Below are 89,057 nucleotides of genomic sequence, written 5' to 3'. Positions count from 1 at the left end.
GGCCGACCGGAGTGACGCCTCGACCTGTCAGCGGCGGGCGGTGACGTAGCAGGCGACGGCGGTGGCAGCGGCTACGTTGAGGGAGTCGATGCCGGCGGACATCGGAATGATCGCGCGGCGGTCGGCGGCCTGCTGCCAGCGCGGGGAGATGCCGTGACCCTCCGAGCCGAGGACGAGGGCGACCTTGTCGACGCCCTCGACTGCCTTCTCGATGTCGACGGCGTCGTCGGCGAGGGTCAGGGCGACGGTGGTGAAGCCGGCGGCGGAGAGGGACGGGAGTGCTTCGTACCAGTCCGGCAGGCGGGTCCACGGCAGCGCGAAGACCGCGCCCATCGCGACCTTGATCGAGCGGCGGTAGAGCGGGTCGGCGCAACGCGGCGCAAGTAGTACGGCATCGAACCCCAGCGCGGCGCCCGACCGGAAGATCGCGCCGACGTTGGTGTGGTCGACGATGTCCTCGAGCACCAGGACCGAGCGGGCGCCCTCGAGCACCGACTCGACCGACGGCAGCGGCCGCCTCTTCAGCGACGCCAGCGCACCGCGGTGCACGTGGAAGCCGGTCACCTCCTCGGCGGCCTTCTCGCTCATCACGTAGCACGGCGCATCGGTAGTGGCGAGCGTGTCCGCGAGCCCGTCGAGCCACTTCGGCGCCATCAGGAACGAGCGCGGCTCGAAGCCACCAGCCACGGCCCGGCGTACGACCTTCTCGCCTTCCGCCAGGAAGAGTCCCTCGGACGACTCCAGCGACTTCCGCAACTCGACGTCGCGCAGGTCGCGGTAGTCGGCGAGCCGAGGGTCGGCGGGGTCGGAGATCTCGATCAAGTCAGCCATGAGGGCTCAAGCCTAGGGCCACCGAGGAATCCCATGCTCACGCGGCGGAGCGGACGGATCCCTTTGGTCCTGCCCAACGACCAGGAGTTGAAACTTCGTCGAGGTATGTAGCCGAATGGCCACTTCCCATGCGGAGGTCCGCTGGGGATGTGACCCTTGATCGGCATACCTTGACGAAGGACGTGCAACCGCTCAGCGGAGCCAGCTTGGGGCGGAGGGGGCTCACCGAGAAACTCGGTGAACGGACCGATCCCGTGCGTCGGCGGGCGTGCCTTCAGACGATCTGGACCGAGTCCTTCACGTCTTCCGGAACCATCTCAGGGAATGACAGGACCAGGTGACGTCCCAGAGCAGTCGCGTCCCGTCCGAGTGTGTCGATCCGGCCACAGACCCCACCGCCCTCCTCCAACGCGGAGATAACCGGCTGGGTCGTGCTCGCGCGGTCGGCCAACTCGTGCTGATCCAGTCCGTTCTCCGTGCGAAGGTCGAAGATCAGCCGGCCAAGTGCAAGCCCCCGCTCGACACTCACCCTCGTCTCGTCGGACGGTTCAGTTCGCTCAGCCCGAATCTCGGACCACCGATTCATTCGCACACCCTACGAACGATTCATTGCAACGAGCCGACGGCTCGCCGAGCCGCTGAATCTCGGTCAGAAGAAGTCCGGGTGGGCGACGCGGACGACTTCGCCGACGACGATGATCGCCGGGGGCTGGACGTTCTCGTCGGCGAGGGTCTTCTCGAGGGTCTCGAGGGTAGCCAGGACCGTACGCTCCGTGGGCATCGTGCCGTCGCAGATGACGGCGACGGGGGTGCCGGGCTCGCGGCCGCCATCGAGAAGGGCGGTCGCGATCGCGGGGGCGTTCTGGACGGCCATCAGGAGGACCAGGGTGCCGCCCATACCGGCGACGGCGGACCAGTTGGTCAGCGAGGTGGGGTCGCCCGGGGGGACGTGGCCGGAGATGACGGTGAACTCGTGCGCGACGCCGCGGTGGGTCACAGGGATCCCGGCGACGCCGGGGACCGTCACCGGCGAGGTCAGGCCGGGGATGACGTGGACCGGGACGCCGGCCTCACGGCAGGCGAGCACCTCCTCGAAGCCGCGACCGAAGATGAAGTTGTCGCCGCCCTTGAACCGCGCGACCGCCTTCCCCTCCAGGGCAGCCTCGACGATGATCCGGTTGATCTCCTCCTGCTGGGCCGAGCGGCCGCGAGGGAGCTTGGCGACGTCGACGAGCTCGACGTCGGCGGGCAGCTCGGAGAGCAGCTCTCGTGGCGCCAGCCGGTCGGCGACGACGATGTCGGCCTCCATCAGGGCCTTGCGGCCGGCGACCGAAATCAGCCCGGGGTGACCCGGGCCGCCACCGATCAGGGTCACACCGGGCACTCGCTGACGCTCGTGCGGAGCGATCAGGTCACCGGAGCGCAGGCCGTCGAGGATCCGGTCACGCACACCCGCCGAGCGCCGCGGGTCGCGGTTGGCCAGCACGGCGATGGTCAGGTCGCCGTCCTGTCCGGTCGCCGGAGTCCAGGCGGTGGCCCGCGTGCCGTCGTCGGAGCGTACGCAGAAGATCCGGCGCTCCTCGGCTGCGGCCGAGATCTCCTCGTTGACGTCGGCGTTCTGGGTCGCGGCGATGACGTACCAGGCGCCGTCGAGCACGTCGGCCGAGAAGCGGGCCTGGTGCCAGGCGATCTCGCCCGAGCCGAGCAGCCCCTCCAGGGCAGGCGTCAGCGACGGCGAGACGACCTCGACCCGCGCCCCCGCGGCGATCAGCGCCGGCACGCGCCGCTGCGCCACCCGGCCACCACCCACGACGACCACCCTCCGCCCCTCGAGGATGAGGCCGGCGGGATAGGGAACGGCATGCTCAGAACTCATGGGTACATCCTCGCCCAACACCGGGGTGCGGCCTGACAACGGGTCGATTCGCGGACTACGTTGATGGTCATGGCACTCGATCGTCCGGTGAAGCCGGATCCCTACTCCCTCATGCCCGCTCTCCCCTCCTTCACGCTGACCAGCGAGGACGTGACCGACGGCCAGCCGCTGAAGCAGGACCAGGTCTACGACAGTGGCAACACCTCCCCGCAGCTCAGCTGGAGCGGCGCGCCGGAGGGGACGAAGTCGTACGTCATCACCTGCTTCGACCCCGACGCGCCGACCCCCAGCGGCTTCTGGCACTGGGTCCTGGTCGACGTCCCCGCCGACGTGACCGAGCTTCCCGCCGGTGCCGGGGCCGGCACCGCCGAGCTCCCGGGCAAGGCGTTCCACGTCGCGACCGACTTCGGCACCAAGGACTTCGGCGGCGCCGCTCCCCCGGCCGGCGACCAGGTCCACCGCTACTACTTCGTCGTCCACGCGGTCGGCGAGGAGACGCTGGGCGTGGACGACGAGGTCACCCCGGCCGTCGTCTCCTTCAACCTGGCCTTCAAGGCACTGGCCCGCGCCGTCGTGGTGGGCACCTACCAGCACTGAGGTCCGACGTGGGAGTCCTGAGGTCTCCGGGTGACCTCAGGACTCCCACGTCAGCCTGATGCCAGGTGGGTCAGCAGCGTCGGCGTACGCCGGTGCTCGACGTCGCGGGACAGCCCGAACGCGAGGAACATCTCGCTCAGACACCGCTCGAACTGCCGCCTGCCGCTGAAGAACCTGCTGATGATCGCGCGGTCTGGGTACCCGGCGTGGATCAGGCCCAGCACCTCGCTCTGACGCATCGTCAGCCTCGCGATCGCATCGGGATCGGCGTCCGGCGACGCCTCGACCATCTGGGAGATGACCTCCGGGTCGACGACGACCTCACCCGACGCCACCCTGCCGACGACGTCGAGGAAGTGCGGGACGGTGCGTACGCGAGACTTGCGCAGGTAGCCGAGGCCGCCGGTGCCGGTGCTGGCGAAGACGGCGGCCGCGAAGGCCGTGTCGACCGAGTCGGCGAGCACGACGACGCCCATCTCCGGCACTTTCTCGTGCAGCCGGAGGGTGGCGCTGATGCCCTCGTCGTCCGGGCCCAGCCGGGCGTCGGTCACGACCAGCGTCGGCAGGGTGTCGGTCGCGGCCTGGACGAGCGCCTCGGCGTCCCCGGCGTCGGCGACGACCTGGTAGCCACCACGCGCGAGCAGGGCGGTGAGTCCAGCACGAAGAAGAGGCGACTCGTCGGCAACGACGACGCTCGGCTCATAGCTGGACACAACGGCTCCGCTCGGTGCTGGGGGTAGCGGTCGAGACGCATTCTGTCGCACTTCCCCGCAAACCCTCGGTATCTCGCGCCCGTGTTCACATCGGCAGCCGAAGGGAACCCGCTCGGTCAGAACTCCGGCGGCCCCTCGGAGGCCCGCTTGAGCAGCGTCTCGAAGGACGTCGGGTTGGCGAACTCGTCCTCCACCAGCGTCCGGTGCGGAGCCGGGGTGGGCGTGCCACCCGCGGCCAGCAGGGCAGCCAGCTCTGCGGCGGCACGATCGACCCGCTTGGGGAGCTCCGGTCCACCGGCGAAGTCCTCGGTGGCGGCGAAGACCCCGGTCGGGACGACCACCGCGTGCAGGTAGGCGAAGAGCGGCCGGAGCGCGTGCTCGAGCACCAGCGAGTGCCGGGCGGTGCCGGCCGTGGCCGCGATGAGCACCGGCTTCGCATCCAGGACGCCCTGCTCGAGTACGTCGAAGAACGTCTTGAACAGGCCGGAGTAGGACGCGGAGAAGACCGGTGTCACCGCGATGACGGCGTCGGCACGCCGCACCTGGTCGATGGCCGCCTGGAGCGCCGGCTTGGCGAACCCGGTGAGCAGGTTGTCGGTCAGCTCGTGGGCCAGGCCGCGCAGCTCGACGTGCTCGACCTCGACCTCCGCGCCCCGGGCCTGGACGGCCCGGGTCGTGGCCTCGTCGAGCATGTCGGCGAGCAGCTTGGTCGAGGACGGGACCGACAGCCCCGCGGAGACGACGACGATCCGGGTCACAGCTCCCCCTCGAGTACCTTGGCGACCTCGGGGTCGCTCAGGTCGCGGTCGGAGGAGCCGGTGGCGGAGTCGCCCTCGGCGTAGACAGTCGAGTCCTTCGCGCCGCCGGCCTTCTCCACCAGGGAGGCGTGGGTCGGGGCGTCCGGGACACCGGGCTTGCGCAGCTTCGCGAACTCCGCGCGCAGGGTCGGCAGGATCTCGCCGTAGAGGTCGAGCTGTTCCAGCACCGTCTTCAGCGGCAGCCCCGCGTGGTCGAGCAGGAAGAGCTGGCGCTGGTAGTCACCGACGTACTCACGGAAGGAGAGCGTCCGCTCGATGACCTGCTGCGGCGAGCCGACGGTCAGCGGGGTGGCCTCGCTGAAGTCCTCCAGCGAGGGGCCATGGCCGTAGACCGGGGCGTTGTCGAAGTAGGGCCGGAACTCGTTGATCGCGTCCTGGGAGTTGGGCCGCATGAAGAACTGCCCACCCAGCCCGACGATGGCCTGGTCGGCGGTGCCGTGGCCGTAGTGCTCGAAGCGCTGCCGATAGAGCTGCACCATCTGCTTGGTGTGGGAAGCCGGCCAGAAGATGTGGTTGTGGAAGAAGCCGTCGCCATAGTACGCAGCCTGCTCGGCGATCTCGGGCGAGCGGATCGAACCGTGCCAGACGAACGGCGCAACGCCGTCCAGCGGCCGCGGCGTCGAGGTGTAGCCCTGAAGCGGCGTACGGAACCTTCCCGACCAGTCCACCACGTCCTCCGACCACAGCCGGCGCAGCAGGGCGTAGTTCTCGATCGCCAGGTTGATGCCCTGGCGGATGTCCTTGCCGAACCAGGGGTAGACCGGGCCCGTGTTGCCGCGGCCCATCATCAGGTCCACGCGGCCGTCGGTGAGGTGCTGGATCTTGGCGTAGTCCTCCGCGATCAGCACCGGGTCGGTGGTGGTGATCAGCGTGGTCGCGGTGCTCAGGATGATGTTCTCGGTCTTGGCGCCGATGTAGGCCAGCGTGGCGGTCGGGTTGGATGCGATGAACGGCGGGTTGTGGTGCTCACCGGTCGCGAAGACGTCCAGGCCCACCTCCTCGGCGTGCTTGGCGATCTCGACGGTGGCCTTGATGCGCTCGTTCTCCGTCGGGGTCCTCCCGGTCGTCGGGTCCATCGTGACGTCACCGACGGTGAAGATGCCGAACTGCATACCCATGGTTCCCTGCCCCTTTCGTGGACTCTTCCACGATAGTTGAAATCCGAACTACTCGGCAAACAGTTGCTGCATCAACGTTATTCCAGGAAACCCCGTGGCGTACGCAGGCCCTCCTGTGCCAACGTACGTCAGGTGTCCGGGGCGCTGCATCCACAGCTGAGTCTGTACGCCGCGATCGCGACCAGCTCGTTCCGCCGCTACTCCACCTACACCGCCGCCACGCTCGCCGGGATCTTCACCAACTCGGTCTTCGGGATCATCCTCAGCTTCGCCTATCTGGCCCTGTGGGAGCAGAACCCGTCGGCCGGCGGCTATGAGGCCGACCAGGCCGTCACCTTCGTCTGGATCGGGCAGGCGCTGCTGATGACCATCGCGCTGTGGAGCGGCGGCTCGACCGACGACCTCGCCGAGCGGATCCGCAACGGCGACATCGCCGTCGATCTCTACCGTCCCGTCAGCGTCCTCGGCTGGTATCTCGCCGCCGACCTCGGCCGCGGTCTCTACCACTTCGCAACCCGGGGCGTGGCGCCGACCATCGTCGGTGCGCTGCTCTTCGGGCTGGTCATGCCCTCCCCCGCCGGCGCGGTCGGGTTCCTGGTCAGCGTCGTCCTCGCGGTGGTGGTCAGCTTCGCCGTTCGGTTCCTCTTCGCCGCCAGCGCGTTCTGGCTCCTGGACGCGACCGGTCCGCGGGTGCTGAGCGTGCTGGCCACCTTCTTCAGCGGGTTGACCCTGCCGCTCAACCTCTTCCCCGACGGCCTGCGCCAGGTGGCGCTGGCGCTGCCGTTCGCCTCCTACATCCAGACCCCGGCCGACATCTGGCTGGGCCGCCACACCGGACTCGACATGCTCGCCGCGATCGGGCTGCAGGTGCTGTGGGCAATCGTCCTCCTGGGCGTCTGCGCGCTCGTGCTGCGTGCCGCGACCCGCAAGGTGGTGGTCCAGGGTGGTTGAGGTCGTTCACGCGATCCGTTCCTACTGGCTCATCGCGCTGCTGTGGATCCGGGCGGCGATGGCCTATCCGGTCTCGTTCTGGACGATGACGGTCGGCGGCGTACTGATCACCTTCCTCGACTTCGTGGCGATCTGGCTGATGTTCAGTCACATCGACACCTACGGCGGCTTCACGCTGCGCGAGATCGCCCTGCTCTACGGCGTCACCTCGATCGCGTTCCGGGTCGCCGACATGCTGGTCGGAAGCGTGGAGAAGATCGGGCGATACGTACGCAGCGGCGATCTCGACGCGATGATGACCAAGCCGGTCCCGGTGCTGGTGCAGCTGTGCGCCGACCGGTTCGAGCTGCGCCGGCTCGGCCAGATCGCCCAGGGCATCGCGGTCTTCGCCTGGGCGGCACCGATCGTGGACTGGAACCCGCAGCGCCTGCTGGTGCTGGTGGTGGCGCTCGTCTCGGGTGTGGTCATCTACTTCTGCGTCTTCGTGACCTTCTCGACGATCCAGTTCTGGACCACGGACGCCTCCGAGTTCGCCAACGCCTTCACCTACGGGGGCAACACGATCATGCAGTATCCGATGACGATCTTCCCGCGCGAGGTCGTCCGGTCGCTGACCTACCTGCTGCCGCTGGCCTTCGTGAACTGGTACCCGTGCCTGTTCCTGCTCGGCCGCACCGACCCGTTCGGATCCCCGGACTGGTACCGCTTCGCCTCGCCCCTGGCCGCGCTGGCGCTGGTCGGTCTGACCGCGCTCGTGTGGCGTCAGGGGCTTCGTCGTTATCGATCCACCGGGAGCTGATGTGGCACTGATCGAGGTGCGGGACCTGTCCCGAGACTTCACGATCCGCAAGAAGGCGAGTCTCTTGAGACGTACGTCGGTGGTCAGGCACGCCGTCCACGACCTCTCCTTCGAGATCGATGCCGGTGAGATGGTCGGCTACATCGGACCCAACGGCGCCGGGAAGTCGACCACGATCAAGATGCTCACCGGGATCCTGGTGCCGTCCGGCGGGTCGGCGCGGGTGGCGGGCCTGGAGCCGTCCCGCCAGCGCCGGGAGCTGGCCCGGCGGATCGGGGTGGTCTTCGGGCAGCGTACGTCGCTGTGGTGGGACCTCCCGCTGCGTGACTCCTTCGAGCTGCTGCGGCGGATCTACCGGATCCCTGACAAGACCTTCCGCCGCAACCTCGAGGACCACGTCGCGCTGCTCGACCTCGGCGACCTGATGGACACCCCGGTGCGTCAGTTGAGCCTGGGTCAGCGGATGCGCGGCGACATCGCCGCGGCGCTGCTCCACGATCCGGAGATCCTCTATCTCGACGAGCCGACCATCGGTCTCGACGTCATCTCCAAGGGCCGCCTGCGGGAGTTCCTGCGCGCCCTCAACCACGAGCGTGGAACGACCCTGATGCTCACCACGCACGACCTGCAGGACATCGAGGCACTGTGCGACCGGGTCATCGTCATCGACCACGGCACCGCCGTCTTCGACGGCCCCCTGCCCTCACTGCGAGCCAACGGCGACGCTTCCCGCACCCTCGTCGTCGATCTCGTCGACGAGGCCTCCCCCATCGCCATCGACGGCGCTCGGGTGGTGAAGGTCGAGGGCCCCCGCCAGTGGCTCTCCTTCCCCGCCGGCGCCTCCGCCGCGCCGCTCGTCGCACAGGTCGCCGCTGCGTACGACGTCGCCGACCTCTCCATCCACGAGCCCGACATCGAGGACGTCATCCGGCAGCTCTACGCGCGCTGACTCCACAGTGACTACGCAGGTCGCGCGCTCGCGACCTGGCGTAACGCTGAGACCGCACCCACCCAGGCGCCAGCCTGCGGATGAACCCACCCGACGAGCTCGATGGCGTCCTCGAGGTCGGCGAGAAGATCACGGCGGTGGATCGGCTCGTGGTGGGCTGCCCTGTTGCGGACCAACATGAGGTTCACCAGGCGTCGTTCGACATCCTGACGCCTCTTCCGAATGTCCGTGACAGCGCCAGGGAACGCCTTGTGAAGCGAAGGAACCCACAAGGAGGCGTGATAGCGCTGGGATATGAGGTAGCGCCAGAATCCGAAACTCAGCTCCGCGACGACCCGACCGTGCTCTTCCGTCCGTCTCCCCCGCAGTGTGGCCCTGGATCGTGCTTTGGCGACGTCGTCGCGTCCGCGTTGGTCGAGCGGGAGGAAGCCCAGCCAGTCCTGGTGGCCTTTGCGCCGTGCCCACGAGTTGAGCTGGCGGTCGAGGGCGTTGCGCACAATCACCTCCACCGTCCCAGTTGTCGCGATGACGGCCGACCCCGCACTCATGTTCCACTCATACAGCCGCAGCGCGCGATTGATGTCCGCGTCACAAGCTCGCAGGTAGGAACTCAGCCTCTCCACGGTCAGGAGGTGGCTGAGTGTCACGTCCGTCCATCCGCCGTCCGTCCGACTGACGTTTGACATCCCAGCGATCCCCCGTAGAGTTGAAGACGAAGACCCCGGAACGATCCCTGGCAGCAGCCACATCGCCGGGGTTTCGCCATGTTGGTGGCCATGGCCGCGACTGTAGGCGGACGCACCGACAGTCTCGGCCACCCAGCGGCGATCAGGAGTCGATGCGGAGGATGGCGAGGTCGTCGGGTTGGCGGGCGATGTCGGCCAGGGTCCGACGCAGGCGGTCGATGAGCGACTCGATGGAGGCTGCGGCGACCGCGGTGTCGGGGTAGCGGACGCGGACGGCGAGGCCGGTGTGGGTGCGAGAGAACCAGATCTGTACGTCGTCGGCCAGGGTCGAGGCGGAGATGTGCTGCGCGTCGCGGTCGAGGTGGGACGAGCCGCCGGGGACATGCCGGTAGTCGACCCAGGAGACGACGAAGACGTCGTTGCGGGTCTGCACCAGCGGCTCGGTGAGCGAGCCGAGGACCTGGTCGAGCGGCACCGACCCGAGGCGTACGCCATGACGGACCGCGTCGCCGGCTTCGGCCAGACCCACGTCGGTGAGCGAGGCGGGGACCGTGAGCGGGACGGTGGTCGTGTACCAGCCGATCGAGCGGGTCAGGGCGTCCGCGGAGCGGGTGGAGACCGGCGCCATCGTGTCCAGCCGGTCACCGCCGCCGAGGTCGGAGATCGCGGTGGCGAGGGCCGCGAGCACGGCGGCGTACATCGAGGCACCGCTGTTACGGGCGCGGGCGCCGATGCGGTCCATCAGGCCGGCGTCGGCCAGCGGGGCGACGGCGGTGGCCTGGGCGGCCCGCTCCCCCGGCTCGAGACCGAGCGGCAGCGGGAAGGTCGGCAGCCGGTGGCCGCGGCCGCCGAGGAACTCATGCCAGCCACGCAGCAGCCGGTCGTCGGCGGCGACCCAGGCGGGGCCGTCGGCTCCCTCCGCGACGGCTTCGAGGAACGACCTCACCGGCGGCAGCGACGGCTCGTCGCCGCCCTCGGTGAAGGTGGCGTAGAGGTGGGCGAGCTCCTCGACCGCGACCGCGACCGAGTGGGCGTCGCAGTGCAGGTGGTCCATGCCGAGGACGATCGTGGAGCGGTCGGGGCGCGAGATCGCGGCCGGCAGGAAGGCCGGATAGGCGAGCGGCCCGCACCGCTCGTCGAGGGCGGCGTGCAGCGCGGCGCGGGTCTCCTCGACGGTGCTGGTGTGGCCGACGGAGGTCACCGACCACGTGAGTGTGCCGGGGTGGTGCCGACGGGCCTGGAGCTCCTCGGACCCGGCGACGACCTCGAGCTGCAGGCTGCCGTGGCGGGCGAGGAAGGCCCGCCAGGTGCGCGAGAGCGCGACCGGCTCGATGGGCCCGTCGACGTCGAAGGCGGCGGCCAGCCAGACGGTCGGCGCTCCGGCCAGCGCGCCGGCGAGGTGGTTGCGCTGGTTGAGCGAGAGCTCGGCGGGCGCGCCGCGGGCGGGAGCGGAGAGGTCCCAGCGGAGCAGCGTGCCGGGCCGGGGCTCCCACAGGTCAGCGGTCGTGACCAGCATGTCCGGTCCCGATGATCTGGTGGGCATCGACCGGGCGTACCGGCAGGCCGAGGTCGGCGAGCACGTCGTGGAGCGCCTCGAAGAAGGTCGCCACCGCCCGTCCGCCCTGCTCGGTGTCGGGGCTCTGGGTGGCCAGCTCGAAGCGGTCGGCGAAGCGGTTGACCCACAGGCTCGCGTTGGCGGTGCGGCCCTCGCCGGTGAAGTGCAGGCCCGTGTCGAACGGGGTGGTCCCGGCACCGGGGAACTTGCGTACGTCGAGGTAGGAGACCATCTGCGGGCTGGCCAGCTCGGTCGGCGCTAGCACCCCGCCGGCGACCATCGCACCCAGCGCAACGTGGACCGGGGTGCGGGCCAGCTCGCGGGCGGTGCCGAAGGCCTTCTCCGCCGCGAGCACGGTCTCGGGGAAGGTCTCCCCCAGCGGCATCGAGACGGGGGCGAAGTTGCAGAACCAGCCGTGCGACGTCGCGGTCTGCTGCGACCGGGTGCCGAGCACGGTGATCCCGAGGTAGTCCGAGCTGCCGGTCAGGCGCTGCTCGGCATGGGCCAGGAGCGCGAAGACGCCGCTGGTGAACCGCCCTCCGGCAACACGGCAGATCTCCTCGAGCTCGTCAACCGCCTCGCCCTCGAGCGCGGTCCAGGACCGGATCCGGACCGGCGCGGTCTCGCCCGGGGCCAGCCCGAGGTCGACCGGGAACCGCGGCAACCGTCCGCCGTGACCCGAGACGATGTCGACCCACTCGCGCACCGCCGGTGTCTCCGCGTCGCACTCGGCGGCGAGCTGCTGCTCGGCGGCTGCGTACGTCACGAAGCTGTCGGCCTCCGGCAGGTCCGGCGACGGGGCTCCCAGGGCCGCGGCGTAGGCCGCGCCGAGCTCGGCGGGGACCATCAGCTGCGAGGCGCCGTCGGTGAAGGCGTGGTCGCAGCCCCAGAAGTAGGTGAAGCCCTCCTCGCGCACGATCGCGCCGAGCAGGAACGGCGTCCAGGAGTCGGGGCGGCACTGCTCGTCCCACAGACTGACGAGCAGGTCCTGCCAGCCACCGGTCCAGTCGGCGGGCGCCTCGACCTCGACGGCTTCAAAGGCGAGCGCGTCAGCCGGTACGAGGTGGCGCACCGGCGTGGCGCCGGAGAGGTCGAACCAGGTGCGCAGCCCCTCGTGACGAGCGACGAACGAGGTCAGCGCCTCGATGTAGGCCGGCTCGTCGAAGGCCACGTCGAACTCCCCGGCGGTCCCGGTCCAGGCCCGATGCACCCCACTGGCGGCGATCTTGGCCCGGTAGGCGTTGAGATGGTCGGCCTGCAGGAAGGACGGCGCTCCGGGAGAGACGGGCGCCGCGTCGGCCGCGGCCCGGCACTCGGCCGTCGGCCGCAGCACGACCACCCGGCCCGCGGCCGGTGCCAGCTCCGCGAGCGCCCCGATCCTCATGCGGTGCCCTCCAGCTCGGCGCCCTCAGAGCGCGCGATCTCCTCCAGCAGCGCGCTCATCCCGCCGATCAGGTCGCGCACGACCCGCTCGGCGGCGACCGTCTCCGGGTAGCGCGTCGAGACGTTCAGACCGTCCCGGTCACGCACGAGCCACAGATAGACCTCGTCGTCGGCGCGGACGGGGGCACGCAGCGTACGGGCGTCCCAGTCGTTCCAGCGCTCGGCGCCGGCGATGAAGCGGGTGTCGACGAAGGTGACGACGAAGTGCGGGGCGTCGTCGACGCCGAGCAGGTCGGCGACCCGCGCGAACGGCTGCGGGACCAGCGGCTTCGCCGCGGCGAGCGCGGCCTGGACTCGGCCGGCGACCTCGGGCAGCGTGGTCGCGCCGGTGATGTCGAGGGTGATCGGGACGAGGCCGACGTACCAGCCGACCGCGGCGGCGTGCTCGGCGGTGTAGCGGGTGTGCATCGGCGCCACGAAGCGCATCCGCTCCACGCCGTGCTGGGCACGCAGGACGTACGCCATCGCGCCCATCATCCCGGCCTGGAACGAGACGCCCGCGCTCTTGCACAGCTCGCCCAGCACCCGGGCCTGGCGGGGGTCGCCGAGCCACTGCGACAGGCTCGCCTGCGGCAACGGCGACGCCGAGGCCGGTACGTCGGTGATCCCCGTGACCGGGAAGTCGGCGAACCTGAGCCGACCGTCGGGACCGGTCAGCCAGTCTCGCCAGACCTGCACCGACTCGCTCTCCAACGACATCGCCTCACCGGTGGTCCGCTCCTCGGCGGCGTGGTCGATGTGGCTGCCAGTGGTGGCCGCGGCCAGCTCGGCGAACGGCTCGCCGGCCAGCGCCCGCTCGTAGAGCGAGGCGATCTCCTCGAACCAGAGCAGCTGGGAGTATGCGTCCATGACGCCGTGGTCGGCGCCGAAGACCAGGGTGAAGCCGTCGGCGTCGGCGACCGTCGCGAAGACGACGTAGGGCCAGGCCGAGGGGTCGATGTGATCGGCGAGGAAGTCCGAGATGCGACCGCGGGCGTCCTCGCCGTCGAACCGGCCGAGAACGGTGGTGGTCACCGACACGTCAGCAGCGGCGACCGCACGACGACGCCGGCCGGCCGGCGTCTCCTCGACGGTCCCGCGCAGCGCCTCGTGACGCCCGATCCAGGCACGGAGCGCGAGGCCGAGCGCCTCGGTGTCGAGCTGCCCGGGCAACCGCATGATCGAGCCGATCCAGGAGCCCGCCTCGGCGGTGTCGAGGTGCAGCTCGTGGTTGTGGGACAGCCGGCGGTCGTCGTCGACCCAGGCACCCGGCTCCGCGGTGGGGATCCACGCGGTCACCTCGCCCGGGGGTACGTCGTACGCGGACAGCTCGGTGTACTCCATCGGAGGTGGAGTTCCTCTCTGAGGTGGGGGGCTCGTTGCGGCAAAACGTCTTCTCGGGGACCCGAACGAACCTCAAGAACGCCGTAGCCCGAGAAGGCGACCCGCCTGGGACGACAGCGATGTCGTCCACGTCGCGGCCTATTGTGCACACAGGTCCGCACCCGAATTCGACCGCCCCCGGACGTGGGAATCGCCACACTTCTTTATTGCCCCCGGGGGTTTACATGAGGTATCAAACTCCGATTTACTCCTCCCCCTGCGCGCGCTATCGCTGTGTGATCTCGCCGGGCCTCTGCCCGGCCGCCCGCCAATCTCGAGGACTCCCCCATGCCCGTTGCCACCCGTGCACCGATCGACAACTCCGGCCGCCTGCAGTTCGCCGACGACCTCTTCGCCCGCCGCCATCGCGGTCTCGGAAGTCCGATCGCCAACCAGTGGATCTGGCGGCTCAACAGTCCCTACGACGCCGACCGGCTGCGCTACATCGCCGCCGGCCTGGCCGAGGGCGGGCTGTCGCGGAAGCTGCACCGGGCGAAGTTCCCCGGCGCCCGCGACCTGTGGACCAACGCCGACCGCGAGCCGTCGCTCGAGCTCTATGAGGAGATCCTCCCGGTCGCCCAGATCACCGACTGGCTCCAGGAGCGTCACAGCGACCACCTCGACCCGCACGAGGGCCTGACCTACCGGCTCACCGCGATCAACCTCGACGACGGCACCTCGGTGGTCTCGATGCTGCTCGCCCACGCGGTCGGCGACGGCGGCTCCGTCCTCGACGCCGTCTCCCGGGCCTCCCGCGGCGAGCCGCTGCGGCTGCCGCCGGCGCCCGCCAAGGGCTGGGACCGCCTCCGTGCCGAGGCCGCCGACAGTCGCGCGCAGTGGCGCGCCGTCCGCGACTGGTCCAAGGCCCGTCGGCAGGCGAAGAAGGACGGCACCGCGGCCCTGGCCACCAAGGCGCCCCGCGTCTATCCGGAGGCCACCCCGAACCCGACGCCCGAGGCCTGGCGGATGCCGCGGATGATCACGGAGTTCGACACCGAGACGATGACGAAGATCGCCGCCGAGCACGGCGGCTCGACCAACGCCTGGTTCATCAACGTCGTCGCCGACCTGCTCGTCCGCATCGACCACGTGCCGGTCGACCGGGGCGACGTTCCGGTCTCGCTGCCGATGAGCGACTTCCAGCCCGGGGACGTACGTTCCAACTCGACGCGCGTGGCCATGGTCGAGGTGCCCCGTGACGTGCTCGACAAGCGCGATCTCGCCGAGATCAAGAAGCTCTCCAAGGCGGCCTACATCCGTCTCGGCCAGGCCGGCCCGGGGCTGGTCCCGGTGCCGCTGGCGATGATGCAGATGCTGCCCGACGCCGTGCTCGACAAGCTCCCGCAGCCGCCGGCCGCGGCGTGCATGGCCTCCAACCTGCCCCAGCTCCCCGACGACTACCGCTACGCCATGGGTGAGGACGTACGTCTCGTGGCCGGCCTCGCCGGCTACCAGAACGCGACCGCCCAGGACGCCTATGACGTCGGCGGTGGGATCATCTCCTGGCTGATCCAGTCGGGGCCGCGTACGACGCTCAACCTGGTCGCCGCCGAGCCCGACCGCGTGCCCGACCTGGATTTCCTGAAGAGACTGGTCGTCGAGGAGCTCGGCTCGTGGGGTCTGACCGTCGAGGTGTGGTGACGTGCCCCAGCCCGAGATGCTGTCATCGCTGCCGCCCGCGAGCCTCGGCGCCCGCCCGGCACCGTTCGCTCCCGAGCGCACCAACCGGCTGACGTACGACGACGAGGTCTTCCTCCGCTCGGCGACCGTGATCGGCGTCCCGGTCGTGGCCCAGACCGCCTGGCGGTTCCCCACCGAGATCCCGATCGAGGCGGTCCAGGACCTGGTCGACGAGCTGGCCGAGGGCCCGCTCAACCGCCTCGTCGTACGGCCCAAGGTCATCGGCGCGCGCTCCCGCTGGGTGCCGGCGACGACCGCCGAGCCGGTCCACCTGCACCCCGACCGGATCAAGCCCGACCAGGTGGTGGCCTGGCTCGACAGCACCGCTGACGAGGTGCCGTTCGAACCGGTGAAGGGCCCGCTGTGGGCGTTCTTCATGGCCCACACCACTGACGGCGGCACGGTCGTGGCCTACAACGCCTCCCACATCGTCTGCGACGGCGGGATGAAGCTCGGCGCCGTGATCGCGGCCGTACGCCGCCAGCGCCTGCCGCGGCTCCCCGCCGCCGAGGCGGAGCCCGAGGTCACCCGCAGGGACGACCGGCGCGACGCACGCACGATGGCACGCGCCGCCGTTCGCGGCCTCCGGGAAGCCCGGAGGGCCGGGAAGCTCCCCGTGCTGGAGGCCCAGTCCTCCGAGAAGCGGCCGGTGCCGGACCCGCAGCCCGACGACGACGTCGTCCACGAGGTCGCCAACGCCACTGCCGACTGCCCCGTCGCGGGCTGGAACGCGGCCGCGGAGCAGGCCGGTGGCACCGCCAACGCGCTGCAGGTCGCGATCTCGGTCGAGGTGCTCCTCGAGGCCGGGATCGTACGCCCCGGCGAGCCGGTCAAGATGTCGCTGCCCGTCTCGCTGCGCGGCGAGGGCGACCTGCGCTCCAACGCCACCTCAGGTGTCTCGATCGCGGTCGAGACCGAGCTGCGCGACGGCGTCGGCCGGGTCACCGACCTGGCCCACATCCGGGAGCGGTCGAAGCGGGAGTTCTCCGCGCTCTTCAAGGGCACCCGCCCCGACCCGATCGCCCACATCGCGCCGCTGGCGCAGATGATCCCGGACCGCCTCGCGAAGCCGCTGCTCAAGAACGTCGTCACGCCGCTCGGTCTGGCCTCCAACCTGGGCCGGCCCGACCCCGACTTCGTGGCGCCGTTCGGGGTGCCCGCCGACTCGATCGTCTTCCGTGCCCTGGCGCTCGGCGCGACCCGCGGCGAGCTGCGCCGGATGCGCGGCGGGGTGACGTCGTGGTGGTGCGAGGTCGGTGATACCTGCAGCTTCGGCATCCGCGCGCTCGACCCCGACGCGGTCCCCGACTCCGAGCGGCTGAAGGAGATCGTGACCACCGTCTACGGACGCTGGGGCCTGGTGCCGACCTTCTGGTGATCCAGCGCGGCCTGGTGAGAGGATGCGGTCATGACGATCGACGTACTCGGTGAGCCCTACACCGTGGAGACCATCGACCTCGCGGACGACTTCGAGGGCACGGTTGTGGCCACGCTGGTCAAGCGGCCCGCGGACGGCGACGCCAAGGGCGCCGTCCTCTACGTGCACGGCTTCTCCGACTACTTCTTCCAGAAGGAGTACGCCGAGTGGTGGACCGCCCGCGGCTACGACTTCTACGGCCTGGACCTGCGCAAGTACGGTCGCTCGCTGCGGGAGCACCAGTCGGGGACGTACGTCGGTGACCTGGCCGAGTACTTCGACGAGATCGACGCCGCCTGGGAGCGGATCACCGAGCGCGACGGCCACTCGCACATCATGCTCAGCGCCCACTCCACCGGCGGGCTCACGGTCTCGCTGTGGGCCGACGACCGCCAGCCCGACGCGCTGGCCGGGATGGTCCTGAACTCGCCGTGGCTCGACCTGCAGGGCTCGTTCCTGCTGCGCTCGGTCGCCAGCCCGGTGGTGCGCCGGGTCGGCCACCGAGCCCCGATGCGCGAGCTCGGCCGCGACGTCAGCGGCTTCTACACCATGTCGCTCCACGTCGAGCACGACGGCGAGTGGGAGTTCGACCTCGGCCTCAAGCCGGTCGGCTCCTACCCGATCCGGCTCGGCTGGCTCAAGGCGATCCGTGACGGCCACGCCCGGCTCCACCGCGGTCTGGACGTGAAGGCTCCGGTGCTGGTGCTCTCCTCCGACCGCTCCAGCAAGCCGAAGGCGATGGGCGAGCTCGTCCACTCCACCGACATCGTCCTCGACGTGCGCCAGATCCGCCGCTGGTCGACCGCCATCGGCACCCACGTCACCTACATCGCGGTCCCCGGGGCGAAGCACGACGTGATCCTGTCGCGCCCCGAGGTCCGCAAGCAGGCCTACACCGAGATTGAGCGGTGGCTAGCGGCGTACGGCGTCTGAGCCGGTTGAGCCGGTTGGGTCGGTTGAGTCGAGGGTCGTCTTCGGGCCCTTGAACCACCTGCGCGCGGAGAGCCGCCACCACAGCGCGAGGAGGACCAGCGAACCGACGGTGAGGATGGGCGCGTAGTTGACCGACGCCCAGGAGAAGTCGTCGCTGGTGATCCAGCCGGAGGGCACGAACGGCAGGACGAAGTAGACCGAGATGACCGCGATCTCGGCGACGGCGACCAGGTTGAGCCACTTGTAGTGCTTGCCGAGGGTCCACTGCCCGGTCTCGAAGGAGTCGCCGGCCCGCCAGCGCAGGAAGATCGGGATGGCGAAGGCGAGGTAGAGGCCGATCACCGCGACCGAGGTGATCGCGTAGAAGGCCAGCGGGATGCCGCCGACGCCCCACAGCGCGGGCAGCGTGATGGCCGCGCCGACGACCGCGACCAGGAGCACCGCGTTGACCGGGACCTTCCGGGTCGGGCTGACCTTCGCCCACAGCGACGAGCCGGGCACCGCCCCGTCGCGGGCGAAGGCGTACGTCATCCGGGAGGCGCTGGTGAGACAGGCCGTGGCGCAGAAGAGCTGCCCGGCGGTGGAGATCAGCAGCACCACGAAGTGCCACGAGTCGGGTAGCGCCTGACCGAAGATCACGTCGACCGCGCCGCCGCCCGCGCTCACGCCCTCGGGGTCCTGGACCGCGAAGAGGAAGGCCAGGAGCAAGACGTACCCGCCGACCGCTGAGTAGAAGATCGAGCGCCAGATGCCCTTCGCGGCACCGTCGGCCGCGCCCTGGGTCTCCTCGGAGAGGTGGGCGGAGGCGTCGAACCCGGTGATCGTGTACTGCGTCAGCAGGAACCCGAGCGGGAGCACCAGGAACCAGTACTTCGCGTCGGCATAGCCGGAGTTGTTGATCCGCTCGGTGAAGACATAGCTGATGCTCTGGTGGTCGTCCGGGACGATGACCAGCACCAGGACCACGATCGCGGCGCCGGCGACGTGCCACCACACCGAGATGTTGTTGATGACGGCCAGCAGGTGGCTGGAGTAGATGTTGGCGAGGCCGGCCAGCACCAGGATGGCCAGGAAGATCAGGTAGACACGGCCCAGGGAGTAGCCCTCGGCCCAGCTCTCGCTGAGCGTCGAGAGGGTGAGGTCGAGGAAGGTGGCGGCCCCGTAGGCGACGCTCGCGGTCACCGCGAGCAGACCGATCAGGTTGAGCCACCCGGTGAAGAAGCCCGCCGCCGGGCCGCCGAGCTTGGCCGCCCACCAATAGATGCCGCCCGAGGTCGGGTACGCCGAGACCAGCTCGGACATGGTGAACCCGATGATCAGGATGAGGCCAGCGATGATCGGCCAGCCCCACGAGATGGCCACCGGGCCGCCGTTGTTCCAGGCCTGGCCGAACGTGGTGAAGCACCCGGCCAGGATCGAGATGATCGAGAACGAGATGGCGAAGTTCGAGAACCCCGACCAGGTGCGGGAGAGCTCCTGCTTGTAGCCGAGACGGGCGAGATGTGCTTCGTCGTCGAGCTGGGTCGGCGCGACGGTTTCAGGTGCCTCGGACATGGCACGCCTCCGGATTCCGTGGGGGTGGATGTGCCTGAGGCTAGAAACGGTCCGTGGCGGTCGTGGTCGCGCCAGGTAACCGCGCTGTGAAAGATCCGTCCTTGAGCGCCACCCCGGTCGCGCCGAGCGCCCGGGCCCCGGAGACCAGGCTCGCGATGGTGCGCGCCGCGGTCGCATGGTCCAGGCCGTGGGGTGGACGGATGTTGGAGACGCAGTTGCGGGCCGAGTCGAGGATGCCCGGCCGGGGGTCCCAGGTGAGGTAGGCGCCGAGCGAGTCGCTGGAGGACAGCCCCGGCCGCTCCCCGATCAGCACCAGGACCAGCCGCGCGCCCAGCGCTCGGCCGATGTGGTCGCCCAGCGCCACCCGGGCCTGGGTCGCGACCACCGGCGCGGCGAGGGTCGTGGCGCTGTCGAGGAGCGGGACAAGGTGCTTCAGGAGCGGCACCGCGTGCTTCGTCACCGCCTCGGCGGAGAGGCCGTCGGCGACGACGACCGCGATCTCGGCCCCACCCGGTCCGAGCTCCAGGTCGGTTCCCGGCACCCGGCCGAGGTCCGGCCGGGTCAGGTAGGTGGCCCGGTCCGGTGCCGCGGAGGCGACCACCGTCGGCGTACCCAGTCCCAGGGCGTCGAGCGCCTCGACCAGCGCCTCGACGTCGAGCGGGAGATGGACCGCGTCGCGAGCCGCGGCATGGGCGGCGCCGAAGGAGAGGACCTCGGCGGTCGGGACCGAGTTGCCGGCCCGGCCGAGGCCGATCCGCGCGGGCGTGGCCCTGCGCAACGGCTCCCAGAACTCGCTCATCGGGCCAGCTCCTTCAGCACCGTGGCGGCCGGGTCGATGTCGCGTACGGAACCGTCCGGGTCGAGCAGGCCGGCCGAGGCCAGCCACTCCTCGAGCTCCGGCGCGGGGCGTTTCCCGAGGACCTGGCGGGCGTAGAGGGCGTCGTGGAAGGAGGTCGACTGGTAGCCGAGCATGACGTCGTCGGCGCCCGGGACAGCCATGACGTACGTGCATCCGGCGACGCCGAGCAGGGTGAGCAGGTTGTCCATGTCGTCGGAGTCGGCCTCGGCATGGTTGGTGTAGCAGACGTCGACGCCCATCGGTACGCCCAGCACCTTGCCGCAGAAGTGGTCCTCGAGCCCAGCGCGGATGATCTGCTTGCCGTCGTAGAGGTACTCGGGGCCGATGAAGCCGACCACCGTGTTGACCAGGAACGGCTTGAACGCCCGCCCCACCCCGTACGCCCTGGCCTCCAGGGTCTGCTGGTCGACCGGTCTGCCGCCGCTGCCGAGATGGGCACCGGTGGAGAGTGCCGAGCCCTGGCCGGTCTCGAAGTACATCACCTCGTCCCCCACGGTGCCGCGTGCCAGCGACCGGGCCGCCTCGTCGGCCTCCGCCAGCATCGCCAGGGTCACCCCGAAGCCCTCGTTGGCACCCTGGGTGCCGCCGATCGACTGGAACGGCAGGTCGACCGGCAGCCCCGCCTCGATCAGGTCGATCGTGGTGGTGACGTGGGTCAGGACGCAGCTCTGCGTCGGGATCTCGTAGCGGAGGCGTACGTCGTCGACGAGCCGAAGCAGGTCCGCGACCGTACGCGGGTTGTCGGAGGCCGGGTTGATGCCGATCAGCGCGTCCCCGGACCCCAGGAGCAGGCCGTCCAGGATCGAGGCCGCGATGGCACTCGGGTCGTCGGCGGGGTGGTTGGGCTGCAGCCGGGTCGCCAGCCGTCCCCGCAGGCCCATCGTCGTACGGAAGCCGGTCACCACCTCGGTCGCCGCCGCCACCGCGATCAGGTCCTGGTTGCGCATGATCTTGGAGACCGCCGCGACCATCTCGGGGGTCAGGCCCGGCGCGACGGCGGTCAGCGCGGAGGTGTCCCGCCGCGCGGCGGCGTCGAGCAGCCACTCCCGAAGAGCCCCCACGGTCAAGCCGCTGACCTGCGCGAACGCGTCCTTGTCGTGGGTCTCCAGGATCAGCCGGGTGACGTCGTCGGACTCGGCCGGCACCACCTGCTCCTCGAGGAAGGTGGTCAGCGGAAGGTCGGCGAGCACCATCCGCGCCGCGAACCGCTCGGTGTCGGACCGTGCGGCGCATCCGGCCAGGACGTCGCCGGAGCGCAGCGGCGTCGCCCGCGCCAGCACCTCCACCAGACCGTCGAACTCGAAGCCGTGCCCGTGGAGACTCTGCCGGTAGCGCATGAGGTCAACGGTAGAGCCGCAATATTTCCACGGTGTGAGGCTCAGGCACGAGTGCAGCAGGGCGGACCACAGGTCCCGAACGACACGCGAACCAGAGGGACACAGTCGATCCAGAAGTCGATTTCAATCGATGGCCGCGCCACCCCGGTGAACAGAAGGCAAAGACAGTGCGCGTTAGGGTGCTGTGGTCCCGAACCCAACCGGAAGGACAACAGTGTGACTTCTGAGAAGAAGACAGACAGTCCGAAAAATTCCGACCATCACAACCCATCTGGCCTCATCAAGTCCCCGACCGGAGAAGTCGTCCCCCACCCCGCGCTGGACCTGCCGATCTCGAGCGAACAGGACCAACGCAAGGGCATCGACTGGGTGGTCTTCGGCGTCGCGGCGGCCATCGCCATCGCGTTCATGGCCTGGGGCTTCATCAACACCGACGGTATGAGCAAGGTAGCCGGCGACGCCCTCGCCTGGGTGCTGGACAAGGCCGGCTGGTTCTTCGTCCTGACCGCCAGCGGCTTCGTCATCTACATCATCTGGCTCGCCGTCAGCAAGTACGGCAACATCCCCTTGGGCCGTGACGACGAGAAGCCGGAGTTCAAGACGGCTTCCTGGGTCGCGATGATGTTCAGCGCCGGTATGGGCATCGGTCTGATGTTCTACGGCGTCAGCGAACCGATCTCGCACTTCGTCACCCCGCCGCCGGGCACCGGCGAGGCGGGCAACCCCGAAGCCATCCAGCACGCGATGGCGACCACGATGTTCCACTGGACGCTGCACCCGTGGGCGATCTACGCGGTCGTGGGTCTGGCGATCGGCTACGGCGCCTACCGCAAGGGCCGCGTCAGCCTGATCTCCTCGGCCTTCACGCCGCTGCTCGGCAAGAAGACCGTCGAGGGTCCGGCAGGCAAGGCGATCGACATCTTCGCGATCTTCGCGACGCTGTTCGGCTCGGCCACCTCGCTCGGCACGGGCGCGATCCAGATCGAGAGTGGCCTGCAGATCGTGGCCGTGCTCGGCGAGGTCGGCAACAACGTCCTCATCGGGATCATCGCGATCCTGACCGTCTGCTTCGTGATCTCCGCGGTCTCGGGTGTGGCCAAGGGCATCCAGTGGCTCTCCAACATCAACATGGTGCTGGCCCTGCTCCTGGCGCTGTTCCTCTTCGTGGTCGGCCCGACGGTCTTCATCCTCGACCTGATCCCGACCTCGCTCGGCACCTACATCGGCGATCTCGCCCAGATGTCGGCCCGCACCGGTGTCGGCGGCGAGGAGACCTCCGCGTGGCTCGGTTCCTGGACCGTCTTCTACTGGGCCTGGTGGATCTCCTGGACGCCGTTCGTCGGCATGTTCATCGCGCGGATCTCGCGTGGGCGCACCATCCGGCAGTTCGTCGCCGGCGTGCTCCTCGTCCCGAGCGCCGTCAGCGTGATCTGGTTCTGCATCATGGGCGGCACCGCCATCGACCTGCAGCGCGACGGCACCGTCGACATCGCCGGTCTCGGCGGGGTCGAGTCGCAGCTGTTCACCACGCTCGACCAGTTCCCGCTGGCCACCGTGATGAGCATCCTGGTCATGGTTCTGGTGGCGATCTTCTTCGTCTCCGGAGCCGACGCGGCCTCGATCGTGATGGGCACGCTCTCCGAGCGTGGCTCCGAGGAGCCGAGCCGGCCGACGGTGGTCTTCTGGGGTGTCGCGACCGGTGTCGTGGCCATCCTGGGCCTGATCGCCGGTGGTGCCGATGCGCTCTCAGGTTTGCAGACGATCACGATCGTGGCAGCACTGCCGTTCGCGGTGATCATGGTCGGGCTGGCGGTCTCGCTGCAGCGAGACCTGGCCCATGACCCGCTGATCGTGCGTGGTCAGTACGCCGCGGAGGCGGTCGAGCAGGCCGTCATCACCGGCGTCACCGAGCACGGTGACGACTTCGCGCTCGCGGTCGTCGAGGACGACCACAGCAACGGCGCCGAGTCGCCCTCGGCCGAGGGCACCGTCACCGCGCTGCCTGCCGACAAGGTCTGATCCTCGAGGTCTGATTCTGATGGCGGGTCCTCCGGGACCCGCCATCAGTCGTCTCTCAGCGGAGTCCCGGCGTACGTCTCCAGGGTGACGAACTTCTCGACCGGCTGCCGCCGCAGCCTGGTGAGCTGCTTGACCGGCTTGCCCAGCGGGACGACCGCGGCGACGGCGTACCCCTCAGGGGCGCCGAGCAGCTCGAGCACCGCCGGCTCCTCGGCGACCACCATCGTGGTGATCACCCCGCCGAAGCCCTCGTTGCGCGCGGCGAGGAGGGTGTTCCACACCAGCGGATAGACCGAGGCGCCGGAGACGACACCCACCCGGTCCAGCTCGGAGTCGAGGGAGGCGACCGCGCCGAGGTCGACGAGGAAGACGAGCACCACCGGAGCCGTACGCAGTGGCTCGGTCATCGCATGCGGGACCCGGGTCGCGGCGATCTGCTCGTCGGTCACCGCCGTCGGGCGCACCGTGTTCCACGGCATCTCCCCCGCCTTCTGCTGCGCCATGTACCTGCGGGCGCCCGTCGCGGTCAGCTCGACCAGACGCTCGCGGGTCTCCTGGCTGCGTACGACCACGACGTGGCCGCCCTGCCGGTTGCCGCCGGAGGGGGCGAACCGGGCGTTGTCGAGGATCCTGGCGAGGACCTCGTCGGGCAGCGGGTCGTCGGTGAAGTCGCGTACGGCATGGGTGGTCCGCATCGCCTCGTAGAGCTCCATGGCTCCATCCCAGCAGACTCAGCCCAGCAAGAAGGCGACCAGTGCGGTGATGCCGACCACGACGATCACACCGCGGAGCACGTTGGGCGGCAGCCGGCGGCCGATCCTGGCACCCAGGAGACCACCGATCGTCGCGCCGACGGCGATCAGGACCGCGATCGCCCAGTCGACGTCGGCCACGAGGGCGAAGATGAGCCCGGAGATGCCGTTGGTGATGGCGACCAGCACGTTCTTGAGCCCGTTGAGGCGCTGCAGCGACTCGGCGACCCCGATGCCGATGATCGCGATCATCAGCACGCCCTGAGCGGCACCGAAGTAGCCGCCGTAGACGCCGAGCATCGCGACCGCCGGCCAGACCCACCAGCGCTCGCTGCCGTCATCGGGAAGGTCGCCGTGGCGTCTGGCGACCCACCGGGAGATGCGCGGGCCGGTGATCACCAGCACCACACCGAGCCCGATCAGCACGGGGACGATCGCCTCGAACGCACCCGGCGGCAGCACCAGCAGCAGGATCCCGCCGACGGCGCCGCCGATGAGTGCCGCGGCCCCCAGCCGCAGGATCCGGCCGCGCTGCCCGGCGAGCTCGCGACGGTAGCCCCAGGCACCGGCCAGGGAGCCCGGCACCAGGCCGATCGTGTTGGACACGTTGGCGACGACCGGAGGTACGCCGAAGGCCAGCAGCGTCGGGAACGTGATCAGCGTCCCGGAGCCGACGGCCGCATTGATGGTGCCCGCCCCCACCCCGGCGAGCAGGATGAGGGCGGACTGAAGTGGATCCACTTAGACGGTCGGCTCTGCGGGAGGCTGCGGAGCCTGCGGCCGGTTGGGCGCCTCCGCCTGCTTGGCCTCGGCGAGCGCCTCCTGGACGGCGGCCGCCGCGGCGGACTGCTCGAGGTCGAGCTTCGGCTCGGCCGAGCCCATGTCGACGCGCTTGACGGGGCCCTCGACCTCGTCCGGGATTCCCTTGAGGCTGTTCATCGTCGAGCCGAGGCCTTCGAGCGCTGCGCCGATCTCGCTCGGGATGATCCACACCTTGTTGGCGTCGCCCTCGGCGATCTTCGGCATCATCTGGAGGTACTGGTAGGCCAGCAGCGACTGGTCGGGGCGGCCGTCGTGGATCGCCTGGAAGACGGTCTGGATGGCCTGGCCCTCACCCTGGGCGCGCAGGATCGCGGCCTCACGGTCGGCCTGCGCCGCGAGGATCTGCGACTCGCGCTGACCCTCGGCGTTGAGGATGGCGGACTGCTTGTTTCCCTCTGCCGAGAGGATCGCGGACTGGCGCTGACCCTCGGCGGTGAGGATCGCGGCGCGCTTGTCGCGGTCGGCGCGCATCTGCTTCTCCATCGCGTCCTTGATGGACATGGGCGGGTCGATCGACTTGATCTCGACGCGCTTGACCTTGATGCCCCAGCGGCCGGTGGCCTCGTCCAGGACGATGGAGAGACCGGAGTTGATCTGCTCGCGGCTGGTCAGCGTCTCCTCCAGGGTCATGCCACCGACGATGTTGCGCAGGGTGGTCATGGTGAGCTGCTCGACGGCCTGGATGTAGTTGGCGATCTCGTACGTCGCCGCCACCGGGTCGTTGACCTGGAAGTAGATGACCGTGTCGATCGAGACGGTCAGGTTGTCCTCCGTGATCACCGGCTGCGGTGCGAAGGCGACGACCTGCTCACGCATGTCGATCATGTAGCGCACCTTGTCGACGAACGGGATCACCGCGTTCAGGCCGGGGTCACGCTTCGACTGGAACTTGCCGAAGCGCTCCACGATGCCGACCCGCGCCTGCGGGATGATCTTGATCGTCTTGGCCAGCGTGGTGATCACCAGCACCGCCAAGATGACCAGAAGGGCCAGGATGATGCCACCCATTGCCAATCAGTCCTTGTCTATTCGTGTTGCGTCAGGTTGCCCGGAAACTACGGAGTCCCGAGCTCCGGAAGAGGATGGACGTACGCCGTCGCTCCTCTGATCTCGAGCACCTCGACCGGCGTGCCGGCCGCGATCACGAGCGTCTCGTCATAGGGCTGAGCGGTCCAGAGCTCGCCCTCGAGCTTGAGCTGCCCCGGCTTGTGGGCACTGATCTCGACCGGCGAGATGGCCTGGACCCCGATCAGCTTCTGCGCACCGATCTGGATCTCCGGGCCGTTGTGGAGCCGCCTGGCCAACCCCGGGCGTACGACCGCGAGCATGGAGACCGAGACCACCAGCGCGACGATCGACTGGATCACGAAGCTGTCGGTGAACGCGCCGGTCAACGCGCCCGCGAAGGCGCCGGTGGCGAGCATCAGCATGATCAGGTCGAGGCTGAAGAGCTCTCCGACGACGAGCAGCGCTCCGAGTGCCGTCCAGATCGCCCAGTCCCAGTCCTGCCAGTCCATGAGCGTCACCCTATCCAGACGGGCCACGCGTTGTGGGGACGTTCGGGTACCGACTTCTTAACGTTCGGCCTACCGGGTGTGGCGGGCGCGACGCTTCGCCCAGAAACGGCCATCGCTCGCCTCGAGCTCGAGCGGCATACCGAAGGTCTTGGAGAGATTGGCCGAGGTCAGCGTGTCCTCGATGAGCCCCTGGGCGGTGATCCGGCCGGAGCGCATCATCAGCACGTGGCTGAAGCCGGGCGGGATCTCCTCGACGTGGTGGGAGACGAGCACGGTGGCCGGGCTGTCAGGGTCGTAGGCGAGCGTCGACAGCGTCGAGACGAGGTCCTCGCGGCCGCCAAGGTCCAGCCCGGCGGCGGGCTCGTCCAGGAGCAGCATCTCCGGGTCCACCATCAGCGCACGGGCCAGCTGTACGCGCTTGCGCTCACCTTCGGACAGGGTGCCGAACTTCCGCTCGCCGAGGTGCTTGATGCCGACCTCGATCAGCAGCGCCTGGGCACGGTCATGGTCGAGGTCGTCGTAGTGCTCGCGCCAGCGTCCGACCACGCCGTAGGAGGCGCTCACCACGACATCGCGCACGAGCTCGTGGCGCGGGATCCGGTCGGCCAGCGCGGCCGAGGTGAGGCCGATGCGCGGGCGCAGCTCGAAGACGTCGATGCGGCCGATCTGCTCGCCGAGGATCTTCACGACACCCGACGTCGGGTGGAGCTGGGCCGCTGCGGCCTGGAGCAGCGTGGTCTTGCCGGCGCCGTTGTGGCCCAGGATCACCCAGCGTTCATCCTCTTCGACCACCCAGCTCACAGAGTCGAGAAGGGCGTTGCCCCCACGGCGTACGGTGACGTCGGTGAACTCCAGCACGGCTGCCATGGCGGCAAATCTATCGGCAGGGGTTGCCCGGCTCGGGGTTAGGGTAGGCGGCTGTGAGTGTCGACGATGCGGAGCTGAATTCAGGGTCGCTGGAGACCACCCCCGAGGCGCTGCGCCTGGCCTGGTGGGTGACGGCGTGGCTGCGCGGTGAGGCAGTCACCGACCTGGTGCTCGATGCGGTGATCGGGCCCGACGCGACCCATACCGTCAGCGGCCTGGCCGCGCTCGGGCTCGGTGGCACCGAGGGGGTCGCGGACACCTTCGTCAGCGGGATGGGGCGGCTGCGTACGGAGGGCGCGACCTGTGTCGGGGTCGCTTTCCCCGCCGAGGGCGACCCGGTCGGGCTGGGCGGACCCCGGGCCTTCAACACGGCCGCGATGGAGGCCGGCGAGGCGGTGGTGAGCGACGCCGGGATCGGGCTCGTGCCGGTCCGGGTCGGCGCGGTCGTCGAGTGGCAGGCGTACCCGGCCCAGCGGCGTCAGCTCCCCGACGTCGGCGAGGCCGACCGGGCCCTCCGGCTCGCGCTGACCGAGTCGGCGACGGCGCTCGCCGAGCTCGACGTCGCGCGGTGGCGGCCCGAGGTCGCCGACCGGCTGATGAACCTCCGCCACCGGCCTTCGCTGGCCGGGGCTCCCGGGGTGCCGCCGCGGTGCGTGGAGCTCGCCGCCCGGGGCGTACAGGCCCGGGAGATCGTCGCGGTGGCACTCGAGGACGAGGGCGGCGCCGTGTCCGCCTCGGAGATGCTGCGGCGGCGGGAGGCCCTGGTCGGCCTCGACCGCGCCGCGCGGAGGGCGCTCACCGCGGCCGGATCGCCCGAGGTGTGGCCGCCGAACTGAGACGCGGCCGCCGGCTCCACTATCGTTTGCAGAGATGACCGAGGAATTCGACGCGCTCGAGCGCCGTCCCGACACCCTGCTGATCACCCTCGCCGGAAACGACCGTCCCGGGCTGACCTCGGCCACCCTGGCGACGCTCGCGTTGGCTGGGGTCGACGTGGTCGACCTGGAGCAGATCGTGCTGCGGGCGCGGCTCGTGCTCGGGCTCCTGGTGACCGCCCCGGCTGACGCGGCGAGCACCGACGCGCTCAAGCACGCGATCGAGGAGACCGCCCACGCTCTCGACATGACCGTCGAGATCGAGGAGGGCGTCGGCGACACCCCGCGGGAGCCTGCCGACCGCGCCCGGGTGACGGTGCTGGGTCTTCCGCTGAAGGCGGCCGCACTCGCATCGGTGACGCGGACGATCGCCTCCGCCGGCGGCAACATCGACCGGATCATCCGGCTGGCCCGCTACCCGGTCACCGCGTTCGACCTGCACGTCTCCGGCGCCTCTCCCGACGAGCTGCGGGTCACGCTGGCGGCCGAGGCCGCCGCCCAGGGCGTCGACATCGCCGTACAGCCCGCCAACCTCGTCCGCCGCGGCATGCGCCTGATCGTCATGGACGTCGACTCGACGCTGATCGACGGCGAGGTGATCGAGATGATCGCCGCCCATGCGGGCTACGAGAAGGAGGTCGCCTCGGTCACCGAGGCGGCCATGCGCGGCGAGCTCGACTTCGAGGAGTCGCTCCGTGGCCGGGTGAAGTACCTCAAGGGCGTCCCCGCGACCGCGTTGGACGAGGTGTACGCCGGGCTGCAGCTCAACCCGGGAGCGCGGACGATGGTCCGCACCCTGCGCCGCCTCGGCTACCGCTTCGCCATCGTCTCGGGCGGGTTCTCGCAGATCACCGACCGGTTGGCGGCCGACCTCGGCATCCACTACGCCCGCGCCAACGAGCTCGAGATCGTCGACGGCGTACTCACCGGAGAGGTGGTCGGCGAGGTCGTCGACCGGGCCGGCAAGGCTCGCGCGCTCCGCGAGTTCGCCGCCGAGATCGGCATCCCCGAGGCCGCCACCGTCGCCATCGGCGACGGCGCCAACGACCTCGACATGCTCGCCGCCGCCGGCCTCGGCATCGCCTACAACGCCAAGCCGGCCGTACGTTCGGCCGCCGGGACCGCGATCAACGTCCCCTACCTCGACACGATCATGTATCTCCTCGGCATCTCCCGCGAGGAGATCGAGGCCGCCGACGCCGAAGCCGGCATCGTCACCCCCGCCCCGCCGCTCATCTGACCCGCCCCCGCGGAGGCGTCAGGTACGTCGGCCGAGGCGTCAGCTACGTCGGGCGAGGCGTCAGCTACGTCGGGCGAGGCGTCAGGTACGTCGGGCGAGTTGGCAGCCGTGTGACGCCTCGGCCGACGCCGCTGACGCCTCGACCGACCTGCCTGACGCCTCGCCCGACGCGAGTGACCTCTCGCCAATGCCCAGTCTCGAGGTCGGTCTCAGTATCCGCCCATCCGATCTGCCGAGACGTCACCCGCGTCAGCCGAGTTGGCAGCGGTGTGACATCTCGAGCGACGTACGTGACGCCTCGGCCGACGCCGCTGACGTCTCGGCGGTCAGGCGCGAGCGACGTGGAAGGCGGTGACGGAGGCTTCGGCCTCGTCGAGCTCGGACCAGTCGCCGTCGTAGGTGAGCACGGCGACGGCGGATGTCGGGAAGCCGAGGGCGAGCTCGTTGCCGGCCTCGTCGTCGCCCTCGCCGTCATCGAGGAGCTGCACGAGCGAGAACACGGTCGGGTTGTGACCGATCACCACGACCGTCGAGATGCCGTCATCGACGCCGCGGACGAGGTCGAGGGCGGTGGAGGTCCCGGCGGCGTACAGACCTTGGTCGTACTCCGCCAGAGTCAGGTCCCACGACGCCCCGAGCGCGACGTCCTCCCAGGTCTGGGTGGCGCGGTCGGCCGCCGAGACCAGCACGTAGTCGGGGACCACGCCCTGCTCGGCCAACCACTGCCCCGCTGCGACCGCGTCGGCATGGCCGCGCTCGGTCAGCTGACGCTCGTAGTCGGTGGGTGCCGACGACTCCGCCTTGGCGTGCCGCATGATGACAAGGGTCCGCATGCGGCAACCCTATGACCTCACGCACCCAGCGAGTGATAGCCCCCGTCGACATGGATGATCTCGCCGGTGGTCGCCGGGAAGAAGTCCGAGATCAGCGCGCAGACGGCCTTCGCGGTCGGGCCCTGGTCGGTGTTGTCCCAACCCAGCGGCGCCCGGGTGCCCCAGCCCTCGTCGAGCTCCTCGAAGCCGGGGATCGCCTTGGCGGCGAGGGTCTTGAGCGGCCCCGCGGAGACGAGGTTGCAGCGGATCCCGTCAGGACCGAGATCGCGGGCGAGGTAGCGCGAGGTCGACTCGAGCGCGGCCTTGGCGACACCCATCCAGTCGTACGCCGGCCAGGCGATCGTCGCGTCGAAGGTCAGCCCCACGATCGACGAGCCCTCGGCCAGGAGGGGGCGAGTCGCCATCGCGAGCGACTTCAGCGAGTAGGCGCTGACCTGGACCGCCTGGGAGACGTCGTCCCAGGGGCCGTCGAGGAACTTGCCGCCCAGGAGCGTCTCGGGGTTGCCGTACGCGATCGAGTGCACGACTCCGTCGAGCCGCTCGACGCCCTCGGCGCGGAGCGCGTCGGCGAGGCCGTCGAGGTGCTCCTGGTTGGTCACGTCGAGGTCGAGGACCGGCGGCTCCTCGGGGAGCCGCTTCGCGATCCGCTTGGTGATCGACAGCGCGCGGCCGAAGTTGGAGATCAGGACGCGGGCGCCCTGCTCCTGGGCCACCTTGGCGACCGCGAAGCCGATCGAGGAGTCCATCGTGACCCCCGCGACGAGAACAGTCTTGCCGTCCAACAAACCCATGATCAGTGCCCCATTCCAAGTCCGCCGTCGACCGGGATCACGGCCCCGGTCACATAACCCGCATCAGCCAACCACGTCACGGCCGAGGCCACCTCGTCCGGTGACGCATAGCGCCCCAACGGGACCCGGTCCGTGATCGCCTTCTGCTGCTCATCGGTGAGGACCGCGGTCATCTCGGTCTCCACGAACCCCGGCGCGACCACGTTGGCGGTGATGCCCCGCGAGCCGAGCTCGCGTGCGAGCGAGCGGGCCATGCCGACCAGCCCGGCCTTGGAGGCCGCGTAGTTGACCTGGCCGGGGTTGCCCAGCAGCCCGACGACCGAGGAGATGAAGATGATCCGCCCGCGGCGCAGCCGCAGCATGCCCTTCGAGGCACGCTTGGCGAGCCGGAAGGACGCGGTCAGGTTGGTGTCGATCACGGAGGTGAAGTCTTCCTCCGACATCCGGAGCACGAGGGTGTCCTTCGTGATCCCGGCATTGGCGACGAGGACCTCGACGGGTCCGTGGGCGGCCTCGGCCGCGGCGTACGCCTCCTCGACGGCGGCCGGGTCGGTGATGTCACACACCAGGTCCAGAGCCCCTTCGGGGGCCCCGCCCTTGCGGGAGGTCACGGCGACGTGGTCACCGTTGGCGAGGAACGCCTCGGCGATCGCCCGGCCGATGCCACGGCTGCCGCCGGTGACGAGCACCGAGCGGGGTGGCCTTGTGGGGTTTTCACTGTCAGTCACAGGCGCGACGGTAGCGATTACTTCGGCGTACGACCAATGCCTTGGATTTGCTTGTGAGAACCCTCCAAGGTCTTTCGGAGCGCCCCTGTTGGGACCACACCATTGACCGGGTGCCATCGGCCACGACCTAGACTGGCGGTATGTCCAAGGCGCAACCGATCAGGATCACCACCGCCGGGCGTAGCCGCGCCGAGGACATCGCGATGCGCCAGAAGCGCTACGCCATCTCGATGTCGATCCGTTCGCTGTGCTTCATCGGTGCCGTGATCGCCGGTCTCGCCGGTATCGGCTGGTTGTGGCCGATCCTGATCGCGGGGGCGCTGATCCTGCCCTACGTCGCGGTCGTCATGGCCAACGCGACCAACACCAAGAGCGACGAGATGAACCTGATGGACTCGCCCTACGGGCCGCGCCAGCTCAACAGCGGGCGCGAGCAGCAGCTCCGGGAGAAGGGCGAGCTCTGATGGGCGCGCTCGACTCCGACCTGTGCTCGGCCAAGGGTTGCCAGGACCCCGGCTCGTGGGAGCTGCAGTGGAACAATCCCAAGATCCACACGGCCGATCGGCGTAAGATCTGGCTCGCGTGCGAGACGCACAAGGAGTCGCTCAGCGACTTCCTGGGAGCGCGCGGATTCCTCAAGGACGTCGTCCCTCACTAGCCGTTCCCCCGGAGAGGTCGTGCGATGAACCCGATCCCTGTGCTCCTCGACTGCGACCCCGGCCACGACGACGCCATCGCGATCCTGCTGGCTCTCGGCAGCCCGCACATCGACCTGCTCGGCATCACCACCACGTTCGGCAACTGCCGGGTGGAGAAGGCGACCTACAACGCCCAGCGGATCCTGGCGCTGGCGCACCGGCCCGATGTCCCGGTCGCCACCGGTGCCGCCGGGCCGCTGGCCGGCGAGATCCACATCGGCGACTTCATCCACGGCGCGACCGGGATCGACGGACCCGACCTCCCCGAACCGCTCGCTGCGCCGGTCGCACTGGGCGCGGTCGAGTTCCTGCGTACGTCCCTCCTGGCCGCGCCGGAGCCCGTCACCGTGGTCGCGACCGGGCCGATCACCAACGTCGCGGTGCTGCTGCGCGACCATCCCGAGGTCGGTCCTCACATCGCGGAGATTGTGTTCATGGGCGGCTCGGCCGAGCGCGGCAACACCACGCCGGCCGCCGAGTTCAACGCCTACGCCGACCCCGAGGCGCTCGACCTCGTCCTCACCAGCGGCCTGCCGATCCGGATGGTCGGGCTCAACCTGTCCCACCAGGCGCTGGCCACTGCCGAGGTAGTCGCGCGGATGCGGGCCATGGACCATCCGGTGGGCCGGGCGTGCGCCGACCTGATGGGCTTCTTCGGCGGCACCTACTCCGACATCTTCGACTTCACCGCTCCCCCGGTCCACGACCCCTGCACCATCGCGGCCCTCATCGACCCCGGCCTGATCACCTGGCACAAGTCGTTCGTGGCGGCCGAGACCGCGGGCCGCTGGACCCGCGGCGCCACCGTCGTCGACCTGCACGGCCGCCTCGACGAGCCGCCCAACGCCCAGGTCGCGATCACCCTCGACGTCGACGGCTACTGGGACCTCGTCCTGGACGCCCTCGAACGCGTCGGCTCCTGACCCGCCGAGGCGTCACTCCCGCCGGCCGAGGCGTCACCCGGATGCCAACTCGGCCGGCGCGGGTGACGCCTCGGCTGGTGGTCAGCCGCCGATGGCGGACATGGGGCGGTCGGGCTGGAGGAAGCCGAGGTCGTCGATGCCGTGGCCGGCGCGCTTGCCGGCCATGGCGGTGACCCACCGGGCAGCGAGATCGTCGTCGGAGGCGCCGGCACGAAGCGGCGTACGCAGGTCCGACTCGGAACGCGCGAACAGGCAGTCGCGCGCCTGCCCGTCGGCGGTGAGGCGCACCCGGTCGCAGTCGCCGCAGAAGGGGCGGGTGACGGAGGCGATGATGCCGACCTTGGCCGGGCCGCCGTCGACGTAGAAGAGCTCGGCGGGCGCGCTGCCTCGGGGTTCCTCCGCGGGCGTCAGGTCGAAGGCCGCAGACAGCGCCGCCAGAGTCTCGTCGGCGGTCACCATCTTGTCGCGCGACCACCCGTGCTGCGCGTCAAGAGGCATCTGCTCGATGAACCGCAGCTCGTAGCCACGCTCGACCGACCAGCCGAGCAGCTCGGCAGCCTGGTCGTCGTTGACTCCCCGCAGCAGAACCGCGTTGATCTTGATCGGTCCCAGGCCGGCGTCGGCCGCGGCCTCCAGCCCGGCGACCACGTCGGCCAGCCGGTCGCGACGGGTGATCTCAGCGAAGATCTCCGGCCGGATCGAGTCCAGCGACACGTTGACCCGGTCGAGCCCGGCCTCGGCGAGGGACCCGGCCATCTTGGCCAGCCCCAGCGCGTTCGTGGTGATGGAGAGCTCCGCCTCGGGGGCGACCTCGCGGGTGCGCGCGACGATCGAGACCAGCCCGCGCCGCACCAGCGGCTCCCCGCCGGTGAACCGCACCTCGCGTACGCCGAGCTGCCCCGTGGCGACGCCGATCAGCCGCACCACCTCGTCGTCGGTGAGCACCTCGTCGCCTGGCAGCCAGTCGAGCCCTTCCGCCGGCATGCAGTAGGTGCACCGCAGATTGCAGCGGTCGGTCAGAGAGACCCGCAGATCCGTCGCGACCCGGCCGAACCGGTCGACGAGCCTCTGCTGGGTCTGATCTGTCGGGGAGGTCGTCATCACACCAGTCTAGGCAGGCTCGACCCGGATCGTGAGTGAGGACCGCATGCCAGTTAGTCTCGTGGGGTGAGTTCGTTCCGTTTCCTGCTCAGCCGACGCTGGGCCGGTTTCACGGTGTTCGTGCTGATCCTGGCCTACGGGACCTGGTGGTTGGGCCAGTGGCAGTTCGACCGTCTCGAGGACCGCAAGGCCAGCAACCAGATCGTCCGCGTCAACGAGCACGCCGAGCCCGCGCCCGTCTCCGACGTACTGGCCCCGGGCCAGAAGGTCGCCGAGAAGGACGAATGGCGGCGGGTGACCGCGACCGGGACGTACGCGGTCGACGACACGATCATCTGGCGCTACCGCACCCCCGACGACGCGAAGGGCGTCGACATCGTCGTCCCGCTGGTGCTCGCCGACGGCAGCGCGGTGCTCGTCGACCGCGGCTGGCTGCAGACCGAGTCCCAGGACGAGTTCGAGGACCTCCCGGCGCCGCCGTCGGGTGAGGTCACGATCACCGGTTGGGTACGCGCCGACGGCACCGGCGACTCGACCGACGTCGCCCAGGTCGACGGCTACCACGCCACCCGCGCACTCTCCTCGACCCAGGTCGCGAAGGTGGTCGACGAGCCGCTCCTGACGGGCTGGCTCCACCTCGACAGCGAGTCCCCCGAGCCCGCCACCCAGCTGCGCCAGGCCGACCTGCCCGAGCTCGACAACGGCCCCCACTTCTTCTACGGACTGCAGTGGTGGTTCTTCGGCGTCCTCGCCATCGCCGGCTTCTTCTACCTGATGTACGACGAGCGGCGCACCCAGCGCCAGGACGCCCCTGCACAAGACGATGACACCGCCGACAGCGACGAGCCGGCCGATGAGCGCAGCCGCAAGAAGGCCGCCAAGCTTGCCCAGAAGCAGGCCGTGAAGGCCGCCTACCAGGCGGCGTACGAGAAGGAACGCAGCGGGAAGAGCTGACCGCCTACCGGCGGAACTGCGTCTCGTAGAGCTCCGCGTAGAGCCCGCCCGCGGCGAGCAGAGACTCGTGGGTGCCGGACTCCACGACCCGTCCGTCCTCGACGACCAGGATGCGGTCGGCGGCGCGGATGGTGGAGAGCCGGTGGGCGATGACGATGGACGTACGTCCCTCCAGCGCGGCGTCCAGAGCGGTCTGGACCGCGGCCTCGGACTCGGAGTCGAGGTGGGCGGTGGCCTCGTCGAGCACGACGATGTGGGGCGCCTTCAGCAGCAGCCGGGCAATCGCGAGCCGCTGGCGCTCGCCGCCGGAGAGGCGGTAGCCGCGGTCACCGACGACGGTGTCGAGGCCGTCCGGGAGGCCCTTGATGACGTTGGCGACCTGGGCAGCCTCCAGGGCTGCCCAGACGTCGCCGTCGGAGGCGCCGGGGCGGGCGTAGAGCAGGTTGCCGCGCACCGAGTCGTGGAACATGTGGGCGTCCTGGGTCACGTAGCCGACCGCGGCCTCGAGCGACTCCAGGGTCACGTCGCGCACGTCGAGGCCGCCGACCTCGACCGCCCCGGAGCGTACGTCGTAGAGCCGCGCGATCAGGTGGGTGATCGTCGACTTCCCGGCGCCGGAGGGTCCGACCAGGGCGACCATCTCCCCCGGTTCGGCCACGAAGTCGATGTCGGTCAGCACCTCGCGCACCTCCCGGCTCTCCGGGCGCGCGATCGTCTCGAGGGAGGCGAGCGAGACCTCGTCGGCGCCCGGGTAGGTGAAGGCGACATGGCGGAACCGCACCGACGCGGCGTCCGCCGGCACCTCGACCGCGTCCGGCTTCTCCTTGATCAGAGAGGGCAGGTCGAGGACCTCGAAGACGCGGTCGAAGCTGACCAGCGCGGTCATCACGTCGATGCGTACGTTGGAGAGCGCCTGCAGCGGCCCCAGCAGCCTCACCAGCAGCAGACCGAGTGCGGTCAGGGTGCCGAGCGTGACGTCGCCCTGGATCACCATCCAGCCGCCGACGCCGTAGACCAGCGCGGTCGCCAGCGCCGGGACCACCTGCATGGTCGCCCCGAACAGGCGGGTCAGCAGCGCGATCCGGATGCCCAGACGGCGTACGACATCGGCTCGCTGCGCGAACGCGGCGTCCTCCTCCTCACGGCGGCCGAAGAGCTTGAGCAGGAGCGCCCCACCGACGTTGAACCGCTCGGTCATCGTCGTCGCCAGCGCCGCGTTGCCGTCCATCTGCTCGCGGGTCAGGCCGGCCAGCCGGCGGCCGACCCAGCGCGAGGTCAGGAACAGGATCGGGAAGAGCGCGACGCACATCAGCGTCACCTGCCATGACAGCACCAGCATCGCCGCGCCGACCACGACCAGCGAGATCAGGTTGGAGACGCTGTTGGACAGGGTCGAGGTGAAAGCCCGTTGCGCGCCGAGCACGTCGGTGTTCAGGCGGCTGACCAGCGCGCCGGTCTGCGCCCGGGTGAAGAAGGCCAGCGACTGGCGTTGGACGTGGCCGAAGACCTGGGTGCGCAGGTCGAAGATGAGTCCCTCGCCGATGCGGGTCGAGAGCCAGCCCGAGACGATCCCGAAACACATGTCGATGACGGCCACCAACGCCATCGCCGCGGCCAGCCAGACCACCACGGAGACGTTCTTCTCGAGCACGCCGTCGTCGATGAGGCGCTGGGTGAGCAGCGGGGTCACCACCACGAGCGCGGCGTCGAAGACCGTGAACACCAGGAACGCGCTGATCAGAGCCCGGTGGGGCCCGGCGTAGGAGATGACGCGCTTCAGCGTGCCCTTCGGCAACCCGCGCTGGAGAACCGTCCGGTCGGCGCGCAGGTTGCGCATGATCCCGCCGCCGCCCATCGCCCCGCCGCTCGCACCGAAGCCTGGACCCATTTGTGACACCCCGTCACCCTAGTTCGCCCGGCCAGGTTCGGCCGCCTCGGGATGGTTCGTCGAAATATGGTCAAAATCACCTGAGGTAGGTGACCAAGCGCTCTGTTGGTGGTATGAAGTGGAGCGCGTGTGTGCGCCGGTCTCCGGGGGCTGGATCAGGATTCGTCCAGACTGCCCTGAACCCGCGGGTTCATGCCATGACTGTTCACCCCCACACCAGGTGCCCTGACATGACCCGACCACTCCTGGTCCGACTCCATCGAGCCGGTCCATGGTTCTGCAGTACCGCGATCCTCCTCTTCGTCGCGCTCTCCCCCGTCATCTTCGTCACCGCCTCCGGTGACCAGTGGTTCTGGCCGTGGATCCTCGCCGGCGTACCCGTCGTCGCCCTCACCCTGTGGCTCACCGCGATGGCCTATGACACCGCTCCCGCACAAGCCCCCGCCGAAGCGTCACTCCCGTCGGCCGAAGCGTCAGGCGCGCAGGCCGAAGCGTCACGTACGTCGGCCGACGCGTCACCTGATGACGTCTCGGCCGACGTAGCTGACGTCTCGACCGACGTACCTGACGTCTCGACCGACGTACCCGACGTCTCGACCGACGTACCTGACGTCTCGGCCGACGCGCCTGACCTCTCGGCTGGGAGGGGTGGGGAGGCCGGGATGCGGGTGGCGGTGCTGTCGCTGTCTCGCAAGGTGCAGGCGTCGGCGCACCGGATCCAGGAGGAGTCGACGCGGATGGTGGCGAAGTTCCCGGCCGAGCCGGACGTGCTCGAGGCGGGGATGCGGGTCGACCACGCGGCGGCGCAGCAGGCGCGGCTGGCGCAGAGCATAGCCACGCTGTGCGGGGAGCAGCCCGGGCAGCACTGGCGTGACCCGCTCGCGATCGCCGACGTCGTACGCGGCGCGGCCGGCCGGATCACGGCCTACCGCAGGGTCCGGGTCGAGGGTGACCCGCCGGTCGCGGTCCAGGGTGCGTACGTCGAGCCGCTGATCCACCTCGTGGCCGAGCTCCTGGCCAATGCGACCCAGTCGTCGCCGCCGGCGACGGAGGTGCTGGTCACGATCCGTTCCGTACGCCGCGGAGCGGCCCTCGAGATCGACGACGCGGGCGTCGGCATGGACGAGACCAACCTGGCCTGGATGCGTGAGATCGCCTCGGGCACCCGACAGGTTCGCCTGCACGACCTCGGCGAGATCCCGCAGACCGGACTGGCGGTGGTCGGCACCTACGTACGCCGGCACGGGTTCCGTGTCGACCTGACCGAGTCCGTCCACGGCGGCCTGCGGGTCGCCGTGCTCGTTCCCGAGGCGATGACCACCCCGCTGAGCCCGGCCGCGCTCGAGCCGGTCGCGCCGCGTACGCCGACCTCGACCCCCGTCCCCGCCGCGCTCCTGTCGAGGGCGCCGAAGGCGCCGTCCCCGTCGACGCCCCCGCCGGCGGCCTGGCCCGTGCACAGCACCCCGAGCGCCCCCGATCCCGTTCCCGACCGCGAGCAGAGCCAGCAGCGCGAGCCGTCGCTGTTCACCTCCGACGGCCTGCCGCAGCGCCGCTCGAAGCGCGGCCAGCGCTTCGCGACCGGACAGCAGCTCGCGGCGAGCCAGCCCGTCCCGGCACGCCCCGAGCCGACCGCCGAGCAGGCGGGCGCCTGGATGGGCAGCTTCCTCAGCACCCCGGCCACACCCGCGGCCGGCACGACCATCCCGCATCAGGCCGTCGGCCCCGAGAACGGCAGCACCGCCGCGGAGACCGATTCCGCATCCGAGAACCACTGGAGGAACCATGACCGATGAGAACAGCTGGATGCTGGAGCTGGTCGCGGGAGTACGCGGCGTACGTCATGTCGTGGTCCTCTCCGCCGACGGGCTCGTCCGGGTCCGCACGAGCCACACCCCGCGTGAAGAGGCCGACAAGCTGGCCGCGGCGTGCGCCGGCCTGACCTCGCTCGGGCACGGGATCAGCCGCCAGTTCGGCGCCGACGCCCACCCTCGTCAGGTGATGGTCGAGTTCAACGGCGGCTTCCTGTTCATCCGTGGCGCCGGCGACGGCTCCCGTCTCGCGGTCGTCACCGAGATGAGCATCGACCCGGCGCTGGTCGCCCAGCAGATGCAGGCGACCGTCCTGATGCTCGGAGAGCGCGCGATGAGCACCCCGAGACGTTCGATCTGAGCCGACCCGAGCCGATGCCCGACGCTTCTGACGACTACGTCGACCACCCGATCCGGTCCTATGTCCGGACGGGTGGTCGTGCCCGGCCGACCCATCGGCTGACGCCGGCGACGCTGCTGATCGGCCACACCAGCCCGGCGGCCACGGACTCGTCGGTGGGCCGTCAGGAGCGCGAGGTCCTCTCCCAGTGCCTCGGCGTGATCTCCATGGCCGAGATGGCCGTCCATCTCGGCCAGCCGGTCAGCGTCTTGGCAGTGATCGCCTCGGACATGATCGACGCCGGCCTGATCGGCGTACGTCCCGACAGCGACGCCGCCGCCGGCCCGTCCCGCGAAACCCTCCAGAAGGTCCTGCATGCTCTCAACCACCTCTGAGCCCACCCCTGGCGACAGCCACTATCTGGCGCCCACGGTCGTCGAGTCGGTCAAGATCCTGGTGGTCGGCTCCTTCGGAGTCGGCAAGACCACCCTGATCGGCTCGGTCAGCGAGATCGAGCCGCTGCGCACCGAGGAGACGATCACCCAGGCCAGCGAGGGGATCGACGAGGTCGCGGCGACCCCGGAGAAGACGACGACCACGGTCGCGATGGACTTCGGCCGGATCACGCTGACCGACGAGATCGCGCTCTACCTGTTCGGCACCCCGGGGCAGCGCCGCTTCTGGGATCTGTGGTCCGGCCTCGCCGAGGGCGCCGCCGGTGCCCTCGTCCTGGTCGACACCCGCCGGCTGGAGGACTCCTTCGAGGTGCTGGACCAGCTCGAGACGCGTACGTCCCTGCCGTTCGTGGTCGCGATCAACCAGTTCCCGGGCGCGCCGAACTACGAGCCCGACCAGATCCGCACGGCGCTCGACCTCGACGACGAGACCCCGATCGTGGTGTGCAACGCCAAGAACCGCAACGCCTGCGTCCGAGCACTCGCCGCGCTCGTGCGCCATGCCCTGAAGACGCACTGACCCCCGATCCACGACCGACAGGCACTCCTCGCGATGACTCCCACCCGCACCGTACGTCTCGCCGATCTCACCGACCTCGTCCAGGCGCCCGAGACCGTCGGGCCTCGGGCAAGAGAGGTGCACCAACGGCTTCGGGCCGAGTGGGGCCCGGTGGCTCCCGGCGAGCTCTCCCCCGGCGTACGCCTCTGGTTCGCGATGGGCTATGCCGAGTTCAGCGAGGTCATCCGGAACGAGGACGTCTTCTCCCGCAACGGCGACAACTGGAGCGCGGTCCAGGAGGGCAAGATCCTGCCGGACATGCCGATCTATCCCTTCGTGACCACTCGGCAGAACTCCTTCCACAACGACGGCGAGCTCCGGCGGCGGCTGCGCTCGCCGGTCGACCGGGCGCTCTCGCGTGTCGACGAGCACGGCTACGCCGCGAAGGTACGCAGCATCTGCAACGACCTCGTCGACGACATGCTCGAGCGCGGCGAGGCCGATCTGGTCCAGGACTACGCGGTCCTGATCCCGCTGCTGTCGGTCGCCGCGATGTTCGGCATGGGCCATGAGGTCGGCGACTCGATGCGCAAGGCCGCCCACAAGGTCCTCGGTGGCGGCCAGCTCGCCCAGGAGGGCGTCATCGAGCTGGCCGTGGAGATCGTCGACCACATCGCCAAGCGCCGCAGGGAGCCCCAGGACGACGTCACCTCGCACCTGATCGACGACCCCGGCCTGTGGGACGACAACGAGGTCATGGAGGCGATGATCGTGATGATCATCGCCGGCAACGAGCTGACCATCGCGACCATCACCCAGACCCTGCTGCTGATGCTCTCCGACGAGCGTTTCGCCGGCCGGCTGCGCGGGGGCCGCCTCGACGTCGACCAGGCGATCGAGGAGGTCATGTGGCGCGACCCTCCCTGCTACAACATCACCCCGCGGTTCGCGCTGCGCGACGTCGAGCTCGGCGGTCAGCTGATCCGTAAGGGCGATGCCGTGGTGCCATGCATCGCGGCCGCCAACGTGGATCCGCTGATGACCGGCGGCGACCCGTGGCTGGAGATCGGCAACCGCGCCCACATGTCGTGGAGCGCCGGGCCCCACTCCTGCCCCGCCCAGCGGCCGGGCACGATCATCGTCCAAGCGGCCGTACGCACCGTTCTGGAGCGCCTGCCCGAGGTCTCCCTCGCGGTGCCGGCCGACCAGGTCGAGCGCAACACCGACTCGCTCTCCTACCGCTACCCGACCTCGATGCCGGTGACGTTCGTCCGAACGCTGACCTGACCGCTACGCGAGCGAGACCAGGTCGGCGTACTCCTCGTTCCACAGGTCCTCGACGCCGTCGGGGAGGATGAGCACCTTGTCGGGCTCCAGAGCGTGCACGGCGCCCTCGTCGTGGGTGACCAGCACGATCGCGCCCTCGTAGCGGCGGATCGCGTTGAGCACCTCCTCGCGGGAGGCCGGGTCGAGGTTGTTGGTGGGCTCGTCGAGCAGGAGCACGTTGGCGGCGGAGACGACCAGGGAGGCCAGGGCCAGCCGGGTCTTCTCCCCACCGGAGAGCACCCCGGCGGGCTTGTGCACGTCGTCGCCGGTGAAGAGGAACGCACCCAGCACGGTGCGCGCCTCGGTGTCGGTGAGCTGCGGCGCCGAGGACTGCATGTTCTCCAGCACCGACCGCTTGGTGTCGAGGGTCTCGTGCTCCTGGGCGTAGTAGCCGACCTTCAGCCCGTGGCCCGGCACGACCTCGCCGGTGTCGGGCTGGTCGACGCCGGCCAGGATCCGCAGCATCGTGGTCTTGCCGGCACCGTTGAGCCCGAGGATGACCACCCGGGTTCCTCGGTCGATCGCCAGGTCGACGGCGGTGAAGACCTCGAGCGCGCCGTACGACTTGGAGAGGTCGTTGGCGGTGAGCGGGGTCTTGCCGGAGGGCGCGGGCGAGGGGAACTTGATCGCCGCGACCTTCTCCTGCTTCCGCTCCCCCTCGACACCGGCCATGATCTTCTCTGCGCGCTTGAGCATGCTCTGCGCCGCCGTCGCCTTGGTGGCCTTGGCGCGCATCTTGTTGGCCTGGTCGGTGAGCGTCTTGGCCTTGTTCTGCGCGTTCATCAGCTCACGCTTGCGGCGCGCCTCGTCGGTCTCGCGCTGCACGAGGTACTGCTTCCACGGCATGTTGTAGATGTCGATCACCTCGCGGTTGGCGTCGAGGTGGAAGACCTTGTTGACCGTCTGGGCGAGCAGATCGTTGTCGTGGGAGATCACGATGAAGCCGCCCTTGTAGGACTTCATCCAGTCGCGCAGCCAGATGATCGAGTCGGCGTCGAGGTGGTTGGTCGGCTCGTCGAGGATCAGCACCTCGGCCGACGAGAAGAGGATGCGCGCCAGCTCGACGCGTCTCCTCTGGCCGCCCGACAACGTCTTGAGCGGCTGGGTCATGATCCGGTCCGGGATGCCGAGTGACTGGGCGATCTGCAGGGCCTCGGTCTCGGCCGCGTAGCCACCGCCCGCGTCGAGCTCGTCGTGGGCGCGCTGGTAGCGCTTCATCGCCTTCTCGCGCACGTTCGGATCCTCGGAGCCCATCTCCTCCTCGGCGATCCGCATGCGGCGTACGGCATCGTCGAGGCCGCGCGCGGACAGGATCCGGTCCTTGGCGATCACCTCGGGGTCGCCGACCCGCGGGTCCTGGGGCAGATAGCCGATCTCACCGGTGTTGGACACCGTTCCGGAGGCGGGCAGGTGGTCGCCGGCGAGCACCTTCGTCAGAGTCGTCTTCCCAGCGCCGTTGCGGCCTACGAGCCCGACCTTGTCGCCGGGTCCGACTCGGAATGTGACGTTCTCCATCAAAAGTCTGGCGCCGACGCGGACTTCTAGGTCATGGGCAGTGATCATCTCCGTCACTAGTGTATGGGCGGGGCACTCGGTCCCACACATCACCACCTCCAGGGGGACAAGATGCGGTTCAACCCGAAGGCCAGACTCGACACCAGCCGGACCTCCGGCGGTGGCGGTGGCGGGTTCGGTGGTGGAGGTGGCGGCCGGATCCCGATCCCCGGTGGCAAGGCGAGCGGCGGGATCGGCACCGTCATCGTGCTGCTGCTCTTCTTCCTCATCACCCAGTGCACCGGCGTCGGCCCGCAGGTCCTCGGCGACAGCGGAGGCACGAGCTCGGTGGGCACCGGCACCTTCGGCGGCCTGCAGGCGGCCGACGGCGGCGAGACCGGCGACTTCGGGTCGTGCCAGACCGGCGAGGACGCCAACAACGATGAGAACTGCGCCTTCGTCGCCCTCGAGAACTCGATGACCGGCTACTGGGACTCCCAGCGCGACCTCTCCGGCCGGTTCCAGCCCGAGCAGGCGGTCGTGATCTTCTCCGACCAGGTCCAGACCGGCGGCTGCGGCTCCGCGTCGAGCTCCGTCGGCCCGTTCTACTGCCCGGCCGACCAGACGATCTACCTCGACCCGACGTTCTTCGACTCCATCTTCGAGCAGCTCGGCGGGCAGGACACCACCTTCGTACGCGCCTACGTGCTCGCCCACGAGTACGGCCACCACATCCAGAACCTGCTCGGCACCATGGGCCAGGTGCGCACTCAGCAGGGTCCCGAGTCCGACGCCGTACGCCTGGAGCTGCAGGCCGACTGCTACGCCGGTATGTGGACCGCAGCTGCCGAGGGCGACGGGTTCATCGTCGACATCTCGGATCAGGACATCACCGAGGGCATCGATGCCGCCAAGACCGTCGGCGACGACCACATCCAGTCCCGGACCACCGGCCGCGTCGACACCTCGCAGTACACCCACGGTTCCTCCGAGCAGCGGATCGCCTGGTTCCGGAAGGGCATGACCACCCCTGACTCGATCGCCGGCTGCGACACGTTCAAGGCTCGGGATCTCGACAACCCGTAACCGTCCTGGCCCCCGCTACATCTCGAGCAGCGCCTCGACCAGCGGTGCCTGCTTCTGCAGGGTCCGCAGGTGCGGCGCGACGGCGGGGTGGCGGAACTTCGCGAGCAGCGGTCCCTCCCCCGGCTTGATCCGGCTCAGCGCCCACTCGGCGCGGCTCAGCGCGGTGTAGACCGCGCTGATCTGCGCACCGAGCGTCACCTCCTCGCGGGTTGCGACGCCGGCAGGCAGCCCCAGGACGTACGCCTCCAGCAGCGGTTCGAACGACTCCCGGGCGTGCAGCAGGTACAGCCCGAGGTCACCGCCGACAGGACCGTGGTCCAGGCTCGACCAGTCGATCGCGATCAGCCGCTCGCCGTCGTCGGTGCGGCCGAGAAGGTTCTGCGGCGCGGGGTCGCCGTGCTGGGCGACCTGGGGCAGCTCGTCGAGGAGGTTGGTGAAGCGCCCGCGCCGCTCCCAGAGGGTGTGGGCGATGTCCGCGGCGGTCGTACGCATCATCGTCGGCCAGCCGCCGTTGTACTCCACCCGCGCGATCCGGTCGCGGAACTGGTCGCGCGCCAGCCAGCGCGCTTCGCCCAGGTCCGCGCCGGCGAAGCGGCCCATGGAGAGCGCTGCGAAGAGCCCGGAGTTGGCGGCGTCCTCGACCCATTCGCTGGTCAGGGTGATGCCCTCGTCGTCCTCGGCGACGCTCGTACGCGCGCCGATCATGCCCGGGGAGTCGTCGACGAGTCCCGAGGTCGCGACGTCGGCCGCCCGTCGCCAGTAGGCGAAGTGACGGCGGCGGCTCAGCTCGGCCGGATCGTACGTCCCCGGCTGCCCGAGCCGCTTGACCACGACCGGCTCCTGGTCCTCGCCCACAGCAGTGCGCCAGACCCCCAGCGTGGAGGGTCCGGTGCCGCCGGGGAGGACGAGCCACCCTGGGTCGGGCTGCCACATGCTTGCCAAAGTAGCGCATCCTCGCAGGTCGCAACGGCACTCACCGCCGGGAGGCGACGACGGGATGCTGAGTTTGATCCTGGGGCCGATATGGTTGAGCCGATGTCCGAGACTGACTACTGCGAGCTGTGTGACCTGCCGAAGTCACAGTGCATCCATGGGCGGCCCCCGGCCCCGCCCGCTCCAGCTCCGCCCGCGAAGAGGGCAGCGAAGCCGACAACCCGGGTACGCAAGACCACGACGAGCTCGACGGCTGCCGCGCCGAAGGTCGTCACCAAGTCCGCTCCCCGCAAGTGGACCCCGCCTGCCGCCTTCGCGCCGCTCATCCTGGAGATCCTCGAGACCGCCGGCGGATCGATGTCTGCCGACGACGTTCTCGACGAGCTCGAGAGCCAGCTGACTGACAGCCTCCTCCCGGGCGACTTCGAGACCACCCCGGAAGGCGAGCTCCGCTGGCGCTACGCGGCACGCCGTGCCCGTCAGACACTGCTGACCGACGGCCTGATGGTCAAGGGTTCGCCAGGAGTCTGGCAGCTCCCCTGACCCGTCAGCCGTCGGCGTTGAGGACCTCGATCCGCGCCTTCTGCGCCTCCTCGATCGCCTGATCGAGCACCGCGCGGTTGGGGTCCTGCACGGCCAGCCACGGTCCGGTCACCTCGAGGGAGGCCAGCCGCCGGTCCGCGAGCACGTCGTCGACACCGCCGTGGTCGCCGCCCGTGACGAGCGGGCCTCGCAGCCCGTCGAGGATCCGGGCCGCGTGCTCGGCCGCCGCCTCGTACGCAGCACTGGCCTGGTTGGCGCGGCGCCGGGCGAAGCGCTGCTGGCTCCAGCCGCCCGCCTTGGTCTTCCCCTGGACGTGCCGCCGCCCGATCTTGTGGCCAGCGATCTCGCCGCCGCTCATCCGAGCGATCGCGAAGCCGCCCTTGCGCACCAGCAGCAGGCCCCAGTCCCGCGGCGGAGCCGAGGCGGCGATGAACGCCTCGACAGCGGCCGGCCCGGCGTACGACTTCTCGAACGGCAGCGCCGCGATGAACGAGGACCCGTCGGCCGCGGCACCGGTCAGCGCGCCGGAGTCGACCCCGAGCCGGGTCTCGCCGTGGCGCGCGGCGAAGTTGTCGACCCACCGCTGGATCCGAGCGACCGGGACGGCGACGTTGGGCATGTCCGTACGCTACCGGTCCAGGCCGCGCAGCAGACGAGGTGGCGCAATGTGGCGATAGGCGTCCTCGCAGATCTCGGCCACCTCGTCCCAGTCGACGTCGCCATCGAGCCGCATGCCGACCCAGCCACGCCCACCGACGTAGGGAGGCACGAAGAAGCGCTCGGGATCGTCACCGACGACCTCGGCCTGCACCCCCGCCGCGGCGGCCGCCCACAGATGCGGCTCGTCGCGCCCGTGATGTCCCTGCGGCCACAGCATCACGAACTGCTTCTTCACGAAGAACCCGGGCGCGCCGTGGGTGACCCGCTCGGCGCTCTCCGGGAACCCGAGGCAGATCTCACGGACCCGCTCGGTCAGCTCGGTCGGTGTCATCCGCCCACACCCGGGTTCCGGATCAGTCCGGCTTCGGCCAGACGAGCTCGAACTGCTCCATCACGACCGGCATGTCCTCGCTGAACTCGTGGTCGGGACCGGCGAACTCGGTGAAGAAGCGTTCGTGGACCTCGCGCCAGTACTCGAGCGACAGGTCGCCCTCGCCCTCCAGTCGGGCGAACTCCGCCGGGACGTCCCGGAACGGGGCGACGTCGACCTGGGTGGTGGCGATGAGGGCTCGTGGATGACCGGAGCCGTCGAGGATGATGCTCATGCCACCCACGGTCGGGAACGGCTCGTCTCCGCTCTCGAAGTCCCACTGCGCAGTGGCCGTCGCCGTCTTCACCCCTTCGAGAACGAGCTCGAGCAGCCCGTCTGCCTCTTCCGGCGTCCCGCCGAACGCCCACGCCGGTGGCTGCAACGCTTCCAGCGGGGACGCACCGAAGTAGCCCGGCGCGGCGCTGAGATGGGCGTGATGCTTCACGTCCTCCCAGAACGCAGCAACCTCTGCCTCTTGCTCAGGGTTGTCGGGAACCATGACGGCGTCGTCGCTCATAGGCGACACTCAACCACAGTTGGCGCTAGCCGTGCCGGGACTCGGCGGAGGTACGCGGCGTGGCTGTTCGCGCGCTCACCAGACGGGCTCGGGCGCGCCAGCCGAGGCCGGTGTAGAGAGGCTCGCCCATCTCGCTGGCGACCAGAAGGCCATGCATGGCACCGGCCTCTCGGGCGGCCGAGACGAGCAGGCTCATCACCGCGCCGCCGAGACCACGGCGCCGGTGCTCGGGCTCGGTCTGGATCCGGTCGGCGACGGCGTCGGCACCGATGACGGCGATCCGCCCGCGGGCCGCGACATCCTCGCCCACGCGCACCGTCACGGTGATGAGGCCGCCGTCGCGATCCACCTCGGCGCGATAGCCCTCCGGAAGCCGCCGGAACGCGTGGTCGGCGAGCTGGATCGACATCAGCGCCTCCTCGCCATCGTTGGCGACCAGGCCGGCCTCGACGAACCAAGGGCGTACGCCCGGGGGCGACTCGGTCACCACCGACAACCACGCCTCGGGCGTGTCCCGGGCGGTGTCGACGAGCTTGGCGAGCGTGTCCGCGTCGTCGGTCGCCACCCACTCGACCCGGCGTCCCGGCTCCCCCACCTCCACGCGTACGCCTCCGGGCACCGCCGCAGGGCGGGGGAAGCCCCGGGCGTAGGCCCAGCCGCGGGCCCATCGGGAGACCAAGTCCGCAAGGTCGGTGTCCGCCGCGGCAGCGGACAGTGCGGCCTGACGGCCGCGGTACCACTCCCCCAGCACCGTCGCGACCAGCACGGCGACGGCCAGGCCGAACGCCAGCGGATCCAGGGTGAACAACCCGATCACCGCGAGGCCCACCGCGGCGACGTACCCGAACCAGATCCGACCAGGAGCCTCCACGTCCGGGGAGCCTACCCGGGTCAGCCGATCCGCTCCCGCAACGTCGCCACCCCTGGTCCGTCGAGATCCGCCAGAGCGACCGAACGTCCGGAGAGAGCCATCGCCAGGGCCTCACTGGGACCGGCGACCTCCTCGCTCGAGCCGTCCGCCGCCGTCCAGGACCAGTCCTGGTCGGTCGCGCGCAGCGCGAGCCCGTCGAGCCGGCCGGCCGGGACCACCCCGAGCGAGGCCTGCTTGGTCGGCAGCCAGTCGAGCACCGCGCGCCAGTCCTCGAGCGGGACGTCGGTGTCGAGACCGAGCGGCCGGGCGCAGTCACGCAGGTGGATGCAGTGGTCGGTGAACTGCCCCATCGGACCGACGCCGGGCGCCGGCACCCGCTTGGTGGCGTACGTCCTCAGCAGCCCGGTCAGCTCGGCCACCGGCCGCCGCGCCTGCTCCTCGGCGATCGCGGCCGAGGCCCGGTCGATAGAGCCTCGGGCCAGCAGCGTGCGCCACAGCAGCCGCCCGATCCCGACCGAGAACGGCATCGCGCTGTGGCCCAGCACCTCCCTCACCGTCCAGGCCGAGCAGAGGCTCTGTGTCTCCAGCTGGGACTCGTCGAGGCCGTCGAAGAAGTCGGCGAGCAGGCGGCGGTTGGCTGCGGTGCGGGCGGCTACGTCCATGACTCCATCGTGTCAGGCCGCGGCCTCCGCGACAGGCTCCACCACCGGCTTCGTCCCGGCGTACACGTCCCGGTCGATCTCATCCGCGCCGTGCGCCACCAGCAGAGCGACCATGGTGTCCCCGTTCACGTTGAGGAAGGTCCGCAGGATGCCGGTGAACCAGTCCACCGCGATGAGCAGCCCGGCGGCCTCGATGGGCAGGTCCAGGGACGTGGCCAGGAAGATGGCGACGACCGGGAACCCGCCGGGCACCGTGATCGTGCCGATGTTGAGCAGCACCGCGAGCGCCATCCCGAGCGCGATGTCGCCCGGGGAGAGCGAGACGCCGGAGGCCTGGGCGAGGAAGAGCACCACGATCGTGTAGTTGAGCACCGCGCCGCACGAGCCCATCGTCATCCCCAGGCAGAGCGTGAAGTCCGCGACCCGCTTCGAGATCCCGAACTTCTCGACAGCGTTCTTCAGCACCGTCGGGAAGGTGACCGCCGACGAGGTCGTGGTGACGGCCACGACGGTCTGCTCGGCGAGCTTCGCGGGCAGGCGCAGCGGGTTGAGCCGGGTGACGGCGACGACCACGACGACGTAGAGGACGGAGATGATCACCACGCCGGCCAGGGTCGTGCCGAGGTAGGCGAGCGCGGTGGTGACCACCCCGAAGCCGACGCGGCCGGCGAGGTCGGCGAGGAGGCAGAAGACGCCGATCGGCGCCAGGAACATGACGTACCTGATCATCAGCAGGACGATCGCCTGGATCTGCTCGAAGAAGGTGAGCACGACGGTCGGGCCGTTCATCGCGGTGTAGCGGTTGAGCGCGAGACCGAAGATCAGGGCGAAGACGATGATCGGCACCATCGCGCCGGTGGCCATCGCCTCGACCACGTTGGTGGAGACGAAGCCGGTCACGGTCTGCTGCCAGCCGACCGCGGTCGCCGCGGCCGAGTCGGTCAGAGTCGGGTCGAGGTCCCCGTCATAGCGCATCCCCACTCCCGGCTCGATCAGCTCCGCCAGCCCCCAGCCGACGAAGGCGGCGACCACCGCGAAACCCAGCATCCAGCCGAAAGTCGCCCCGGCCAGCCTGCCGGCGCCCGCCCCGGTCATTGCACCCGTCGCGACGATCACCGACGAGGCGACCAGCGGGACGATCGACATCTGGATCAGCCGGATGAAGATGTCACCGACGAACTTGAGGTTCGCCGCCCACTCTCCCACCACCAGGCCGAAGACGATGCCGGCGACGGCACCGGCGAGGATCAGGACGGCTGGGGACTTCAAGACCTTCATCGGGTCTCCTAAGCGTCGGGGACGTGGATCCCGGACGCTAACGAGGCCGCGTACGCCGCCGGTTAAGCCGTCGTCACCGACACGTTTCCCCGCGACAAACCAGTGGTCCCGGCTGGGGCGAGGTGAATACCATTGATGTCATGCGCGAGACCACGATCTGCAAGCACCTGGGCCGACCGGTCCAGGACGTGGAGTTTGCGCGCTCGGAGCCGCAACGAACGTAGGTGCTCACCGCATCCACCAGGGCCGCTCCGATCGAATCGGAGGCGGCCCTTTCTCATGTCCAGCAGCATCACCAGGAGGTGAACGAGATGGAGATCATCACACTCTTCGGAGAGGGCAACAGCTCGAAGACCTACGAGCTGACGCTGAAGCACCCGACTCCCCGGACCGACGAGTGGGCCTGCGTGGGCGAGGACCCGGAGCTCTTTCATCCCGAGGACCTCACCCAGCTCGCCGAGGCGCAGCAGGTCTGCGCCGACTGCCCGATGCGGCAGACCTGCCTCGAGCTCGGCACCGCCCGGCGGGAGTGGGGAGTCTGGGGCGGTGTGCTCCTGGAGAACGGCAAACCGCGAGACACCCCCAGAACCCCCGGACGAAAGCCCTACAAGCGCAGCCAGGAAGCGATCGCGCGCGCCCGCCGCGTCGCCTGAGATGACGTGGGAGTCCTGAGGTCACCCAGTGACCTCAGGACTCCCATGGCACAGCGGCCTCACGGACTACTCCGGTCCGGACAAGAGGGGCCGCGTCGTCGGCCACTGTGCGAGATCCGCCTCGAGCAGCGCCGGGTCGCGCCGCGACGGGACCTCGTCGAGGATCTCCAGTCGGATGATCCGCTCGATACGGAACCCACGGATCGCATCACGGAGTCGGCACCACCCGGTGAGCAGCCACGTGTCAGCGGCGCGGAGCAGACCCATGGTCTCGACCTCACGGACGGTCGTGCTGGAGAGGTCCGGGGCTCCGTCGGCATTCTCGCCCACGTAGGTGAGTCGCACCACGCGGCGTGCGGCGATCGCGTCGGAGAGTATCCCGAGCGGCACGGAGCCCTCCGTGGGAGGGACTGCGTCGATGACGTGCATCGTTCCGAGCAGATCCTGCACGGGCGCGCGATGCGCCTCGTCCATGACGGCAGCGATCTTGGCGCGTGCGCGGCGAGCAGCACCTTGGTACGGCGAGGACTCGAGCAGCGCGAGACCGGCGAGCACCGCCACCGACTCGGCAGCGGAAAGGTTCAGCGGCGGCAGCGAGTACTCACGGAGGATCGAGTATCCGCCCGCGGCACCGTGGTCCGCGTAGATGGGGACCCCGGCCTGCTGGAGTGACCCGATATCGCGTTCGATCGTCCGTGAGGACACACCGAACTCGTGAGCGAGCCGAGCGGCGGACCAGGGACGCCGCGCTCCGCGAAGCAGGTCGACCAGGGCATATTGTCGCTCGGCTCGCTTCATACTTCCTATTCTCCCGGCAGCCGGCGGAGTCGGGTGGGATGCATCAGCTCCGCATGCTCCTCTGGCCGCCCACGGACCAGACGCGGTGGACCCGACCGTCGCCATCGAAGTCGAAGACGTCCACGCCGCCTGCCTGCTGACCGTTCGCGTCGACATCCCAGAGCAGCCGGCCGTGGTCGCCGTCGATGGCATCGGCGATGTTCGTGAACACGACACCCGGGTTCTGCTCGTGCCACCAGTCGAGGTATCGCGCGAAGTCTTCCGAGGTGCGGATGTCGTCCGCAGGTGTCGACCCGTCGGGCTCGGTCACGGCGAAGTGGATCCGGAAGTCGTCCGCGCAGATCTCTCGTGCGATGTCACCGTCGGTGTTCCACATCGTCAGCCATAGGTCGAGCGCATGTCGGGCAGCCGAACCGGGCGTGATCGTGGGGTTCGTGTTGTCAGTCATGTGTCCACTCTCGGACGATGACGCGACAACGGTATGTCGGTGTTCCCGAAGCGATCGCGCCGCAAGCGCACCAACACCCCGTCAGATGCTCGGGCGGGCGGCCGCTGACTCGCGACCGCCCGCCCGTGACACCTTCGAGGAAGAGATCAGACGTTGAACCCGAGAGCGCGCAGCATCTCGCGGCCGTCGGGGGTGATCTTGTCCGGGCCCCACGGCGGCATCCAGACCCAGTTGATGTGCACGTCGTTGACCATGCCCTCCAAGGCCTGCGAGGTCTGGTCCTGGATGACGTCGGTCAGCGGGCAGGCCGCCGAGGTCAGCGTCATGTCGATGACCACGTTGGAATGGTCCTCGATGTGCAGACCGTAGATCAGGCCCAGGTCGACGACGTTGATGCCGAGCTCGGGGTCGACGACATCCTTCATCGCCTCCTCGACGTCCTCGATCTTCAGGCTCGCACCCTCGACCGTGGACGTACGCATCCCCTGCCACTCGGGCGCCTCGTGACCGTGCCCATGCCCGTGGCCGGAGTGGTCATGGCCGGAGTGGTCATGGCCGGAGTGGTCATGACCCGCATGGTCGTGACCCGCGTGATCGTGCTCAGTGTGGTCGGTCTCAGTCATCAGTTCTCCTCGGCGACAGTCTTCGCGGCGGCGTCTTTCCAGGCCATCCACGACAGCAGCGCGCACTTGATCCGGGCGGGGAACTTGGCGACGCCGGCGAAGGCGATGCCGTCCTCCAGAATGTCCTCGTCGGGCTCCACCTGGCCCTTGCCCTGCATCAGCCGCAGGAACTCCTCGTGGATCACCATCGCCTCGTCCACCGTCTTGCCCACGACCAGGTCGTTGAGCACGGAGGCCGAGGCCTGCGAGATCGAGCAGCCGAGGGCGTCGTAGGAGATGTCCTCGATCTTGCCGCCGTCGACGTGGAGCCGCAGGGTGATCTCGTCACCGCAGGTCGGGTTGACGTGGTGAACCTCCGCCTCGAAGGGGTCGCGAAGACCCTTCCCGTGCGGGTTCTTGTAGTGGTCCAGGATGATCTCCTGGTACATGCTCTCGAGGTTCGCGGCAGTCATCACTTGTCCAACTTGAAGAACGTGCGTACGTATTCCAACCCCTCGACCAGCGCGTCGATCTCGGCGGGCGTGGTGTAGAGGTAGGAGGACATCCGGTTGGAGGCCTGGACGCCGAACCGCTGGTGGGCGGGCTTGGCGCAGTGGTGGCCGGCGCGGATGGCGACGCCCTTGGAGTCGAGCACCTGGGCCACGTCGTGCGGGTGCACGCCGTCGAGCTCGAAGGCGATCGCGCCGCCGCGCTTGGCGGCGTCGGCCGGGCCGAGCACGGTCACACCCGGGACGGTGGCGAGACGCTCCAGCGCGTAGGCCGTGATCGCCTGCTCATGGGCGTGGACGTTCTCCATCCCGACGTGCATGAGGTATTCCAGCGCCGCACCGAGACCCACGGCCTCGGCGATCGGCGGGGTGCCGGCCTCGAACTTGTGCGGGATCGGCGCGTAGGTCGACTTCTCCATCGTCACCGTCGCGATCATCTCGCCGCCACCGAGGAACGGCGGCAGCGCCTCGAGCGCGGCACGCCGGCCCCACAGGACGCCGATGCCGGTCGGGCCGACGACCTTGTGGCCGGTGAAGGCGAGGAAGTCGGGACGCTCCGCCTCGGCCATGCCGGCCAGGTCGATCGGCAGCACCGGGGCGGCCTGCGCGGCGTCGACGACGACCAGCGCACCGACCTCGTGGGCCTTCCGGGCGATCTCGGCGATCGGGTTGATCGTGCCGAGCATGTTGGAGACCCAGGTCAGCGCGACGATCTTGGTCGCCGGCGTGATCAGCTCGTCGATGTTCGACAGGTCGAGCTCACCGGAGTCGGTGAGTCCGAACCACTTCAACGTCGCACCCGCGCGCTGCGTGGCGAGCTGCCACGGAACGATGTTGGAGTGGTGCTCCATCTCGGTGGTCACGACCACGTCGCCGGCGGCCAGCGGCACGGTGTTGGCGACCAGGTTGAGCGCCTCGGAGGCGTTCTTGGTGAAGATCACCTCGTCGCGCTCGGGCGCGCCGAGGAAGCGCGCGACGGTGTCGCGCGCCCCCTCGAACGCCTCGGTCGCCTCGGCACCCAGGTGGTGCATCGCCCGAGCGATGTTGGCGTTGTGCCGCTCCAGGTGATCGACCATGGTGTCGATCACGATCTGCGGCTTCTGCGAGGTGTTGGCGCTGTCGAGGTAGACCAGCGGGGTCTCGCCGCCGTCGAAGGTGCGCTCCAGGATCGGGAAGTCCTTGCGGACCAGATCCAGGTCGGGCAGCAGACCCTTCATGTCAGACCCCTGCCGCGACGTACTTCTCGTAGCCGTTGGCCTCCAGCTCCTCGGCCAGGTCCGGGCCACCCGACTCCGCGATCCGGCCGGCCACGAAGACGTGCACGTGGTCAGGCTTGATGTAGCGCAGGATGCGGGTGTAGTGGGTGATCAGCAGGACCGACTTGCCGTCGCGGGCGCGGAAGTCGTTGATCCCCTCGGAGACGACCTTGAGCGCGTCGATGTCGAGGCCGGAGTCGATCTCGTCGAGCAGCGCGACGGCCGGGTCGAGGATGTCGAGCTGGGCGATCTCGTGGCGCTTCTTCTCGCCACCGGAGAAGCCCTCGTTGACCGACCGCTGCGAGAAGGTCGGGTCCAGGTGCATCTTGTTCATCGCACCGTTGACATCCTTGACCCACGTACGCAGCTTGGGGGCCTCGCCGTCCAGCGCCGTCTTCGCGGTGCGGAGGAAGTTGGCCACGCTCACGCCGGGAACCTCGACGGGGTACTGCATCGCCAGGAACAGCCCGGCCTTGGCGCGCTCGTCGACCGACATCTCCAGGACGTCCTCACCGTCGAGGGTGACGGTGCCGCCGGTGATGGTGTACTTCGGGTGGCCGGCGATCGAGTAGGCAAGCGTCGACTTGCCCGAGCCGTTGGGGCCCATGATCGCGTGGGTCTCGCCGGAGTTGATCGTCAGGGTCACGCCCTTGAGGATCTCCTTGGCACCGTCCTCGGTGTTCACCGAGACCGTGAGGTCCTTGATCTCAAGCGTGCTCATGCGGTTGCGTCCTTCTCGATAAGGGTGTTGATGTTCTTGGCGAGCTCGGCCTCGACCGTGCCGGTCAGCTTCTCCTCGAGCTCGGGGACACCGATCTGACGGATCAGGTCGTTGAAGAAGCCGTGCACGACCAGGCGCTTCGCCTCGGTCTCGGAGATGCCGCGGCTCTGCAGGTAGAAGAGCTGCTCGTCGTCGAACCGGCCGATCGCCGACGCGTGACCCGCGCCCTCGATCTCGCCGGTCTCGATCTCCAGGTTGGGCACGGAGTCGGCCCAGGCACCGTCGGTGAGGATGAGGTTGCGGTTCTCCTCGTACGTCTCGATGCCCTCGGCCTCCTTGCGGATCAGCACGTTGCCGATCCAGACCGCGTGGGCCTTCTCGCCCTGCAGCGCGCCCTTGTAGATCACGTTGGACTTGGTCTTCGGGGCGGTGTGGTCGACGAAGAGACGGTGCTCGATGTGCTGACCGGCGTCGGCGAAGTAGAGGCCGAGCGACTCCACGGAGCCGCCGGGGCCGGAGTACTCCGCCGAGAAGTCGTGACGCACCACGTCGCCGCCGAAGCTCACCGAGACGTGCTTGAGGTTGGCGTCGCGGCCGACCTTGGCGTGCTGGGTGGAGAGGTGGACGGCGTCGTCGGCCCAGTCCTGGACGGAGACGACGGTGAGGTCGGCGCCGTCCTCGACGACGATCTCGATGTTGTCGGCGACGACGGCAGAGCCCTCGAAGACCAGCACGACGGTCGCCTTGGCGAACTTCTCCGCCACGATCACCGCGTGACCGGCGCCGGCGGTCTCCGAGCCGGTGCCGTGGTGGCGGATCACGGTCGCGCCCTCGACGACGGTGTCGGTCGGGATCCGCACGACGGTCGCGCCGGTGCTGGCCGCCCAGGCCCGCGCCGAGACACGGTCGGTCGGGACCAGGCCCGAGCTGCCGCGTACGTCATCGTCGGCCGCGACGGTCTCGACGGTCACGCCCGTGGCCGCCTCGACCTCCACCTTGGTCGCACCGTCGGCGAACGGGGCGGCGTCGTGGATGCCCTTGAGGCGCTTGAGCGGGGTGAACCGCCAGATCTCCTCGCGACCCTTCGGCACCTCGTGCGCCCCGACGTCGAAAGAGCCTTCCGGGTGGAGGTGGGACTCGACCTTGTCGAGCTCCAGGGCCTCCTGCACAGCTGCGGTCATCAGCCGACCGCTCCTTCCATCTGCAGTTCGATCAGGCGGTTGAGCTCGAGGGCGTACTCCATCGGGAGCTCCTTGGCGATCGGCTCGACGAAGCCTCGCACGATCATCGCCATCGCCTCGTCCTCGGCCATGCCGCGGGACATCAGGTAGAACAGCTGGTCGTCGGAGACCTTCGAGACCGAGGCCTCGTGACCCATCGAGACGTCGTCCTCGCGGATGTCGACGTAGGGGTAGGTGTCCGAACGCGAGATCTGGTCGACCAGGAGCGCGTCGCAGAGCACGTTGGACTTCGAGCCGTGCGCGCCCTCGTTGATCTGGATCAGGCCGCGGTAGGAGGTGCGGCCACCGCCACGCGCAACGCTCTTCGACAGGATCGACGAGGAGGTGTTCGGGGCGGCGTGCACCATCTTGGCGCCCGCGTCCTGGTGCTGGCCCTCGCCGGCGAAGGCGATGGAGAGCGTCTCGCCCTTGGCGTGCTCACCCATCAGGTAGACCGCCGGGTACTTCATGGTCACCTTGGAGCCGATGTTGCCGTCGACCCACTCCATGGTCGCGCCCTCCTCGCAGGTGGCGCGCTTGGTGACCAGGTTGTAGACGTTGTTCGACCAGTTCTGGATGGTCGTGTAGCGAACGCGGGCGTTCTTCTTCACGATGATCTCGACGACCGCGGAGTGCAGCGAGTCGGACTGGTAGATCGGCGCGGTGCAGCCCTCGACGTAGTGAACGTAGGAGCCCTCGTCGGCGATGATCAGGGTGCGCTCGAACTGGCCCATGTTCTCGGTGTTGATCCGGAAGTAGGCCTGCAGCGGGATGTCGACGTGGACGCCCTTGGGCACGTAGATGAAGGAGCCACCCGACCACACGGCGGTGTTCAGCGCGGCGAACTTGTTGTCGCCGACCGGGATCACCGTGCCGAAGTACTCCTGGAAGATCTCCGGGTGCTCCTTGAGCGCGGTGTCGGTGTCGAGGAAGAGCACGCCCTGGGCCTCGAGGTCCTCGCGGATCGAGTGGTAGACGACCTCCGACTCGTACTGCGCGGCGACACCGGCGACCAGGCGCTGCTTCTCCGCCTCCGGGATGCCGAGCCGGTCGTAGGTGTTCTTGATGTCCTCGGGCAGGTCCTCCCACGAGGTGGCCTGCTTCTCCGACGAGCGCACGAAGTACTTGATGTTGTCGAAGTCGATGTCCGAGAGGTCGGAGCCCCAGGTGGGCATCGGCTTGCGGCCGAAGAGCTTGAGGCCCTTCAGGCGCAGGTCGAGCATCCACTGCGGCTCAGACTTCTTGCCGGAGATGTCGCGGACGATGGCGTCGTTGAGACCGCGCTGTGCCGCAGCACCGGCGACGTCCGAGTCGGACCAGCCGAACTCGTACTTGCCGATGCCCTTCAGCTCGGGGTTGAGCTCCTCGATGGAGGTCATGTCGTGACCTGCTCCTTCTTCTTCGAAACTTCGCCGGGACCGGAGGATCCAGGAGGGATGTGCGTCGTGCAGACTCCGTCGCCGTGGGCGATGGTGGCCAAGCGTTGTACGTGGGTGCCGAGCAGCTTCGCGATCGCCTCTGTCTCCGCCTCGCAGAGCTCGGGGAACTCCTGGGCGACGTGGGCGACCGGGCAGTGCTGCTGGCACAGCTGCTCACCTGCGTCATGGCCGTTGATCAGCGGCAGCTCCCTGACGGAGGCCGCATAGCCGTTGGCCGTGAACACATTCGCAAGCACCTGCGCGGGGCTGAGATCCGTCTCGCCGGCGGCGATCCGGTCCAGCCCCTGCTTGATGAACGCCGCGCGGCGCTCCGCGAATTCCCGCACGGCCTCTTCGCCCGCCACCTCGGAGAGGAACCGCAGCGCCTCGACCGCCAGGTCGTCGTACTTCTTCTCGAAGCCGTCCCTACCCTGGTCGGTGAGCGCGAAGAGCTTGGCCGGGCGGCCCCGCCCACGCGTGGACGCGGTGCGCGGCTGACGCTGCTCCACCGCCTCCTCCTCGGCCAGCGCGTCCAGATGGCGCCTGACCGCGGCCGGGGTGAGATCGAGCCGCTTGGCCAGCGTCGCAGCGGTCTGCGGGCCGTCGACGAGCAGCGACCGAGCGACCCGCTGGCGGGTGCTCTCCTCGCTGGTCTCTGCAGGCTGCAGAGTGCTCTCGTCGAATTTCACAACACCATTGTGACGTTATTCCCCCAGCGCATTCAACGAAGGCAACCCTTACTTGCGCGGACAGCAGGGAGCGACGTGTCCAACCCCACACCCACGACTCTTTCGAGTCAGCCCTCGCTGCGGCCCGGCAACAACGTTCGTACGTCGACCTCGACCGACCCGTGCTCACCGACGGTCATGGTGCCGGTCGGATGCTCGTGGTCGAGTACGGCCTGCGAGACCCAGCCACCGTCGACCAGGTCGAAGACCTCCAGCCGTCGCTGCATCGGGTCGAGGATCCAGTAGTGCTCGACTCCTGCGCCGGCGTATTCGTGGGCTTTCGTGACCAGGTCCTGACCCTGCGTGCTCGGCGAGAGCACCTCGGCCACGAGCACGGGCGGGTCGATGATCGTGTCGCCGTCAGGCTCATTCGCGACCAAGGCTACGTCGGGAAGCCTGATCCGGTTGCCGGGCATGCTTGTGAACGACTCGGTCGCGCCGATCAGTCCTGGGAGTGCGGTGGCGAGCAGCACCGACAACTGGAACTGACCCTTGCCGTGGCCGAACGTCGGCGGGCTCACCGGCCACACCGCCCAGCCGTTGACCCACTCCGCATGCAGGTCCTCCGGGAGGGCCCGCCACTCCTCCAGCGACATCCGCTTCCGGCGCATGCCCGCAATGGACAGCTCAGCCTCAGCCGATGACATGGCACCTCCCCGCCTCGCGTGATCACGATCAACTCCCCCCATGATGCCTTGATCACGACGCCGAGGGAATGAGCGCACGACCAGCGCCTCCGTAGATCCTCACCACCCGCGCCCGCTGCGCAGGTCGTCCGGCAGGTCCACCTTCGGCTGGTCGACGACCCAGGCCCGGAACTCGTCTATCTGCTCTTGATAGGCAAGCGGAGGGTAGGTGCTCCAATCCTTGACGCCCGGCCAGAGCATCTCCACCTCGACGTCGTTGTCGCGAACGGTGATCGCGTAGAGCTCACGGTTGTCGCGGCGCGATCCGACGACCATGCCATTGATGACGTGGTCGCAGGTGAACGCCTCGAACCCTGCGCGGCCCTGCACCTCGGCGCCGTAGACCAAGAACGTCGACATGAGGAACTTCAGCCACGAAATCATGTGATTGGCCTTGTCTCCACCGTCGTAGCTGAGACAGCAGCCGGTCGGGCAGGCCGTCCAGTTCGACCAGCCGCGTGGCCCCCGCTCAAGGAGTTCCAACTGCGCGGCTTCCCAATCGTCGTCACGCCTAAGCCCGGTGACATGGCGGTCGACGAATATCGAACCCGAGATCCTGTCGATCAGCGTCCGCTCACTCTCGTTCAGTTCAGGTAGCACCTGCAGGTATCCGATGAAGTCAGTCTGATATCCCATGAACGACACCCTCGGCATCGATGCACGCCCAGGCAATGCCGTTCTTCCGACCTGTGGATAACCCCGTCACGAGCGACGCCTGTGGACACGTGGTGGCCCATTGCCGGGGACTGATGATCGCGCGCGAACCGATGGCCGGACGGAGGGCGGACTGAGTCGTCACCTCCCGGCCGACTGGCGCGATCAGCCCGTCGGCATCCCGTCAAGGGTCGGGGAGGCGAGGGCGGCGACGCCGACGTAGACGGCGTCGGGCGGTAGCCAGCGGGTGCCGCGGTCGGAGCGCAGGACCGTGCGACCGCGTTCGAGGTCGAAGATGCCGACCCGGATACGGCCGCCGGAGCGTACGACCGCCACCTCACCGCGCTTGGGTCGGCGGGGGTTGATCACGAGGTCGGAGCCGGGCGGGAGGCCTCGCGAGGTGAGGTGGGCGCCGACAAGACGGTGGACCAGCGTCTCGTCCTGAGGTGCCGGCGCAGGTGCCCGCCGCGCGGGCGTGGGCAGAGCACCCGGAACGACGTCAAACGGCAGCGGTACGTCGCGTCGGGACGCGCCGCCAGTCGATCTCATGTTCGAAAGCGTACCCGTCCGCGACGGCCCGCGGAACCGGGGAACGAGGACTCGTCATGCGCCCTGCTCTCCCACCTGTCGCGCCGGCCCGGGAGACTGTGGCCATGACGGTCAACGACCCCACCGACTGGGATACCGCCTACGTCCGCGGCACGACCGGCTGGGACCTCGGCGCTCCCCTGGCCTACATCGAGGAGAACGCGGCGCTCTTCGGCGAGCCCGGCACCGCCTTCGCGCCCGGCGCCGGCCGCGGGCACGATGCGGCAGGGTTGGCGGCTGCCGGATGGCGTACGACGGTCGTCGACCTCTCCCCCACGGCGGCCGCCTACGCGGCGGAGCACTACCCGGACGTCACCTACGCGGTCGGCGACGCTCTCGATGCCGACGTCGTCCTGGCCGCGACCGGCGGGCCGGTCGACCTCATGTGGGACCACACCTTCTTCTGCGCGCTGCCGCCCGACTGGCGCGGCCGCGTCGGCGACCTCGCCCGCGCGGTCGTACGCCCCGGCGGGCGGGTCGCCTCGGGAGTCTTCCCGATCGACCGTCCGAGGACGGAGGCGGGCCCGCCGTGGACATACGTCCCTGAGGACATGAGCCGCGCGCTCGGCCCGGACTTCGACCTGGTCCACGTCTCCGAGCCGCGCCGACTGAACCCACGGATGCCGTGGAGCCACCGCCTCGGGATCTGGCAGCGCCGCTGAGCCCGCCAGCAGAAACCCGGATGCGACAGCGAGCCCACGCCGCGTACGTTGCCACTCATGGACTTCGACCTGCGACCGATCCGGCTCGATGACGCCGAGGGCGTGGCGTACGTCCACCACACCTCGTGGGTGGAGACCTACGCCGGCCTGCTTCCCGCCGCACACTGGGAGACGGACACTCTCGACGCGCGGGTGAGCCGCTGGCACGGTCTCCTGGCCACCTCGAACCCGACCCTGGTCGCGGTCGTCGACGACCGGATCGTCGGCTTCGTGACCGCGCTGCCGTCGTGGCGCCAGCACGACATCGACGACGCCCGTCACCTACAACTCGGGGCCCTCTACGTACTCGCCGACCAGCACGGCACCGGCATCGGCCAGGCGCTCCTCGACGCCGCCATCCCGCTCGGCACCCCGGCCCAGCTCTACGTCGCGAAGGGCAACGACCGGGCGATGCGGTTCTACACCCGCAACGGCTTCGCACCGGACGGCGTCGAGGTGCGCGACGACCGCTTCGACCTGGTCGAGCTCCGCATGGTCCGATGAGCCTCACCGCAGCCCAGCCGCCGCCAGAGCCGCCAGAGCCGCCAGAGCCAGGCCGGTAGTTCGGTGTAGACCAGGTGCGAGTTGACGCGATGAGGGCAAGCAGCAGGACAGTGATGTGCCACCAGGCGACCGCCGCTCAGGGCAAAGTCGAGCAAGTGGTCGATTCGGGCTCGGCAGGGTCGCCTTCGGGCCCAAATCGACCACTTCCTGTTGCTGCCTCAGCCCTTCACACAGAGCAGCGTGCGCAGCCGAGCCTCCACGGAGACCAGATCCGTCTGTGCCTCGATGACGCTCTCCAGGGACTTGTACGCACCGGGGATCTCGTCGACGACACCTGCGTCCTTGCGGCACTCGACTCCCTCGGTCTGCGCGGCGAGGTCGGCGACGCTGAAGGTCTTCTTCGCCTTCGTGCGCGACATCTTCCGACCCGCGCCGTGCGAGGCGGAGCAGTAGGACGCCTCGTTGCCGAGCCCGCGCACGACGTACGAACCGGTGCCCATCGATCCCGGGATCAGCCCGTACTCGTCGGACTTGGCCGAGATCGCGCCCTTCCGGGTGACGATCAGGTCCGCGCCGTCGTACGTCTCCCGGGCGACGTAGTTGTGGTGAGCGTTGACCTCCCGTCCCCACACGACCTCGGGGAAGAAGCGCGCGAAGACGCTCTTGACCGTAGCCATCATGATCCGCCGGTTGAGCTTGGCGTAGTCCTGGGCCCAGTAGAGGTCGTGCAGGTAGGCGTCCATCTCCGCGGTGCCGGCCAGGAAGACCGCCAGGTCGCGGTCGGGCAGGCCGAGGTTGTGCTCGAGCCCCTTGGCTGCGTAGATGTGCCGCTCGGCGATCTCCTTGCCGATGTTGCGGCTGCCGGAGTGCAGCATCAGCCAGATCACGCCGTCGTCGTCGGCGGTCACCTCGATGAAGTGATTTCCACCGCCGAGCGAGCCGCACTGCGCGACCGCCCGCTTGTGCCGGTCGCCGAGCTTCGGCGCCCGCAGCTCCTCGAAGCCGCCGAAGAGCTTGTCGAAGGCGACCTTCAGCTTCAGGTCCTTGCGGACGACGCCGGCCTGGCCGTCGTTCGCCTGGAACCCGACCGGGACCGCCTCCTCGATCGCCGAGCGCAGCGGGCCGAGGTCGTCGGGCAGGTCGCTGGTCGTGACGGAGGTCTTGACCGCCATCATCCCGCAGCCGATGTCGACGCCGACCGCGCTCGGCGAGACGGCGTCCTTCATCGCGACCACGGAGCCGACCGTGGCGCCCTTGCCGAGATGCACGTCCGGCATGACACGTACGCCGTGCACCCAGGGCAGCCTGGAGATGTTGCGCAGCTGGTCCTGGGCGGCGTGCTCGATCTCGTGCGGGCGTGCCCACATCAGGGTCTCGGCCTTGGCACCGGCCAGGGCGATCGGGAACTCGTTCGTCATCTCTTTCTCTCCTTCGACAGGGCCGGGGCATGCGAAAGGGCCGCTCCGGCCGGGTTCTTGCGGCGGGAGCGGCCCTTTCAGGTCGGCGCTGATGCTCAGCGCGTCGGCGGCTCCTGGCCGATGCGGTCCGAGCGGAGGTCGGAGCGCAGGCAGGCTTCGCTCGCCAGACCGGTGTTCCCGGCGGCGGAGCGGATCTCGACCGACCTGCGCATGCTCATCTCCTCGTCTGTGTTGCTGTGCCGGAAACGGTAGTCAGCGGCGTACGTCTGGTGCCACTGGTTTACGCGAGGCGGGCGGGGAAGCCGCCGGTGGCGACCGGGCCCCAGCGCTTCGGGGTGATCCGGAGGAGGGACTTGCCCTGGTCGACCATCGCCTGGCGGTACTCGTCCCAGTCGGAGTGCTCGCCGGAGATGTTGCGGAAGTAGGTGACGAAGGCGTCCAGGGCCTCCTCGCCCGCGGTCGCGTCGAGCACCTCGGCGTCGCCGTCGACCTGGACCCAGGCGCCGTTCCACTCATCCGAGAGAACCATGACGCTGACCTGCGGGCGACTGCGGGCGTTGCGGGTCTTGGCCCGCTCGGGGTAGGTCGCGATCACGATGCGCCCGTCGTCGTCGACGCCACCGGTGACCGGCGAGAGCTGCGGGGACCCGTCGGCTCTGCTGGTCACCAGGATCATCTGGTGGCGGGGACGTACGAACTCCAGGAGCCCCTCGAGATCAACGGTCGTGTTCGTCGCGATCGTGCGTGCCATGGTCCCCAGCCTGCCAGGTGAACCCGTCCGGGTCGGTGAAGGCCTCGCTGCCGCCACCCAGGACGATCCCGTACGCAGCGTCCGGATCGACCGCGACACCGGTCTCCTTCTCCAGGGCGCGCCGGGGATAGATCGCGAGCTGGACGGCACCGGGAGCGGCCTCGAACTCGGCGTACTTGCCGCCGAAGCTCCGCTTCACGCCGAGCCCTCGCTCGGCGTAGAACCGCTTGGTCGCCTTGACGTCGGCGACACCGAGGAGCAGGACGATGTCGTCGATCTCGCGGGTGGCGGGGCCGTTGTCCTTCTTCGCCGAGGTGGCGATCTTCCAGATCGAGCCGTCGGGGGCCTGGACGATGCCGCCGTAGCCCCAGAACGACTTCTCGACCGGCTTGAGAGAAGTGGCGCCGGCCGCGAGCGCGGAGTCGACGAGGCTGTCGACCGTCGAGGGCTGGCCGACGACCAGGGAGATCGTGAACGGCCGGCCGGTGCCGGTGCCCGGGCCCTGGCGTACGGAGATCTGGTCGGTGAGCCCGAAGGCCTTCTCGTAGAACGCCTGGGCGTCCGTGGGATCTGCAGCGTCGAGGGCGATGGTCTGAAGTGTGAACATGTCTCGACCTTAGGAATCGCGGGGCCTTGCGGGCTTCTCGATTCCTGACCGCCTCGCTTGTTGATCTCCTGAGCAGAAATTGTGTCTGAGACACCGCGTCATAGGTCTGGGGGCATGGCGTCTCATCCCCGCGTTGGCCGTCCTTCGGTGGGAGTTGGGCGGCCAACGTCCTGACAGGCACCTAAGAATCCATGGGATCGCACCTAGGCGATTGGGCCGGTGGCGTACGCCTTCTTAGACTGCCGCCGTGGACTCTTCCGTCGCCAGGCCTGCTGTCGAGGTACGCGACCTGCGCATGACCTATGGCGACAAGACGGCCGTCGACGGACTCACGCTGAGCGTCGCGGAGGGATCGATCACGGCCGTGCTCGGGCCCAACGGTGCCGGCAAGACGACGACCCTGGAGACCTGCGAGGGCTACCGGAAGCCCCAGCAGGGGACGGTTCGCGTCCTCGGGCTCGACCCGATCGCCGACCGCAGGCAGCTGCTCCCCCGGATCGGGGTGATGCTGCAGGGGCAGGGCGCTTGGAGCGGCGTACGCGCCATGGAGATGCTCAAGCACATCGCCCGGCTGCACGCGCATCCGCTCGACGTCGACTACCTGGCAGAACGGCTCGGCCTGGGCGAGTGCGGCCGCACCCCCTACCGGCGACTCTCGGGCGGGCAGCAGCAGCGGCTCGGGCTGGCGATGGCGCTGGTGGGCCGTCCGGAGCTGGTGTTCGTGGACGAGCCGACGGCGGGGATGGACCCGCAGGGGCGGCGTACGACCTGGGAGCTGCTGCGCGAGCTCAGGCAGGACGGCGTCACCGTCGTGCTGACGACGCACTACCTGGAGGAGGCCGAGGAGCTGGCCGACCAGGTGCACATCATCGACCGCGGCCGGATGATCGCCTCGGGCACTCCGCTCGAGCTCACCAGGGGTGGCGCGACCGCCACCGTGAGACTGGTCGTGACCAAGCCGTTCCCGCCAGGTTCCCGCGAGTCGCTGCGCAAGGCGCTCGGCGAGGACACCGAGGTCACGCTGCTCGACGAGCGCTCGATGCGGGTCACCGGCAAGGCCGACCCGACCACGCTCGCCAAGGTGAGCCGCTGGTGCGAGGAGAACGACGTCCTCCCGGAGTCGCTGACCCTGGGTCGCAGGAGCCTCGAGGACGTCTTCCTCGATCTCACCGGCGGCCTTCACCTCACCGAGGGGATCGAGCATGTCTGAGGTCGCCACGGGGACCTTCACCCCCAAGCCCGGCGGTGCGCCGATCACCCAGCAGGTGGTCGCCCAGGCGCTGATGGAAGCCAAGCTGATGCTCCGCAACGGCGAGCAGCTCCTGCTGGCCGTCGTGATCCCGGTGATGGTGCTCGTCGGTGGCGTCACGGCCGGCAACGCGATCGACCTCGACCTCGGCACCGACCGCCCGCTGGTCGACATCCTGACCCCCGGGGTCCTTGCGCTGGCCATCATGTCGACGAGCTTCACCAGCCTCGCGATCGCGACCGGCTTCGAGCGGCGCTACGGCGTGATCAAGCGCCTCGGCGCCTCGCCACTCCCCCGGACCGGCCTGCTCGCCGGAAAGGTGCTCGCGCTCGGCTGCGTACAGCTCGTCCAGCTCTTCGTCATCGGCGCCGTCGGCCAGATCCTCGGCTGGACCCCTGCCGCGGGGTTCGGCACCGTCCTCGCCTTCTTCCTCGCCATCGCGATGGGCACGCTGGCCTTCGCCTCGCTCGGGCTCTTCGTCGCCGGCGTGCTGCGGGCCGAGGCGACGCTGGCCGCCGCCAACCTCATCTACCTGCTCCTCCTGGCCGGCGGTGCCGTCGTGCTGCCGCTGACGGCCTACGGCGCCTACGGCGACGTCGCCCGCTGGCTCCCCTCGGGCGCGCTCGGAGAGGCCGTACGCACCGCCTTCCTCGACGGCGTCCCGGCCTGGCGGGACCTCGGGGTGCTCCTCGTCTGGGCCCTCCTCGGCTCGACCCTCACAGCTAGGACCTTCAAGTGGGAATGACCACCACCGAACCCTCCACCGACCCCGGCCCCTCGGCCAAGGACAAGGTCCTCGGCTGGCTCCGCGCGCATGCTTTCGGTCTGGCCATCGCCAACCTCGTCGCCAACATCGGGATCGTGGTGACCGGCGCCGTGGTCCGGCTGACCGGCTCCGGCCTCGGCTGCCCCACCTGGCCCAAGTGCACCGAGGAGTCCTACGTGGCTCACGAGGCGCTCGGGATCAACGGCGTCATCGAGTTCGGCAACCGGCTGCTGACCTACGTCCTGGCCGCGATCGCCATCACCGTCGTCATCGCCGTCTGGAACCGCCGCGGCACCATCCGCACCCTGGCGATCGTCATCGCCCTCGGTGTCCCGCTGCAGGGTGTCATCGGTGGCATCACCGTCCTCTCCGAGCTCAACCCCTACGTCGTCGCGCTCCACCTGCTCGCCTCGATGGCGATGGTCGGCCTGTGCGTGTGGCTGCTCGACGACCTCCGCTCCCCGGAGCGTGAGGCCGCGCCGCGCAACGTACGCATCGCCGCTCTGGTCACCTTCGTCGTCGGCTGGCTCTCCCTCTGGCTCGGCACGGTCGTGACCGGCTCCGGCCCGCACTCCGGCGACCTCGAGTCCCGCCGCACCGGCCTCGACCCGGCCCTGATGTCCCACATCCACGCCTACGCCGTCTACGCGCTCATCGCCGCGACCCTGGTGACGCTGTGGCTCGGCCGCAAGCACGCGTACGTCCGTCAGGTAACGCTCGTCCTGCTGGCCATCGAGCTCGCCCAGGGCCTGATCGGCTGGGTGCAGTACCTCACCGACCTTCCCGTCCTCCTGGTCGGCTTCCACATGCTCGGCGCGGCCCTCATCTCCGCCGGCCTCGCCCGCGTCGTCTGCTCGGTCCGCGCCCACGCCTAGCCCCGACGTGGTCGGCTCCCGTCAGAGCAGTGCCCCGTTGTGGATGTACGTCGCGGGCGGAGCCATCCCGCGAACCCCCAGGTAGCCGTCGGTGCCGAGGCTCAGGCGACAGGCGAGCCCGACGTCCGTTGCCCACTGGTTGGCGGCGGTGACATGGCCGACGACGGCCCGCTCGCCCGTGGCGCGCGCCAGGCACTCCCACAGCAGCCGGACCGCGGTCTCCTCGTCGAGGGCGGCGAGCAGCGCGGGGCCGCTGGTGCCGGCATAGGCATACCCACGACCCGCGGTGTCGACAACCAACGTGCCCATCGACGCCAGCGTCTCGTGATCGGGACCGTGGCCCGCGCCGCGGGCCATCCGGTCGATGCGGTCGAGGAGCCCGACGTCGTCGAGCGAACCCTGCCGCAGTCCGCCGACGGCCGGCAGGGCTGAACGGTCGACCTGGCCCCACAGGACCATCTGCGGGTGCAGGTCGAAGCCTGCCAGCCGGTAGCGCCGGACCGCCTTCGGGTCATCGCTCGCGGACAGCATCCACCGCGGGCAGTCCGCCCCGTGCCGGGCGGCCAGGGCGAGGATGCGCTTGCCGACTCCCTGCCCCTGCAGCCCCGGACGTACGGCATAGGTCGCCAGCGCCCACACCGCGTCGTCGCGGCGGATCGAGGTCGCGAAACCGGCGAGTCCGTGCTCGTCGACCGCGACGACGCACCCCTCCGGGTCGGTGTCCAGGAACCGTTGCGTACGCCGGTTCCACTTCTCCGCCTGCTCGGGGGACCGCTTCTCAGGTTCGGTCTCGTGCGGCCGCCGGATCCGTACGTCGAGCTCGTAGAACGCCTCCGCGCTCAGCCGCTCCGCCAGCGGGACGTCCTCGGGCTGCATCGACCGGATCTCCACGCCGGAACCCTATCGAGCCGCGCGACGCGTCGTTCAGCTCGGCGGGCGGGGTCTCAGCGCAGGAGCGGGTCGACCGCGAGGGCGACGAAGAGCAGGCTCAGGTAGAGGTTGCTCGAGTGGAAGAGCTGCATCGGGCGGATCTTGGTGAGGTCCTCGGTGCCCTTGGCTCGCGCGTGCAGCTGGTGGGCCTGGACGAGGAAGACGGCGCCGAGACCGATCGCTGCGACCGGGTAGAGCCAGCCGGTGGAGGCGAGGGGCCACAGCAGCAGCGAGGTGGCGACCATGACCCAGGAGTACGCCACGATCTGAGCGCCCACGTAGCGGGCGGACTTGACCACCGGCAGCATCGGCACGTCGACCTGGGCGTAGTCCTCGCGGTAGCGGAGCGCCAGGGCCCAGGTGTGCGGCGGGGTCCAGAAGAAGACGACCATGAACAGGATCAGCGGCTCCCAGTTCACCGAGTTGGTGACCGCGGTCCAGCCGATCAGGGTCGGGAAGCAGCCCGCGATGCCGCCCCAGACGATGTTCTGCGTGGTGCGCCGCTTGAGCAGCATCGTGTAGACGAAGACGTAGAACGCGTTGGCGGCCACCGACAGCCCGGCCGAGAGCCAGTTGACGAAGAGGCCGAGGACAACCACCGACAGCACCGCGAGGACCGACCCGAAGATCAGCGCCGCCCGGGGGGTGACCACGTGCCGCGGCAGGGCCCGGCGTCGCGTACGCCTCATCTGCTCGTCGATGTCACGGTCGTAGACGCAGTTGAAGACCGAGGCCGAGCCGGCCGAGAAGATCCCGCCGACTACCGTGGCCGCGACCAGGCCGACGCCCGGCACACCCTGGGCGGCGAAGAACATCACCGGCACGGTGGTGAGCAGCAGCAGCTCGATCACGCGTGGCTTCGTCAGGGAGACGTACGCCGAGATGACATCGCGCATTGACGCGCGGTCGCTACGCTGGTCGAGGTCGGGGACCGGCTGTTCGACGTGCGTCACTGAGAAGATCCTTCTCGATCGGGTTGAGGCTTCACATGCGGCTCATACAGGCAGTTCACAGCATGCGGCTCGCAGTCTAACCCGGGGCGTGAGTAGGCTCGGATTCGGCAGCCCCCCACGGCCAGCCCAAGAACTTCCCAAGTGGACTCTCCGATTTGAAAAGGCACCTCGTGAGCACCAAACCTGTACTCGAGTGGACCGATCTGGACAGCAAGGCCGTGGACACCGTCCGCGTTCTCGCCATGGACTCCGTGCAGAAGGTCGGCAACGGCCACCCTGGCACCGCGATGAGCCTGGCCCCTGCTGCCTATCTGCTCTTCCAGAAGGTGATGAAGCACAACCCGGCCGACACCGACTGGCTCGGCCGTGACCGGTTCGTGCTCTCCGTCGGCCACTCGAGCGTCACCCTCTACATCCAGCTCTACCTCGGCGGCTTCGGTCTCGAGCTCGGCGACCTGGAGAGCCTGCGCACCTGGGGCTCGCTGACCCCGGGCCACCCCGAGCGCGGCCACACCCGCGGCGTGGAGGTGACCACCGGCCCGCTCGGCCAGGGCGTCGCCAACGCCGTCGGCATCGCGATGGCCCAGCGCCGGCTGCGCGGCCTGCTCGACCCGGACACCCCGGTCGACCAGCCGAGCCCCTTCGACCACAAGACGTACGTCCTGGCCGGCGACGGCGACCTGCAGGAGGGCGTCAGCAGCGAGGCGAGCTCGATCGCCGGCACCCAGAAGCTCGGCAACCTCACGATGATCTACGACGCCAACCGGATCTCGATCGAGGGTGACACCAACGTCGCGTTCACCGAGGACGTCGCGGCTCGCTACCGGGCCTACGGCTGGCACGTCCAGGAGGTCGACTGGACCCACGACGGCACCGGCTACACCGAGGACGTCCCGGCGCTGTTCGACGCGATCAACGCCGCCGGCGAGGTCACCGACCAGCCTTCGCTGATCGTGCTGCGCACGGTCATCGCCTGGCCCGCCCCGAACGCGCAGAACACCGAGGCGGCCCACGGTTCGGCGCTCGGCGCCGAGGAGGTCGCCGCGACCAAGGAGATCCTGGGCTTCGACCCGGCGAAGTCCTTCGACGTCGACCCCGAGGTGCTCGCCCACACCCGCAAGCTCATCGAGCGCGGCGAGAAGGCCGAGCAGGCCTGGCGCGCCGAGGAGGCCGCCTGGGCCGAGGCCAACCCGGAGGGCGCCAAGCTGCTCGAGCGGATGCAGGCCGGCGAGCTTCCCGCCGACATCGCCGACGCGCTGCCGTTCTTCGAGGCCGACGCCAAGGGCATCGCCACCCGTGCCGCCTCCGGCAAGGTGATCAACGCGCTGGCGCCGGTGCTGCCCGAGCTGTGGGGCGGCTCGGCCGACCTCGCCGGCTCCAACAACACCACCATCTCCGGTGCGCCCAGCTTCGTCCCCGAGGACCGCTCCACCCACGAGTGGAAGGGCGACCCCTACGCCGGCCGCGTGCTCCACTTCGGCATCCGCGAGCACGCCATGGGCGCGATCCTCAACGGCATCGTGGCCCACTCGCCCACCAAGGCCTTCGGCGGCACGTTCTTCCAGTTCTCCGACTACATGCGCGGTGCCGTACGCGTCGGGGCGCTGTCCAAGCTGCCGGTGATCCACGTCTGGACCCACGACTCCGTCGGTCTGGGCGAGGACGGCCCGACTCACCAGCCGGTCGAGCACCTCGCCGCGGTCCGGGCGATCCCGGGCCTCGACGTGGTCCGTCCCGCAGACGCCAACGAGACCGCCGCCGCCTGGCTCGAGGTGCTCAAGCACCACGACCGCCCTTCGGCGCTCATCCTGACCCGTCAGGCGCTGCCGACCTTCCCCCGCGGCAAGGACGGCTACGCGACCACCGAGGGTGTGGCCAAGGGTGGCTACGTACTCCTCGACTCCCCCACCGGCACCGTCGACGTCGTCCTGCTCGGCACCGGCTCCGAGGTGCAGTACGCCGTCGCCGCCCGTGAGGAGCTGGCGAAGGAAGGAATCGGTGCCCGCGTCGTCTCGCTGCCCTGCCTGGAGTGGTTCGAGGCCCAGGAGCAGGACTACCGCGACTCGGTGATCCCGCCCAACGTCAAGGCGCGCGTCAGCGTCGAGGCCGGCGTGAAGCAGGGCTGGCGGGAGTACGTCGGCGACGCCGGCCGGATCGTCTCGCTCGAGCACTTCGGCGCCTCGGCGTCCGGTGCGCTGCTGTTCAAGGAGTACGGCTTCACCCCCGAGGCGGTCGTCACGGCCGCCAAGGAGAGCCTCGCCGCCATCAACAAGGGAGCATGAAATATGTCTGACCGTCTCAAGGCGCTGGCCGAGGCCGGCGTATCCATCTGGCTCGACGACCTCTCCCGCGAGCGGATCGAGACCGGCAACCTCGCCGAACTCGTCAAGGAGAAGTCCGTCGTCGGCGTGACCACCAACCCGACCATCTTCGCGGCCGCGATCGCCAAGGGTGAGCGCTACGACGAGCAGCTGCGCTCGCTGGTGGCCGACGGCAAGAACGTCGACGAGGTCATCTTCGGCCTCACCACCGAGGACGTACGCAACGCCTGCGACATCCTCGCGCCGGTCGCCGAGTCCACCAAGGACGACGGCCGGGTCTCCATCGAGGTCGAGCCCACCCTGGCCAACGACACCGAGGCGACCATCGCCTCCGCGAAGGCGCTGTGGGCCGCGGTCGACCGCCCCAACGCGCTGATCAAGATCCCGGCGACCCTGGAGGGGCTCCCGGCGATCACCGCCGCGATCGCCGAGGGCATCTCGGTCAACGTGACCCTGATCTTCTCGGTCGAGCGCTACCGGGCCGTGATGGACGCCTACCTGACCGGTCTGGAGCAGGCCAAGGCGGCCGGCAAGGACCTGTCCACGATCCGCAGCGTGGCATCGTTCTTCGTCTCCCGCGTCGACACCGAGATCGACAAGCGGCTCGAGGCGATCGGCACCCCCGAGGCCAGCGCGCTGCTCGGCATGGCCGCGGTCGCCAACGCGATCGCCGCCTACGCCGCCTTCGAGGAGGTCCACGCCAGCGAGCGCTGGACCGCCCTGGCCGCTGCGGGCGCCAACGCCCAGCGCCCCCTGTGGGCCTCGACCGGGGTCAAGAACCCGGCCTACCCCGACACCCTCTACGTCACCGACCTGGTCGTCGCCGACACGGTCAACACCATGCCGGAGAAGACCATGGAAGCCTTCGCCGACCACGGCGAGGTCAGGGGCGATGTCGTCACCGGCAAGGGCGCCGAGGCGGCCACCGTCTTCGAGTCGCTGCGCTCGGTCGGAGTCGACCTCGATGACGTCTTCCTGGTGCTGGAGACCGAGGGCGTGGACAAGTTCAAGGTCTCCTGGACCGAGCTCGTCGACACCGTGCAGGGACAGATCGAGGCGGTCAAGTAGTGGGCGGCCCGGTCGACGCGACGACGACGGACGCCTGGAAGGCACTCACCGAGCTGCGAGCCGGTATCACACCTGACCTGCGCTCGTGGTTCGCCGATGATCCCGGCCGGGCCTCACGCTTCACTTATCAAGCGGCCGACCTCCATGTCGACCTCTCCAAGAACCTCCTCACCGACGACCTCCTGGCCGCTCTGCTGGCGCTCGCCGAGCAGGTCGGCCTGGAGGCACGGAGGGACGCGATGCTCGCGGGCGAGCACATCAACGTCACCGAGGACCGGGCGGTGCTCCACACCGCCCTGCGCCTTCCCGCCGACGCCTCCCTCGAGGTCGACGGCACCGACGTCGTGCCCGCCGTCCACGAGACCCTGGCGAAGATGTACGCCTTCGCCGACCGGGTCCGCTCCGGTGAGTGGAAGGGCGTCACCGGTGAGCGGATCCGCACCGTGGTCAACATCGGCATCGGCGGCTCCGACCTCGGCCCGGTGATGGCGTACGAAGCGCTCGAGCCGTTCCGTCACCCGGAGATCGAGTGCCGGTTCATCTCCAACATCGATCCCACCGACGCCGGCCAGAAGCTGAAGGGGCTCGACCCCGCCACCACGCTGTTCGTCGTCTCCTCGAAGACCTTCTCGACGCTGGAGACGCTGACCAACGCCCGCCTCGCCCGCACCTGGCTGCTCGACTCGCTCGGTGACGACGTGGACGCCGCCGAGGCCGTCGCGAAGCACTTCGTGGCCGTCTCCACGGCGCTGGACAAGGTCGCGGCCTTCGGGATCGACCCGGAGAACGCCTTCGGCTTCTGGGACTGGGTCGGCGGCCGCTACTCGGTCGACTCCGCGATCGGCACCTCCCTGGCGATCGCCATCGGGCCGGAGGGTTTCGCCGAGTTCCTCGGCGGGTTCCACGCGATCGACGAGCACTTCGCGAAGACGCCGCTCGCGCAGAACGTGCCGGCGCTGATGGGTCTCCTGAACGTCTGGTACGTCAACTTCCTCGACGCTCAGACCCATGCCGTGCTGCCCTACTCCCAGCTGCTGCACCGGTTCCCTGCGTACCTTCAGCAGCTGACGATGGAGTCCAACGGCAAGTCGGTGCGCTGGGACGGCACCGCGGTCACCACCGACACCGGCGAGGTGTTCTGGGGCGAGCCCGGCACCAACGGACAGCACGCGTTCTACCAGCTGATCCACCAGGGCACCCGGGTGATCCCGGCCGACTTCATCGCCTTCGCCAACCCGGCCTATCCGCTCGCGGACGGCGACATCGACGTGCACGAGCTGTTCCTGGCCAACTTCTTCGCCCAGACCCAGGCGCTCGCCTTCGGCAAGACCGCCGAGCAGGTGCGCGCCGAGGGCACCGCGGAGAACATCGTCAACGCGCGGGTCTTCTCCGGCAACCGGCCGACCACCTCGATCATGGCGCCCGCGCTGACCCCCGGCGTACTGGGCCAGCTGATCGCCCTCTACGAGCACATCACCTTCACCCAGGGCGTGGTGTGGGGCATCGACTCCTTTGACCAGTGGGGCGTCGAGCTCGGCAAGCAGCTCGCCGTCCAGATCAGCCCGGCGGTCTCCGGTGACGCGGACACCGCCAGGCAGCAGGACACCTCCACCCAATCCCTCATCGCCTACTACAGAGAGAAGCGCACGTGACCAGCGACGGTCATCCCGAGTCACTCATCGAGGTCCACGACAGCGCTGAGGCCCTGGCCTCGGCGGTCGCCGGAGAGTTCCTCAGCCGCCTCGCCGACCTGCAGGCGGCCGGCGACGTTCCCACCATCGGCCTCACCGGTGGCACGATCGCCGAGGCGATCCACCGCGAGATCGCCCGCCTCGCACCCGAGTCGGGTGTCGACTGGGGCGCGGTCGAGTTCTTCTTCGGCGACGAGCGCTACGTCGCCGCCGACTCCCCCGACCGCAACGCCGGTCAGGCCCGCGCCGCCTTCCTGACCGAGGTCGGCGTCCCGGACCACCGCATCCACGAGATGCCCGCCACCGACTCCGGCCTGAGCGTCGACGAGGCCGCGGCACGGTTCTCCGAGGACGTACGCAGCCACGGCTCCGGCGGCTTCGACATCCTGATGCTCGGCGTCGGCCCCGACGGTCACATCGCCTCCCTCTTCCCCGGCTTCCCGCAGCTCGAGGCGAAGGACGCGATCGCCGTCGGCGTCACCGGCTCCCCCAAGCCCCCGCCCGAGCGGATCACCTTCACCTTCGAGGCGCTGCGCCGGTCCACGACCGTCTGGTTCCTGGTCAGCGGCGAGGGCAAGGCCGAAGCGGTGGCCAAGGCACATGCCGGCGCTCCGATCACCGAGATCCCCGCCACCGGCGTCACCGGCACCACCGAGACGACCTGGTTCCTGGACCGAGCGGCCGCGTCCAAGCTCTGACCCCCTCCCGACTCGGCGCGACTGTCCCACCCAGGAGCGCCGAGTCGGCGCAAATGTCTCGGGAACTCCGTTACCCAGGTTGCTAACTGCAGGTAAATCTTTCCCGCAGCGGGTTCCGCGGGCACCTGCCGACTGCCACCATCCGAACATGTCCCTCAGCGCCTCTCGGCGGCTCGGCCTGACCCTGGCCAGCCTCGTTGCCCTCGCCCTGGCGAGCTTCATGGCGGTCGTGATCACGACCGCCCCGGCCCAGGCGGCCACGATCAACGTCACCACGGCGATCGCCACCCAGAACGGCTCGACGGCCACCGTACGCGGCTACATCGTCGGCCAGCCCACAGCGACCAGCACGGTCGTGACCAGCAACTACCCCAGCGACTACGCTCTCGCGATCGCTGACTCGGCCTCGGAGACCAGCACGTCCAAGATGCTCTACGTGCAGATCCCCGAGGCGTTCCGCAGCGCATGGGGCCTCCGGTCCAACCCGGGTCTCAAGGGGCGTCAGATCGACGTGACCGGCACCCTGACGGCGTACTTCTCCCATCCCGGCCACAAGAACGCCACCTCCTTCGCGTTCGCGGGCTCCACGCCGACCCCGACTCCGACCCCGACGGCCACCCCGACCGCGGACCCGAACATCCCGGCGGGCTACTACGACTCGGCCGCCGGCCTGTCCGGCTCGGCGCTTAAGTCGGCGCTGCACAACATCATCGACGGCCACACCACGCTGTCCTACAGCGCGGTCTGGGAGGCACTGAAGGTCCTCGACCAGGACCCGAACAACTCCGCGAACGTCATCGAGTTCTACTCCGGGGTCTCCACACCGAAGACCAACAACGGCGGAGACGCCAACAACTGGAACCGCGAGCACACCTGGCCGCAGAGCCACGGGGACTTCGGCACCAGCAACGGCCCCGGCACCGACGTACACCACCTGCGTCCCGAGGACGTCACCGTCAACTCCACCCGTGGCAGCAAGGACTTCGACCTGGGCGGCTCGGCAGTCTCGGAGTGCAGCGACTGCTGGACCGACTCCGACTCCTTCGAGCCACGCGACAGCGTCAAGGGCGACCTCGCCCGCGGCATCCTCTACATGGCCGTGCGCTACAACGGCGACGACGGCTTCGCCGACCTGGAGGTCAACAACTCCATCAACGGCTCGACCAACTACCTCGGCAAGGTCTGCGTACTGCTCAGCTGGCACACCGCCGACCCCGTCACCGCGGCCGAGCGCACCCGCAACAACACCATCTACTCGACCTACCAGCGCAACCGAAACCCCTTCATCGACCACCCGGAGTACGCCGAGTCCATCTTCGGCGCCACCTGCTGACCCTCCCCGCCGAGTCGGCGCATCTGTCCCACGCAGAGGCGCCGACCCGGCGCGTCAGCCCCGCTCGAACGCCCCGAGCCGGCGCGTCAGCCCCATACTGTCCACAGGCTTTTCCACAGGCCGCCGAGGACCGCTGGCGGGATCCGGGGACTGCTCCCAGACTCTGGGGCATGGACATCGACGAGATGCTGTTCACCGGAAGCCTCGGAAGCACCTTCCCGCTGCCGGCGACCGAGCCATTCACCTTCACGATGGCCCGCGAAGCCGGGATCTCGCGGAGGCGTCTCGGCACGCTGCTCGAGACGGGCCTTGTACGTCGCCCCATCAAGGGTGTGTATCTGGCCACCGAGGCGGGCGACTCCCTCACCGTCCGCGCTGCATGCTTGAGACTGGTCGCACCCGCCGACTGCATCGTCGTCGACCGACATGCCGGCTGGCTCCTCGGAGCCGAGATGATCCTCGCCCCCGGCGAACACATCAGCCTTCGACCACTCTCGTTCTTCCGCCCGTCCGGCCGCGGCCGCCTTCGCAACCACATCGCCAGCAGCGGGGAACGCGACGTGGCGGACAGCGAGACCGAGGAGATCGGCGGCCTGAGGGTCACGACCGCGCTGCGTACGGCCTGGGATCTCGGTCGCGTCCGCTGGCCTGATGAGGCGATCGCCGGAGTCTCGATGATGCACCGCCTCGGGGCGTACGAGCCTGAGGAGTTCATCGAAGGGATCGAGCAGTTCCGCGGTCAGCGATGGGTCACCACACTTCGCGCAATCGGCCCGCTGGCGGACGGGCGGTTCGAGTCACCGCCCGAAGCGGTGCTGGGCCTGCACTGCCATCAAGCCCGGTTTCCCATGACCCCGCAGGTCGAGGTCTCCACCGTGACCGGAGAGTTCGTCGCCCGTCTCGATCTGGCCAACGAGGACCTTCTCGCCGCCGTCGAGTACGACGGCGCGGAATGGCACTCCTCCCCCGACCAGCAGGCACGTGACCGAGAACGGCGCTTGGAGGTGCGCCGAGAAGGCTGGCTGGTCGAGGCGTTCACGAAGAGCGATATCTTCACGCGGACCGGCACCGCAGACGTACGCATCCGGCAACTGCACCATCGGGCGCTCCGGCGGCGCGGTGGACGGCTGGCGAGCTGAACGGGACAGTTGCGCCGACTCGTTCGCTTCACACGGGACTGACGAGCCGACTCGTGCTCCACGGGCGGGACAAATGCGCCGAGTCGGCGCCTCTGCTTGGAGCAGATGCGCCGACTCGGCGGGGGTTCAGAAGATGATCTCGCCGGATTTGCGGCGGGAGCGGAGGAGAGCGATTGCCTCCTCCAGGATGTCCTCGGCCTCGGCGTCGGAGCGGCGCTCCTTCACGTAGGCGAGGTGGGTCTTGTAAGGCTCGATCTTCGGCGCCGGGGGCGCGTTCTCCTCGTCCAGACCGGCTGGGAGCCCACACTTGGGGCAGTCCCAGGAGTCCGGTGGCGTCGCCTCGACGGCGAAGGTGATGACCGAGCGATGTGCGTTGGTGCAGAAGTAGGTGACGGCCTTCCGCGGCGCTGCCTCGCCGCGCTCCGCCTCACCCATCGGCCCAGCACCGACTCGGGAGCCCCGAATCGCGTTCCCTCCACCTGCCATGGTGCTGCGGTGTCCTCTCTCAACTTAAAGTTCGCAGCCCCGAGAGGCCACTTTGGGGGAATCGGACGGCAAAATCTCCGTCCAGCGTCGATGAGTTTAGACGCTATCGCGCGTGCGCTGAAGGGGAATGTTTCAGTAGGCCATCAGCAGGCCGAGCGCGATCACACAGGCGAACCAGATGACACCGATGCCGATGGTGAGCCGGTCGAGGTTGCGCTCGACGACTGAGGATCCACCCAGCGAGCTCGAGACACCGCCACCGAACATGTCGGAGAGTCCGCCACCGCGGCCCTTGTGAAGCAGCACGAGCAGGATCATCAGCGCACTCGCGATGACCAGGATGATGGTGAAGAGAAGTTCCACGTCTGAAATCCTATCTGGAGAGCCCGAAACCTACAGCACTGGCCTAGAGGAGCGGCAGGTCGTAGTAGCGCGAGATGGCTGCGAAGTCCTCGACCGAGAGACTCGCCCCGCCGACCAGCGCCCCGTCGACGTCGGCCTCCTGCATCAGCGCGGCCACGTTGTTGGGCTTCACCGAGCCGCCGTAGAGGATGCGTACGCCATCGGCGATCTCCGCGCCGTAGCTCTTCTCGAGCTGGTCCCGAATGCCCGCACAGACCTCCTGAGCGTCCTGCGCGGTGGCCGTCTCCCCCGTGCCGATCGCCCAGACCGGCTCGTAGGCGATCACGACCTGGCCGACCTCGGCGTCGGTGAGCCCGGCCAGCGAACCCTCGACCTGGGCGGTGCAGTGGTCGAGGTGGTTGCCGGCCTGGCGGACCTCGAGGCCCTCGCCGACGCAGACGATCGGGACCATGTTGTGCTTGAGCGCGATCTTGGCCTTGAGCGCGACGATCTCGTCGGTCTCGCCGTAGTGCTCACGACGCTCGGAGTGACCCACGATCACGTAGGAGCAGCCGAGCTTGGCCAGCATCGCGGCCGAGACCTCGCCGGTGTAGGCGCCGGACTCCTGGGTGGAGACGTTCTGGGCACCGTAGGTGATCCGCATCTTGTCGCCGTCGACCAGCGTCTGCACCGAACGGATGTCGGTGAACGGCGGGAAGACCGCCACCTCCACGGCGGCGAAGTCGTGGCGCTTGTCGGAGAGCGTCCAGGCGAGCTTCTGGACCAGGACCACCGCTTCTTGGTGGTTGAGGTTCATCTTCCAGTTGCCGGCGATGAGCGGGGTGCGGCCCGTGGCCGGCTTCTTGGCCGCCATCAGCCCAGTCCTCCGACCACGGTCGCCTCGTCCAGCACGGCGACGCCCGGAAGGGTCTTGCCCTCCAGGTATTCGAGCGAGGCGCCGCCGCCGGTCGAGATGTGACCGAACTGGTCATCGGCGAAGCCGAGCTGGCGGATCGCCGCGGCGGAGTCGCCACCACCGACGACCGAGAGGCCGTCGATCGTGGTGAGCGCCTGGGCGACCGCGCGGGTGCCCTCGGCGAAGGCAGCCTGCTCGAAGACGCCCATCGGGCCGTTCCAGAAGACCGTCTTGGCGCCCTCGAGCGCGGCGGCATAGGCCTGGGCCGACTCCGGGCCGATGTCGAGCCCGAGCGAGTCGGCCGGGATCGCGTTGGCCGCGACCACACGGGCGGAGGCCTCGTCACCGAAGGAGTCGGCGACCACGACGTCGGTCGGCAGCAGGATCTCTACGCCGATCTCCTCGGCGCGCTCCAGGTAGCCGAGCACGGTGAGGATCTGGTCCTCCTCGAGCAGCGACTGGCCGACCTCGTAGCCCTGGGCCTTGAGGAAGGTGAAGACCATGCCGCCCCCGATGAGCAGCTTGTCCGCCTTGCCGAGCAGGTTGTCGATCACGCCGAGCTTGTCGGAGACCTTCGAGCCGCCGAGGACGACCACGTAGGGGCGCTCGGGGGTCTCGGTGAGCCGCTTGAGGACCTCGATCTCGGTGGCCACCAGGCCGCCCTGCGCGCTCGGGAGCAGCTTGGCGACGTCGTAGACGGAGGCCTGCTTGCGGTGGACCACGCCGAAGCCGTCGGAGACGAAGGCGTCGGCCAGGGCGGCGAGCTCGGCGGCGAAGGTGGCGCGCTCGATGTCGTCCTTGCTCGTCTCACCGGCGTTGAAGCGTACGTTCTCCAGCAGCGCGACCTGGCCGTCGGCGAGCCCGCCGACGACCGAGCTGGCGGAGTCGCCGACGGTGTCGGTCGCGAAGGCGACCTCGGCACCGAGCAGCTCACCGAGGCGGGTCGCCACGGGTGCCAGCGAGTAGGCCGGGTCCGGCTCTCCCTTCGGCCGACCGAGGTGGGCGACCACCACGACCTTGGCGCCGGCGTCGGCCAGCGCCTTGATCGTGGGCACCGAGGCACGGATGCGACCGTCGTCGGTGATCGTCGTGCCTTCCAACGGGACGTTGAGGTCGGAGCGCACGAGAACTCGCTTGCCCGCGACACCCTGCTCGATGAGCTGCGTGAGATTCAGAGACATAACGGGCTAGACCCTAACCTGTGAGGCAGGTCGTTGGGTCACAGGCTCGCGCCAACGTACGCCACCAGGTCACCGAGCCGGTTGGAGTAGCCCCACTCGTTGTCGTACCACGCTGCCACCTTGACCTGGTTGCCGATCACCTTGGTCAGCGGGGCGTCGAAGATCGAGGACGCCGGGTTGGTGACGATGTCGGAGGAGACGATCGGGTCGGTCGAGTAGACGAGGTACTTCCCGTCCGCGGCCTTCTCCATGATCGAGTTGATCTCCTCGACCGAGGTCTCGCGCGAGGCCTCGAAGGAGAGGTCGACGATCGAGCCGGTCGGCACCGGCACCCGCAGGGCGTAGCCGTCGAGCTTGCCCTTCAGCTCCGGCAGCACCAGACCGATCGCCTTGGCGGCGCCGGTCGAGGTGGGCACGACGTTGAGGGCGGCCGCGCGGGCGCGGCGCATGTCCTTGTGGATGTTGTCCTGAAGGTTCTGGTCGGCGGTGTAGGCGTGGACCGTGGTCATCAGGCCCTGGTTGATGCCGACGCCGTCGTTGAGCGCCTTCGCCAGCGGCGCGAGGCAGTTGGTCGTGCAGGAGGCGTTGGAGATCACCGTGTGGGCCTCGGGGTCGTAGACCGACTCGTTGACGCCCATCACGATGGTGGCGTCCTCGTTCTTGGCCGGCGCGGAGATGATCACCTTCTTCGCCCCGCCGGAGTCGATGTGGGCGCGTGCCTTGGTCGCGTCGGTGAAGAACCCGGTCGACTCGATCACGACGTCGACGTCGAGGTCCTTCCAGGGGATGTTGGCCGGGTCGCGCTCTGCGTACGCCTTGATCTCCTTGCCGTCGACGACGATCGCGTCCTCGGTGGCGGACACGTCGGCGCCGAGCGGGCCGAGGATCGAGTCGAACTTCAGCAGCGTCGCGAGGGTCGTGTTGTCGCTGAGGTCGTTCACCCCGACGATCTCGATGTCGAGGTCGGAGGCGCGCACCGCGCGGAAGAAGTTGCGGCCGATCCGGCCGAATCCGTTGATGCCTACTCGAACTGTCACGTGGACTCCTGGTTCGCGTCGAAAAGATTGTGCGCGGGATCACCCGCTGACGCCGACACTACCCAGCGCCTCTGAACAGCGGGAGACTGGGTTGGATCGTTCCAAAAGACGGACGAGTAGCAAACGGCCCGAGCCCCTCGATCAGTCGAGGGACTCGGGCCGGTCTTCAGGTCGTGGATGCTGCTCTCAGGCGTCCTCGGCGAGCATCTCCGCGGTCAGCGACGCCTCCGTGTCGGGGATGCCGAGCTCCTCGGCCCGCTTGTCGGCCATGGCCAGCAGGCGGCGGATGCGGCCGGCGATCGCGTCCTTGGTCAGCACCGGGTCGTGGAGCTGTCCGAGCTCCTCGAGCGAGGCCTGCTTGTGCTCGAGACGGAGCTTGCCGGCCTGGCGCAGGTGGTCGGGGATGTCCTCGCCGAGGATCTCCAGGGCGCGCTCGACGCGGGCACCGGCGGCGACGGCCGCACGGGCCGAGCGGCGCAGGTTGGCGTCGTCGAAGTTGGCGAGCCGGTTGGCGGTGGCGCGGACCTCCCGGCGCATCCGGCGCTCCTCCCAGGCCATCAGCGACTCGTGCGCGCCCAGGCGGGTCAGCAGCTGGCCGATCGCGTCCCCGTCGCGGATGACGACACGGTCCACGCCGCGTACCTCCCTCGGCTTCGCCGAGATGCCGATACGACGGGCGACGCCGACGAGGGCGAGGGCCGACTCCGAGCCCGGGCAGGTCACCTCCATCGAGGAGGAGCGGCCCGGCTCGGTGAGCGAGCCGTGGGCCAGGAAGGCACCGCGCCAGGCGGCCACCGCGTCGCAGGCTCCGCCCGAGACGACGGCAGGCGGAAGACCCCGCACCGGCCGGCCACGCTGGTCGAGAAGGCCGGTCTGACGCGCGAGCGCCTCACCGTCCTTGACCACGCGCACGATGTAGCGGCTGCCCTTACGGAGTCCGCTCGCCTGGATGAGAGCCACCTCTGCCTCGTGACCGAAGACGTCGGCGATGTCTCGCTTCAATCTCCTGGCGGCCAGACCGGTGTCGAGCTCAGCCTCGACCACGATCCTGCCTGCCACGATGTGGATCCCCCCAGCGAACCTCAACGTCGAGGCAACCTCTGCCTTCCGGCAGCATGTCTTGGTGATCTGAGTGGAGGCCAGCTCGGCCTTCACCTGTCCCGTCATCGCCATGCCGGAGAGTCTTTCATTGATGTCAACGACCCTCGAATCGGTTCCACGTCAGAGCACTCTGTGTGGGGGCCAGAGCGAGGCTTGCGGTGGATGGGACGGCCTAGCCATCAACCCATGACGTGCGGTCGATAAATCTCGATGCCGAGACTCGCCATTGCGATCACGTGCGGGACAGCAGTGGGATAGCGTCCGCGCGATGCCCGCTACCGAAGATTCCCCTGCTGACGACGCCCCGAACCTCGGGGGGCTCGTCGCACTCGGCCTTTGTTGCCATCCCGGCCCGTTCGGCGCTGCGATGACCCCGGAGTGGAGCGACAGCATCTCGTCTCGATTGAGCAGCGTGGGTATCCAAGTCGTTCTGCTTGGTCTGATGATCTGGATGATCATCCGCTGGTGGCGTACGCAAGAGATCCTCTTGTGGCGTGCGAACCTCGTGATCTATCCGATCGTCGGGCTCTGGATCCTCCTGACCGGCGTCCAACGTATCCGCCACGGTGCGCCCCCGATCGAAACCCAACGCGGCGTACCCGACTGGGGATACCAGCTGGATGGAGCTATCAGCTGCGTGCTCGGGATCATCGTGCTGGTCCTCTGCGCCCGCGACATCGCCCGCCACAAGCGACAGAGATCCGTCGAGCTGGCGTGAAACGTGGTCGATCCCGGGGGCTCTCGGCGGGGCGCCGTGAAGGCACAGATCGACCACTTTCGAGGAGCACGCCACACGCAGGCCGACTCAGCCCGCCCCGATCACCCTTGCGTACGCAGCGGCAAGCCGCTCCGGGTCGTGGCGAGGAGTCCCGTCGCCGACGGCGACGTCGGCGACCTCGACCTGCGCACCACACGTCTCGGCCACCCGCGACAGGTCATCGAGACCGTCGAGTGAGGAGTCGACGAGGACGGTGTGGATGCGGAGATCCGGAGCGTGGTCGAGGAGGACCGAGAGGTGCTCGGCGGGGCCGAAGCCTGTCGTCTCCCCCGGCTGCTCGCCGAGGTTGAGCACGACGACGATCTTCGCGGAGGTCGCGACCAGGGCCTCGCGCAGGGCGCGGACCATGAGGTGCGGCAGGACGGAGGTGAACCAGGAGCCGGGGCCCAGGAACACCCACTCGGCGTCGCAGATCGCCTTGACGGCGTCGGGGGCGGCCGGTGGGTTGTCGGGGACCAGCTGGATCGACTCGATCCGTCCGTCGGTGGTGGCGACCTCGACCTGCCCGCTGATCTCCAGCCTGGCCTCCGGATCGCCCGGGACCAGCCCGCTGACCTCGGCGACGATGTCCATCGGCACCAGCGCCATCGGCAGGACTCGTCCCTTGGCGCCCAGCAGGCGGCCGACCCAGTCGAGAGCCTCGACGTGGTCGCCGAGCTGCTCCCACAGGCCCACGATCAGCAGGTTGCCGAGGTTATGGCCGCGCATCTCGCCTTCGCCGGCGAAGCGGTGCTGCAGCACCTGCGCCCAGGTGTCGTCCCAGCGGTCCGCGCCGCACAGCGCGGCGAGCGCCATCCGCAGGTCGCCCGGCGGGAGCACGCCGAACTCCCGTCGGAGCCGGCCGCTGGAGCCGCCGTTGTCGGCGACCGTCACGATCGCGGTGAGCTGGTCGACGGTCAGGTCGTCGACCAGCAGCCGCAGCGCGCTCAACGACGCATGCAGTCCGTGCCCTCCCCCCAGGGCGACGACGGCCTGGGCATCTGCCCCGGGTCGGTCGGCCCCGGCCACTCTCACTCCCGCCCGAGGTCTCGGTGGATCGCCTTCGCATCCAGGCCGGCATCTCGCAGCCGCCTGGAGATCTCCTCCGCCATCGCCACGCTGCGGTGCTTGCCGCCCGTGCACCCGATCGCCACGCGCATGAACCTCTTTCCTTCGTGGAGGTAGCCCTTGGTCACTCCGATGAGCACCGGAACATACCCGCTCAGGAACTCCTCCGCACCAGGGCGCGAGTAGACGTAGGCGGCGACGTCGGGGTTGTCACGTCCGTTGCCGTCCTTCAGCTCCGGCACCCAGTGCGGGTTGGGCAGGAAACGCATGTCGGCCATGAAGTCGGCGTCGACCGGGATCCCGTACTTGAACCCGAAGCTCACCACCGACACCTTCAGGGTGGTGCGCTCAGGAGTGCCGAACGCCTCCGCGATCCGCGCGGTGAGCTGGTGCACGTTGAGCTGGGTCGTGTCGATGACGAGGTCGGCGGCGCCACGCAGGTTGGCCAGCACGACCCGCTCCCGCTCGAGCGCGTCCAGCAGCCGCTCGTTGCCCCGCTGCATCGGGTGCGGCCGCCGCGCGGCCTCCTGACGGCGTACCAGCGTGTCGTCGGCGGCGTCGAGGAAGACCAGCGTCGTACGCCGCCCGGTGGCTCCCTTCGCCACGATCTCCTCGAGCTCGGCGAAGAAGGACCCCGAACGTACGTCGGTCACGACGGCCACCGGCTGCTCCGGGCCGCGGGCCGCGTCGACCCGCTCGACCACCTGCGGGAGCAGGCTCGGCGGCAGGTTGTCGACGACGTAGTAGCCGAGGTCCTCCAACTCCTTGGCGGCGGTGCTCCGCCCGGCACCGGTCATGCCGGTGATGACGACGACCTCCCCCTTGTGCATGACCTACTCCTCGATGATCTCGCCGGTGGTGACGTTGATGGCCCCAACCTTGCCATTCTTCGCGCTCTGCTCCACAGCGGTCTTGATCGCTGTCGCGGTGCCGGGGCCGATGCCGGGCACCTGAGCGATCTCCTCGACGGTCGCCGCCTTGAGCTTCTTGAGCGAGCCGAAGTGCTTCATCAGCGTCTTGCGGCGCACCTCGCCGAGGCCGGGTACGTCGTCGAGCAGGCTCTCCACCATGGACTTCGACCGACGCCCGCGATGGTGGGTGATGGCGAACCGGTGTGCCTCGTCGCGGACCCGCTGCAGCAGGTAGAGACCCTCGGAGCTGCGCGGCAGGATCACCGGGTCCTCCTCGTCGGGGACCCAGACCTCCTCGAGGCGCTTGGCCAGGCCGACGACCGGGATGTCGTCGATGCCGAGCTCGGCCAGGGCCCGCTGCGCGGCCGCCACCTGGGGAGCGCCGCCGTCGACGACGACCAGGCCGGGGGCGTAGGCGAACTTGCGAGGCCGGCCGGTCTCCGGGTCGACCAGCATCGGACCGCTGGCCCCCTCGACTTCCGTGGAGACGATCGATGTCGACTGCTCGTCGAGGAGCCGCTTGAACCGCCGGGTGATCACCTCGTGCATCGCCTTGACGTCGTCGGAGCCGTCCTGGCCCTTGATGATGAACCGCCGGTATTCCGACTTGCGGGCCAGGCCGTCCTCGAAGACCACCATGCTGGCCACGATCTCGGTGCCCTGCAGGTGGGAGATGTCGTAGCACTCGATCCGCAGCGGCACCTCGTCGAGCTCGAGCGCCTCCTGGATCTCCTCGAGTGCCCGGTTGCGGGTGGTGAGGTCGCTGGCGCGCTTGGTCTTGTGGAGCGCGAGGGCCTGCTTGGCGTTGTTGGCGACGGTCTCCTGGAGCGTCTTCTTGTCGCCGCGCTGCGGGACCCGGATCCTGACCTTCGCCTTCCGAACGTCCGAGAGCAGATCCTCGAAGGTCTCATGGTCGGGCGGGAGCGCCGGGACGAGGATCTCGCGCGGGATCGCCTCCGCGTCCTCGCCGGCGTAGAGCTGGAGCAGGAAGTGCTCGACCAGACCGGCGGTGTCGGCGTCATCCATCCGGTCCGCCACCCAGCCGCGCTGGCCCTTGATGCGGCCGCCGCGTACGTAGAAGATCTGCACGCCGACCTCGAGCGGGTCCTCGGCCAGGGCGATCACGTCGGCGTCGGCACCGTCGCCGAGCACCACCGCCTGCTTCTCCAGGGCACGCTGCATCGCGGCGAGGTCGTCACGCAGCCGCGCGGCCTTCTCGAAGTCGAGGGCCTCGGACGCGGCGTACATCTCCTTCTCGATCCGCTTGGTGAAGGTCGTGGTGTGGCCGGCCATGAAATCGCAGAAGTCGTCGACGATCTCGCGGTGCTCCTCGGCGGAGATGTTGCCGACGCACGGGGCGGTGCACTTGTCGATGTAGCCGAGCAGGCAGGGACGGCCGATCTGCTGCGAGCGCTTGAAGACGCCGTTGCTGCACGAGCGCATCGGGAAGACCCGCAGCAGGATGTCGACGGTCTCGCGGATCGCCCAGGCGTGCCCGTAGGGGCCGAAGTAGCGGGTGCCCTTGCGCTTGGCCCCGCGACCGACCATGACCCGCGGGAACTCGTCGGAGACGGTGACCGCGAGCCAGGGGTAGGACTTGTCGTCGCGGTACTTGACGTTGAACCGCGGGTCGAACTCCTTGATCCAGGTGTACTCGAGCTGGAGCGCCTCGATGTCGTTGTTGACCGTCGTCCACTCGACGCTGGCCGCGGTGGTCACCATCGTGGCCGTGCGCGGGTGGAGACTGGGGATCGGCTGGAAGTAGTTCGCGAGCCGTTGACGCAGGTTGATCGCCTTGCCGACGTAGATCACCCGCCCCTTGGGATCGCGGAACCGGTAGACCCCGGGCTGGGTCGGGATGCTCCCAGCTTTCGGGCGATAGCTCTGCGGATCGGGCACGTCCGCCAGCCTATCGGCGAGCACCGACAGGCTGGCGGTACGTGGACGTGCCCAGGTCGGCTAGCCCAACAGCTCCACCTCCGAGAGCGTGATCGGCTCGCCGGACGTCCCGGTGAACTCGATCCGGATCCGGTTGAACCTCGACTCCGACTCGAGCTTGAACGGCCGGGTGGCCTGCTGCCAGGCGAACTCCTCACCCGAGCGCCGGTCGAGCACCTTCCAGTCCCTGCCGTCGTTCGACCCCTTCACGACCCAGCCGCTCGGCGAGCGGCCGTCGGCGCCGTTGGTGAGGGTGTAGAACGACACTGGCACCTTGGTCCCGGAGAACCGGTACTCCACCCAGCCGTCGCCGGCCACGGTCGTCTGCGTCCCGGAGTCGTTGTCCACCAGTCTCTCCCCGTCGTTGCCGCTGGCCGAGACCGTGCCCTTGCCCGCACCTGACTTGTCGGCGATCGGCGTGGCCGGCTCCGAGCCGGTGGTCAGCGAGGGCGGGACGGCGCTGGGCGAGGTGCCCCAGCGCGACGGCTTCGAGCCCATGTCGAACTCGATGGTGCCGCCGTCGGCGAGCTCCTGGTGGGAGACGTACGTCTTGTCCCAGGTCTTGCCGTCGATCGTGACGCCCTGGACGTAGATGTTCTCGTTGCTGTTCTTCGGTGCCTTGATCACCAGGTCCTTGCCGCCCTCGAGGTGGAGGGTGGCCTTGGTGAACTGCGGCGAGCCGAGCACGAGGTTCTCGCTGCCCATCTGGAGCGGGTAGAGACCGAGGGCGGCGAAGAGGTACCACGCCGAGATCTCGCCGTTGTCCTCGTCGCCGGCGTAGCCCTGCCCGATCTCGGAGCCGGTGTACATCCGGCGCAGGGTCTCGCGGACGATCTCCTGCGTCTTCCAGGGCTGCCCGGTGTAGCTGTACATCCACGGGATGTGGTGGCTGACCTGGTTGGAGAAGCCCCACTGCCCCATGCGTACGTCACGGGCCTCACGGATCTCGTGGATGATGCCGCCGTAGGAGCCCGGGTACTCCCCCGTCTCCGGGGTCGCGAAGAACGTGTCCAGCTTCTTCGCGAGCCCGCCGCGACCGCCGTAGAGGTTGGCCAGGCCCTGGCCGTCCTGCGGGGTGTGGAACGCGAAGTTCCACCCGTTGGTCTCGGTGTAGTCGTGGTCGCTGCCCCAGATCAGCGGGTTGTAGTCGGCCGGCGACTTCTTGAACGTGCCGTCGGCGTTGCGGCCCTGGAAGAAGCCCACCTTGGTGTCGAAGGTGTTGACGTAGTTGCGGGCCCGGCCGAGGAAGTACTCCGACTCCTCCCGCAGCCGCTTGCGCTCGGCCGAGGAGATCCCGTCACGCTCGGCGAGCTTCGCGGCCATGTTCCCGATGCCGTAGTCGTTGATGTAGCCCTCGAGCCCCCAGGAGACGCCCTCGCTCACGGCAGCGGGCGTGTAGCCGAGGAAGACCGAGGTCTGCATGCCCTTGCGGCCGACGTTGGAGTTGGTCGCGGAGCCCGGCGGCCGGACGGTGGCGTTCTTCACGGCGGCCGCGTAGGCGGCCTCCGCGTCGATGCCTTCGACGCCCTTGACGTACGCGTCGGCGAAGGAGACGTCCGAGCTGGTGCCGGTCATCAGGTTGGCGTAGCCCGGCGAGGACCAGCGCGAGATCCAGCCGTTGTCCTTGTACTGCTGCACGAAGCCGTTGACCATCTCGGCCGCCTGGCTCGGCTCCAGGAGCGAGTAGGCCGCCCAGGTGGTGCGGTA

Annotated in this window: 92 protein-coding genes (1 of these 92 running past the window's edge); 34 read left to right on the top strand and 58 right to left on the bottom strand. The window is 69.3% G+C overall.

Features of this window, described 5'->3' with window-relative positions:
• Positions 1–27 precede the first annotated feature (27 nt).
• The 3 genes from ABT304_RS10090 to cobA all read right to left on the bottom strand — a co-directional run bounded on the left by ABT304_RS10090 (position 28) and on the right by cobA (position 2,707).
• Positions 28–831 (bottom strand): TrmH family RNA methyltransferase, encoded by an 804-nt coding sequence (locus ABT304_RS10090; RefSeq protein ID WP_350714872.1) that lies wholly within the window; start codon positions 829–831, stop codon positions 28–30.
• 274 nt (positions 832–1,105) lie between these two features.
• Complete coding sequence (locus ABT304_RS10085) at positions 1,106–1,360, bottom strand: helix-turn-helix domain-containing protein (RefSeq protein WP_350714871.1); 255 nt, start codon at positions 1,358–1,360, stop codon at positions 1,106–1,108.
• A gap of 120 nt (positions 1,361–1,480) precedes the next feature.
• On the bottom strand, positions 1,481–2,707 hold the full coding sequence (gene cobA / locus ABT304_RS10080; protein ID WP_350714869.1) for a uroporphyrinogen-III C-methyltransferase: 1,227 nt from the start codon (positions 2,705–2,707) through the stop codon (positions 1,481–1,483).
• Positions 2,708–2,776: 69 nt separating this feature from the next.
• Here cobA and ABT304_RS10075 point away from each other — a divergent pair, with 69 nt between their 5' ends.
• Complete coding sequence (locus tag ABT304_RS10075) at positions 2,777–3,304, top strand: YbhB/YbcL family Raf kinase inhibitor-like protein (RefSeq protein WP_350714867.1); 528 nt, start codon at positions 2,777–2,779, stop codon at positions 3,302–3,304.
• Between the two features lie 50 nt (positions 3,305–3,354).
• On the opposite strand, the gene ABT304_RS10070 is transcribed toward ABT304_RS10075, so the two are convergent.
• The 3 genes from ABT304_RS10070 to ABT304_RS10060 all read right to left on the bottom strand — a co-directional run bounded on the left by ABT304_RS10070 (position 3,355) and on the right by ABT304_RS10060 (position 5,947).
• Positions 3,355–4,017, bottom strand: coding sequence for a response regulator (locus ABT304_RS10070; RefSeq protein WP_350714866.1), 663 nt, complete (start codon positions 4,015–4,017; stop codon positions 3,355–3,357).
• 116 nt (positions 4,018–4,133) lie between these two features.
• Complete coding sequence (locus ABT304_RS10065) at positions 4,134–4,775, bottom strand: FMN reductase (protein ID WP_350714864.1); 642 nt, start codon at positions 4,773–4,775, stop codon at positions 4,134–4,136.
• Positions 4,772–5,947, bottom strand: a complete 1,176-nt coding sequence (locus tag ABT304_RS10060) for an LLM class flavin-dependent oxidoreductase (RefSeq protein WP_160028804.1) — start codon at positions 5,945–5,947, stop codon at positions 4,772–4,774. The genes ABT304_RS10065 and ABT304_RS10060 overlap by 4 nt, the downstream gene beginning before the upstream one ends.
• Positions 5,948–6,085: 138 nt before the next feature.
• Between ABT304_RS10060 and ABT304_RS10055 the strand changes: the two genes are divergently transcribed.
• From ABT304_RS10055 to ABT304_RS10045, 3 genes are read left to right on the top strand one after another with little or no spacing between them, the layout of a single operon-like run.
• Positions 6,086–6,904, top strand: a complete 819-nt coding sequence (locus tag ABT304_RS10055; protein WP_350714862.1) for an ABC transporter permease — start codon at positions 6,086–6,088, stop codon at positions 6,902–6,904.
• Positions 6,897–7,703 carry an ABC transporter permease gene (locus ABT304_RS10050; protein WP_350714860.1) on the top strand — a complete coding sequence of 269 codons (807 nt, stop codon included), beginning with the start codon at positions 6,897–6,899 and terminating at the stop codon, positions 7,701–7,703. The genes ABT304_RS10055 and ABT304_RS10050 overlap by 8 nt, the downstream gene beginning before the upstream one ends.
• Before the next feature lies 1 nt (position 7,704).
• On the top strand, positions 7,705–8,652 hold the full coding sequence (locus ABT304_RS10045) for an ABC transporter ATP-binding protein (RefSeq protein WP_350714858.1): 948 nt from the start codon (positions 7,705–7,707) through the stop codon (positions 8,650–8,652).
• A gap of 11 nt (positions 8,653–8,663) precedes the next feature.
• On the opposite strand, the gene ABT304_RS10040 is transcribed toward ABT304_RS10045, so the two are convergent.
• From ABT304_RS10040 to ABT304_RS10025, 4 genes are all read right to left on the bottom strand, one after another.
• Positions 8,664–9,338: a hypothetical protein gene (locus ABT304_RS10040; RefSeq protein ID WP_350714856.1), complete on the bottom strand. Its 675-nt coding sequence runs from the start codon at positions 9,336–9,338 to the stop codon at positions 8,664–8,666.
• Positions 9,339–9,480: 142 nt separating this feature from the next.
• A complete protein-coding gene (locus ABT304_RS10035; RefSeq protein WP_350714854.1) occupies positions 9,481–10,881 on the bottom strand; it encodes a condensation domain-containing protein in 1,401 nt (466 codons plus the stop codon).
• Positions 10,835–12,277, bottom strand: a complete 1,443-nt coding sequence (locus tag ABT304_RS10030; protein ID WP_350714853.1) for a condensation domain-containing protein — start codon at positions 12,275–12,277, stop codon at positions 10,835–10,837. The genes ABT304_RS10035 and ABT304_RS10030 overlap by 47 nt, the downstream gene beginning before the upstream one ends.
• On the bottom strand, positions 12,274–13,659 hold the full coding sequence (locus tag ABT304_RS10025; protein ID WP_350714851.1) for a condensation domain-containing protein: 1,386 nt from the start codon (positions 13,657–13,659) through the stop codon (positions 12,274–12,276). The genes ABT304_RS10030 and ABT304_RS10025 overlap by 4 nt, the downstream gene beginning before the upstream one ends.
• Positions 13,660–13,986: 327 nt before the next feature.
• Between ABT304_RS10025 and ABT304_RS10020 the strand changes: the two genes are divergently transcribed.
• The 3 genes from ABT304_RS10020 to ABT304_RS10010 are packed head-to-tail and all read left to right on the top strand — an operon-like array spanning position 13,987 to position 17,728.
• Positions 13,987–15,339 carry a hypothetical protein gene (locus ABT304_RS10020; RefSeq protein WP_350714849.1) on the top strand — a complete coding sequence of 451 codons (1,353 nt, stop codon included), beginning with the start codon at positions 13,987–13,989 and terminating at the stop codon, positions 15,337–15,339.
• Position 15,340: 1 nt separating this feature from the next.
• Positions 15,341–16,756: a hypothetical protein gene (locus tag ABT304_RS10015; RefSeq protein ID WP_350714847.1), complete on the top strand. Its 1,416-nt coding sequence runs from the start codon at positions 15,341–15,343 to the stop codon at positions 16,754–16,756.
• Positions 16,757–16,786: 30 nt separating this feature from the next.
• Positions 16,787–17,728: an alpha/beta hydrolase gene (locus ABT304_RS10010; protein ID WP_350714845.1), complete on the top strand. Its 942-nt coding sequence runs from the start codon at positions 16,787–16,789 to the stop codon at positions 17,726–17,728.
• Here ABT304_RS10010 and ABT304_RS10005 read toward each other — a convergent pair.
• From ABT304_RS10005 to ABT304_RS09995, 3 genes are read right to left on the bottom strand one after another with little or no spacing between them, the layout of a single operon-like run.
• A complete protein-coding gene (locus tag ABT304_RS10005) occupies positions 17,708–19,282 on the bottom strand; it encodes an amino acid permease (RefSeq protein WP_350714844.1) in 1,575 nt (524 codons plus the stop codon). The genes ABT304_RS10010 and ABT304_RS10005 overlap by 21 nt on opposite strands.
• Before the next feature lie 40 nt (positions 19,283–19,322).
• Positions 19,323–20,081 carry an ethanolamine ammonia-lyase subunit EutC gene (eutC, locus tag ABT304_RS10000; protein WP_350714842.1) on the bottom strand — a complete coding sequence of 253 codons (759 nt, stop codon included), beginning with the start codon at positions 20,079–20,081 and terminating at the stop codon, positions 19,323–19,325.
• Positions 20,078–21,478 carry an ethanolamine ammonia-lyase subunit EutB gene (locus ABT304_RS09995; protein ID WP_350714841.1) on the bottom strand — a complete coding sequence of 467 codons (1,401 nt, stop codon included), beginning with the start codon at positions 21,476–21,478 and terminating at the stop codon, positions 20,078–20,080. Before ABT304_RS09995 ends, eutC begins: the two co-directional genes overlap by 4 nt.
• A 216-nt stretch (positions 21,479–21,694) precedes the next feature.
• Between ABT304_RS09995 and ABT304_RS09990 the strand changes: the two genes are divergently transcribed.
• Positions 21,695–23,497 carry a BCCT family transporter gene (locus ABT304_RS09990; protein ID WP_350714839.1) on the top strand — a complete coding sequence of 601 codons (1,803 nt, stop codon included), beginning with the start codon at positions 21,695–21,697 and terminating at the stop codon, positions 23,495–23,497.
• Between the two features lie 44 nt (positions 23,498–23,541).
• Here ABT304_RS09990 and ABT304_RS09985 read toward each other — a convergent pair whose 3' ends face one another.
• The 5 genes from ABT304_RS09985 to ABT304_RS09965 form a co-directional block, all read right to left on the bottom strand.
• Positions 23,542–24,210, bottom strand: coding sequence for a nitroreductase family protein (locus ABT304_RS09985; RefSeq protein WP_350714837.1), 669 nt, complete (start codon positions 24,208–24,210; stop codon positions 23,542–23,544).
• A gap of 18 nt (positions 24,211–24,228) precedes the next feature.
• Positions 24,229–24,990: a sulfite exporter TauE/SafE family protein gene (locus tag ABT304_RS09980; RefSeq protein ID WP_350714835.1), complete on the bottom strand. Its 762-nt coding sequence runs from the start codon at positions 24,988–24,990 to the stop codon at positions 24,229–24,231.
• Entirely contained in the window at positions 24,991–26,079 is a 1,089-nt protein-coding gene (locus ABT304_RS09975; RefSeq protein ID WP_350714834.1) for an SPFH domain-containing protein, read from the bottom strand.
• Between the two features lie 47 nt (positions 26,080–26,126).
• Positions 26,127–26,588: an NfeD family protein gene (locus tag ABT304_RS09970; protein ID WP_350714832.1), complete on the bottom strand. Its 462-nt coding sequence runs from the start codon at positions 26,586–26,588 to the stop codon at positions 26,127–26,129.
• A 69-nt stretch (positions 26,589–26,657) separates the two neighbouring features.
• Positions 26,658–27,455, bottom strand: coding sequence for an ABC transporter ATP-binding protein (locus ABT304_RS09965; RefSeq protein ID WP_160022687.1), 798 nt, complete (start codon positions 27,453–27,455; stop codon positions 26,658–26,660).
• A 53-nt stretch (positions 27,456–27,508) separates the two neighbouring features.
• Between ABT304_RS09965 and ABT304_RS09960 the strand changes: the two genes are divergently transcribed.
• The gene (locus tag ABT304_RS09960) at positions 27,509–28,291 is read left to right on the top strand and encodes an Rv1486c family protein (RefSeq protein ID WP_350714830.1); all 783 of its coding nucleotides are present in this window, start codon (positions 27,509–27,511) and stop codon (positions 28,289–28,291) included.
• Positions 28,292–28,325: 34 nt separating this feature from the next.
• Positions 28,326–29,570 (top strand): phosphoserine phosphatase SerB, encoded by a 1,245-nt coding sequence (gene serB / locus ABT304_RS09955; RefSeq protein WP_160022683.1) that lies wholly within the window; start codon positions 28,326–28,328, stop codon positions 29,568–29,570.
• Positions 29,571–29,896: 326 nt separating this feature from the next.
• On the opposite strand, the gene ABT304_RS09950 is transcribed toward serB, so the two are convergent.
• The 3 genes from ABT304_RS09950 to fabG are packed head-to-tail and all read right to left on the bottom strand — an operon-like array spanning position 29,897 to position 31,922.
• Positions 29,897–30,403 carry a SixA phosphatase family protein gene (locus tag ABT304_RS09950; protein WP_350714828.1) on the bottom strand — a complete coding sequence of 169 codons (507 nt, stop codon included), beginning with the start codon at positions 30,401–30,403 and terminating at the stop codon, positions 29,897–29,899.
• Positions 30,404–30,420: 17 nt separating this feature from the next.
• The gene (gene fabI / locus ABT304_RS09945; protein ID WP_350714827.1) at positions 30,421–31,194 is read right to left on the bottom strand and encodes an enoyl-ACP reductase FabI; all 774 of its coding nucleotides are present in this window, start codon (positions 31,192–31,194) and stop codon (positions 30,421–30,423) included.
• 2 nt (positions 31,195–31,196) lie between these two features.
• Entirely contained in the window at positions 31,197–31,922 is a 726-nt protein-coding gene (gene fabG, locus ABT304_RS09940; protein WP_350714825.1) for a 3-oxoacyl-ACP reductase FabG, read from the bottom strand.
• 140 nt (positions 31,923–32,062) lie between these two features.
• Here fabG and ABT304_RS09935 point away from each other — a divergent pair, with 140 nt between their 5' ends.
• From ABT304_RS09935 to ABT304_RS09925, 3 genes are read left to right on the top strand one after another with little or no spacing between them, the layout of a single operon-like run.
• Positions 32,063–32,386: a DUF3099 domain-containing protein gene (locus ABT304_RS09935; protein ID WP_160022677.1), complete on the top strand. Its 324-nt coding sequence runs from the start codon at positions 32,063–32,065 to the stop codon at positions 32,384–32,386.
• Positions 32,386–32,580 (top strand): acetone carboxylase, encoded by a 195-nt coding sequence (locus ABT304_RS09930; RefSeq protein ID WP_091041080.1) that lies wholly within the window; start codon positions 32,386–32,388, stop codon positions 32,578–32,580. Before ABT304_RS09935 ends, ABT304_RS09930 begins: the two co-directional genes overlap by 1 nt.
• Before the next feature lie 24 nt (positions 32,581–32,604).
• Positions 32,605–33,543 carry a nucleoside hydrolase gene (locus tag ABT304_RS09925; protein WP_350714823.1) on the top strand — a complete coding sequence of 313 codons (939 nt, stop codon included), beginning with the start codon at positions 32,605–32,607 and terminating at the stop codon, positions 33,541–33,543.
• An 81-nt stretch (positions 33,544–33,624) separates the two neighbouring features.
• Here the strand turns inward: ABT304_RS09925 and moaA are convergent, their stop codons facing one another.
• Positions 33,625–34,644 carry a GTP 3',8-cyclase MoaA gene (gene moaA / locus ABT304_RS09920; protein ID WP_350714822.1) on the bottom strand — a complete coding sequence of 340 codons (1,020 nt, stop codon included), beginning with the start codon at positions 34,642–34,644 and terminating at the stop codon, positions 33,625–33,627.
• Positions 34,645–34,710: 66 nt separating this feature from the next.
• Here moaA and ABT304_RS09915 point away from each other — a divergent pair, with 66 nt between their 5' ends.
• Positions 34,711–35,598, top strand: a complete 888-nt coding sequence (locus ABT304_RS09915; RefSeq protein WP_350714821.1) for an SURF1 family cytochrome oxidase biogenesis protein — start codon at positions 34,711–34,713, stop codon at positions 35,596–35,598.
• A 4-nt stretch (positions 35,599–35,602) separates the two neighbouring features.
• Here ABT304_RS09915 and ABT304_RS09910 read toward each other — a convergent pair whose 3' ends face one another.
• Complete coding sequence (locus ABT304_RS09910; RefSeq protein ID WP_350714820.1) at positions 35,603–37,486, bottom strand: ABC transporter ATP-binding protein; 1,884 nt, start codon at positions 37,484–37,486, stop codon at positions 35,603–35,605.
• A 230-nt stretch (positions 37,487–37,716) separates the two neighbouring features.
• Between ABT304_RS09910 and ABT304_RS09905 the strand changes: the two genes are divergently transcribed.
• From ABT304_RS09905 to ABT304_RS09885, 5 genes are read left to right on the top strand one after another with little or no spacing between them, the layout of a single operon-like run.
• A complete protein-coding gene (locus ABT304_RS09905) occupies positions 37,717–39,279 on the top strand; it encodes an ATP-binding protein (protein WP_350714818.1) in 1,563 nt (520 codons plus the stop codon).
• Positions 39,269–39,655, top strand: coding sequence for a roadblock/LC7 domain-containing protein (locus ABT304_RS09900; RefSeq protein WP_160022665.1), 387 nt, complete (start codon positions 39,269–39,271; stop codon positions 39,653–39,655). The genes ABT304_RS09905 and ABT304_RS09900 overlap by 11 nt, the downstream gene beginning before the upstream one ends.
• Before the next feature lie 14 nt (positions 39,656–39,669).
• A complete protein-coding gene (locus tag ABT304_RS09895; RefSeq protein WP_160022663.1) occupies positions 39,670–40,029 on the top strand; it encodes a DUF742 domain-containing protein in 360 nt (119 codons plus the stop codon).
• A complete protein-coding gene (locus ABT304_RS09890; protein ID WP_160022661.1) occupies positions 40,010–40,609 on the top strand; it encodes a GTP-binding protein in 600 nt (199 codons plus the stop codon). Before ABT304_RS09895 ends, ABT304_RS09890 begins: the two co-directional genes overlap by 20 nt.
• A 33-nt stretch (positions 40,610–40,642) precedes the next feature.
• Complete coding sequence (locus ABT304_RS09885; RefSeq protein ID WP_160022659.1) at positions 40,643–41,875, top strand: cytochrome P450 family protein; 1,233 nt, start codon at positions 40,643–40,645, stop codon at positions 41,873–41,875.
• Positions 41,876–41,878: 3 nt separating this feature from the next.
• On the opposite strand, the gene ABT304_RS09880 is transcribed toward ABT304_RS09885, so the two are convergent.
• On the bottom strand, positions 41,879–43,477 hold the full coding sequence (locus ABT304_RS09880; RefSeq protein ID WP_160022657.1) for an ABC-F family ATP-binding cassette domain-containing protein: 1,599 nt from the start codon (positions 43,475–43,477) through the stop codon (positions 41,879–41,881).
• A 63-nt stretch (positions 43,478–43,540) separates the two neighbouring features.
• Here ABT304_RS09880 and ypfJ point away from each other — a divergent pair, with 63 nt between their 5' ends.
• Positions 43,541–44,494 carry a KPN_02809 family neutral zinc metallopeptidase gene (ypfJ, locus tag ABT304_RS09875; RefSeq protein ID WP_350714816.1) on the top strand — a complete coding sequence of 318 codons (954 nt, stop codon included), beginning with the start codon at positions 43,541–43,543 and terminating at the stop codon, positions 44,492–44,494.
• A gap of 15 nt (positions 44,495–44,509) precedes the next feature.
• On the opposite strand, the gene ABT304_RS09870 is transcribed toward ypfJ, so the two are convergent.
• A complete protein-coding gene (locus ABT304_RS09870; RefSeq protein ID WP_350714815.1) occupies positions 44,510–45,427 on the bottom strand; it encodes a phosphotransferase in 918 nt (305 codons plus the stop codon).
• Between the two features lie 102 nt (positions 45,428–45,529).
• Between ABT304_RS09870 and ABT304_RS09865 the strand changes: the two genes are divergently transcribed.
• On the top strand, positions 45,530–45,970 hold the full coding sequence (locus ABT304_RS09865) for a hypothetical protein (protein ID WP_350714813.1): 441 nt from the start codon (positions 45,530–45,532) through the stop codon (positions 45,968–45,970).
• 4 nt (positions 45,971–45,974) lie between these two features.
• On the opposite strand, the gene ABT304_RS09860 is transcribed toward ABT304_RS09865, so the two are convergent.
• Genes ABT304_RS09860 through ABT304_RS09835 form a run of 6 tightly spaced genes read right to left on the bottom strand, consistent with a single transcriptional unit; the run spans position 45,975 to position 50,328 of the window.
• A complete protein-coding gene (locus tag ABT304_RS09860) occupies positions 45,975–46,589 on the bottom strand; it encodes an acVLRF1 family peptidyl-tRNA hydrolase (protein WP_350714811.1) in 615 nt (204 codons plus the stop codon).
• A 9-nt stretch (positions 46,590–46,598) separates the two neighbouring features.
• Positions 46,599–46,961 carry an MmcQ/YjbR family DNA-binding protein gene (locus tag ABT304_RS09855; RefSeq protein WP_350714809.1) on the bottom strand — a complete coding sequence of 121 codons (363 nt, stop codon included), beginning with the start codon at positions 46,959–46,961 and terminating at the stop codon, positions 46,599–46,601.
• Positions 46,962–46,983: 22 nt separating this feature from the next.
• A complete protein-coding gene (locus ABT304_RS09850) occupies positions 46,984–47,517 on the bottom strand; it encodes an ASCH domain-containing protein (protein ID WP_160022645.1) in 534 nt (177 codons plus the stop codon).
• Between the two features lie 25 nt (positions 47,518–47,542).
• On the bottom strand, positions 47,543–48,388 hold the full coding sequence (locus ABT304_RS09845) for a GNAT family N-acetyltransferase (protein WP_350714807.1): 846 nt from the start codon (positions 48,386–48,388) through the stop codon (positions 47,543–47,545).
• A 20-nt stretch (positions 48,389–48,408) separates the two neighbouring features.
• Positions 48,409–49,050 (bottom strand): maleylpyruvate isomerase family mycothiol-dependent enzyme, encoded by a 642-nt coding sequence (locus tag ABT304_RS09840; RefSeq protein ID WP_350714805.1) that lies wholly within the window; start codon positions 49,048–49,050, stop codon positions 48,409–48,411.
• A 12-nt stretch (positions 49,051–49,062) separates the two neighbouring features.
• Positions 49,063–50,328 (bottom strand): dicarboxylate/amino acid:cation symporter, encoded by a 1,266-nt coding sequence (locus tag ABT304_RS09835; RefSeq protein ID WP_350714804.1) that lies wholly within the window; start codon positions 50,326–50,328, stop codon positions 49,063–49,065.
• A gap of 311 nt (positions 50,329–50,639) precedes the next feature.
• Here ABT304_RS09835 and ABT304_RS09830 point away from each other — a divergent pair, with 311 nt between their 5' ends.
• Positions 50,640–50,981: a WhiB family transcriptional regulator gene (locus tag ABT304_RS09830; RefSeq protein WP_350714802.1), complete on the top strand. Its 342-nt coding sequence runs from the start codon at positions 50,640–50,642 to the stop codon at positions 50,979–50,981.
• A 66-nt stretch (positions 50,982–51,047) separates the two neighbouring features.
• On the opposite strand, the gene ABT304_RS09825 is transcribed toward ABT304_RS09830, so the two are convergent.
• The 12 genes from ABT304_RS09825 to ABT304_RS09770 all read right to left on the bottom strand — a co-directional run bounded on the left by ABT304_RS09825 (position 51,048) and on the right by ABT304_RS09770 (position 60,570).
• Positions 51,048–51,779: a helix-turn-helix transcriptional regulator gene (locus tag ABT304_RS09825; protein ID WP_350714800.1), complete on the bottom strand. Its 732-nt coding sequence runs from the start codon at positions 51,777–51,779 to the stop codon at positions 51,048–51,050.
• Positions 51,780–51,822: 43 nt separating this feature from the next.
• Positions 51,823–52,227, bottom strand: coding sequence for a nuclear transport factor 2 family protein (locus ABT304_RS09820; protein ID WP_350714798.1), 405 nt, complete (start codon positions 52,225–52,227; stop codon positions 51,823–51,825).
• A 146-nt stretch (positions 52,228–52,373) separates the two neighbouring features.
• The gene (locus ABT304_RS09815) at positions 52,374–52,709 is read right to left on the bottom strand and encodes a metal-sulfur cluster assembly factor (protein WP_160028798.1); all 336 of its coding nucleotides are present in this window, start codon (positions 52,707–52,709) and stop codon (positions 52,374–52,376) included.
• A 140-nt stretch (positions 52,710–52,849) separates the two neighbouring features.
• Positions 52,850–53,302, bottom strand: a complete 453-nt coding sequence (sufU, locus tag ABT304_RS09810) for a Fe-S cluster assembly sulfur transfer protein SufU (protein ID WP_160022635.1) — start codon at positions 53,300–53,302, stop codon at positions 52,850–52,852.
• Positions 53,302–54,555 (bottom strand): cysteine desulfurase, encoded by a 1,254-nt coding sequence (locus tag ABT304_RS09805; protein WP_350714796.1) that lies wholly within the window; start codon positions 54,553–54,555, stop codon positions 53,302–53,304. Before ABT304_RS09805 ends, sufU begins: the two co-directional genes overlap by 1 nt.
• 1 nt (position 54,556) lies before the next feature.
• On the bottom strand, positions 54,557–55,315 hold the full coding sequence (gene sufC / locus ABT304_RS09800) for a Fe-S cluster assembly ATPase SufC (RefSeq protein WP_160022631.1): 759 nt from the start codon (positions 55,313–55,315) through the stop codon (positions 54,557–54,559).
• The gene (gene sufD / locus ABT304_RS09795) at positions 55,312–56,496 is read right to left on the bottom strand and encodes a Fe-S cluster assembly protein SufD (RefSeq protein WP_350714794.1); all 1,185 of its coding nucleotides are present in this window, start codon (positions 56,494–56,496) and stop codon (positions 55,312–55,314) included. Before sufD ends, sufC begins: the two co-directional genes overlap by 4 nt.
• Entirely contained in the window at positions 56,496–57,914 is a 1,419-nt protein-coding gene (sufB, locus tag ABT304_RS09790; protein WP_160022627.1) for a Fe-S cluster assembly protein SufB, read from the bottom strand. The genes sufD and sufB overlap by 1 nt, the downstream gene beginning before the upstream one ends.
• Positions 57,911–58,642 carry a helix-turn-helix transcriptional regulator gene (locus ABT304_RS09785; protein WP_160022625.1) on the bottom strand — a complete coding sequence of 244 codons (732 nt, stop codon included), beginning with the start codon at positions 58,640–58,642 and terminating at the stop codon, positions 57,911–57,913. The genes sufB and ABT304_RS09785 overlap by 4 nt, the downstream gene beginning before the upstream one ends.
• Before the next feature lie 107 nt (positions 58,643–58,749).
• Positions 58,750–59,328, bottom strand: coding sequence for a Uma2 family endonuclease (locus tag ABT304_RS09780; protein WP_350714793.1), 579 nt, complete (start codon positions 59,326–59,328; stop codon positions 58,750–58,752).
• Between the two features lie 99 nt (positions 59,329–59,427).
• Positions 59,428–60,003, bottom strand: coding sequence for a hypothetical protein (locus ABT304_RS09775; protein ID WP_350714791.1), 576 nt, complete (start codon positions 60,001–60,003; stop codon positions 59,428–59,430).
• A gap of 183 nt (positions 60,004–60,186) precedes the next feature.
• Complete coding sequence (locus ABT304_RS09770) at positions 60,187–60,570, bottom strand: hypothetical protein (RefSeq protein WP_160022623.1); 384 nt, start codon at positions 60,568–60,570, stop codon at positions 60,187–60,189.
• Positions 60,571–60,674: 104 nt separating this feature from the next.
• Between ABT304_RS09770 and ABT304_RS09765 the strand changes: the two genes are divergently transcribed.
• Positions 60,675–61,271: a methyltransferase domain-containing protein gene (locus ABT304_RS09765; protein WP_350714789.1), complete on the top strand. Its 597-nt coding sequence runs from the start codon at positions 60,675–60,677 to the stop codon at positions 61,269–61,271.
• A gap of 57 nt (positions 61,272–61,328) precedes the next feature.
• Positions 61,329–61,814, top strand: coding sequence for a GNAT family N-acetyltransferase (locus ABT304_RS09760; protein ID WP_350714787.1), 486 nt, complete (start codon positions 61,329–61,331; stop codon positions 61,812–61,814).
• 218 nt (positions 61,815–62,032) lie between these two features.
• Here ABT304_RS09760 and ABT304_RS09755 read toward each other — a convergent pair whose 3' ends face one another.
• The 3 genes from ABT304_RS09755 to ABT304_RS09745 form a co-directional block, all read right to left on the bottom strand.
• Entirely contained in the window at positions 62,033–63,232 is a 1,200-nt protein-coding gene (locus ABT304_RS09755) for an RtcB family protein (RefSeq protein ID WP_502890307.1), read from the bottom strand.
• 280 nt (positions 63,233–63,512) lie between these two features.
• A complete protein-coding gene (locus tag ABT304_RS09750; RefSeq protein ID WP_350714785.1) occupies positions 63,513–63,983 on the bottom strand; it encodes a PPOX class F420-dependent oxidoreductase in 471 nt (156 codons plus the stop codon).
• Positions 63,949–64,590 (bottom strand): glyoxalase, encoded by a 642-nt coding sequence (locus tag ABT304_RS09745; RefSeq protein WP_350714783.1) that lies wholly within the window; start codon positions 64,588–64,590, stop codon positions 63,949–63,951. Before ABT304_RS09745 ends, ABT304_RS09750 begins: the two co-directional genes overlap by 35 nt.
• 247 nt (positions 64,591–64,837) lie before the next feature.
• Here ABT304_RS09745 and ABT304_RS09740 point away from each other — a divergent pair, with 247 nt between their 5' ends.
• The 3 genes from ABT304_RS09740 to ABT304_RS09730 are packed head-to-tail and all read left to right on the top strand — an operon-like array spanning position 64,838 to position 67,480.
• The gene (locus tag ABT304_RS09740) at positions 64,838–65,800 is read left to right on the top strand and encodes an ABC transporter ATP-binding protein (RefSeq protein ID WP_502890306.1); all 963 of its coding nucleotides are present in this window, start codon (positions 64,838–64,840) and stop codon (positions 65,798–65,800) included.
• Entirely contained in the window at positions 65,793–66,584 is a 792-nt protein-coding gene (locus ABT304_RS09735; protein ID WP_350714781.1) for an ABC transporter permease, read from the top strand. Before ABT304_RS09740 ends, ABT304_RS09735 begins: the two co-directional genes overlap by 8 nt.
• Entirely contained in the window at positions 66,581–67,480 is a 900-nt protein-coding gene (locus tag ABT304_RS09730) for a COX15/CtaA family protein (protein ID WP_350714779.1), read from the top strand. The genes ABT304_RS09735 and ABT304_RS09730 overlap by 4 nt, the downstream gene beginning before the upstream one ends.
• A gap of 21 nt (positions 67,481–67,501) precedes the next feature.
• Here ABT304_RS09730 and ABT304_RS09725 read toward each other — a convergent pair whose 3' ends face one another.
• Both ABT304_RS09725 and ABT304_RS09720 read right to left on the bottom strand, forming a co-directional pair.
• The gene (locus tag ABT304_RS09725; protein WP_350714777.1) at positions 67,502–68,371 is read right to left on the bottom strand and encodes a GNAT family N-acetyltransferase; all 870 of its coding nucleotides are present in this window, start codon (positions 68,369–68,371) and stop codon (positions 67,502–67,504) included.
• A gap of 53 nt (positions 68,372–68,424) precedes the next feature.
• Entirely contained in the window at positions 68,425–69,363 is a 939-nt protein-coding gene (locus ABT304_RS09720; protein ID WP_160022609.1) for a heme o synthase, read from the bottom strand.
• Positions 69,364–69,533: 170 nt separating this feature from the next.
• Between ABT304_RS09720 and tkt the strand changes: the two genes are divergently transcribed.
• The 6 genes from tkt (at position 69,534) to ABT304_RS09690 (ending at position 77,613) form a co-directional block, all read left to right on the top strand.
• Positions 69,534–71,645, top strand: a complete 2,112-nt coding sequence (tkt, locus tag ABT304_RS09715; protein WP_350714775.1) for a transketolase — start codon at positions 69,534–69,536, stop codon at positions 71,643–71,645.
• A gap of 3 nt (positions 71,646–71,648) precedes the next feature.
• Positions 71,649–72,752 carry a transaldolase gene (gene tal, locus ABT304_RS09710; RefSeq protein WP_350714773.1) on the top strand — a complete coding sequence of 368 codons (1,104 nt, stop codon included), beginning with the start codon at positions 71,649–71,651 and terminating at the stop codon, positions 72,750–72,752.
• A complete protein-coding gene (gene pgi / locus ABT304_RS09705) occupies positions 72,752–74,404 on the top strand; it encodes a glucose-6-phosphate isomerase (RefSeq protein ID WP_350714772.1) in 1,653 nt (550 codons plus the stop codon). The genes tal and pgi overlap by 1 nt, the downstream gene beginning before the upstream one ends.
• Positions 74,401–75,141 carry a 6-phosphogluconolactonase gene (gene pgl, locus ABT304_RS09700; protein WP_160022601.1) on the top strand — a complete coding sequence of 247 codons (741 nt, stop codon included), beginning with the start codon at positions 74,401–74,403 and terminating at the stop codon, positions 75,139–75,141. Before pgi ends, pgl begins: the two co-directional genes overlap by 4 nt.
• A gap of 148 nt (positions 75,142–75,289) precedes the next feature.
• Positions 75,290–76,474, top strand: a complete 1,185-nt coding sequence (locus ABT304_RS09695) for an endonuclease (protein ID WP_350714770.1) — start codon at positions 75,290–75,292, stop codon at positions 76,472–76,474.
• Between the two features lie 170 nt (positions 76,475–76,644).
• On the top strand, positions 76,645–77,613 hold the full coding sequence (locus ABT304_RS09690; RefSeq protein WP_350714768.1) for a type IV toxin-antitoxin system AbiEi family antitoxin domain-containing protein: 969 nt from the start codon (positions 76,645–76,647) through the stop codon (positions 77,611–77,613).
• A gap of 126 nt (positions 77,614–77,739) precedes the next feature.
• Here ABT304_RS09690 and ABT304_RS09685 read toward each other — a convergent pair whose 3' ends face one another.
• From ABT304_RS09685 to whiA, 6 genes are all read right to left on the bottom strand, one after another.
• Entirely contained in the window at positions 77,740–78,099 is a 360-nt protein-coding gene (locus ABT304_RS09685) for an RNA polymerase-binding protein RbpA (RefSeq protein WP_160022595.1), read from the bottom strand.
• A gap of 132 nt (positions 78,100–78,231) precedes the next feature.
• Positions 78,232–78,462 (bottom strand): preprotein translocase subunit SecG, encoded by a 231-nt coding sequence (secG, locus tag ABT304_RS09680; protein ID WP_008357155.1) that lies wholly within the window; start codon positions 78,460–78,462, stop codon positions 78,232–78,234.
• Between the two features lie 43 nt (positions 78,463–78,505).
• Positions 78,506–79,315 (bottom strand): triose-phosphate isomerase, encoded by an 810-nt coding sequence (tpiA, locus tag ABT304_RS09675; RefSeq protein ID WP_350714766.1) that lies wholly within the window; start codon positions 79,313–79,315, stop codon positions 78,506–78,508.
• Complete coding sequence (locus ABT304_RS09670; protein ID WP_350714764.1) at positions 79,315–80,538, bottom strand: phosphoglycerate kinase; 1,224 nt, start codon at positions 80,536–80,538, stop codon at positions 79,315–79,317. The genes tpiA and ABT304_RS09670 overlap by 1 nt, the downstream gene beginning before the upstream one ends.
• A gap of 38 nt (positions 80,539–80,576) precedes the next feature.
• Positions 80,577–81,575 carry a type I glyceraldehyde-3-phosphate dehydrogenase gene (gene gap / locus ABT304_RS09665; RefSeq protein ID WP_160022589.1) on the bottom strand — a complete coding sequence of 333 codons (999 nt, stop codon included), beginning with the start codon at positions 81,573–81,575 and terminating at the stop codon, positions 80,577–80,579.
• A gap of 186 nt (positions 81,576–81,761) precedes the next feature.
• Positions 81,762–82,748, bottom strand: coding sequence for a DNA-binding protein WhiA (whiA, locus tag ABT304_RS09660; protein ID WP_045547796.1), 987 nt, complete (start codon positions 82,746–82,748; stop codon positions 81,762–81,764).
• Positions 82,749–82,944: 196 nt separating this feature from the next.
• On the opposite strand from whiA, the gene ABT304_RS09655 reads away from it, so the two are divergent.
• Positions 82,945–83,394: a hypothetical protein gene (locus ABT304_RS09655; protein ID WP_350714762.1), complete on the top strand. Its 450-nt coding sequence runs from the start codon at positions 82,945–82,947 to the stop codon at positions 83,392–83,394.
• A gap of 87 nt (positions 83,395–83,481) precedes the next feature.
• Here ABT304_RS09655 and ABT304_RS09650 read toward each other — a convergent pair whose 3' ends face one another.
• The 4 genes in view from ABT304_RS09650 to ABT304_RS09635 are tightly spaced (at most 60 nt apart) and all read right to left on the bottom strand, a layout consistent with a single transcriptional unit that may run on beyond the window.
• Positions 83,482–84,462, bottom strand: a complete 981-nt coding sequence (locus tag ABT304_RS09650) for a gluconeogenesis factor YvcK family protein (protein ID WP_350714761.1) — start codon at positions 84,460–84,462, stop codon at positions 83,482–83,484.
• Positions 84,463–84,464: 2 nt separating this feature from the next.
• On the bottom strand, positions 84,465–85,331 hold the full coding sequence (rapZ, locus tag ABT304_RS09645; RefSeq protein WP_091041005.1) for an RNase adapter RapZ: 867 nt from the start codon (positions 85,329–85,331) through the stop codon (positions 84,465–84,467).
• A gap of 3 nt (positions 85,332–85,334) precedes the next feature.
• A complete protein-coding gene (gene uvrC, locus ABT304_RS09640; RefSeq protein WP_350714759.1) occupies positions 85,335–87,311 on the bottom strand; it encodes an excinuclease ABC subunit UvrC in 1,977 nt (658 codons plus the stop codon).
• A gap of 60 nt (positions 87,312–87,371) precedes the next feature.
• Positions 87,372–89,057: the 3' end of a GH92 family glycosyl hydrolase gene (locus ABT304_RS09635; protein WP_350714757.1), read on the bottom strand. The gene runs 2,241 nt beyond the window's last position; only the last 1,686 of its 3,927 coding nucleotides appear in the window; the start codon falls outside the window, past its right edge; its stop codon occupies positions 87,372–87,374.

The sequence above is a fragment of the Nocardioides sp. NPDC000445 genome (assembly GCF_040300245.1).
In the GTDB taxonomy this organism is placed as follows: Bacteria; Actinomycetota; Actinomycetes; order Propionibacteriales; family Nocardioidaceae; genus Nocardioides.
Note: the sequence above shows the minus strand (reverse complement) of the source record. Positions and strands in the feature narration are given on the sequence as shown.

What these genes read in the sequence shown, in the direction of transcription:
- ABT304_RS10060 (WP_160028804.1), bottom strand. Translation starts at nt 5,947, where the DNA reads ATGCAGTTCGGCATCTTCACCGTCGGTGACGTCACGATGGACCCGACG.
- ABT304_RS09910 (WP_350714820.1), bottom strand. Translation starts at nt 37,486, where the DNA reads ATGGGTCCAGGCTTCGGTGCGAGCGGCGGGGCGATGGGCGGCGGCGGG.
- ABT304_RS09835 (WP_350714804.1), bottom strand. Translation starts at nt 50,328, where the DNA reads ATGAAGGTCTTGAAGTCCCCAGCCGTCCTGATCCTCGCCGGTGCCGTC.
- ABT304_RS10020 (WP_350714849.1), top strand. Translation starts at nt 13,987, where the DNA reads ATGCCCGTTGCCACCCGTGCACCGATCGACAACTCCGGCCGCCTGCAG.
- ABT304_RS09950 (WP_350714828.1), bottom strand. Translation starts at nt 30,403, where the DNA reads ATGCGGACCCTTGTCATCATGCGGCACGCCAAGGCGGAGTCGTCGGCA.
- ABT304_RS10030 (WP_350714853.1), bottom strand. Translation starts at nt 12,277, where the DNA reads ATGAGGATCGGGGCGCTCGCGGAGCTGGCACCGGCCGCGGGCCGGGTG.
- ABT304_RS09775 (WP_350714791.1), bottom strand. Translation starts at nt 60,003, where the DNA reads ATGGGATATCAGACTGACTTCATCGGATACCTGCAGGTGCTACCTGAA.
- ABT304_RS09975 (WP_350714834.1), bottom strand. Translation starts at nt 26,079, where the DNA reads ATGGGTGGCATCATCCTGGCCCTTCTGGTCATCTTGGCGGTGCTGGTG.
- ABT304_RS09825 (WP_350714800.1), bottom strand. Translation starts at nt 51,779, where the DNA reads ATGAAGCGAGCCGAGCGACAATATGCCCTGGTCGACCTGCTTCGCGGA.
- ABT304_RS09750 (WP_350714785.1), bottom strand. Translation starts at nt 63,983, where the DNA reads ATGGCACGCACGATCGCGACGAACACGACCGTTGATCTCGAGGGGCTC.
- ABT304_RS09925 (WP_350714823.1), top strand. Translation starts at nt 32,605, where the DNA reads ATGAACCCGATCCCTGTGCTCCTCGACTGCGACCCCGGCCACGACGAC.
- whiA (WP_045547796.1), bottom strand. Translation starts at nt 82,748, where the DNA reads ATGGCGATGACGGGACAGGTGAAGGCCGAGCTGGCCTCCACTCAGATC.
- ABT304_RS10090 (WP_350714872.1), bottom strand. Translation starts at nt 831, where the DNA reads ATGGCTGACTTGATCGAGATCTCCGACCCCGCCGACCCTCGGCTCGCC.
- ABT304_RS09890 (WP_160022661.1), top strand. Translation starts at nt 40,010, where the DNA reads ATGCTCTCAACCACCTCTGAGCCCACCCCTGGCGACAGCCACTATCTG.
- serB (WP_160022683.1), top strand. Translation starts at nt 28,326, where the DNA reads ATGACCGAGGAATTCGACGCGCTCGAGCGCCGTCCCGACACCCTGCTG.
- eutC (WP_350714842.1), bottom strand. Translation starts at nt 20,081, where the DNA reads ATGAGCGAGTTCTGGGAGCCGTTGCGCAGGGCCACGCCCGCGCGGATC.
- fabI (WP_350714827.1), bottom strand. Translation starts at nt 31,194, where the DNA reads ATGGGTTTGTTGGACGGCAAGACTGTTCTCGTCGCGGGGGTCACGATG.
- ABT304_RS09690 (WP_350714768.1), top strand. Translation starts at nt 76,645, where the DNA reads ATGGACATCGACGAGATGCTGTTCACCGGAAGCCTCGGAAGCACCTTC.
- ABT304_RS09730 (WP_350714779.1), top strand. Translation starts at nt 66,581, where the DNA reads ATGACCACCACCGAACCCTCCACCGACCCCGGCCCCTCGGCCAAGGAC.
- ABT304_RS09895 (WP_160022663.1), top strand. Translation starts at nt 39,670, where the DNA reads ATGCCCGACGCTTCTGACGACTACGTCGACCACCCGATCCGGTCCTAT.
- ABT304_RS09985 (WP_350714837.1), bottom strand. Translation starts at nt 24,210, where the DNA reads ATGGAGCTCTACGAGGCGATGCGGACCACCCATGCCGTACGCGACTTC.
- ABT304_RS09765 (WP_350714789.1), top strand. Translation starts at nt 60,675, where the DNA reads ATGACGGTCAACGACCCCACCGACTGGGATACCGCCTACGTCCGCGGC.
- ABT304_RS09780 (WP_350714793.1), bottom strand. Translation starts at nt 59,328, where the DNA reads ATGTCATCGGCTGAGGCTGAGCTGTCCATTGCGGGCATGCGCCGGAAG.
- ABT304_RS09735 (WP_350714781.1), top strand. Translation starts at nt 65,793, where the DNA reads ATGTCTGAGGTCGCCACGGGGACCTTCACCCCCAAGCCCGGCGGTGCG.
- ABT304_RS09850 (WP_160022645.1), bottom strand. Translation starts at nt 47,517, where the DNA reads ATGAGCGACGACGCCGTCATGGTTCCCGACAACCCTGAGCAAGAGGCA.
- ABT304_RS09840 (WP_350714805.1), bottom strand. Translation starts at nt 49,050, where the DNA reads ATGGACGTAGCCGCCCGCACCGCAGCCAACCGCCGCCTGCTCGCCGAC.
- sufD (WP_350714794.1), bottom strand. Translation starts at nt 56,496, where the DNA reads ATGACCGCAGCTGTGCAGGAGGCCCTGGAGCTCGACAAGGTCGAGTCC.
- tal (WP_350714773.1), top strand. Translation starts at nt 71,649, where the DNA reads ATGTCTGACCGTCTCAAGGCGCTGGCCGAGGCCGGCGTATCCATCTGG.
- ABT304_RS09930 (WP_091041080.1), top strand. Translation starts at nt 32,386, where the DNA reads ATGGGCGCGCTCGACTCCGACCTGTGCTCGGCCAAGGGTTGCCAGGAC.
- ABT304_RS09935 (WP_160022677.1), top strand. Translation starts at nt 32,063, where the DNA reads ATGTCCAAGGCGCAACCGATCAGGATCACCACCGCCGGGCGTAGCCGC.
- ABT304_RS10025 (WP_350714851.1), bottom strand. Translation starts at nt 13,659, where the DNA reads ATGGAGTACACCGAGCTGTCCGCGTACGACGTACCCCCGGGCGAGGTG.
- ABT304_RS09830 (WP_350714802.1), top strand. Translation starts at nt 50,640, where the DNA reads ATGGAGATCATCACACTCTTCGGAGAGGGCAACAGCTCGAAGACCTAC.
- sufB (WP_160022627.1), bottom strand. Translation starts at nt 57,914, where the DNA reads ATGACCTCCATCGAGGAGCTCAACCCCGAGCTGAAGGGCATCGGCAAG.
- ABT304_RS09760 (WP_350714787.1), top strand. Translation starts at nt 61,329, where the DNA reads ATGGACTTCGACCTGCGACCGATCCGGCTCGATGACGCCGAGGGCGTG.
- tpiA (WP_350714766.1), bottom strand. Translation starts at nt 79,315, where the DNA reads ATGGCGGCCAAGAAGCCGGCCACGGGCCGCACCCCGCTCATCGCCGGC.
- ABT304_RS09770 (WP_160022623.1), bottom strand. Translation starts at nt 60,570, where the DNA reads ATGAGATCGACTGGCGGCGCGTCCCGACGCGACGTACCGCTGCCGTTT.
- ABT304_RS09865 (WP_350714813.1), top strand. Translation starts at nt 45,530, where the DNA reads ATGTCCGAGACTGACTACTGCGAGCTGTGTGACCTGCCGAAGTCACAG.
- ABT304_RS09965 (WP_160022687.1), bottom strand. Translation starts at nt 27,455, where the DNA reads ATGGCAGCCGTGCTGGAGTTCACCGACGTCACCGTACGCCGTGGGGGC.
- ABT304_RS09885 (WP_160022659.1), top strand. Translation starts at nt 40,643, where the DNA reads ATGACTCCCACCCGCACCGTACGTCTCGCCGATCTCACCGACCTCGTC.
- ABT304_RS09670 (WP_350714764.1), bottom strand. Translation starts at nt 80,538, where the DNA reads ATGTCTCTGAATCTCACGCAGCTCATCGAGCAGGGTGTCGCGGGCAAG.
- ABT304_RS09655 (WP_350714762.1), top strand. Translation starts at nt 82,945, where the DNA reads ATGCCCGCTACCGAAGATTCCCCTGCTGACGACGCCCCGAACCTCGGG.
- ABT304_RS09815 (WP_160028798.1), bottom strand. Translation starts at nt 52,709, where the DNA reads ATGCGTACGTCCACGGTCGAGGGTGCGAGCCTGAAGATCGAGGACGTC.
- ABT304_RS10010 (WP_350714845.1), top strand. Translation starts at nt 16,787, where the DNA reads ATGACGATCGACGTACTCGGTGAGCCCTACACCGTGGAGACCATCGAC.
- ABT304_RS09805 (WP_350714796.1), bottom strand. Translation starts at nt 54,555, where the DNA reads ATGAAGGGTCTGCTGCCCGACCTGGATCTGGTCCGCAAGGACTTCCCG.
- ABT304_RS09870 (WP_350714815.1), bottom strand. Translation starts at nt 45,427, where the DNA reads ATGTGGCAGCCCGACCCAGGGTGGCTCGTCCTCCCCGGCGGCACCGGA.
- ABT304_RS10075 (WP_350714867.1), top strand. Translation starts at nt 2,777, where the DNA reads ATGGCACTCGATCGTCCGGTGAAGCCGGATCCCTACTCCCTCATGCCC.
- ABT304_RS09755 (WP_502890307.1), bottom strand. Translation starts at nt 63,232, where the DNA reads ATGACGAACGAGTTCCCGATCGCCCTGGCCGGTGCCAAGGCCGAGACC.
- ABT304_RS10035 (WP_350714854.1), bottom strand. Translation starts at nt 10,881, where the DNA reads ATGCCCACCAGATCATCGGGACCGGACATGCTGGTCACGACCGCTGAC.
- sufC (WP_160022631.1), bottom strand. Translation starts at nt 55,315, where the DNA reads ATGAGCACGCTTGAGATCAAGGACCTCACGGTCTCGGTGAACACCGAG.
- ABT304_RS09855 (WP_350714809.1), bottom strand. Translation starts at nt 46,961, where the DNA reads ATGACACCGACCGAGCTGACCGAGCGGGTCCGTGAGATCTGCCTCGGG.
- ABT304_RS09695 (WP_350714770.1), top strand. Translation starts at nt 75,290, where the DNA reads ATGTCCCTCAGCGCCTCTCGGCGGCTCGGCCTGACCCTGGCCAGCCTC.
- ABT304_RS09685 (WP_160022595.1), bottom strand. Translation starts at nt 78,099, where the DNA reads ATGGCAGGTGGAGGGAACGCGATTCGGGGCTCCCGAGTCGGTGCTGGG.
- moaA (WP_350714822.1), bottom strand. Translation starts at nt 34,644, where the DNA reads ATGACGACCTCCCCGACAGATCAGACCCAGCAGAGGCTCGTCGACCGG.
- ABT304_RS09880 (WP_160022657.1), bottom strand. Translation starts at nt 43,477, where the DNA reads ATGATCACTGCCCATGACCTAGAAGTCCGCGTCGGCGCCAGACTTTTG.
- ABT304_RS09745 (WP_350714783.1), bottom strand. Translation starts at nt 64,590, where the DNA reads ATGTTCACACTTCAGACCATCGCCCTCGACGCTGCAGATCCCACGGAC.
- ABT304_RS09860 (WP_350714811.1), bottom strand. Translation starts at nt 46,589, where the DNA reads ATGCCCAACGTCGCCGTCCCGGTCGCTCGGATCCAGCGGTGGGTCGAC.
- ypfJ (WP_350714816.1), top strand. Translation starts at nt 43,541, where the DNA reads ATGCGGTTCAACCCGAAGGCCAGACTCGACACCAGCCGGACCTCCGGC.
- ABT304_RS09820 (WP_350714798.1), bottom strand. Translation starts at nt 52,227, where the DNA reads ATGACTGACAACACGAACCCCACGATCACGCCCGGTTCGGCTGCCCGA.
- cobA (WP_350714869.1), bottom strand. Translation starts at nt 2,707, where the DNA reads ATGAGTTCTGAGCATGCCGTTCCCTATCCCGCCGGCCTCATCCTCGAG.
- ABT304_RS10040 (WP_350714856.1), bottom strand. Translation starts at nt 9,338, where the DNA reads ATGTCAAACGTCAGTCGGACGGACGGCGGATGGACGGACGTGACACTC.
- ABT304_RS10005 (WP_350714844.1), bottom strand. Translation starts at nt 19,282, where the DNA reads ATGTCCGAGGCACCTGAAACCGTCGCGCCGACCCAGCTCGACGACGAA.
- ABT304_RS09900 (WP_160022665.1), top strand. Translation starts at nt 39,269, where the DNA reads ATGACCGATGAGAACAGCTGGATGCTGGAGCTGGTCGCGGGAGTACGC.
- ABT304_RS09905 (WP_350714818.1), top strand. Translation starts at nt 37,717, where the DNA reads ATGACCCGACCACTCCTGGTCCGACTCCATCGAGCCGGTCCATGGTTC.
- ABT304_RS09970 (WP_350714832.1), bottom strand. Translation starts at nt 26,588, where the DNA reads ATGGACTGGCAGGACTGGGACTGGGCGATCTGGACGGCACTCGGAGCG.
- sufU (WP_160022635.1), bottom strand. Translation starts at nt 53,302, where the DNA reads ATGACTGCCGCGAACCTCGAGAGCATGTACCAGGAGATCATCCTGGAC.
- ABT304_RS09995 (WP_350714841.1), bottom strand. Translation starts at nt 21,478, where the DNA reads ATGCGCTACCGGCAGAGTCTCCACGGGCACGGCTTCGAGTTCGACGGT.
- rapZ (WP_091041005.1), bottom strand. Translation starts at nt 85,331, where the DNA reads ATGCACAAGGGGGAGGTCGTCGTCATCACCGGCATGACCGGTGCCGGG.